Source organism: Salegentibacter sp. BLCTC, assembly GCF_015143665.1.
In the GTDB taxonomy this organism is placed as follows: Bacteria; Bacteroidota; Bacteroidia; order Flavobacteriales; family Flavobacteriaceae; genus Salegentibacter; species Salegentibacter maritimus.
Genome location: NZ_WYEW01000009.1, coordinates 115,344 through 214,534, shown reverse-complemented (window position 1 = coordinate 214,534; position 99,191 = coordinate 115,344). Strand labels below are relative to the sequence as shown.

Sequence of the window (99,191 nt, the reverse complement as noted above, 5' to 3'; positions counted from 1 at the left end):
AAGACTTAAGGTGGTTATGGCAACGGGGCTCACCTCTTTCCATTCCGAACAGAGAAGTTAAGCCCGTTAGCGCAGATGGTACTGCTATTTGTGGGAGAGTATGTCACCGCCTTTTTTTTTAAAGACCTTTACAGCAATGTAAAGGTCTTTTTTTTTTGAGCTAATTTTTCGGGAAGGGGGCTGCTATAAGTCTTTAAGTGGTTTTACAGGTGGGACTACATTTGCTACCGGTGGCAGGCTTTTAAAATAGAAGTACATGGCCTTTAAATCTTCATCCTTTATATCTTTAAAGTTTTGCCAGGGCATGGGCGGCAATAACATGCGGGCATTTTCCTGGCCTTTGTATTTTCCTTCCACCATAGCCCTTTTAAACTGTTGAAACGTCCAGTTGCCCATACCCGTGTCGTGTGGTGTTAAGTTTGCCGCATATGAAACTCCCCAGGGACCCACAAAAGCAGTTAAATCCTGGTTCATTAGTATCTCACTTTATCGCCTGATTTTACAATCAATCTTTCATATTCTCTATTCGGTTATAAGCTACCTTAGTTTAAGATAAGTAGCTTTTAACTTTTTGATGTTTTTTAATATGGCGAGAATATTCAGTTTATGATATCAATAGGGGCAATTTTTTGTGTATATTCGAAGAAATGATGCTATTCCTATATATTTTTATTGAAAACGATTAAAAACATTATTTGCCTGCTAATTTTATTCAGTTTTGTGCTCTTAGAGGACTTAGCTGCTCAGGATATTACGAGAAAGGATATATATATTCAATTTGATAAGCTTATTGGGATCGAAAACTCTGATCTATATAATGGTATTGCATATAATGAATTACATCAAATAGATCCTGAGGAAAATAAGTTTCTTTTTCCCTATGAAATGCATCCGGGTGATATAGTATATGATGGTAAAACCTACTATAACATATTACTAAATTACAATATATATAATGACGTTGTATTGGTGAAATTAAAAAATGACCTAGCTACTCATGTCTTTCAACTAATAACCGATAAGATTGAAGCTTTTGAAGTAAACAACTCAAAATATAAGCGAATTTCAGGAAATCAATTAAAGAAGATTCCTTCAGGAATTTACAAGATCTTGTATACTGATGAGAATCGAGATATCGTATTGATGGAAAAACATAGGTTAAAGGAAAGGAAGAATCTGAATGATAAGGTTACTGTTTATATGTATAAGAAACAAAAAAGCCATTTTGTTTTAAGAAAGTATGGCGAACTTTTCTTTTTACAGGATAAAATAGATTTTCAGAAGGTATTTCCAGGTTCTAAAAAAGAGATTGTTAATTTTTATAAGGAGTATAATTCTTTGCGGAAATCCAACCAAAGTGAGTTTATGTCTAAATTGATCGAACTTTTAATTTTAAAAAAATAATCGGGTTGAAGCAACAACTATTATTTCTTTCTTTTATGATTATGCCTTTTGTTTCGTTCTCTCAGGAAGAAACATTTTCTATTAATGCGGAAGGTATTACACTAAAAGAAGTTCTTTTAGAGATTGAATCTCAAAGCAATTATACTTTTTTCTTTGTAGATAGCTGGTTGGATGCCGATCCTATTTCAGTAAATTTTCAGAATAAACCTCTAAATACAATTCTCACAGAAGTTTTTAATGATACTTATTTGAATTATTATGTTTACAAAAATCAAATTATTCTAACTCCTAACAATTTGGTTTATGATGCGTTGCCCGAAGGATTTTTCGGGAGTGTAAATGATACTATAGGTAATAGTTTAAGGTCTGGAGACAAAGCCGGGAAAATGAATATGGAAAATATTAGCCCTATTTTTTATAAAGGAATACAAAATAGGAACTTAAATAAACCCATAAAAACCCTAAGTATCGGAAAAGAAACTACCGCGAAAAGTAACAAGAAATATTCTCTAAGTGGAGTGGTTACAGATAAGGTAAGTGGGAAGCCTATTTCTAATTTAGCCATTTTGGTTAAATCTAAGAATATTGGTGCTATAACCGATAGTCTTGGGTACTATGAAATTAAATTGCCTCAAGGTGCAAATCTTCTCGAAACCCAGTCATTAGGTTCTCAAAACCTCAGAACTAGGGTGGTAATGTATAATAATGGAAAGCTTGATATTAGCTTAAATGAAACCTATGAAGAGTTAGGCGAAGTTTTTTTAGAAACAACTAATAATAACAATGTTTCTGATGCTATTGTAGGGTCTGAAACAATTAATGTGGAACAAATAAAGAATATTCCATTGGTATTAGGTGAACGTGATATTTTGAAAGTGGCCACTACTTTACCGGGAATTACAAAGGCAGGAGAGGGTGCGGCAGGTTATAATGTTAGAGGAGGGAGGGTAGATCAAAACCTTATTTTACTTGACGACGCGGTGCTTTATAATCCTTCACATTTTTTCGGGATATTTTCTGCTATCAATCCTTTCACTTCAGGAGATGTAAATATTTATAAGGGAAGTATTCCGGCTAAGTATGGAGGCCGGCTATCATCGGTTTTTGACATACATACCAAAAATGCCAATACACAGAAATTTAGTGGAGAAGCAGCAATTGGACCGGTTACTAGTAACTTATCTTTAGAAGTTCCGGTAGTAAAGAATAAATCTGGGCTTATAATTGGTGGGCGTGCAACCTATTCAAACTGGATATTGAAAAATCTTGATGAAGAATCCCTTAATAATAGTGAGGCTTCTTTCTATGATATTATTGGCAAATACCACCATAGTTTTGATGATAAAAATAAAATTCAGGCTACAGGATATTTTAGTAAAGATAAGTTTAGTCTTACTTCCGATTCTTTATTCAGTTATCAAAACAGGTTAATGTCCATAAATTATGAACACAAATTCACCGAAGCCCATAAGGCAAATATCATTTTCTCTAACAGTGATTATAAATTCGATATAAGTTACGAAAACGACATTAGGGATAATTTTCAATCAGGATATAATATTAACGAGAGTGAATTAAAAATGATACTTGATTATGAGTTAAATGAAAATCATAACTTTATTTATGGATTATCCAGTAAACTCTATGTGGTAGACCCCGGGGAAATAAAACCTATAGGAGGGGAATCAGAAATAACTAAATTAAAAATACCCCGGGAAAGGGGACTGGAATCTTCAGTGTTTATTTCAGACGAGTTTAAAATAAGTGAGAAATTGCTCTTAAATACTGGGGTGCGATATTCTATATATGCTGCATTGGGAGAAAGAAGTCAGAGAATTTATGAAACCGGGCTCCCAAAAAGCACAGCTACTGTGCTAGATACTTTAAATTATAAGAATAATGAGGTGATTGAAACCTATGGAGGGGCAGAGGCCCGCCTATCGGCTCGTTACTTTCTAAAGCCAAATTTATCAGTAAAAGCTTCCTATAATAATACTTATCAATACATTCACACATTAACAAACAATACTACCATCTCTCCTACAGATATTTATAAATTATCAGATTTAAATATAGCCCCTCAGAAAGCAAATCAATACTCTTTAGGTCTTTATAAAAATATAGATAATAATTTGTATGAATTAAGCGCGGAAGCTTACTATAAAAGGTCTAAGAATTTATTGGATTTTAAAACCGGCGCAAAATTATTTTTGAATGAAAATGTAGAAACCGAAGCACTTCAGGGAGTTGGTAAATCTTACGGTATCGAGTTTCTTGTTAAGAAAACAAGAGGTAAATTAAATGGATGGCTGGGGTATACTTACTCCAGGTCCCTAATTAAATTAGATAGTGAATTTAACGAGCAGATTGTAAATGCAGGAAGATATTTCCCTTCAAATTTCGACAAGCCACACGATGTAAGTTTGGTAGCCAATTACAAGATTACTAAAAGGTTTAGTTTTTCGGCTAATTTTGCTTATCAAACCGGTCGCCCGGTCACTTACCCTATTGGTCAATATGATTTTAATGGCGCAGAATACGTTTTTTATAGTGACCGAAATAAATATAGAATCCCAGATTATTATAGACTGGACTTAAGCTTTAATATAGAGGGAAATCATAAAATTGATAAGCTGGCACATAGCTTTTGGAATATCTCTATTTACAATGTATTAGGAAGAAATAACCCATATTCTGTATTTTTTGTAACTAAAGATGGAAAAGTCGAAGCTTTACAAAGTTCTATTTTTTCTGTGCCTATTCCCACAATCACTTATAATTTTAAATTTTAAGTAATGAGAAGTTATGCTATAAAATACATAGTGGTTTTTAGTCTTCTCATAAGCGTTTTTGGCTGTGTAGAGCCGTTTGATATAGAAACTGAAAACCTGGAAAGTGCCCTGGTAATTGAGGCAACCATTACTAATGAATATAAGAAACAGGAAATTAAACTTTCCCGAACTTATGCGCTTGGTGATGAAGGTCCAAATCCTGAATCTGGGGCTCAGGTGAAAGTTGTAAACCTATCTGGAGATTTGTATCAATTTCAGGAAGAAGAACCTGGAGTTTATAGATCATCTCAAGAATTTTCTGCTGAGAATAATAGTTCATCTTATCAATTAGAAGTTATTACCAGTGACGGAAAAACCTATGCCTCAGAACCTGTAAAGCTCGATGCCTCTAGTGAAATTATGGAAATGGATATTGTGAAATCAACACAACCTATTAACGGTGTGGAAAAAGAAGGTTTGGCACTAACCGTAAACTCTGGAGAAAACGATTCGAAATTTTATCGTTATACTTATCAGGAAACCTATGAATTTCGTTCACTTTATAGAATACCATTTAAGTTTATTCTTGAGAACGGGGTTATAGATACAGCTCCCAAAACAGAAGAAGAATATCTTTGTTATGTTACAAGAGATTCAGAAAGTATCATAATTTCCAGTTCCTCAAATATAGTTAATGAAGCTGTAAGTGATTTTCCTGTACGATTTCTAAGTAAGGAAAATCCGGCTATTTCCTACAGATATAGCTTACTTGTTAAACAATATAGTCTATCCAGGGAAGCTTATACTTTTTACGAAGTTCTAAATGAATTATCTGGTTCTGAAAGTCTTTTTTCACAAAATCAGCCGGGTTTTGTGAATGGAAATGTCTTTTCGGTAGATAATCCTAACGAAAAGGTGCTTGGTTATTTTAGTGTTTCTGCCGTAGATTCACATAGAGTTTTCTTCAATTTTACAGACTTTTATGATAGGACAGAAAGACCTCCGTACCCTTATAATTGTACGATTACCAGGCCAGAATATCCTGTTCTTTTAAATGCTGTTGAAAATGATGCAGTAAGCCTTATAAGCCAGGCTAATGGCGGTGCCGATAGTGAAGGAATGGGGCCCTATAGAGTGGTGCCGAAGCCTTGTGTGGATTGTAGGGTTTTTGGAGTTAATGTTAAACCCGATTTTTGGGAAGATTAAACTATGGGATTGAAAACAATTTATTTCTCACTTTTATTTTTATTCTTAGCCTCTTCTGCTTTTGGTCAGAAACCTGAGGCTAAGTTTAAAGAACAGCAGTTTAAACCAGAAGAGAAAGTTTTTGTGGACTACAATTCTTCTCTTGTTTTTCCTGGTGAATATCTTTATTACAAAGTTTACGTGCTTAACGATAAAACCAATAGACTAAGTTCTTTAAGTCAAATAGCTTATGTGAAAATGGTGAGCGAAAATGGAGAAACAATTTTTACTCATAAAATAAATACAGCTTCAGGCACAGGCAATGGTGATTTTTTTGTGCCCACAAATATTGCCTCTGGGACTTATAAATTAATTGCATTTACAGAATGGATGTATAACAAAAGTGACACCAACTTCTTTAGTGGGACTGTATTTGTTATTAATCCTTATACCACCAAAGGCGAAAAAAGTTTAAAACGTGTTGCTTCGGCTCAAGTAGAGGATATAAATACAATTTCAGAAAAAGAAAATTCAGCAACAGGAATTATTAAGTTATCAAATAAAGCAATATTCAATAAAAGAGAAGAAGTAAAGCTACTTTTAGATTCATTAAAACTTAAAGAGGGAAACTATTCCCTGTCTGTTTATAAAAAGAATAAATTAAAACTTCCCGATAAACTGAATATTTCTAATTTTCAGAAGATATATCCAAAGGAAGATAACAATTCAAATTCTACTTCAAGTCAACTTTATCTTCCAGAACTTCGGGGGGACTTATTTAGGGGAACGATATCAACAACTAATAAAAATCTTTCTGTTTCAAACCAAAGTTTGGCGGTCTCAGTGCCCGGAGATAATTTTCAGCTTAAAATAAGTAATACTAATGAAGAAGGGGTGTTTTATTTTAACCTGGATGCCAGCCAGAGTGTAGATAATTTAGTAGTTCAGATGATGGGAGAAAATGCGCACGACTTTGAAATTGAATTAGATTCGCTTCCAAAATTTAACTATTCTTCACTTTATTTTCCACCATTGGAGATAAGTCCTGATATGGAATCGGAAATTGTAAAGCGTAGTGTATTTAATCAAATAGAGAATAGCTATTATAGTATTAAGCCCGATACATTAAAGACTCAGGGAAAAAAGGAACCATTTTTTGGCTCTAAAAACATAGCAGTTTATCCTTTAGATGACTATACCAGGTTTCCTACTGTTAAAGAGACTTTTATAGAAGTAATTAGTGCTGCTAAGATTAGAGAAAATAAAAAGGGCGAGAGTGTATTTGGCGTATACTCCAGAAATAGTGATTTAGAATTTATTAGTAGTGCACTTCTTCTTGTAGACGGGCTTTATATAGAAAATACTGAAGCTTTAATGAATTATAGCGCAAATAAAATAGATGTAATTAAAGTGGTGAGGAATGAATATTATTATGGTTCTAAAATTTTTGGTGGAATAATCTCTATCGAAACCAAAGAGAATGATTTTGTAGGTAGCTACCAATCAGGTTCCTTGAAAAAATTTGATATAATACCAGTAAGAGCTGCCAAAAATTATTATGTGGTTAATTATAAGAAACAGGAGCTTGATAGGATTCCCGATTTTAGAAGGCAATTATTATGGAAACCTAGGCTTACTAATAATTTTCAAAATATAAGTTTCTTTACCTCAGATGTTGAGGGTGATTATATTATCACGCTTCAGGGTATTAGTAACGATGGACGTATAATTTTTGATCAAATATGCTTTGAGGTGGTAGATTAAAACTGTATTTATTGGCACCGCCAAAGGCTGTAATACCCTGAGGTAGTTTACTAGTAAGTTAAAATATTAATTAGGAGTATGTTAGAAATTGTATTTATAAATTATAAAGCTAATATTTTAGCGCTTAAGGCAATCTTTTGTTTGCTTATCTTATTACTTAATTAACTGAACAAAATATATTTCTTCTAGTCAAAAACAGCCTTTACTATTGTCATTATTCCTTTAAATAATAAAAGCATAGCCGCGATTAAGGCTATGATTCCCAGAATTAAAACCGGGATATAATAGGGGTGATCCTGGTTGTTAAAGGCCGTGAAAAGCACAGAAGGGCCTATTAATATTAATGGAAGTGCAAAAGCCAGGTATTTAATTCCTTTACCAAGTATTTTTTTATCGGTGTGTTTCATCATTGCACAATATAAGTAGTAGAATCTGCTTCTGAAAGTCTAAAATAACCAAAAGGATAATTTTCTGGATTGGATTGGTTAATAATATTTCCTTTTACCGTTGCGGGTTGAGACTGGAAAGGCCCCCCGCCGTTATCTCCACCTTGAGAGCGTAATATAAATAAATAGTTATAAAATGCTTTAGATATCCCTTCCATAGTGATAAATACTTCATCACCAGGCACCAAATCTTCGTCGGAATAGGAAGCTGAAAACTGATTACCGTCTGTAAATTTATCTTCGTAAATTTCCAGGGAAAGTTTAGAAATTGAGAAATCTTTAAAAGTAAAAAGATAAAAATTTTCTTCACCTTTTGGATCAGTAAAAAAAGGTTCAATCTCCAGGTCTTCGCGGGTAAAGCCACCTTCGTTATTCTGTTCAATAAAGTCTATTCCAGAAACAGGTACAAAATTGGAACTGGCGGTATATATTTCTTCTTTATACTTTATTTCTAAAGTATATTCTTCTTCAAGTTTGGGCTTGAAACTAGTATTGGTGTAAATGCCCTGTTCCTGATGTTTAAAAATAAATTCTTCTCCATTTTTGGATCTAATAATAATTTCGGCATCACTCACGGTTGCTATTTCGTCTTCATAGTAACCAGTAGTTTCTGTTAATATAATTTTCTGTTCATTTCCAGGGGTGTCCATATACCAAAGCAAGGATGCATCTACTACAAGCCTGGGGGAGCTTTCTTCTAAATTCAACTCTATAACTTCCTCGCAAGAAATTAAAACTGAAGTAAGGAATAAGAGGCTTAAATACTTTATTGGCAGCACCAAAGCATATAACACCCCAAGGCCTGCCTCTAAATTAAAAATTTGTTTCAAACGAATGCCTCTTAGGCTTGCCCCTAGGTAGTTTACTTTTTTCATCTTAAAATTTAAAATTATAGGTCACAGATGGTATGATTCCGAATAGGCTTAATTTTGCTGCTTCATTACGTCCGGTTTCGTCATTCTCTCTAAAACTTATAGAATTGGCGTTTTTTCTATTGTATACGTTGTAAATTCCAAAATTCCAGGACGATTGCAAGCCATCTTTTTTATTTGGTTTGGGTACGTAGGTTGCAGAAAGGTCTAACCTATGATAGGCAGGTAATCTATTGCTGTTTCTATCACCGTAAACCGGTACATTTATTCCGTTAAAGTTATATTTCCCGGTAGGATAGGTAACCGGTAAACCTGTTTGAAACGCAAAATTTAGGCTAAAATCCCATTTAGAATTGTAATCGTAGGTGCCGGTTAGGTTTATATCGTGGGTTTTATCATAACTGGTAGCATACCATTTTCCATTATTTATGCCGCTTTCAATGGGGGTTCTACCGGGAGTTTGTTGTTCAGATTTAGATAAAGTATAGGCTAACCAACCGGTTAGGCGGCCTTTGTTCTTTTTAGCTAAGACTTCTAAACCATAGGCCCTGGAGCGTCCGTTTAAAATAATAGTTTCAATATTATTGTTCGCAATAAGATTTGCGCCATTTACATAATCTATTCTATTTTGAATGTCTTTATAAAAAACTTCAGATTCTAGGGTATAAGTTCCCTGTTGAAATTTACGAAAATAGCCTAGTGCATATTGATCTAAAATTTGAGGTTGAATAAAAGGACCACTTGGAGCCCATACATCAAGAGGGGTAGGGGAACTGGTGTTGGAGATTAAATGCAGGTATTGAGCCATTCTATTATAACTGGCTTTTATCGATTGCGTATCGTTGAAATTATAGGCTAAGGCGAGTCGGGGTTCTAAATTAGAATAAGTTTTTATTACTTCAGATCGGGAATATGTTTTTTCATTTATAGGTTCTGCTTCCTCATATATATCTAAACTTTCATTATAAATAATAGGGTTGTCGTCCCGGTATTCGTTGAAGCTGTCCTGCCCCAATCTAAAGAAGTTGCTAAACCTTAAACCATATTCTGCCGAAAAACTATTAGATATTTTGTGCTCTACAGAAAAGTAAGTGGCATTTTCAAAAGCATATTTATTGGTGAGTTTAAAATAATTAATTCCTGATTTTTCATCTATAGGTTCAATCTCACCGGGGTTAAATTCGTGGTAAGTATTATGAATGCCATATTCCAGTTGAAACGTATCGTTTAAATAGTGATTAAAATCGTATTTGATATTTAGATTTTTAATGCCACTATCCCAATTGAATCCTACAAAATCAAGGGTAAGTCCATAATAGTAATCGCTATAAATTAACGACAAATTGGTAAAGATATCATCTGAAACCAGGTGATTCCATCTAAGGTTAAAAACCGAATTTCCGTAGGTATTTATAAAATTCTGATTTATATCAAACACATCACGACCAAAATAACCTGAAAATAATAATTTATTATCGTCATTTATGGAGTAAGTAAGTTTTGCATTTAAATCGTAGAAGTAAGCTATGTTTGGATTATCGGCTAATTTTAGAAATAAATGGGCATACGAACTACGGCCACCAACCAGGAAAGAACCTTTATCTTTTACAATGGGTCCTTCGGCCAGTAATCTGCTTGAAATAACGCCAATTCCCCCCTGGGCCTCAAAAGTTCTGCTATTGCCATCGCGTTGATATATGTCTAGTACAGAGGAAACCCGGCCGCCATATTTTGCGGGAATTCCTCCTTTATATAATTTAAGGTCTTTAATGGCATCAGGATTAAACACCGAAAAGAAACCAAAAAGATGAGAGGAATTAAAAATAGTGGCTTCATCAAGCAAAATAAGGTTTTGATCTACCGCCCCACCGCGAACATTAAAGCCTGAAGCTCCTTCTCCTGCATTAGAGACACCCGGTAGTAATAAAAGCGATTTTATAACATCTACTTCCCCAAAAACTACCGGTAACTTTTGAATACTGTTTATAGAAAGCTTGTTAACACTCATCTCCGGATTTTTTAGATTAAAGCCTTCGTTGGTAGAAGTTATTACTACTTCATTTAAATTTTCTGAACTCGCAGTAAGTGCGGTGTTAAATGTGGTATCGCCATCTATACTAATCGTCTCTTTAATACTTTGGAAACCCAAATATGAAATCTCTATAGTATAGGTTCCTTTAGGTAATTTTATGGAATAGAAACCATATTCGTTGGTAATTACGCCTTTTTTCTCTTCAGGGATAAGAATGTTAACCCCAATTAAAGTCTCATTGTTGGATGCATTGCTAATTGTTCCTTTTAGAGTGTACTTTTCCTGAGCATTTAAACCCAGGCTGATAAAAAAGAAAACTAATATTAAAGAGGAGAGAAGTGAGAGTTTCAATTTTTTAAGTAAATATAGTGTAGAAGCTTATTATTTAAAAGCTTAATTACATTATTAAGAATTGTTGAAGGATTGCGGTTATAAAAATAAAGCCGGAAAACACTTTCCGGCTTTAAATTCAATTTGTTCAATGTTAAAGAGGTTGAAATTTCAAGGCCTGGAGCCGAAATTCCCTTTTCCTTTTTTAATAGCTCGTGGATATACCGCGAGCATATAAAATTAGAAAAGAACTACCCTAAAATATCGTTCAAAAGCTTACTTGGTCTCATAGCTTTAGAAGTAAGTTCTTCTTCGGGTTTGTAATAACCTCCAATATTTACCGGAGATCCCTGTGCATCTATAAGCTCTTTATTAATTTGCTCTTCATTTTCTTCTAACTTCGAAGCAATAGTTTTGAAATGTTCTTTTAGGTCGGTGTCTTTATCCTGAGCGGCTAAAGCTTGTGCCCAATATAAAGCCAGGTAAAAATGACTTCCGCGGTTATCAAGTTCATTTACTTTTCTGGATGGAGATTTACTATTCTCCAAAAATTTGTTAGTTGCTTCATCTAAAGCCTCAGAAAGAACAAGGGCTTTTTTGTTTTCATACTTTTCACCTAAATGCTCTAAAGAAGCCGCCAGGGCAAGAAATTCACCCAGCGAATCCCAACGTAAGTGGCCTTCTTCCAAAAACTGTTGTACGTGTTTAGGGGCAGATCCACCGGCACCGGTTTCAAACAAACCTCCGCCATTCATTAATGGAACTATAGAAAGCATTTTGGCACTGGTTCCTACCTCTAGAATCGGGAAAAGATCGGTTAAATAATCTCTTAAAACGTTTCCAGTAACCGATATGGTATCTTTTCCGGCTTTTACACGTTCTAAAGTATATTTAGTAGCTTCAGCAACCGACATTATTTTAATCTCCAAACCTTCGGTATCGTGGTTTGGTAAGTACTGATTTACTTTTTTGATAAGTTCTGCATCGTGAGCACGGTTTTCGTCTAACCAGAAAATAGCCGGCCATCCGGTTGCTTTTGCTCTGTTAACTGCTAATTTAATCCAATCCTGTACGGGTGCATCCTTAACCTGGCACATTCTCCAAATATCACCTTCTTCAACCTCATGTTCTGTTAGTACTTTTCCACTTTCATCTACTACACGAACAGTTCCGGCAGCCGGAATCTCAAAAGTTTTGTCGTGAGAACCATACTCTTCAGCTTTTTGAGCCATTAGCCCTACGTTTGGAACAGTTCCCATAGTGGTAGGATCAAAAGCACCATGTTTTTGGCAAAATTCAATGGTTTCCTGGTAAAGAGGAGCATAACTACTATCTGGAATTACTGCTTTGGTATCCTGGGTCTCGTTATTTTTATTCCACATTTGGCCAGAGGTTCTAATCATTGCCGGCATAGAGGCATCAATAATAACATCACTTGGTACGTGAAGATTGGTAATTCCTTTGTCAGAATTAACCATCGCTATATCGGGCCCTTGTTCAAGGTTAGATTCAATTTTAGACTCTATAGCGGCTTTTTTATCGGCAGGAAGTTTTTCAATAGCGTTTAAAATATCTCCCAATCCGCTGTTTGGATCACCACCTGCATTTTTAATTTCTTCGCCATATTCATTAAAAACGTCTTCAAAAAATACTTTTACCGCATGGCCAAAAATAATGGGATCAGAAACCTTCATCATAGTAGCCTTCATATGCAATGAAAAAAGGATTCCTTTTTCTTTGGCGTCTTTTACCTGTTCCCTAAGAAACTTTAAAAGAGCGTTTTTACTCATTAGGCTGGCATCAATAACTTCACCTTTAAGTAGCTGCAGATTATCTTTAAGCACTTTTTTATCACCACTTTCTGAGGTGAATTCAATTTTTACACTAGTATCTGCGCTAAGGGTTAAAGATTTTTCGTTGGCCTTAAAGTCTCCACCATTCATAGTAGCAACATGAGATTTAGAGCTTGAGCTCCATTTACCCATAGAATGAGGGTGGTTTTTAGCGAAATTCTTTACTGCTTTAGGAGCTCTTCTATCAGAGTTCCCTTCACGAAGTACCGGGTTTACGGCACTACCCTTAACCTTGTCATAGGTAGCCTTTATTTTCTTTTCCTCATCATTAGATGCTTCGTCTGGATAATTAGGTAGTTTATATCCCTTCTCTTGAAGCTCCTTAATAGCCGCTTTAAGCTGCGGGATAGAAGCACTAATATTAGGTAGTTTAATAATGTTGGCCTCTGGCTTCTTGGCGAGCTCTCCCAGCTCGGTTAAATCATCGCTTACTTTTTGTTCTTCTGAAAGATATTCAGGAAATTGTGATAAAATTCTACCGGCCAGGGAAATATCTTTGGTTTCCATACTAACGTTGGCCGCTTTGGTATACGACTTTACGATTGGGTAGAAAGAGTAAGTGGCTAAAGCAGGGGCTTCATCTGTTTTTGTATAAATTATCTTGCCAATTTGTGTCATTATGTAATTTTTATAGCTAATTAATTATGAAATGTCTAAATTCACTGAACGCCCAATTTTTACTGGGCGTTCGAGTACTGCGCAATATAATATTTTTCAAGCTTTTATCATAGCTGAAGCAACATGAAAGCTTGTTAATTATTAGTAAAGAAACATAAAAAAGCCATTTCATCTTAATAGCTAAAATGAAATGGCTTCAACTGAAATAATACATGCTCACTGAATTTTCGAAATTCTTTAAGGAAAAAATCCCGGTGTGTACTATTTCAATGATTCAAAAATAAAAACTCAAAACAGTTATATTCCTGAATCTAAAGGTTCTTATCCTTCAAACTTCTTTTGACCTGGCAAAAATGAGCGTTATATAGAAGATAAAAACCATAGGTAAAGGTTTTTAAAATTTACCGGGAATTCGTTGATTAGAAATCCTTTTGTCATTCTTTTTTCAACCAATTCCTAGATTAAATATACAACCAAATATAAGTTTTTGCAAGAAATTTAACATTTTAATACACAGTTGTTTACGTGGTTTTTTGCTTTGATTTTAATTTGTTAAAAAGAAGCCGTCTGAAAAGGTTCTAAACCCTTAGCTTGAAACAAGCTAAGCTTGAGGAAAGTACACTTTTTTGGGCAGCCCCTTTAATTTTTAATAACTACCTACTCTGTTACTGCACGATAGGCGTTTATTCTTCCTTTTCCAAAGTATAAGCTCTTGCCATTTCCATCAATCTTGTCGGCTGTCTTTTCAATTTGTTTCTGAACTTCTTTAGGGCTCATTTTTCCGTTTTTAGCAATAATTAATGCAGCGATCCCTGAAACATGTGGTGCAGCCATGCTTGTTCCTGCACTCCAGTATGCGCTGTTGTTATTACCGGTACTTAGAATCATATCTTCAAGAGCAACGTCAAAATCACCTCCTGGAGCAGCAACATCTACTAAAGATTTTCCATGGGTGGTATAACTTGCCGGAATATCAAAGTTGGTATAATCTGCTGTTGCATCATAACCATTAGGTGCGGTTGCCGATACCGTAAGCACATTATTAAGTCCTCCTGGTATTTTTATATAAGCTGAATTGCCATCATAATTAACACCGTCATTTCCTGCAGTGGCTATTATAGTACTACCTTGTTTTGCAGCGAAATTCAGGGCTCTTTGTTGGGCATTTACAATTTCCATAACGTATTTACCCGGTATTTTGAAAGGTACACCATTGGCGTCAATCAGTTTTCCATTTTTATTTAAGGTTGCACCCAGGCTCATGTTAATTACATCTGCTTTATTGGCACCGGCATAAACAATACCTGCGTTAATAGAACTAAAAGCACCTCTACCAGTAAACTCAGAAAGCACTTTTACTGCAACAAGTTCAGCGTTTGGTGCAACCCCTATTAGTCCTAAACCATTTTGGGCGGCAGCAATGGTTCCTGCTACGTGGGTGCCGTGGTTGTTAAATGGGGTACTTTCTAAAATATTCCAGTCTTCTCCAGGTACAAATGAAGCCGAAAGTGTTGTGTTTAAATTGGGAGCCAGTTCTACATGTTCAGCATCTATCCCCGAGTCAAGCACAAATACGTTGGCCCCGCTTCCCGTAAATCCGGCATTCCAGGCTTGTGGTGCATCAATCGCCTCCAGACCCCATAGGTAATCGTAGTAATAATAGGGCTCTGTGCTTCCAATGCTTGGCGTAGCATCAGGGAGGTTAGATTCTATATTTTCAGAAGTTGGTATCCAGGCTATTTCATAATCTGGAACAACAGAAGTAACGTTTCTTTTCTTTATGGTATTCTGAATGAAATTTGCATCTTTTGAGCTTACAATAGAAATTCCAATTTCAGGAATTGAACTTACAATCTTCCCGCCGCTTTTTGTAAGATCTTCCTCCACACTTTTTGTTGAATTGCTTGAATTTGAAATAACCATGTAATTTGTAAATGGAGGCTCTTTTAGTTCTGCAAAAGCATTTTCTTCCTTATTAGGTAAGTTCTCTTCTTTTTCACAAGCGCTAAATAAAGCTCCAAGAAAGAAAACACATACCAGTGTTCTCCATACCTGAATTGTTGTTTTTTTCATAATATATTTTTTAGTTTTTTAATACGCTTTAAATTACATGATTACATGTATTTAACGAAATATTAGTAAAATATTTTTAGTTAAAATATCTTAAGGGTTGATTTTTTATTGTTTTGCGGTATAATTATTAATAAAAACAAAATATCAAGGCATTGTGTGAAAATAGGTGTGAAAAAATATAAATAAAAAAAGCCCCGAACTCTCGGGGCTTTCTATAAATTTAATAAGATGCGATTTATCTTTTAGCTTCCTTAATACGGGCTTTTTTCCCGGTAAGTTCTCTAAAGTAATAAATACGAGCTCTTCTTACTTTTCCTCGCTTGTTCACTTCAATTTTTTGAATTGCAGGAAGGTTTAGAGGGAAAATTCTTTCAACACCTACAGTACCACTCATTTTTCTAATGGTGAATGTTTGTGAAGAACCGCTTCCTCTTTTCTGAATTACAACCCCTTTAAAAAACTGGGTACGGGTTTTTTGACCCTCTTTAATTTCGTAATACACAGTAATGGTATCACCTGCAGAAAATTGAGGTAAATCTTTTCTTTCAACGAATTCGTCTTGTACGTACTTAATTAACGATTCCATAATTGTCTTTATTAATATAAAATCTAAAACAACATACACGGACCTCGCCAGAGGTTATTTTAGAACGAGTGCAAAAGTATTAATTTTAATTTATAATGCAATTGTGAAATTGCAATTATTTTTCTGTTTCATCCAAAAGATCAGGTCTTAAGCGTTTGGTTCTTTCCCAGGCTTTTTCCTCCCGCCAGGCTTCTATCTTTGGAAAATTGCCAGAGGTTAATACTTCCGGAACTTTCCAGCCTTTATATTCGGCCGGCCTTGTGTAAACCGGTGGCGCTAACAGGTTATCCTGAAAAGAATCGGTTAAAGCCGAATTCTCATTGCCTAGTACCCCGGGAATTAATCTGATAATGGCATCACAAACTACGGCAGCACCCAGTTCTCCACCAGAAAGCACATAATCACCAATAGATATTTCTTTGGTAATAAAGTGATCACGTACTCTTTGGTCTACACCTTTGTAATGCCCACACAATATAATAAGGTTTTCTTTGAGGGAAAGTGAATTAGCTGTTTTTTGGTTAAAACGTTCTCCATCAGGACTCATATAAATCACCTCCTCGTAATCCCTTTGGCTCTTAAGGTTGGAAATACATTTGTCTATAGGCTCTATCATCATTACCATTCCGGCACCACCCCCAAATTGATAGTCATCTATTTGTTTGTAATTATCGGTTACATAATCTCTTAAATTATGCAAGTGGATTTCTACATGGCCGCTATCTATGGCTCTTTTTACAATAGAAGCATCAAAAGGGCTTTTAAGTAAATCTGGAACAACGGTAATTATATCTATGCGCATATTTTAGTATAAAATGCAAAGATGCTAATTATAAATTAAGCTGAAGGAAAATTATTCTTTAGCTTTATTTTTCTCATCTTGTAGCATACGGCCTAAACGTTGTTCTTTTTCCAGGGCTTTCGCACGATAGGCGTCAAATTCTTTTTCGGTTTCGTTTAGCCTATGTCTAGCTTCTTTGGTAGTGGCATTAGAGTTTTTAAACTTATAAATAAAGAAAAGAAGTGCAAGGATTAAAAAACCTACTATTCCCCACATCATGGCCATATAGCTACCTTTGCTAAAAGGCATTCCCAGAAATTTTATCGCGTCCTTTTCTTCGTTTACGCGCTTTAGGTCTTCTTGGGTAGCAGCTAATTGATTTTTAAGGTTTTCAATTTCTTCACTTTGGCTCTCTATTGTGCTTTGCTCTTGCTGTAATTCGTTTTTTAAATCCTGTACGTGACGTTTTGTGTTGTTGCGCAGCTCGATTAAAGCGTCATAATCTACCACTTTATAGCCCTGGTAGTTATTTGATGATTCGATAAGATTATCGAATTCATCTTCAATAAAATTAGATGTAGCTAAAGAATCTTGAGCGGTTAAAGCACCAACTGAAAATATTAAAAGTAAACTTGAAAAAATAATGTTACGCATCATTTGGGTTTTTCTGGTTGAGAATTTATATGCTTGAACGCCTGCATTTTCTACTTATTGTAATGGCCTTCAATATTTTAAAATTTATTTGCTAAATTCCTTTAAATTAATAATTTGAGCGCGCAAATGTAACGTATTTCAACTTAAAAACCCACCGTCTAAGGGTGGGTTTTTTTGTAAAGTTTTGGTCAATAAAGCGAAGCTGCACCAAGTAGAAAGATTTTTGAATATTTTGGAAGCCTTAGCTTTATTGAGATTGCAAATACCTTATAAAGTTTATAAGCTCTAGTAATAGGTAAACCTCCTTACTTTTGCAATATACTTTGCCAGTCTTATTAATTGATGGCTGTAACCGTATTCATTATCATACCATATATAAAGAATAACATTTTTTCCATCTGCAGAAACTATAGTTGCTTTACTGTCATAAATTGCCGGAGCATTAGAACCAACTATATCTGAAGAAACCAATTCATTATCTAACGAATATTTAATCTGCTCTACAAGTTCACCTTCCAGCGCATATTTTCTTAAAACCTGGTTTATACTTTCAACACTTGTTTGGGCTTCTACTTCAAGGTTTAAAATAGCCAAAGAACCATTAGGTACGGGGACTCTAATTGCATTAGAAGTTAATTTACCTTCAAAAACGGGTAATGCTTTGGCTACGGCTTTACCGGCACCGGTTTCGGTAATAACCATATTTAGTGCAGCCGCGCGGCCCCGACGATATTTGCTATGCATATTGTCTACCAAGTTCTGGTCGTTGGTATAGGCGTGAATAGTTTCTAAATGCCCGTGTATAACTCCAAGTGTATCCTGAACAGCTTTTAAAACTGGAGTGATTGCGTTGGTAGTGCAGGAAGCTGCTGAGAATATCGAAATTTTATCTGGGTTATATTCTTTATGGTTTACACCGTGAACAATATTAGGAACGCCCTTTCCCGGAGCAGAAAGTAAAACTTTTGCCGCTCCTTTTGCTTTTAAATGCCTACTTAATGCCTCTTTATCCCTAAAAGCGCCGGTGTTGTCTATAATTAATGCTTTGTCTATTCCGTATTTTGTGTAATCTATATCTTCAGGTTTATCTGCCGATATTACATTTACCGTGGTGCCATTTATAATAAGGGCCTTGTGCTCTTCATCTACGTTAACCGTTCCGGAAAAAACTCCGTGAACCGAATCATTCTTTAGTAAGGAAGCACGTTTCTCCAGTACAGTTCTATTTACCGCTCCGCGCGTAACAATGGCTCGTAACCTTAGTTGGTTACCTTTACCGGTTCTGGCCATAAGTTCTCTGGCTACCAAACGACCAATGCGTCCAAAACCATAAAGTACTACATCTTTAGGTACTATCTTCCCATATTTTTTTGCGTCTTTTAATTTGTCGGAAACAAAAGCCATGGCATTAAGGTGTCCCTGGTCTTCTAAATGATATTCGTAGGTTAGTTTGCCAATATCCAGTTTTGCAGGTGGTAGATCCATGTCCTGGATTGCTTTTGCAATTTCTACCGAATCAAAAATTGAAATAGGCTTCCCTACAAATTCTCCTGCATATTCATGAAGATCAAGAATATCACTAATGTTTCTATCCAGCAATTGATTCCTGAAAAGAACAAGTTCAATAGACTTGTTGTACCAAAGATCGCTAACGATGTTAATGAATTCTACGGTCGTTTTACGCCGATTTGCCTGAAAGGAAAGTTCTTTTTCGTAAACTTTGTTAAAGTTCATGTGTGGTTTGTGTTGTTTTAATCCCTCATAGAGGGCTTAATTCATCGAGACTTATCTCGAATATTTAAAATTATTTTCTATTCATACCTCGTTTGTTTGCATCGAGGTTTTCTGATTAATGCCGCAAAAGTATATATTTCAAACGTTTTCGTAAAGAAAAATTTGTATAAAAAACTCCCTTTGGTATGAGGGAGTTTTTTTGGATTTTAAGTTTAATCTATCGCCAAACCATATGTTGTTTTTGGCCGTTTTTATCGACGATACTTATAATAATTTCTTCTGAAGGATTTTTTCGTCTAAAAATTCGTTCTACATCACCAACATTAGAAACTTTCTTATTATCTATAGCAGTTATAATGGTTCCTACTAGCTCTGAAGCTGGTAGCCTTGGAGATAAAGTTTTGTGAATTTTAACACCATGGTCAATGTTTAAAGCTTGTAGATCTTCCTTGGTGGCATTGGTAACTTCAATTTTTATAGGTTCAATTACATAAGTTTCAAACTTACTGAGTTTTACCCTTACCTGCTTTTCGTCTCCGTCTCTCAAAAAGGTAACTTCAACTTCATCATCCGGGCGTTTTGTGTAAATATAACCGGTAAGATCTGAGAATTTATTAATTTGTATGTTATCTATTTTCTTGATTACATCACCTTCCTTTAAACCGGCTTTTTCGGCACCGCTACCACTGGTAACTTCTGCTACCAGAACTCCCTGGGAAGTTTTTAAGTCTAATTCTTCAATAGCAGTTTGGGTAACACTTCCACCTCGAATGCCTAAAATTCCTTTTTGTACATCACCATACTCCATGATATCCTCTACTATTTTTCGGGTATTGTTGGAAGGTACGGCAAAGGCATAACCTACATAGCTACCTGTTTGGGAGGTGATAGCAGTATTAATTCCTACAAGTTCCCCATTTATATTAACTAAAGCACCTCCACTATTTCCCGGGTTTATAGCCGCATCAGTTTGAATAAAAGATTGTGGAGTGTTATCAAAGGTGTTTAAGTCTCTTGCTGTAGCACTAATAATACCGGCAGTAACCGTACTTTTTAAGTTAAAAGGGTTTCCAACAGCTAAAACCCATTCTCCAAGCTTTACATTGTTGGAATCTCCAAATGGAATATAGTCTAAATTTTCAGCATCAATTTTTAATAATGCGATGTCTGAAGTTTCATCGGTACCAATAATCTCTGCTTTATAGGTTTTGTTGTTGTTTAAGGTAACTTCAACTTCGTTTGCCTCTTTAATCACATGGTTGTTGGTTACAATATAACCATCGGGGGAAATAATAACCCCAGAACCTGCTCCCTGTAAGGCTTTTCCGCCACTGTGGTTGCCATAAATTAGGTCTCTCATAGTTCTCGGGCCTCTGTAAATAGCAACATTTTTAACGTGAACAACCCCATTTACCGTATTTTCAGCCGCTTTGGTGAAATCGGCATTGGTGCCGTAAAGATTTTTGGCATAATTCGCTGAAATTACTTCAGCACCTGTATTGGAAACCGGTGGTAAAGTAGGAGGCACTTCCTCTTCAAAAAATATCTTATAACTCCCTAAAGTTAGGGCGCCTCCAAGTATAGAAACGAGAAGTAGTTTTGATAAATTTTTCATTTTGTAAAACGTGTTTTTGTATAATTCAACTTTAAAATTATAATATTAATATTTTCAGTTTTTAACTTTAACGGCCATTTAACAACCTAAAAAATCGTCTATTTTATAGTATCTTTGTAGCCCTTAAAATTTACGTAATGAAAATTCCATTTTACAAATATCAAGGTACGGGAAACGATTTTGTGATGATTGATAACCGTCAAAATCTAATATCCAAAAACAATACCAAATTAATAAACAGGCTTTGTGACCGAAAATTTGGCATTGGGGGGGACGGGTTAATACTTTTAGAGAACCCTGAAGTGGCCGGAGACGATTTTAGAATGGTGTATTTTAATGCAGATGGTAATGAAAGTAGTATGTGTGGTAATGGAGGTAGGTGCCTTGTTGCTTTTGCTAAATTCCTTGGAATTATTGAAGATAAAGCAACTTTTACTGCTGTAGACGGGCCGCACAAAGCAACAATTACCGGCGATGAGGTAAGTTTGCAAATGCAGGATCTTACCGAAATAAAACAATCGGGAAATATGGCATTTCTGGATACCGGGTCACCGCATCATGTTGTTTTTACAAAAAATGTAGCTCAACTAGATGTAAAAAAAGAAGGTGCAGAAATTAGATATTCTGATGCTTATATAGGTAACGGTGGCACCAATGTAAATTTTGTAGATATGCAGGAGAATAACACCTTTCTTGTGAGAACCTACGAAAGGGGGGTAGAAGATGAGACGCTTTCCTGTGGAACCGGTGTAACTGCCGTTGCCCTTGCGGCACATGCCTCGGGAAAGGCAAATAGCAACACCGTAAAACTTATTGTTCCGGGTGGGGAACTGTCGGTTTCTTTTAAAAAGGAAGGCGATACCTATAGGGATGTTTGGCTTACCGGCCCGGCAGAACAGGTTTTTAAAGGGGAAATAATATGCTAAGTTTAAAAGGAAATAAGGTTTATTTGCGAGCACTTGAGCCTGAAGATCTCGACTTTGTTCACAGGATTGAAAATACTGAAGAGTTTTGGGAAGTAAGTGCGACACAAACTCCTTATTCCAGGTATATGATTAAGCAATATCTTGAAAATGCACATCGGGATATTTATGATGTGAAGCAATTGCGGTTGGTAATATGTGATCTTCAGAAAAAAGAGGTGGGTTTAATAGATATTTTTGATTTTGAGCCAAAAGATCGCCGTGCGGCCATAGGTATATTAATAGCCGATGCAGCAGACCGCGAAAAAGGCTATGGTGCTGAAACGCTTAAGCTTATTTGTAGTTATTGTTTTAAACATCTGGCCCTGCACCAGGTATACGCGAATATTACCCAGGGAAACGAAACCAGTATAAAGCTTTTTGAAAAGCAGGGGTTTCAAAAAGTTGGGGTGAAGAAAGATTGGACCTATTCTCAGGGGCAATTTAAAGACGAAATTCTATATCAATTGATCAATAAATAATGTACATAAAAAAAATTCTCCTTGCCATAGCTATTCTTGGGCTGGTGGCTCTTTCTATTTTTAGTTATTATATCTATAACAGTATCTTTTCTGCCAATACTTCTTTTTCAGAAGACAAATTGGTTTATGTGCCTACCGGTGCAAATTATCAAACTGTAATAGATAGCCTGCAACCTTTTGTTGAAGATATGAATTCTTTTGATATGGTAGCCAGAAAAAAAGGCTATGCTTCAAATATTAAAGCAGGTAGGTTTGCGATTAAACCCGGTATGAACAACAATGAGTTGGTAAACGCTTTACGACGTGGCAATGTGCCGGTTAAACTAACCTTCAACAATCAGGAGCGTCTTGAAGACCTGGCAGGAAGAATCGCTCAGCAAATTGAAGCCGATAGCATTGCTTTAATTAAAGCATTTAAAGATGGAGATTTTTTAACTGAAAACAATTTTACCGAGGCTGATGCCCTGGCTATGTATATTCCAAACCAGTATGAGGTGTATTGGAATACCTCTGCTGAAGAATTTAGAAGTAGAATGAAGCGCGAATATGAACGTTTTTGGACAGAAGAGAAAAGAAAGAAAGCCAGAGAAATTGGGTTGAACCCTAAAGAGGTGTCTACTTTAGCTTCAATAGTACATAAAGAGACGGTTAAAGTTGATGAGAGACCAAAAGTAGCAGGAGTTTATATGAATAGGTATAAAAATGGCTGGAAGTTGGATGCCGATCCTACCGTAATCTATGCCCTTAAGAACAAAACCCAGAAATGGGATACTGTTATAAAAAGAGTGCTGTATAAAGATTTAGAACTCGATTCGCCTTACAATACATACAAATTTAAAGACTTGCCTCCCGGCCCGATTTTTATGGCAGATATTTCTGCAATAAATGCGGTACTTAATTATGAAGATCATGATTACTTCTATTTTGTTGCCGATGTAGAAAATTTTGGCTATCATAAATTTGCTAAAAATCTGGCACAACATAACAGGAATAAGCGTGAATATGTGCGTTGGATTAATAAGCAGGGTATAAAAAGATAGATTAAATTTTTAGGTCCTGGGCTTAAGGTTTCTCTAACACTTTGAATAGCTGTTTCTTATAGCGATGTTAAGTAGGGGTGAAACTTTATAAATTGCTTAACAGGCTGGTCTTTAGATTTTTAAAATTTGTTGTACATTTGCACGGCGAAATTGAAAGGGGTGTTAGTTATATTATTTAGCTAAAACCGTTAACCTTTCAGAAACAAAATCTAATGAGAAAGAAAATTGCAAAATTTTCAATCTTGCCTGTTTTTGCAGGCTGCATGTTTTTCAGTTTTTCGACCAGAGAAGCAGCGAATTTGGAAATTGAAGGTTATTCAACTTCCAATCTTGAACTAAATTATACTGTGGCTCTTTTAGAGGAAAGCGAATTAGTAGAAGATTTGAGCCTAAAAAGGCCTTTGCCTAAGCTAGGTAAGTCTTATGACGGATTCAAAGAAGCGCTGGGATTTAAAGAGTCTCGCGGAAATTACCAAAGTGTGAACGAGTTTGGCTATATGGGAAAATACCAGTTTGGTATTGGAACATTAGAATTGTTGGGAATATACAATGCTGCCGAATTCCTTAACTCTCCTGCTTTGCAAGAAGCGGCCTTTTACACAAATTCATCAAGAAATAAGTGGATCTTAATTCGTGATATTGCTCGCTTTGAGGGTAAGGTGATCAATGGGGTAAAAGTAACTGAATCTGGTATTCTTGCGGCTGCCCATCTTGCTGGTCCCGGAAGTGTGAAAAAATATCTGAGAAGTTGGGGTGCGCAATCTTTTAGCGATGCTTTTGGAACTTCAATTAGAAATTATATGAAAAAGTTTGGCGGTTATGATACTTCGTTTATAAAACCGGAGCAAAACCCCAGGGTAAATATAAAAGCCTATAGAGCTTAAATTTCTTTCTGAAATACAAAAATAGCAGGCCTCTTGTGGAGGTCTGTTTTTGTTTTCTTCCATTCCGAAGCCGGTTTGGTTACTATATATTCTGTAGGTAGAGTAAGGTCACAGGCTACACATAGCCTTGTTGTGGGGTGTAAAAACTGAAGCAAATCTTCAAGTAATTTGTTGTTACGGTATGGGGTTTCAATAAAAATTTGAGCTTCGTTCTTTTCAAAGGAAAGCCGCTCTAAATCTTTTATTTCCTTTTTGCGTTCTTTTTTGTCTATGGGTAAATATCCATTAAAGGTAAAACGCTGCCCATTCATGCCGCTGCCCATCATTGCCAGTAAAATTGAAGAAGGTCCAACTAGTGGGATTATCTGTATACCTTCATTATGGGCGATTTTCACAATTTCTGCACCCGGGTCTGCAACACCGGGGCATCCGGCTTCACTTAATAAGCCAATATTTTTACCTTCTTTACAATCGTTTAAGAAAGAAGGAATTTCACTAGCTTCGGTAAACTTGTTTAGGCTGTAAAACTTTAAAATAGACTGCTGCTTTTCTGGAAGTAGTTGTTTGATATGCCTGCGGGCTGTCTTTTCATTTTCAACAATATAAATATCCAGCTCCTGCATAATTTCTTTCACCTGAATGGGTAAAACCTGCATTGGGTTTGCCGCTCCCATGGTAGTAGGGATAAGATAAAGTTTTCCGGAGTATTTAAAGCCTGGCATTATGCTTTCTGTTCTTCCTTTAATTGTTTCGCTATTTTATCGCAGGCCTCATCAAGCATTTGGTATACGTTTTCAAAGCCGTGGTCGCCGCCGTAATATGGGTCGGGGACGTCCACATTTTCAGCGGGGAAAATTTCATCCAGAATTAATTGCACCTTTGCGCGATCGTCGTCGTTTCTTGCCAGGGAAATTACATCTCTAAAGTTGGAATTGTCCATAACATAAATAAGATCGAACTTATCGAAATCTTCTACTTTAAATTGTCTTCCGCGTTGATAAGTGATATCCAGCTTATTCTTTTTTGCTATGGCAATAGACCGCGGATCGGGAGTATCGTTAATATGATAACCTGCGGTTCCAGCCGAATCTACAAAAACCTGAGATTCATCTACTTTAGACTTTAAAATTCCCTCAGCAAGCGGTGATCTGCATATATTGCCAAGGCACACCATTAATACCTTAGTTTTCATAGATACTTTTTATATAGTAAGTTTTTTGTTGAGGTCTTCAACAAATTTTTTGAATTGTTTGTCGGTGGTAGATAAGTTATCTACGGTTTTGCATGCATGTAAAACAGTGGCGTGGTCACGTTTGCCAATTTGAGATCCAATACTGGCTAAAGAGGCTTTGGTGAATTTTTTAGCAAAAAACATAGCTAGCTGTCTTGCCTGTACAATATGTCTTTTACGAGTCTTAGATTGTAAGGTTTGTATATCCATTTGGAAATAATCGCTTACTACCTTCTGAATATAATCTATAGAAACTTCTCGCTTGGTATTTTTTACGTAGTTGTCTACAATTTTTTTAGCGAGTTCTAAGGTGATATCCTTTTTGTTGAAAGAAGAGTGGGCTATAAGCGAAATAATCGCCCCCTCCAATTCGCGAATATTCGTTTTAATATTATTGGCTAAAAACTCAACAATCTCCTCAGGCATCTCTACACCGTCTCTGTAAAGTTTGTTTTTAATAATAGAAATCCTGGTTTCAAAATCTGGATGTTGCAGTTCGGCAGAAAGCCCCCATTTAAACCTGGAAAGCAGGCGTTGCTCAATATCCTGCATATCTACCGGTGCCTTATCACTGGTTAAGATAACTTGTTTACCGTTTTGATGTAAATGATTGAAAATATGGAAAAATACATCCTGGGTTCCCGCTTTACCTGATAACAATTGAATATCATCAACAATTAAAACATCAATAATTTGATAAAAATGAATAAAATCATTTCTATTATTTTTCTTGACTGATTCTATGTACTGCTGGGTAAACTTTTCAGCCGAAATATATAGAACGGTCTTTTCGGGATATTTATCTTTAATTTCAACCCCAATGGCATGTGCTAAATGGGTTTTTCCTAATCCTACCCCGCCAAAAATAAGCAGTGGGTTAAAAGAAGTTCCTCCCGGTTTATTGGCCACAGCCAGTCCGGCCGATCTTGCTAAACGGTTAGAATCTCCTTCCAGAAAATTTTCGAAATTGTAGCTCGGGTTTAATTGTGATTCAATTTTTACATTTCTAATTCCCGGGATTATAAATGGGTTTTTTAATTCTGGGTTTTTATTCTTTATAGGTACATCTACTTCCTGGGAAGTCATATTACTGCGCTGTGTACTCGGAATCTTTTCGGTAAACGGCATTTTGTTTCCGTAAGTATTTTCCATCTTAATCACATACACCAATTTTGCTTTTTCTCCAAGCTCTTTGGTAAGTGAAACTTTTAAAAGCTTTACGTAGTGCTCTTCCAGCCACTCATAAAAAAACTTTGAAGGCACTTGAATACTTAGGGCACAGTCTGTAAGTTTTACTGCTTGTATGGGTTCAAACCACGTTTTATATGCCTGTGGAGTAATATTATCTTTGATAAAAGCCAGACAGCTATTCCAAACTGATTGCGCAGTTTTTGACATGCTTTGTGTTGTATTATTTTAGGTTAGTAGTGGTTTATTTGTAGTTAAAAAGATATAGGGGTCTCTTAACTTAAGTGGAACAAATATGTGAACAAATTATCTAATAAAAAAACCAGTTTGGGCTTGACTTTTAAGAAAAATTTACGCATACTTATTTCCGCCAATGAAAATACAAAACCTCATTCACATTACCTGTTAAATTCAGTATGAAAAGTCATGTCTCTTATGTTAAAGTCCGTTATGCAGAAACCGATCAAATGGGGGTGGTGCACCACGGAAATTATGCTCAATACTTCGAAATAGCACGTCTTGAGTGGCTTATGGCCTTCGGGATTTCGTATAAAAATATGGAAGAAACCGGGGTGATGTTACCTGTTTATGAACTTCAAACAAAATTTTTAAAGCCAGCCGTTTTTGAAGATGAACTTAAAATTGAAGTAAAATTGAAAGAACTTCCGTCTGTGAAGATAACTTTTGAATATGTAATTTATAATCAAAATAAAGAACTACTCACAACCGGGGCTACTACACTTGTTTTTATGGATGCTATTTCTAAAAAACCTATTCGATGCCCAAAATATATTTTAGATAAGTTGAAATAATAATTAAACAAATTCTTATACTTTTAGACCTGTAGGGTTTGCGCGATTAAACGTCATTTAAAAAAGATTTTAGGAATGTATGCTGTTTAAATTTTAATGTTCCATTCTTTTTATTCCTACCTTGTAGGTTGAATTGAATTTTTCAAAAATTGCATCTGCTTCTTTTTTTCTAACAGAAATATAAATTTTGCAATCCAGGGCCAGTTTTTGCTCTATAATTGTAAGGTTATTTTCCTTTATTAAGCGCATTACAATATTCATTTCGGGATAATCAAAACTAATCTCAAATACTTCGTCTATAGTGTATGTAATTATATCGGCTTCTTCCAGGGCCATTTGTGCGGCGGTTTTATACGCATTTATAAGTCCGCCAACACCAAGTTTTACACCACCAAAATACCTTACCACAACAATTAAAATGTTGGTGACTTCAAACGACTGGATTTGGCCGTAAATGGGCATCCCGGCAGAATTTGAAGGCTCTCCATCGTCGTTGGCCCGATATTGAAAATCAGATTTTCCTAATTGCCAGGCATAACACCAATGCCGGGCTTTGTGGTGTTTCGATTTTAATTCTTCTAAATGAAGAGTAGCTTCGTCTTCAGTTTTGACCGGAAAAGCATAACCGAAGAATTTTGAGTTTCGGTCTTTAAATAAAACTTCGGGAGAAGCTTTGGTTATGGTTTTATAGGTGTCTTTCATTATTATTGAATTTTAAATCCTACTTGATTACGCTCCCTAGTTTATTGGGAGAAGTAACCTGTAATTGGATATAATCTTTTACTGACTACTTGCTACCAAAATAATACTTAGCACAGCCAGGGCAATACCAATCCAGTTTTTCTTTAGTAGCACCTCTTTAAAAAGTACAATCCCAAGGATGGTAGAAGCTAGTACAATCCCAACATGATTTAAAGTGAAAATCACCGAATTTTCAAATCCCGGAGAACGGAGGGCCATTACTAAAAAATAGATCGAAAAATAATTGGGAATTCCTAATGCGATTCCGCCGGCAATGTTCCTCCAGGTAATTTTTAATTTTCCTAAAAATGCCTGGCCAATTAAAATAAGTGTCCCAATTATTCCTGCAACACCAAAAATACTGGACGAAAAAAGTCCTACATCATTTTCTGAAACATAAAAGTTTTCCAGGTAATTTATAGTGGTATCAATAACTCCACTTCCAATAAAAACCAGTAAGGGAAATATGAGGTTTTCTCTTTTTATACTTATGCCTTTTTTTGTTTTTATTGAGCTTAAGTATACCGCCACCAAAGCAAGTATAACCCCCGTAATTTTTAAGAACCCCAGACTTTCATTATAAATAAATATTCCACAGAAAACCGGGATGGCAACCGACATTTTGGTAGCTACCGAAACCACCGATAGCCCGCTGCGCTGTGTGGTGATAGCTGCAAGATTAAATACAGTAATAAACAGGGCACCTAAAATAATAATACCCATAAACCATGATTCAGAGGGAATCCTTATCAGGTCTTCCGTACTTTCAATATACCCAAAAAAGCCTACAGTACATGCTATAAAATAATTAATAATTATAGCCTGTAGTGTGTTTACACCATATTTTTTATAAAGTCTAAAGACTACAAAAATTATGGTAGAAGAAAGAATGCTTAGCAGTAGGTAAATCAAAACAATTCCTTTCTGGCGGTAAATAAATCTATAATGTCTTCCTTCTCCGGATTAATATTCCAGGTGTGTAGCCCTAAGCTTTTGGCGGCTTCGGTGTTTTCTCTGGTGTCGTCTATAAAAAGGCATTCCCCGGCTTCTAAATTATGCTCTTGTAGTACAAACTCATAAATCTCCGCATCGGGTTTTCTAAAATTTATTTCGTGCGAAAGATAAAATGCATCAAAACAAGCTTTAAAATCTTCAAAAAAAGACACATTTTCTTTTATCCAATCTATATGAATTTCATTGGTGTTGCTTAGAAGAATTAACCGGTAATTTTTTTCTTCAGAAAGTTTCTTTAGAAATCGGTAGCGGTATTCGGGGAAGTCTATTAAAATGGCATTCCAGGAATTTTTAAACTGGTGTTCCTGAAGCTTAGGATATTCGGTTTGGTAAGATTTTATAAAAGCTTCTGATGAAATAAGCCCCTTTTCATATTGCTGATTTACTTGCAGTAAATTTTCTGAAAGTGCTGGGATTTGATGTTTACTCATTTCACGCATAGTTGCCGGTTTGTCCAGGTTTACAAATACGTCTCCAAAATCGAATATTAGGTTTTTAATCATTTTTGTAAATTTTTAAAGTATCTCGTTCCAGGTTGGTTTTTAAAATTGTCTTGCCTGAAAATCCCGGTGCTTTTACACCTTCATGAAACTCTGAAATTCCCGAAAAAACCCTGGCTTCGTCCCAAAGATTAAAATTTATAAATTCCTGAAGCGTTTTTGCTCCTCCTTCAATAATAAGCGACTGTAAGTTGTGCCTGTGTAGCACCTCGCAAATTTGTGCCGGGAGCTGTTCCTTAAAATTTAAGGTTTCAAATACTAAATTAGGGGTAGATGTTTCGGTTTTTTTGGTGAAAACAATAGTTTTTATACTACTATCAAATAAAGCTGAATTTTCTGGAATTTTTAATTCCCTGTCTATCACTACCCGCACAGGATTTTCACCTTTCCAAAGTCTTGTGTTTAATTTAGGGTTATCTGCAATGGCAGTGTTTGTACCTACTAAAATAGCTTGTTCTTCACTACGCCATTTGTGTACCAATTGCTTAGAATATTGATTGGTAATCCAAACCGGCTCCCTTGTTTCCTGAATTTTTGGAGCGATAAAACCATCGGCGGTTTGGGCCCATTTCAAAACAATATAGGGGCGCTTTTTTTGATGAAAGGTGAAAAAGCGCTTGTTGAGATCCCGGCATTCTTTCTCTAAAACACCAATTTGGACATCACAACCTGCTTCCATCAATTTCTTAATACCACGCCCGGCTACCTTAGCAAAAGGGTCTATGGTGCCAATTATCACTTTTTTAATGCCTTTTGCAATAATTAAATCACTACACGGAGGAGTTTTTCCATAATGGCTGCAAGGCTCCAGGCTAACATATATTGTGGCGTGCTTTAAAAGCGATGTGTCTTTAACAGAATTTACCGCGTTTACTTCAGCATGGGCTTCCCCTGATTTTTGATGCCAGCCTTCACCAATAATTTTATTTTTATGAACAATTACGCTACCTACCAATGGATTAGGGTAGGTGGTTCCCAGGCCATTTTTGGCCAGTTCGATACAACGTTTTATGTATTTTTCGTGTATATTCACACCGCTAAAATAGGATTATTTACCAAGAATGAGCATACTAAAAATACGCGAGATTCAAAAGGAAGACAACCAGCAAGTTGCCAAAGTGGTGAGAAAGGTTTTATTAGAAATGGGCGTTCCCAAAGTTGGTACTGCCTATGAAGATGAAGCCCTGGACAATATGTTTGCTACATATCAAAAGCCACGAATGGCCTACTTTGTGGTAGAAGAGAAAGGAAAAATTCTTGGTGGTGCGGGTATTGCCCCACTAATTGGACTGGAAGAAAACATCTGTGAATTACAAAAAATGTATTTCCTGCCCGAGGCCCGTGGCAAAGGTTTAGGTGCAAAAATGATGGATGCCAGCCTGAAATTTGGTAAATCCCAGGGTTTTAAACAATGCTATATTGAAACTTTGCCTTATATGCAAGACGCAAGAAAACTTTACGCCCGTAGCGGATTTAGATCTTTAGAAAAACCGCTGGGAGAAACAGGTCATTATAATTGTACAATGTGGATGATTAAGGATATTTAAAAGTGAAGAGTGAAGAGGAGGTGTTAAATACTTTTCCTAACCCACAAACAGAAATAACTGAAAACTTACACAGGAGAACTGATAACTCATAAATTTAAATGAAATTAAAAGCACAAAAAGAACTTTTTCTAGAAACGCTTGAAAAAGATTATCTGGTTGAAGAAGTGCTTTCATTTTTCTTTTTGCTCACTGAAGCATTTTTGGGAGTAAGGCGCTTAGACCTGGCTTTAGATCCGGATCTTGAAATAGAACCTGCTAATATAGGTAGGTTTGAAAATGCTTTGGCAAGGTTAAAAAACCATGAGCCTATTCAGTATATTATTGGGGAAACCGAGTTTTTCGGATTAACTTTTAGTGTAGATAATAATGTGCTGGTGCCAAGACCGGAAACAGAAGAACTAGTGCAATGGGTTTTAGAGGATTTTGCTCTGGAAGAAAAACCATTGAAAATTTTGGATATAGGGACCGGGAGTGGCTGTATTGCGATTTCCCTGGCAAGACATCTTCCTAAAGCTAAAGTTTCGGCCCTGGATATTTCTGAAAAAGCCCTGGAAATTGCTAAAGCCAATGCAAAAAATAATGAGGTGGAAATTAGTTTTATCCAGCAGGATATTTTAAAAACCGAAACATTATCGAGTCATTGGGACATTATAGTATCTAACCCACCTTATGTGCGCGAGCTGGAAAAAAAGGAAATGCAACGAAATGTTTTGGACCATGAGCCTGAAACAGCTTTATATGTTAAAGATCAAGATCCTTTACTTTTTTATAATAAAATCACGAAATTAGCTAAGAAGGCCCTTAATCCTAAAGCAAAACTTTACTTTGAGATTAATCAATATCTCGCCGAAGAAACCAAAACAATGATGCAGGAGCAGGGTTTTATCTGTGAAAAGCGAAAAGATCTCTTTGGGAATTTTAGGATGTTAAAGGGAGTTGCATCAACTAATTAAAGTACTATGAGAAAATTTATTGGTTTGCTCATTTGCGCCTTTATCATGAACTCGTGTAACCTGTTTGGAGGAACCGGTGTTGATTTTGAAATAAAAAATAATACTAATGCTGTGTTACATAGCGTACAGCTTAAAACAAACAAAGGTTCTAAAACTAAAATTTTTAATAGACTCGAGCCCGGTAAATCGGTTTCGGGTTTTTTGAAAATGAAAAAGGGCAAAGGTAATGGGGGTTATGTTCTGCAATATGAAAGGGAGGAGGAGAAAGCTGAGAAAATCATCAACGAAAAATTTTCTGATGGAAACGCCATGAGCCATAAATTGATTTTTGAGATCGAAGCAGATACTGTATATCTTGATATAGAGCATTATTATTAGTAATACTCTTGAGGCTTATTTCTATTAAATTGGGATGAGTTTACGCAAGGCTTTTGGTTGGGAAGGTTAGAAGTTTATCCCGGTAATTTTTAAACAAGAAAACATTTATTTTGGAAAAAAGCACTAAAAATAATCTTAAGAGTATTGCCGTTTTTTGCGCAAGTAGCGACGGAAATGATGAGAAAATATATGCCGAATCTTACCGCTTGGGCAAAACTTTAGCTCAAAAAAACATTCAATTGGTTTATGGAGGAAGTAAACTTGGTTTAATGGGGCAGGTAGCTACCGGCGCATTACAAAATAACGGAAAAGTGATTGGGGTGATTCCAGATTTTCTGAAAACCAAAGAATTGGTGCACACCGGTTTAAGCCGGTTAATTACCACGCGCGATATGCATGAGCGCAAGCTTAAAATCCATGAACTAAGCGACGGTTTTATAGCTCTTCCTGGTGGTTTTGGTACTTTTGAAGAACTTTTTGAAATTGTTACCTGGGCGCAGTTAGGACTGCATCAAAACCCTATTGGCTTATTAAATATCGACGGATTTTATGATGATTTAATAGCTATGCTTAAAACTATGGTTAGAAAAGGTTTGCTTAAAAAAGAGAATTTTGACCTTCTGATAATTGCTGAAAATACTGAAGAATTGTTGGAAAAAATGTACCACTTTAAGCCTATGCCTGTGCCTAAATGGATGCGTAAAGACCAGACTTAAAAAGGATTCTTAGAAATGAAAATCCAGAAGCTTCAAATATATTCATAATGTAGCTAGACAATTGCTGTTTTATAGGGAGCTATCAAATTTGAAACTTGCCGAATATAGATGATGGATTTAAAAGGAGATGCTTGGCATGTTTTAAGCTTTCCTGTCTATAGCTAAAAATCGATTAATTTCTGTGGTGGCGCCACTTTAGTGTAACAATCACTTTTCTTAATCGTCTTTAAAAAAACATAATTTATGAGGAAAATATTATTTTTCGTGCTTTTTATCATTTCTGTAGGCCAAATTAACGGACAGGAAAAACCTAGTATCTCGGAAATCATTAACGAGGCTAATACGCTCTATAAAGAGAAAAACTACAAGACCGCCAAAGACAAATATTTAAAAATAGTAGAACTAGCAGATTTTGAGTGGCAAAAAATGAATGCTACTTACAATGCTGCCCGTTGTTTAGCTTTGCAAAAAAAAGTAGATAGCGCTGTTGTCTTATTAGATGATGTTGTGAAGTATGGGTTTAAATATAAATCTTACCTTATGAAAGATTCCGATTTAGCTATTTTGCATAAAAATAAAAAGTGGGAAAAATTAGTAGATAAAATCCCTGAACCTAATTTGCCTAATAACAACCCAAATCGTGCTCAAATTGTTACGAGTGATATTCATAATTTTTGGCAAGCCTATAATTTAGTGCGAGAAGACTCTTTAAATGCAAAGAATATTTACAAAAAATACTATTTCGAGAAGGCTAGTGATGGTATGCAAGATTATATGGGTGCAAAAGTAAGTTCCATCGATTATTTTGTAAAACACGTTGAATCACATCCAAGATTATATAAAACGATAAAAGAGAACACTTTGATGGTCGATGAATATAGAAAAGGCATTCAAAGCAGTTTTAAGAATCTTAAAGAAATATACCCCAAAGCAATATTTCCAGACGTATATTTTATAATTGGTGCGTTTACAAGCGGTGGAACAGTTACACCTACAGGTTTGCTAATTGGTGTAAATCAAATGAGTGATGGAGAGGGAGTAGATACAGGAGAACTTGATTTTGGCGATAAATTATTGATGAATAAATCTAAATACCTCCCTAATGTGGTTGCTCATGAATTAATTCATTTTCAACAGGACGGAATGAAAAAAGATACAACCACTCTTGGATATGTAATACAAGAAGGGATGGCCGATTTTATTGGTGAATTGATTAGCGGGGAGACGCCCAATCGCAAAATTTTTGAATGGGCAAAAGGGAAGGAAAATAAAATATGGAGTGAATTTAAAAAGGATATGTATTATGATCGATACAATAATTGGATAGCTAACTATAAAACAGCTTCTGAAGATAGTTATCCAGATTTGGGTTATTGGGTTGGTTATGAGATTTGTAAATCTTACTATGAAAATTCAAAAGACAAAAGGCAGGCAATAAACGAAATGCTGAATATTCAAGATTATAAAGAATTTTTGAAGGACAGCAATTGGGAACACAAACTGAAAATAATAAATCAACGCGAAGAGCGTATATAAGAAATAGTGGTTTAAGGGCTTAAAATAAGGAGGTTTTGGTGAATTTATTGTCAGTGCCAGTGCCAGTGCAAAAAATCACGCCAGGGAATCCGCTGCTTTTTATTCACAATTAGGAATTAGGAATAAGGATAAAATATAATTGAATTTACCTCTTGCTAGGACTTCCGTAAACCTAAATCGGCCATTTTCTCGGATGAAAATATTTTTAGTATTAGTGAAGTTTGACTTGCACCTAAAAATATTCAGAGGGAATTCAATTTTCTAAATATTAATTGTAAACTTGATATATATGATGGCAGTTTTAAGCTGTTTTGTGTAGTTGGTGAAGATGAAAGCTTGTCTGTTGGTATTTTCAAAACCTTAAAAATTGGTTTCCTGCCAAAAGTCCCAATGGTAAATTTCAATTTGAAATAGAATTTACACATCATGGAAAAAAACATTGCCTTATTTTTGAAAACGATAAACTAAAAACTCAGCAATAATTTAGCAGTTCTCCTTTTTATGACTATCCAGGAAAAGATTAAACAATTACGAGAAGAATTACATAGGCACAATTACCTATATTATATTGAAGATAAACCTGAAATAAGCGATTATGACTTTGATATGAAGCTAAAAGAGCTTCAGCAACTGGAAGAGCAGCATCCCGAATTTGAGGATAGCAACTCGCCAACAAGACGTGTAGGGGGCGCGATAACTAAAAATTTCAATACTGTTGTTCACGACCATAGAATGTATTCGCTTTCCAACTCCTATTCGAAGGAAGAGTTGGAAGATTGGGAAAAACGTATTGAAAAAGCTATTGGCGGGAAAGTGCAGTATGTTTGCGAGTTAAAATATGATGGTGCTTCCATTAGTCTTACCTATGAAAATGGTATGTTAAAGCGTGCAGTTACACGGGGTGACGGTTTTCAGGGAGACGATGTTACCAATAATATAAAAACAATAAAATCTGTACCCTTAAAATTAAAGGGCGATTTCCCTAAGAAATTTGATATTAGGGGAGAGATTGTTTTGCCGTATGAAGGTTTTGCAAAGATGAATGCAGAAAGAATAGAAGCAGGAGAAGAACCTTATGCTAACCCCAGGAACACCGCCTCGGGAAGCTTGAAACTTCAGGATAGTGCCGAGGTAGCCAAAAGACCTTTGGATTGCTTGTTGTATAGCCTGGTAGCCGATAGCTTACCGGTAAAATCTCAATTTGAAGGCCTTGAAAAAGCAAGGGAGTGGGGTTTTAAAGTTCCGGCTGAAGCAGAATTAAAAAACAGTATTGCCGAGGTACTGGAGTATGTGAATTACTGGGATCAGTACCGCCACGATCTTCCTTATGAAACCGATGGCGTGGTGGTAAAAGTAAATAGTTTTGATCAACAAGACGAGCTGGGGTATACAGCTAAATCACCTCGTTGGGCCATGGCTTATAAGTTTAAGGCAGAGCAAGAAAGTACAAAACTGAATAAAATTACCTACCAGGTAGGCAGGACAGGTGCAATAACCCCCGTGGCTAATCTCAATCCGGTGCAATTGGCGGGAACTACGGTAAAGCGGGCTTCTTTGCACAATGCCGACCAGATTGAAAAATTGGACGTTAGGGAAGGGGATATCGTTTTTGTAGAAAAAGGAGGTGAAATTATTCCAAAAATTGTAGGTGTAGATTTTACACAAAGAGATCCGGCAACCCCCGAAACCAAGTATGCTGAAACCTGCCCTGAATGCGATAGCGAGTTAGTTAGAAAAGAAGGGGAAGCACAACATTACTGCCCTAATTATCATGGTTGCCCCCCGCAAATTATTGGGAGAATTCAACATTTTATTTCACGAAAAGCAATGGATATTGAAGGCCTGGGCGGGGAAACAGTTGCTTTATTAGTGAATGCTAATTTAATTGCCAATTACGCCGATTTATATACGCTAAAAAAAGAGGATGTTCTTCCCCTGGAACGAATGGCAGAGAAATCGGCCGATAACCTAATTAATGGTATTGAAAAGTCTAAAGAAATTCCCTTTGAACGTGTTTTGTTTGCTCTTGGTATTAGGTATGTAGGGGAAACAGTAGCTAAAAAACTGGCAAAATATTATAAAAGTATAGATGCATTAGCTTCAGCGAATATCGAAGACCTTACCGCAGTTGATGAAATAGGGGAACGCATTGCACAAAGTGTCACCGACTTCTTTGCTTCAGAAGAGAATAAAGTAATTATTGAGCGTCTTAAAGATTACGGGCTTCAATTAGAAATAGCTGTTGAGGAACTGGAAAACCAAAGTGATAAACTGGGAGGAAATACTTTTGTAATTTCGGGGGTTTTTGAAAAGGTTTCCAGGAATGAACTCAAGAAAATGATAGAAGATAACGGAGGGAAGGTCTCTGGATCTATTTCGGGAAAAACAAATTATTTAGTAGCCGGGGACAATATGGGGCCTAGTAAACTCACAAAAGCAGAAAAATTGGGGACTACAATTATAAGTGAAGATGAGTTTTTGGAGATGCTTGATTAATTTTTTTTGAGTTCGTTTTTCCATCAATAGAAAAAATGAGCTTTAGTATTAATAGGTACGAAGTTTTTATAAAACCCATAGAAAAGCCTTTGTTTATTGGCACCGCCAAAGGGTGTAATACCCCGAGGTAGTTTGCTGAGGTTTAAGCTTTAAAGCTTAAACCTCAATTTTTAATCCATTAGTTTCAATATTATTTTTATCGTCTAAATAAAAATCAATTCTTCCCAGGTAAAGGCCATAACAGCCTACCTGATTTACCAGGACTTTTTTACCTGCTTTATTTGTTTCAACAGTAGGTTTTTCTAAAAAAGTATGGGTGTGACCGCCAATAATAAGGTCAATGTTTTCTGTGGCTTTTGCTAGTTTAAGGTCAGAGACTTTGTCGCTATTGTATTTGTAGCCTAAGTGCGAAAGGCAAATTACCAGGTCGCATTTTTTTTCTTCTTTTAAAATTCGGCTTTGGTCTTGTGCAATTTCTATAGGATCCAGGTATTTAGTTTCTTTGTAAAGACTATCGTTTACCAGCCCTTGTAATTCAACCCCCAAACCAAAAACGCCAATTTTAACTCCGTCTTTTGTAAAAACTTTATGTTGGTGGGTATGGCCATCCAGTACAGTATTGCTGAAGTTGTAATTAGAGGAAATAAAACTGAATTCGGCATGTGGGAGTTGCGCAAGTAAACCATCTATACCATTATCGAAATCGTGGTTTCCTATGGTAGCAGCATCGTATTGCATTTTACTCATTAGTTTAAATTCCAATTCCCCCCCATAGAAATTAAAGTATGGTGTGCCCTGAAAAATATCTCCCGCGTCTAACAATAGCGTATTTGGGTTTTCATTTTTAATCTGCTCAATTAAAGTTGCCCGCCTGGCAACACCACCCATATTTGGATTCCTGGAATTATCGGGGCCAAAAGGCTCAATATGGCTGTGAACATCGTTGGTATGCAGAATGGTAATATGCTTTTTATAATTTGGCTTAAAAGAAAATGTGCTTAAACCACCAATTCCTATAAACGCAGTTGCTGCCGAGGTTTGTTGAATAAAATTTCTTCTTTTCATTATTTTCTTCTCAATAATCGAAATTTAGATAGCTGTATGTGAATTTCGAAATTAAAAACTTAATTAATAGACTTTTATAAAGCTTCTTTGTTGGCACCGCCAAAGGGTGTAATACCCCCGAGGTAGTTTACTGTCTAATAAACCTATTGTCTTTAGTTACTTTTAAGGTGTCTACTTTTTTAAAATAATCTATAATAGCATTACGTAACTTATAATTTATTTTAGTTAGGCCTACCGGATTCTTAAAAAACAGCATATTATCGCCCCCTTGCTGTAAATAGTCTGAGGTGGCTACAAAATAAGTCTTGTCTTTTTCTATTTTTTTTCCTTTTATTTCTGCGCTTTTAACTTTATAATTTTTATTCATTATAATTTGAATGCCACTTACGGGATGGGCAGTTTTTGCACGCTCAAGATAAGTAAGCATTTCTTTGATTTTTGCTCCAGAAATTTCAGCAATCACAATTTCATTCTCAAAAGGCATTAGTGCGTAGGCGCTTCTGGTAGATATTTTTCCTTTATTTAAGCCAGCTCTAATTCCGCCGTGATTAAGCAGAACCATATCTATCTCGTTTCCTGTTCTGCTTTTAAAAACAGGACCGGCTTGTTCCATAACCACATCGGCCATTAAATTACCAATGGCAGTATTTAAATCGCCGTCGCTTTTTACCATAGCCCGCGGATTATAAGCTAATGTGCTATCTAAAGTTTTATTTAAATGCTCTTTAAAAGGGGTTATAAACTCTTTTATTTCAGTATTGGATTCAATCTTGTTATCTATAGCAATACGCTGCCCTTTAACTTTAGCCGTTTCAATAGAATCGTCTTTACAGCTCAGTATAATTAGGGCAAAGAATGCGTAATTAATCAATTTGAATAATTTCATCTTTATTTTATTAAAAATGCAAAGATAAATAGATTATCTGTGTAGTTAAGGTTTTGTCTTTTAAAACTATAGCGGTAATTCAGCGAGGAAAATAGATGTTTTGTCGAAAAATGGGAGACAAGCTTAAAAATGAGCCTTGCTATCCCTCTAAAAAAGAAATTTAACAATATTATTTTTTTATTTTCGGCAGGCAAATGAATGAAAATGAGTTTTTTTCAATATTTATTACTTCTTTTCCTTCCGGTATTGAGCGTAAATATATATGCTGCAATAGGGGATTTGAATTGGTTGATGCGGCTAACTCAGCTTCTATTTATTGTAGGTGTTTTTGTTATATACGTAAGGCGCAATAAAAAAATAGGCTTTAATGCATTGTGTTTTTTTGTTTTTTTCTTCCTGGCTCAGCTTGTAGGGCTCTTTTTTCATTCAGATACCTTTTCATTTCTTTTACTTCTCTTCTATATAGGTGGTTATTTTTGCTTGTGTAGAGAGGCTTTTCAAAACACTCAAAGACAGGCTGCCACTAAAAGTATGCTTATATACTTTCTGCTTTTAATAAGTGTAAACACCTATCTTTTGTTTACCCATGTAACAGAACTCAAAGATTATATGAGTAATGATTTAGAGTTTGCGGTATATATACTTTATTATCTTAATTTATTGATTCTGGGGATAGTTGGACTTATCTATTACCTAAATTCCTACTCAAGAAAATCGGTATACTTTATTACCCTGATGCTTTCATTTATTTTTTCTGATGTTTTAAGGGATGGAGCACATTTTTATTTAAACGACTCTGCAATTTTAATCACCGGTAATTTATTATGGTTTACGGGTTTAATATTTTGCTTGCTTTTCTTCCTTACCCCAGAGCGTAAACTTAGGCTAATGAACCTGGTTTAAATGATATAAGAAACATTGTATTCTGTTCATTTTTTAACAGAAAAAATAAAGCTGTTAAATATGTGCTTCATTTAAAAACCGAAGCTAAGTTTTGCTTTTAAACATATACAAAATCAATACATTTGTCTCCCAAAAATCTTGCGGTTTTAATTTAAAAATGGCAAGCCTTTTGGATTATCATCAAAATAAAAAAATATAATGAAATCATTTATTGGTACCGGTGTAGCTTTAATAACTCCTTTTAAGGAAGACTTATCGGTAGATGTACAAGCACTGGAGAACCTGGTAGAGAGCCAGATTGAGAACGGAGTAGATTACCTGGTGGTTTTAGGAACAACCGCCGAAAGTGCCAGTCTTGATAAAGAAGAAAAGCAACTAGTAAAAAATACCGTAGTTAAGCAGAATAATAACCGACTTCCTCTGGTTTTAGGCCTTGGTGGAAATAATACCCGTTTGGTATGTGAAGAGTTGAAAGCTGAAGATTTTACAGGTTTTGACGCCATACTTTCGGTTTCTCCTTTTTATAATAAACCAACCCAGGAAGGAATCTATCAGCACTTTAAAGCGGTGTCTACTGCTTCTCCTTTGCCCATAATTCTTTATAATGTACCGGGGAGAACTGCATCTAATATGCTGCCGGAAACTATAAATCGTATAGCAAGGGATTTTGAAAATGTAATCGGGGTTAAAGAAGCTGCCGGAGATATGGTGCAGGCAATGAAATTAATAAGCTTGGTACCGGAAGATTTTCTCGTGATTTCAGGAGACGATATGCTTACCCTGCCTATGACCTTGGCCGGGGGTAAAGGAGTAATTTCTGTGATTGCACAGGGCTTACCTGTCGAGTTCTCTAAAATGGTGTCGCTGGGCTTAGATGGTAAATCGGCCGAAGCTTATAAACTTCATTATAAAATACAACACTCTATAGATTTAATTTTTGCCGAAGGGAATCCGGCCGGAATTAAAGCCTTGTTGGCCCAAAAAGGGAGCATTGAGAATTATGTGAGATTGCCTTTAGTAAAGGCTACACCTGAACTTCAGCAGCAAATTCAGGATTTCCTTAGCAATTTTAAATAATGTAGTTAGATCTCGATTCTCGAGTGTCTTTTAAAAACTAATTACAGAGACTGTCTGAAAAGTCTAGTTTCGTCAGGCTGAATCTGCCAATCCATTTAGGCGGGCTTTTTTTAGCTTCTAACATGTTTTGAATACCAACATCTTAGATTCTGAAATAACCCCGATAGCTTTCGGGGTAGAATGACGATTTAAAAGCTTTTCAGATAGTTTTATTTTTTTCAGTAATAACTTATTTTTTTCTTCATAATATAATAAAAAGGGAGTTAGAAGGTTGTTTAAGGCTATAGCACAAAGTTTTTTTTATACTGAAGAAAAATGTACTTTTGCCAGATGTTTTTACAAATGATGAAGAAAGCAATTTTATTAGCAGCAGTTTTAATGCTCACTGTATCCTGCGGGGAATATCAGGACTTACTTAAAAGTGATGATAGCGGAAAGAAATATTCTTATGCCGAACAGCTTTATAACGAAGCCCAGGAAAATGGAGACAAGCGCAAGTATCGCAAGGCCTTAAGGTTGTTTGAACAAATTGTTCAGCAATACCGTGGAAAACCACAAGGGGAGAAACTTAGTTTCTTATTTGCCAATACTTATTACGAATTAGGTGATTATTACCTTTCTTCTTATGAATTTGAGCGTTTTCAGCAATCTTACCCTAATAGTGAAAAAGTAGAAGAAGCTGCTTATAAAAAGGCTAGAAGCTTTTATGAACTTTCACCAAGATATGATTTAGATCAAACCGATACTAATAAAGCTGTTACAGAGTTACAGGCTTATTTAAATACATTTCCGGAAGGGGAGTACGTAGATAGGGCCAATGAGATGGCGACCGAGTTGCGTATAAAACTAGAGAAAAAAGAATTCGAAATAGCTAAGCAATATCATTTAACAGGCGAGGCCAGAGCCGGAAACTACAGGGCTGCTATTACTTCATTTACAAACTTTTTGGCCAATAATCCCGGTTCTCCTTTTAGGGAATCTGCCCAATATTATAGATTCGATTCTGCCTATAGATTAGCAATTAATAGCTTTAGGAGTTTAATGGAAGAACGCCTTAATGAAGCACTCGAGTTTTACGAAACCTATAAAAAATATTATCCGGAAGGCGAGTATATGGCGCCCATGGAAGCTTCGGCAGAAGATATAAAATCACGCTTACAAAATTTTTAATAGTAGAAGAAAGATGGATATTAAAAAGACAGACGCACCAATTAACACAATTACCTTCGATAAAAACAAGGTAGACGAGCCAACAGGTAATATATACGAGGCTATTTCGGTGGTTGCTAAAAGAGCTAATCAAATTAATTCTGAGATCAAAAAGGAATTATTGGAAAAGCTTGATGAGTTTGCTACGTACAACGATAGTCTTGACGAGATTTTTGAAAACAAAGAGCAAATAGAGGTTTCTAAGTTTTATGAAAAACTTCCAAAACCACATGCGCTTGCTATGCAAGAATGGTTAGATGGTAAAATCTATTACCGAAACACAAAAGATTCTGAAGCAGAAGCTTAAGCAAGATGTCTGTACTAAAAGGCAAAAAAGTACTTCTTGGTATTAGTGGCGGTATTGCTGCTTATAAATCTGCTTTTTTAGTACGTTTATTTATTAAGGCCGGTGCGCAGGTAAAAGTTATCATGACGCCGGCTGCCAAAGAATTTGTAACCCCGCTCACCTTATCTACTTTGTCGAAAAATGAGGTGTTTTCTTCTTTTACCGAAGATGATGAAGATGAGCAATGGAACAATCATGTAGAACTCGGCCTTTGGGCCGATTTTATGCTTCTAGCCCCTGCAACAGCCAATACCTTGTCTAAAATGGCTTCGGGCAATAGCGATAATTTTTTGCTGGCAACCTATCTCTCGGCCAAATGCCCGGTGTTTTTTGCACCTGCAATGGATTTAGATATGTTTAAGCATCCTTCCACAACCAATAGTTTTGAAACCTTAAAGTCTTACGGAAATATTATGATTCCGGCAGGAACAGGTGAACTTGCCAGTGGTTTAACAGGTGAGGGGAGAATGGCAGAGCCTGAAGTGATTATAGATTTTTTAGAAAATTATTTTTCTGAAAACCTACCCTTAAAGGGAAAGAAGCTGTTAATAACCGCCGGGCCAACTTACGAGGCTATAGATCCGGTACGCTTTATAGGAAATCATTCCAGTGGTAAAATGGGCTTTGAATTGGCTAAAAAAGCCGCCGATTTTGGTGCTGAGGTAATTCTAATTTCTGGTCCTACTCACCTAGAAATTAATGATTCAAGGATTAATTTAATACGTGTGGTGAGTACAGGCGAAATGTATACCGCCGTGCATAATTATTTTGAAGATGTTGATGTGGCTATTGCAGCTGCTGCGGTTTCAGATTATACCCCAAAAAATGTAGCTACACAAAAAATTAAAAAGGCCGATGAGAATTTAAGCCTGGAGCTTACCAAAACCCCGGATATTCTCTTATCTATGGGTAAAAAGAAAACCCATCAAAAACTTATTGGCTTTGCCCTGGAAACCAATAACGAACTTGTGCATGCAAGAGAAAAGCTGCTTAAGAAAAATCTAGACTTTATTGTGCTTAATTCTATGAATGATGCCGGTGCCGGCTTTAAAAAAGACACGAATAAAGTTACTTTGGTCTATAAAGATTCAGAAAAAGCCTTTGATCTTAAATCCAAGGCAGAAGTGGCTACTGATATTATAAATGAAATTGTACATTTGTTAGATGCGTAACTTTCTGTTTTTTATTTTTTTACTTGCCGGGATAACTTCTACCCGTGCCCAGGAGCTCAATTGCGAAATAGTAATAAATACCGAACAAACAGGCCAAAGCAATCTTTCTGTTTTTAGAACTTTAGAGAACTCACTACGGGAATTTGTAAATCAAACTTCCTGGACCAGTAAAGAATTTGAGCCGGGAGAACGTATTAATTGTAGTATGTTTATTACTATAACTGAGTTTGAAGGCGAATCGTTTAGTGGTACCATCCAGGTGCAATCTTCAAGGCCGGTATATGGTACTAATATGGTTAGCCCTGTTTTTAATTTTAACGATAATCAATTCAGTTTTAATTACAGGGAATATGAGCCGTTAAATTATAGTCAGAACTCTTTTTCCAATAATCTGGTTTCTGTGGTTTCTTTTTATGTGTATACTATTTTAGGTTTGGATGCCGATACTTTTGCTAAAGAGGGCGGAACCGATTATTACCAGGAAGCTAATCAAATCGTAAATACAGCGCAACAAAGCGGAAGGACAGGCTGGAACGGTGCCGATGGCCAAAACTCGCGTTTTAGGTTGAATTCCGATTTGCTTTCTAATATGTTTACCGAATATCGTACTGCTTTATACCAATATCATCGCCAGGGATTAGATGTAATGCATAAAGATTCTGAAGCCGGGAAAATAGCTATTGCCGATGCGATAGAAAGCTTAAACACTATGAATTCCCGACGGGCAAATTCTTTGCTACTAAGGAGCCTTTTTGATGCCAAAGCCGATGAAATTAGTCAGATTTTTAGTGATGGGCCAGATATTAACCGCCCTGGCTTTAAAGAAACTTTAAGTGGTCTTGCTCCGCGTTATTCCAGAAATTGGAGAAACCTGCAATAGGCTTTTTAAGTTTATAATCTTAATTTAGGTAGATTTTTATCTTTAAAACCTGTTTAATTCAAATTCTTAGAGTTGCCAAAACTTATGGAATCAATCCAAAAGTTTATTGTTGATTGGGAATAATTTCTCCCTTATATTTAGCCAAAATTTAGTTTACATTGCTTACAGCTCTATCTATAAAAAATTACGCCTTAATTGAAGATATAAATATTAGGCTTCAGGAAGGTTTTACGATAATTACAGGCGAAACAGGTGCCGGTAAATCTATTATGTTGGGTGCACTTGGCCTTCTTTTAGGAAACCGCGCCGACTATGGTAGTATTAGGGACACAGATAAAAAGTGTGTAATAGAAGGCTCTTTTAATATTGCTAATTACAGATTAAAAGATTTCTTCGAGTCGGCAGACCTGGATTATGAGGAAAATACAATTATTAGGCGCGAAATTTTGTCTTCGGGAAAATCCCGTGCCTTTGTAAACGATACGCCGGTAAAGTTAACTTCGTTGCAAAAACTTGGGCAGTATTTAATAGATATTCACAGTCAGCACGAAACTTTAAGTTTGGGTAATAACGATTATCAATTTCAGGTAATTGATACTATTGCCAATAGCGATGCTTTGCTGTTGGAGTATAAAACCGAACGTAAATCATACAAAGACCTTCAAAAAAAGCTGGAGAATTTAAAAGAGCAGCAGGCGCAGGCCACCAAAGAATATGATTATAACCTGTTTTTGTTAAACGAGCTTGAAGAAGCGCGCTTAGAGGAAGGAATACAGGAAGAACTGGAAGCCCGCTATGAAGAATTAAGCAATGTGGAAGAGCTAACCGAAAACCTAAGTTCGGCCTTAAATTTATTGGAACAGGAGGAAATTGGAAGTTTAGATAGTTTAAAACAGGCGCGAGCTTCCCTGTCTAAAATAGCCGGTTTATCTTCAAATTATGAAAATTTTCATCAGCGAATTGAAAGTGTAATTATTGAATTAGATGATCTTTCAGGCGAACTAAGCCAGGCTTTAGAAAATATAGAGGCTAATCCTGAAGAGCTTGAAGCAACCAACCAAAAACTTCAGGTGATCTATAATTTACAGAAAAAACATTCCGCAGAAAATATCGCCGAATTAATACAGATAAAAGAGGAATTGCAGGAAAAAGTAGCTGTAAGTGAAAATGCAGAAAATGCGCTTTCTGAAATAGAAAAGGCTATTGTTAAGCAGGAAAGTAAATTGGGCGCTATTGCCGATAAGCTTCATGAAAAACGAAAAGCCATCGTTCCTACTTTTATTAAAGAAGTAGAATTTTTATTAAACGACCTGGGAATGCCAAACGCACGCCTAAAAATAGAACTTAAAAAAGCAGGCGGTTTTCTAGCGAATGGCAGGGACGAATTATTCTGGTACCTGGCAGCTAATAAAGGTGGTGATTTTAAAGAAATTAAAAAAGCAGCTTCCGGAGGGGAACTTTCCAGGATTATGTTGGCGGTAAAAAGTATTTTGGCGGCCCAAAGTAAACTTCCTACTATTATTTTTGATGAAATAGATACAGGGGTTTCCGGTGACATAGCGCAAAAAATGGCCGGTATTTTACAGCGTATGGGGAATTCCATGCAGGTAATTGCTATTACTCACCTGCCGCAAATTGCCGGTAAGGGAAATAGTCATTTTAAAATTTTTAAAGAAGATTCAGTCAATGCTACAACCACTAAAATTAAGGAATTAGAAGCTGAGCAAAGAATTGAAGAACTAGCCCTTATGCTTGGTGGGGCAACAATTGGAAAGTCGGCAATGGCACATGCAAGAGCACTTCTGGATTAAAACTATGGGCTGATTGTAATTTTGCTATCTTTACCGCAAAATTGGGAGCTAAAGCACTTTGAGGCTTGCTTCGAAATTTAATATTTATCATTACAAATACCTTTTTGAGTTTTCTCTGAGGTAATTAAGCTAACAACCACGAAAAAATATATCACTATGTCATACAACCTGTTAAAAGGAAAAAAAGGAATTATTTTTGGCGCTTTAGATGAAAATTCCATTGCCTGGAAAACCGCCGAAAGAGTGAAAGAAGAGGGTGGGGAATTTGTGCTTACCAATGCTCCTATTGCGTTAAGAATGGGTACTATTGATAAACTGGCCGAAAAGACCGGTTCGCAAGTTATTCCTGCTGATGCTACTAACCTGGAAGATCTGGAAAACCTGGTTGAAAAATCTATGGAAATCCTGGGTGGGAAAATAGACTTTGTACTTCACGCTATTGGGATGTCGGTAAACGTAAGAAAAGGAAATCATTATACAGAGCAGAATTACGATTTCACCCAAAAAGGTTGGGATATTTCTGCGGTGTCTTTTCATAAAACCATGCAGGTACTTTACAAAAAAGAAGCGATGAACGAGTGGGGAAGTATCGTAGCACTTAGCTATATGGCCGCACAACGTGTATTTCCCGATTATAATGATATGGCCGATAATAAAGCCTTTTTAGAGTCTATTGCCCGCAGCTTTGGTTATTTCTTTGGGAAAGATCACAAAGTAAGAGTGAACACTATTTCACAGTCACCAACCCCAACCACTGCAGGACAGGGTGTAAAAGGATTTGACGGATTTATCGCCTATGCCGATAAAATGTCGCCACTTGGTAATGCAACCGCGTTAGAGTGTGCCGATTATACTGTGAGCCTTTTCTCTGATCTTACTAAAAAAGTTACTCTTCAAAATCTTTTCCACGATGGTGGTTTTGCCAATATGGGCGTAAGCCAGGAAGTTATGGAGTCTTTTATTAAAGGACAGGAGGAAAAATAAAATTTATTCACGCTGAACTTGTTTTATGTATGGGTTTTTAACTAAGCCTATACCCTGAAACAAGTTCAGGGTGACTTTTTTTTCATGTCATGCTGAACCTACCCGATGGGTTAGGTGGGCTTGTTTTAGGGTCTAATATGATGGGAACTCCACTCAACCTGGATTCTGAAACAAGTTCAGGATGACGAAAAAAACAACGTTATGATGGGCTCATTTCAGCATCTATTGTAATATGCGCTTTTGCTCAACTTATACCTCCGATAGAAATCGGAGCAAACACTGAAACCAGTTCAGGCTAAGTAGAAAAGTAGTTTCAGTGTAATATTGATTTAGAATAAAGAGTTCACAATTAAGGTCACGCTGAATTTATTTCAGCGTTTAGTTTGAATAAAAGTTCTCACAACTTATACCTTCGATAGAAATCGGAGCAGGTTCTGAAAAAAGTTAATGGTGACGTTAAGAAGAAATATTTAATTAAAAATCTTCAAATTCTATTTAAAGCATGGCCCCGGATTATTCTTTTGTAATTCCCGTGTACAATCGCCCCGATGAGGTGAGGGAGTTGTTGGAAAGCATGCTTAAGCTTCAATTTTCACGAGATTTTGAGATTGTTATTGTGGAAGACGGCTCTAATATTTCTTCCCAAAAAATCGTAGAAGATTTTCAGGATAAGCTGTCTATTAGTTATTATTTTAAACCGAATTCCGGTCCTGGCGATTCCCGAAATTTTGGAATGAAAAAAGCCAAAGGGAATTACTTTCTTATTTTAGATTCTGATGTTTTATTACCACAAAATTATCTGCAGGAAATAGATAGTTTCCTTAAGAAAAATTATTGTGATTGCTTTGGTGGGCCAGACGCTTCACACCCTTCATTTAGCAAAACCCAAAAAGCCATAGATTATGCCATGACCTCCTTTTTTACTACCGGGGGGATTAGGGGTAAAAAATCTTCGGTGAACAATTTTCAGCCCAGGAGTTTTAATATGGGAATTTCCCAAAAAGCCTTTAAAGCATCAGGCGGATTTGGGCAAATTCATCCGGGCGAGGATCCCGATCTTTCACTTCGGCTAAAAAAAATGGGCTTTAAACTCTGTCTTATCCCCAAAGCTGTGGTTTTTCATAAACGCCGTATAGACTGGTCTAAATTTTATACCCAGGTGAAAAAATTTGGCCTGGTAAGACCAATCCTTAACCAGTGGCATAAAGGTTCTGCCAGGATTACCTATTGGTTCCCGGCGGTTTTTGCATTTGGGCTTTTGTTTGCTATTCTGATTTTAAAATTCGGATTTTGGTGGTTATTTCTATTATATGTTTTATATTTTGTACTTATAGCCACCCACGCTGCTATTAAAAATGGAAGTTTAGAAATTGGCTTTTTGGCTGTTTATGCTACATTGGTACAATTTCTTGGTTATGGGTACGGTTTTATAACGTCGGTTTGGTATATTCAAATTTTAAAAAAAGACCCTCAATTAAAATTTCCGAATTTATTCTTTAAAAATGTTTAAAAACATAGAATTTAAACGAATTTCTGTAAAAAAATCCAGCCTAAAGACCTTTGGGTTCTTTTTGCTGTTCTCTTCTTTTATATGGTTTTCAGTGCAAATTTCTAAAGAGTATACGCAAATAATAGACATTCCGGTTTCTTATGTAAACATTCCTTTAGACAAGAGTATAACTAAAGAAAGACCCGGCTTTTTAAAATTAAGGATTCAGGATAAGGGTTTTGCTATTTGGTATTATAAACTTTTTAAGCCCAGGGTAGAACTGGATCTTGGAAAAGCCTTAGAGCAGAATGGGGCCCTGGTTTATAACTTTGAAGCTAACCGGGAGACACTGGAAGACCAGGTTAATATTAATTTCGAAAAAGCCCGGTTTTTACAGGAAAGTATCGCCATAGCTTATCAAGCTAAAAAAGTAAAAAAGATAAAGATAAAGCCCAGGATAGACTTAAGTTATGCAGTAGGTTATTCGGCTAGCAGAGAGATAAAACTAACTCCTGATTCTATAAAAGTAAGCGGCCCCGAAAACATTATTGATACTTTACAGAGCCTGCAAACGGTGAAATTACAGGTGAGCAATATTAAAACTGATGTTTCGGGTAGTGTGAGAGTAGATACTTCTAAGCTTGGAATGCTTAGCTTTTATACCACAAAAGTGAACTATAGCCAGGAGGTAGAGAAATTTACGGAAGGCAGCGTTAAAGTTCCGGTAACAGTCTTAAACTTACCTGAGAATACCAATATCTCTATATTTCCCAAACAGGTTCTGGTATATTTTCAGGTAAATTTAAAGCAATATGAAATGGTAAAACCCGAAGATTTTAGCGTGGTTTGCGATTTTAATGATATAAGTGAGGGAGATGACTTTATAATTGCCAGTATTGCGAAGTCCCCCTCTTTTGTTAGAAACCTTAGACTTAACGAACGTAAAATTCAATTTGTAATAAAAAGATGATGGTAGTGGGGCTAACAGGCGGTATTGGTAGTGGGAAAACTACAGTGGCGGGTTTCTTTAAAGAGAAAAACGTGCCGATTTATATTGCAGATGATGCCGGGAAACGCCTGCTGGAAACTTCAGCAGAAATAAGGGAGCATGTAATAAAATTAATAGGAGAAAAAGCTTACACCGATACTGCTCCCAATCGCAAGTACATTGCTTCTGTAGTATTTAAGGATTCAGAAAAATTAGAAGCTTTAAATAAAATAATCCATCCGGCGGTAGCAAAAGATTTTGAAAACTGGCAACGTAAACAAAAGGCCGCTTATGTAATTTACGAAGCCGCGATTCTGTTTGAAGCAGGTGGATATAAAAAATGCGATATAAATATTTTGGTTACCGCAACCAAAGAAGAAAAGCTTAAAAGATTGCAGGAACGTGACCAAAGTACTATTTCTGAAATTGAAGCACGAATGGAGAAACAATGGAGCGATGAGCAGAAGAGAAAACTGGCTGATTTTGAAATTGAAAACCACGATTTAACCCTTACCAGAAGCCGGGTTGACGAATTACATGAGATTATCTTAAAACGAGGTAAAAATTAGCAGAAGTTTTGTTAACATTTGGTTAAACGATTGACGCCCTAAATGTTAAAATATTACTTTTGGGCACATGAATAAGAAGCTTTTTTTACTGCTTGTAATCTTAATGAGCCTGTCCCTAATAGGTATTATTTTCGTACAGGGATACTGGATTAAGAGTACTGTAGATGATAAAGAAGCACAATTTACCTACGACGTTAAACAGGTGCTTTTGCGCGTGGCAAACCAAATTCAAAATCAGGAAATTGAAGATTACTGGATTAAATTTAAGGATGCCGATAGCACCAATAGTCGGTTAGAATCTTCTACCGTTACCGAATATTCTTACGTAAATCAGAATAAATTAAGAAACCAAACCCTTTTTCATTCAGATGCTATTTTAGAGGAAGATTATAAGGTTTCTTCTAGCTTTATAGAATCGGCAAGGGATAGTATTCCGTTCACCAAGCTTATCAATAAAAAAGTGACCAAAATTGTAAACAGTCGCAATAAAATAGATGGGAGGGAACTAAGTTCACAGCAGCAAATAGAGCGTATTATTCGAATGGACGAATATGAGAAAAATTTGTTGAAAGAATATATAGCCGATCATACCAGTAAGTTGCCTTTGCACCAAAGGGTAAGTGAACAAACTATAGAAAGGCTACTTGCCCAGGAGCTTAGCAATCGTGAGATAGCATCAGAGTTTGAGTATGGGGTTTATAGCAATAGTATTTCTACAAATTTGCATAGCGATGATTTTTCGCTTAGCCACCCGGCCACCTATGGTGTGCCACTTTTTGCAGACGACCTTGGGAATAGCAATTACCAGTTGTTGGTTAATTTCACCGAAAAGAAAAAAGTAGTGCTCTCTTCGGTAACTTTAATGGCATCACTTTCTATAATTTTTACCCTGATTATTGTAGTTGCGTATTCCAGCGCATTATCGCAATTGATAAAACAACGGCAAATTTCCCAGATAAAAACCGATTTTATCAATAATATGACCCACGAATTTAAAACACCTATCGCCACGATTAACCTGGCTTTAGATGCGATAAAAAACCCTAAGATTAGCGAAGATGAAGAAAAGAAAAGGCGCTATCTTAAAATGATTCGTGACGAAAATAAACGTATGCACGCCCAGGTAGAAAATGTTTTGCGCATTTCCAAACTTGAAAAAAACGAGCTGGACCTTAAAAAAGAAAGGCTGCAGTTACATGAAATTGTGGAAGATGCCATTACCCACATAGAACTTATAGTAGAAGATCGCGGCGGTTATGTACAAACCCATTTTGGAGCCTTACGCTCTTCAATTTTGGCCAATCAGGATCATTTTACCAATGTAATGGTTAATATGCTGGACAATGCTGTAAAATACTCAGACGATCGCCCCAAAATTGATATTTATACCGAAAATGTTAAGAACTACATCATTCTAAAAATCCGGGATCAGGGAATAGGAATGTCTAAGTTGGTTCAAAAGAAAATATTTGAAAAATTTTATCGCGAACATACCGGAGATATCCATAATGTAAAAGGCCACGGCTTAGGTTTGGCGTATGCCAAGCGAATTATAGAAGACCATCATGGACAGGTTTGGGTGGAAAGCGAAAAAGGAAAAGGAAGCACATTTATAATTAAATTACCTCTAATATCTTAAATATATGGAAACTGAAGACAAGAAAATTTTGTTAGTAGAAGACGATCCAAACTTTGGAACGGTCTTAAAAGATTATTTGGCGATGAACGATTACGAAGTAACACACGCCAAAAACGGAATGGAAGGATTTGAAAAGTTTAAAAAAGACGATTTCGACCTTTGTATCCTGGATGTAATGATGCCTTACAAAGATGGTTTTACCCTGGCTAAGGAAATAAGGGAGAAAAACGAAGATATTCCAATTATTTTCCTAACCGCTAAAGCGATGAAGGAAGATGTACTTAAGGGTTATAAGGTAGGAGCAGACGATTACCTAAACAAACCTTTTGATAGTGAAGTATTGCTTATGAAGATTAAAGCCATTATGCAGCGTAAAGCTACAGATAGTGTGGCAGACTCTAAGCAGTTTGAATTTGAAATTGGTTCGTTTCATTTAAACTCTAAATTAAGGTTCTTAACTTTTAAAGAGGAAGAACCACAAAAACTATCTCCAAAAGAGAACGAGTTGTTGCGTTTGCTTGCCCTGCACGAAAACGATTTGATGCCAAGGGAGCTGGCACTTACCAAAATATGGAGAGACGATAATTACTTTACTTCCAGAAGTATGGATGTATATATCGCCAAACTGCGTAAATACCTTAAAAAAGACGAGAATGTTGAAATTTTAAATATTCACGGCGAAGGATTTAGGTTGGTGGTAAAAAACCAGGAAAACGCCGAAGCATAAGGCAAGGCGGTTTTTTCAGTTTCCGGGAATAATGAGAGTGGCGTAAATGTATATTTTCGTCCATTTAAGATTTATCGTAATGCTGAGTTATTTCGGCGTCACATGTTTCGTTCTATCGTCATGCTAAATTTATTTCAGCATCTAAGTTGATAGGGATTCTAACATGTTAGATCGCCGAAAGAATTCGTGGCAGGCTCTGTAACTAGCACGCCTGAACGGATATGCAATTAAGCATGACGATATTTAGACGAAGAGTCTTAAGCAAAAAGGCTACTCTCATTGTTTTCCTCCCCGGGATTTTTTGTTAAGCTATACGTGCTATGCTCGGAGAGCGGTTTTCGGCTGCTTTTAAATTACGGAAAGCCGTAGAATTAACGTTATTTTTTAAGCTTTCCCATTACAAGTTTTATCTTTACTGCCGGAGGTGCTAATACCCGGCTATGAAACACGATTACTTTACATTACCCGGCTTTTCTTTTCGGTTACTACCGCTACACCTTTCTACAGTATTTTTTTTATTTCTTTTTTTATTGAATTTTACGCTTGGGTTTGGGCAGGACTGCACAATTACGAGTACAGCATCTAATCCTACAGATGAAAGTCCTATCCCTTTGGAACTAAATTTTGAAGGACCAATAAATCGCGATTTGGTTGCTGATGATTTTGATTTAACTAATGGAGGAATTGGTAAAATTGAAAGGGGAACTCCTGGGTTTGAAAATTCAAATAGTTCTGATATTAATGATTTTCCTGTTATTGCTGGTTTAACAGATTTTTTTCTATCAGGTTACGATGATCTTTTAGATGAAGAACAAAGAATGGCCTATTTAAGCGATAAAATTAGCCAATCTATAATATCAATCGACGTAGATTCCGATGGTGATATTTTCTATTTGACATTTGCAGACGGAGTTTTTCAATATTTGGAAAATGAGGCTGATAAGAATATAATTGGAGGTGATAAATTTTCTGTGCCATTGGATATGGTAATCGATAACAATGATAGAATTATAGTTGCAGATCCGGAGAATTTACGGGTTAGAATTTTTGGCCAGAACGGTGTTTTGGACTATGATATTGGTGGTGGTTTTGGGAATGGAAGTGGAGACTTTTATGGTCCAACTGGATTAGCCGTAAATGATGACAATATTTTATATGTAGCTGATCAATATGCTGGGGAATATTGTAAAAAAGATGACGATGGGAAGTGTGTAAATCCAAAACAAAACCTGGATCTGGTAAAGCTTTATAATCTAAATTCACCCGAGGAAGACTATATTAGACAGTACGGTTTTGATGTTATAGATGATCCTTATAGAATTGCGGTTGATGCCGCTAATAATGTTTATGTTTCCGATTCAGGAGATTCTGGACGGGTTTTAGTTTTTAATGATCAAGACCAGCAAGAAAACACAATTCTTGGTGGTTCAAGTGATTCGCCAGGAAGTATAATTATAGACGATTTTGGTTATGTATATGTAATAAATTATAACGGAGAATTAACTTTCTCAGACATTTATGTAGATCCTTTGGTTCTAATTACTAACTATGAAGAAATTCAAAATGCGGATTATCAGGTGGATGTTTATTCTCCTTATCCTAATTTAAATCCCGTTACCTCTTTTTCAAAAAATTTAAACTTACCTATTGATTTAGCATTAGATAATTGTAATAATATTTTGGTAAATGACCTAGAGTTAGGGGGCACTGCGGAATCTATACTGGATATTAAAGCTAATTTTGATTTTGATTTAGAAACATTTACGCGCCACGATAATTTTATAGCTGAAGTGACTCCTGATGAAGAAGGTGAAGTTGTAGTTGCTTTAAATTCTGAAAATGATTTTTTTTCTTGTGATCCGCAACCTGAATGTAGTTTTTCTATCGTTTACGGCACGCAAAATTTAAATACAGCTCCCACGGCGGTTGATGATGTTTACGCAGTAGACCAGGATGCTATTTTAAATGAATCTGCTCCCGGGGTTTTAGAAAATGATACTGATGCCGAAGCCGATAATTTAACAGCGAGTATTGTTAGCACTGTTTCCAACGGTACACTCACCTTAAATTCCGATGGCTCATTTATCTATGAGCCTAATACCGGTTATTTTGGTCCGGATAGTTTTACCTACATAGCCAATGATGGTATTGAAGATTCGGAAGTTGCTACGGTGAGTATCACTGTCAACCAGGTATCTCCAACAAACACAGCTCCCAAGGCGGTTGATGATGTTTACGTAGTAGATCAGGATGCTGTTTTAAATGAATCTGCTCCCGGGGTTTTAGAAAATGATACTGATGCCGAAGCCGATAATTTAACCGCAAATATTGTTAGCACTGTTTCCAACGGTACACTTACCTTAAATCCTGATGGTTCATTTATCTACGAGCCTAATACCGGTTATGTTGGTTCAGATAGTTTTACCTACGTAGCCAACGATGGTACAGATGATTCGGAAGTAGCTACGGTGAGTATCACTGTCAACCAGGTATCTCCAACTAACACAGCTCCCACAGCGGTTGATGATGTTTACGCAGTAGATCAGGATGCTATTTTAAATGAATCTGCTCCCGGGGTTTTAGAAAATGATACTGATGCTGAAGCCGATAATTTAACAACGAGTATTGTTAGCACTGTTTCCAACGGTACACTCACCTTAAATTCCGATGGCTCATTTATCTATGAGCCTAATACCGGTTATTTTGGTCCGGATAGTTTTACCTACATAGCCAATGATGGTATTGATGATTCGGAAGTTGCTACGGTGAGTATCACTGTCAACCAGGTATCTCCAACAAACACAGCTCCCAAGGCGGTTGATGATGTTTACGCAGTAGACCAGGATGCTATTTTAAATGAATCTGCTCCCGGGGTTTTAGAAAATGATACTGATGCCGAAGCCGATAATTTAACAGTGAGTATTGTTAGCACGGTTTCCAACGGTACACTCACCTTAAATTCTGATGGTTCATTTATCTACGAGCCTAATACCGGTTATTTTGGTCCGGACAGTTTTACCTACGTAGCCAATGATGGTATTGAAGATTCAGGAGTCGCAACGGTGAGTATAACTGTAAACGAGGTGTCTCCAACAAATACAGCTCCCACGGCGGTTGATGATGTTTACGTAGTAGATCAGGATGCTATTTTAAATGAATCTGCTCCCGGGGTTTTAGAAAATGATACTGATGCCGAAGCCGATAATTTAACAGCGAGTATTGTTAGCACGGTTTCCAACGGTACACTCACTTTTAATCCTGATGGTTCATTTATCTACGAGCCTAATACCGATTATTTTGGTTCAGACAGTTTTACCTACATAGCCAATGATGGTAATGATGATTCGGAAGTAGCTACAGTTACGATAACAGTTAATTCTACAAACCCCAACGCACCGGAAATAGATTGTGTAAACCACGAGCTTTTCCTGGATGAAAACGGACAGGCAGTTTTAAATCCCGGGGATCTTTTGGTTGGCGAGCCCGGGAACTTGTTAATAACTGCAGATAAAGTGAATTTTGACTGTACTAATTTAGGAGCAAATGATGTGATTTTAACAGCAACCGATCCTGAAACCGGTTTAAGCAGTACTTGTTCCGCCAGTATTTTTATAATAGATGATATTTTTCCGGTAGCAAGCTGTAAAATAGATTATAAAGTGTATCTGGACAACAGCGGCAATGCCACTTTAGCTCCCGAAGACCTAAATAACAATTCTACCGATAATTGTGGGATTGTTTCCATGGCCTTAAGTCAGACCGAATTTACCCGCGCCGATCTTGGAGAAGTACCTATAACTTTAACTGTACGCGACGAAGCTGGAAATTTGGATTCCTGTGAAACTACCGTAGAAGTAGTAGAGGAAGCTTCGGGCAATTTTGAATGCCGCGAGAGCATAGTGGTTTATCTAGATGAAAACGGAGAGGCCGGCCTGGGCCTGGAAGAGCTTTATACCGGAGATACAAGTGGAATAACCCTGGAAGCAAGTCAGTTAAGATTTAACTGTAACGATGTGGGGAAGGTTTCTGTTCAACTGGATTATTCAGGTGCACAAACCGGGAGTTGTAGCATTAGTGTAGAAGTGCAGGATGAAATCGCCCCAGAGATTATTACAGACGTGGTAGAACTTAATCTGGATACTGAAGGTTTTGCTTATTTAGAAGAAAACGATGTTTTAGTGCAGGATAATTGTAACCGGGAGTTTGTTTATCGTTTTGGGAAATCGGTTTTTAGTTGTGAAGATGTAGGCTCCAACACTATAAATGTTGAGGTGGAAGATATAAACGGTAATATCGCTACTAAAAATATTGAAGTGAGGGTAAATGGAGAAGCTTGCGAAACTCCAGACGATTTAAAGTTTTTATTTATCTATCCAAACCCCAATAACGGTATTTTTACCATTGTGACCCCCGATGGCATGACGGTAGAAAAGGTACGTGTTTTCGATTCCCGGGGGCGTTACATTCTACAGCAAAATTATAATGTGAGTGGCCGATTTTACCGAATGAGCATCGAAGCAGTGGCCGAATCGGTTTACACCCTGCAAATTCTCACCAACAAAGGCATTGTTGTAAAACGAGTGATTGTTAGTAGGTAGGGTTCGGTAAGCGGTGTAAGCGGTAAGCAGTTGGCAGTTACAGTTTGCAGTATTATCATGATTGCGAACACGCTGTTACTTCTAGTGTCTCGACGCGAGTCGGGATATATCGAGAAGTGTTTTTAGTTCCCACTTCACAAGATTCTCGATACGCCGTTATTTTCGTTTGCACGCAAATACCGCCACTCGAATTGACGTTCTCCACTTAGTAACAAACCTGGAACTTTAAAAGCAAAGCTTGCCACACTGGCTAACGCCGCTTCGCATTGAAGAAACAAAAAATATTCGTGTATTTGTGGCGAAAAACAACAAACCCCAGACTTGACAAACCGTCAACCCACAACTCACAACCCACAACTCAAAACTAAGAACCACCAACTTATTTTACCAAACCAACAACAAACTCTTAACGCTTTTTTGGCAGTGAAAATTAAGCTTACTGCCTAATTTCGTTAAGTGTCCCAAAGAGATATCCTACCGGGAACCTGAATTAAAACTATACGAATTGAAGCAAAAATACATAAAACCAAATTGGCTCTTTTTGGGCCTTTTTATCATCATTGTTGCGGCCTGTAATCAACATAAACAAGAAAAAATAGAAGAAACGGCACCTGTTCAATTAGATACTATTTCTTTAGAACCACCGGTTTTTAAAACAACTTACAGTTTAGACTCTATTTCCGATAGGCAACATTTAGACAGTCTTAAATCTAGCCTGTCTAAAACAGAAAGAAAATTGGTGTATGCACTAAATAGAATTGATGAACACCGAATAAAGCCGGGTTCAAAATTAATAATTCCTGATTCGCTGGTAGCTGATATAAATTTGTATTCCCCATTTCCCTCAACTTTAAGTTTGCTGGATTCTATACAAAAAACGGTATTGATTTCGCAGCGTATACAAGCGTTTGCGCTTTACGAAAATGGCGATTTATTGCGATGGGGTCCGGTTAGTACCGGCAAACAAAGCACAGGTACACCTTCAGGTCTTTATTATGGAAATTATAAAGCAAAGCGAAAAATAAGTACCATAGACGAATCCTGGGTGTTGCCTTATTATTTTAATTTTATGAATTTTGAAGGTATAGGCACCCATGAGTATACACTTCCGGGGTATCCCGCCAGTCATGGATGTGTAAGAATGTACCGGGAGGATGCGCAAGCTATCTACCAATGGGCCAATATGTGGAAATTGGAAAGTGATGTGATTGTTCAAAACGGAACTCCCTTTATGGTAATAGGTGAATATAATTTTAAGGGGGAACTGCCCTGGTTAAAACTTGTAGAAGATAATACAGATAACGATTTAAATCTTCAGGAAATAGACACGATTAAAGTCTATGCTCAGCGTTATAAAAACGATCCTTTAAACTTGAAACTGGAAGATATGGGTGAAAAGGAAATAGTGCTTTAAGTTATTTTTCATTTTGTATTTTAGAGAAAAATAAATTTATGAAACTTAGATTAAGCTTTATTGGTTTGTTAAGTGCTTTTTTATGTAGTTTCGGAAGCCTGGTGGCACAAGAAGAAACCACAATTATGGTAAGAGCTTTGGCAAAAGATGCAAAATTTATAGGAAGCTCTATTGGCGGTGCTAAAATTATTGTGAGCAATGCTGAAACGGGCGAAATCCTGGATCAGGGTTTTACCACGGGAAGTACTGGAAATACAGAACTTATTCTTAAAACTCCCCATAAGCGTTACGATAATATTACCGATGAAAAGACCGCAGGCTTTAAAGCGGTGCTTTCTATCGAGGAACCTACATTTATAAACGTAGAAGCCCATGCTCCTTATAATAAAAAGCAGTCCAGGGTAGTTTCCAGTACACAACTTTGGGCAATACCAGGTAAAAATATAACAGGCGATGGGGTAGTACTGGATGTTCCGGGTTTTGTGGTAGATATTCTTGCCCCCCAAACCCACGAGCGAATTAAATCTTCAAGCAAAATAAACCTTAAAGCAAATATTGTAATGATGTGTGGCTGTCCCGTAACCGAAGGTGGTACATGGGATGCCAATCAATATGAAGTGAAAGCTATAATAAAAGGAGAAGGTCAGAAAGCCCGGGAAATCACATTGAAACCAACAGACAAGCCCAGTACTTTTGAAGCAGCAATAAACTTAGACAAAGCTTATTATACCATTACTGTTTATGCATTTGATCCGTTAACAGGCAATAGCGGAGTAGACAAAACCAATATTATTGTGAATTAACTCACTAAGTGAGATTTGATAATGGAAGTTGCGCCTTACCGTCATTTAGTGAATAAAATGAGCGCAGCAATCTTTTGTAGTGAAAAGTGGGTATTGATGAGTTAATTGTTAAAAGTGAAGAGTTAATACCTTCCGTCACTTCAATTTCTATGACAAAACAACCCATAACCGATAACTCATAACCGAAAACCGCCAATCGCCTCCTTACAATGACGAAACAAAAAATATTCGGGTATTCGTGGCGAAAAACAACAAACCTCAAACAATAAACACCAGAGGCTACCAATACCGGATTTTCAGAAAACCATAACTCAAACTCATAACTCAAACTCACAACCCATAACCGATAACTCATAACCGAGAACCGCCAATCGCCTCCTCGCAATGACGAAACAAAAAATATTCGTGTACTCGTGGCGAAAAACAACAAACCTCAAACAACAAACTTCAAACAACAAACACCAGAGACTACCAATACCGGATTTTCAGAAAATCATAACTCAAACTCACAACCCACAACCCATAACCGATAACTCATAACCGAGAACCGCTAATCGCCTCCTCGCAATGACGTCACTAATTACTACACTCAAAACATTTCATTAATCCTGGACTTATTTTAATGTCTTCAGAGCCTTTAAGAGGTTTGTTTAGTAATTCTCTTTCGGTAATAATTCGGTGAAACTCTTTTGCATATTCCACTAAATTATCTCTACGGGATTTTATTTTTCCAGTGATCTCTTTGCTGCTTTGTTTAGCAATATTTTTTGGCCAAACTTTAAATGAATTGGCAATGGCTTCATCGGTTAATAGGTTCTGCAGATTTTTTGCTTCCGTAGTAAAGATTTTAACCGGGGTATTGGTAAGGAAATAAATATCGTTAGGGTAAACCAGCCCGGGCATATGCTCGATCTCTTTTTCAAAAGGTCTTACTTTTGGCTCAATATTTTTATTGGAAATGATCCCGGGAATTACACCGCCTAAATTAAAGAAAGCATTATCGCGATCTCCAGCCAAAGGTATAGCTTTAAAGTTTTTGTCTTCCTTTTGAACTACCCAACCCCATTGCTTGGTATGGCGGTCCCAATCGCCAATGAGCATATCGAATAAACGCGCTCTTACAAAGGCATTTTTATCTATGGAAACCTTTTTCGGATTTCCCTCTTTTAATTCTTGCAGGTTTTTGGTGTCTAAGATTTGATATACATTTTTATAGTCTGTCCAGTTCTCTTTCCCTTCGGTTTCGTATTCCAGCAGAAATAAACGATTTCCATATTTTTCATTGTATTGCTTTCCTAAAAACTCCTGTTTCGGCACAAAAACTACTTTGGGATGGCTGTGCAAGACTCCTGCTTTTTCAGAAAGAGATGCTGCCAGAATTGCGCCATAGGGATGCGAAGCCGAAATGGCGTCTATTACAATATTTTTAAGACCCAGGTTGCGAGCCCACTCTGGAACGTGGGTAGAGGGATCTTTGTTAACACTGCGTAGGGAATATAAAAATCCGTTTTTATCCTTTAAGCGAAGCGAGTGGGTTTGTGTGCCGCCACCTTCTTTTACGATCTTCATTCCCCCATACAGGCTGTCCAGAAAAAGTACCGGAACTTTTATCGGGCTGGTCCAGGCTTCACGGTAATTCGCTCCCTGCATGATATTCTTAAGTTCATTTGCTTTGTATAAGCTACTGGCAGCAACTTCTACCGAATCATATCTTCGAAAATCTATGTTTTCCAGATCATCAAGATCCTGTATAGTGACCGTTTCAAATTCTTTATCTGTGCTGGAAACCGAAAAATATACCAGTGTTATAAACCCAATAATAAGTATAAAAACTAACCAAAGTAGTTTTTTCATTTTCTGTTATTTTAAATAGGTTTAAAAATACAGATTTATGAATTATTCTAATGAGAAAAAAGGATTATACCTGTTGAGATTCTATTCGATAATCGTGATTGTATAATCCTGGACTTGCTTTAAAATTAAAAATTTGTTTCCAAAGAATGCCTCGATGGCCGGTCCCGACGTAGTTTACTACCTCAGGAAATTTCCCCTTCTAAAATTGAAATTTTCCAGTGAATAGCAAAGGCTACTTTACCGGCAAACAAGCCAACAAAGAAATTTAGATATACAGATTTGAAATTACATTTACAGAAAAATTTTCCTGTAAACAGAAAAGCGCTTTACTAAGATTTTGTAAAAAGAAACGATAAGCCTAGCCTAAAACAATAGTTTTTAAGGCAAAATCCAGGAAGATAACAAGCATAAGGGCGGTAAAAATAATTCCAACTAATTTTAAGATATTAATACGATCTTTCATATTTTAAATATTGGTTATACATAGGTTTAAATAGAACATTCTGTAACCAAAGTAGGTTCTTTACAGAAATATAAACCTCTTTAAAATTGTGTTTTAATAGAATATTCTATTAAAATTAACTATAAATATAACTAAAATTAATTATTTTATCCAAATTAGATGTGAATCTTGTGGTTTTTCACACTGGATTGATGTGGTGTTTTTAGATGTTCTTTTCTTGTTCGAGTTTTAGTTCAATTTCTTCTAAAACCTTGTTGAGCTTATAAAAAGACTCCTCTTCAATTATATCTTTGTTGATTTTTATCTTCTTGCTTTTTGTTTCCAGGATATAACTTTTCTCAAGCTTTACAATAGTCTCAATTTCATTAAGTTTTACACTTTTTGGAAAGATAGAGTTTTTGGTTAGGTTATTCTTGTCTATGCTAAGGTATTGATGCTTCCTTTCATAATACCAAACGGCTAATTGTAGTAGGCCAAAAATAATCCAGCTAAAATAAATTAGCGAAAAATTGTTTAGGGGAACTAGAATAATTCCAATTGCTAAAAAGCTTATTCCAAAATAAAGTTGATAATTAAGCCTTTTCTTTTTATAATATATAATCACGGTTTAGGATATTTTTAAAGGTGAATTATTAAAATTTCTGTGGATAATTTAAACCTTCTCAACCACTAAAGTTTTGGATAGTTTATCATAAAGATTCTGTTTTTTATCATCCCAAAGCAACCAAATAAGAGGAATTAACAGGTAGCCCAATACATATTTAAGCATTTCTCTAATGGCACCTTCCTGCCCTTTATTTATATCTTTACCGGTTTCAGCAGAAATAACTTTTAGATCAAAAATACGATGGCCTAGATTTCCTGAGAAAATGGGATAGAAAATGGCGCCTACAATTAATCCCGTGACTGCTGAAATCGGGATGTCTATAAGCTCTAAATCCTGCTCCCAGTAATAGCTAAAAGATTTCCCAAATAGTAGGTAAATGCCAATTATTACAATTGTATATAATACCCCTTCTGTAATTGTGGCTGCCAGTCTTTTGCCTCTTGAGGCCAGTTTATAGCCGTGAACTTCTTCTTGTTTCATATATTATTATATAAATTACAAAGTAATTGTTACAGTTTTAAAAAAACAGCAAGCCAGACTTTGGAATAAAAATAAATTTAGTCCCAGGACGGTAGCTGCCAACTGTATTTTTTCTCAATAATAGAGATTTATACCGATAGGTGTGGCGATTGAGAGGCTTTCACCGCAATCGAAAACAGCTATCGACTTGATATGTTGTTGGCTTGCCACCAGGTCATTTACTTTTTATAGTAAGACTTTAAAAGGAATCGAGTAGGTAAATTATAATCATTATAATTTCGATGCCCCGGTAATTTTAGAAAAATAAATACTTTTTTGCAAGCTATGCCAAAGTTTCCCCAGTTTAAAAGTAAGCTACACTCAAATATTATTTTTTAGAATAAATGCTTTAGAGCAATTTATTGTCTTCATAATTGTTTTTGTAATAAGTGACCAAAAATAATAAAATGTTATACAAATAACTAAAAAATAGAAATGGATCAATTAAAATAAATATCGATACAATTTTCCCAAACTTTGCCATTATGTTTTAAAAGGCTAAAGTTTTTAACCAAAAAGGAATCAGTGAATTTACGTGTTTTAAAATCTGCCCAGGCTTTGGGAAATTCTTTATAATGAAGATCGCGAGATGCGATGCTTATATGGGGGTGGATTTTAGAAAAAGTTTCGTGCTTTTTAAAGCTGAAATTTTTATGAAGAATTGCTTGTAAATCCTTGTGCAGGTTAATAAGTTCTTTATGGTCTTCAATATTTATAAAAATTACTTTTTGACCAAATCTTCCAAAATCTTTTAATTCCACCTGAAAATTGTTTTGGGTTTTAGCAAAACCCTGTAAAGCTTCTATGAGTTTTTCTTCTTCGGTTTCCGGAATCTTAAATGGAATTTGCAGCGTAATATGCGCCGGAAGTTTTAGTGCATGTTTTGCCTCATATTTTTCGGCAATCTCCAGCTTTAGCGATTTTATTCGCATACTTATTTCTTCCGGGAGTGTTATGGCTATAAAATACAGTGGCATTTCAGTTGAAATTGCGATTAAACCTGCTTTAATTTCCGAATAAAATTTTAGAAAACACTTTAATTACCTGCAAAAACTCACACAGCTTTAAAACCGATTTTTTTCAGCAATAAAAACGCTTGTCTTATTACAATAATAGATAATCAAACCAAAGGTAAACAGCAGTAAATTTTGTACCAGGCTGTTTACCATTATGTTTAAATCGTCTCCAGTGACTACTTTTATAAGTTTTCCAATTATGGAAAGTCCGGGGCCAATCATCATTATAATAGCCCAAAAGTGTATGGCCGTTTTTGCCAGTTTGTGCTTATTAAATAGTAGGTATAAAAGTGCCAATTCTATAACTATTGCAATTAATCCCATGAGATTGCCTGTAACAACCATATAGGTGCTCCATATTAGTAAAAGAAAGATATAAGTAATTAGGAGCCAGTAAAACCACTTATTTTTGAAAACCGCTTCCACGAGGACTTATTTTGCAGCTTTTTTTGCTGGTACCTCTAAATCTATAATTTTTTGATGCCTTAATAAATCTTCAAAGCTTTCGCGTTCTCTAATTAAATGTGCTTTGCCGTTATACCATAATACTTCGGCAGGACGGTAGCGGGAATTAAAATTACTGGCCATAGAAAAAGAATAGGCGCCGGCATTGCTAAACGCCAAAATATCGCCTTCAGTAATTTCGGCAATCCTACGATTGTTTGCAAAAGTATCGGTTTCACAAATATAACCTACCACCGAGTAAAACCTGAATTTCCCATCGGGATTGGAAATATTGTGAATGTCGTGATGTGAGCCATAAAACATGGGGCGGATTAGATGATTAAAACCTGTGTCTACTCCGGCAAAAACGGTAGAAGTGGTTTGTTTTATCACGTTTACCTTAGTTAAAAACTTTCCTGCTTCACTAACCAAAAATTTTCCTGGTTCAAAAACAAGGGTTAACTCCCGGCCATATTCTTTACAGAAATTCTTAAAACGTTCGCTTAGTTTTTCTCCCAGTTCTTCTATATCGGTCTCAATGTCATTTTCACGGTAAGGCACTTTAAATCCGCTTCCAAAATCAAGAAATTCAAGATTTTTAAAATTTTTAGCCGAATCAAAAAGAATTTCAGAAGCACGCAGAAAAACTTCAATATCAAGAATATCACTGCCGGTGTGCATATGAATCCCATTTATGGTCATTCCTGTATTTTCAACTATGCGCAACAAAAGTGGCATTTGGTGAATAGAAATTCCAAATTTAGAATCTACGTGGCCTACCGAAATTTTAGAATTACCACCCGCTAAAATATGCGGATTTATACGTATACATACGGGAACCTCGGGGTGTTTGGCTCCAAATTGCTCTAAAATAGAAAGGTTATCTATATTGATTTGTACACCTAGTCGTACCACCTGTTCAATCTCTTCCAGGGAAACCCCGTTTGGAGTGTAAATAATATCTTTTGGCGTAACCCCCGCTTCCAATGCAAGCCTAACCTCTTGTATAGAAACGGTATCCATACCGCTCCCCAGGGAGTTTAGATATTTTAAGATAGAAATATTAGAAAGAGCCTTTACTGCATAGTGAATACGTAAATCTTTAATTTCTGAAAATGCACTTTTTAGTCGGTTGTACTGAAAAGCAATCTTTTCGGCATCATACACATATACGGGGCTTCCAAATTCCCGGGCAACAGCTAGTAAATCTTGATTAGTCATAACAGCTAAAAAATTAGTTGGCAAAAAAGAGGAGAAATTTCAACTTCCACAAACACAAGCTCCAAAAATAACGAATTCTTTGAAATTGTTAAGATTATAGAAAAACATCTTTTACGGCTCTTAGCTCACTGCAGCTAGTTCAATTTTTCTTTTTCTTCTAATAAGAATAATAACTATAGCAATAAAAACTCCCATTCCTGCCATCACAGCTCCTACTAAAGAAGCAGCGGTGAAACTATATCCAAAAGCAATGGGGAGACCGGCAAAATAAGCTCCCGAAGCGTTTCCCATATTAAAAGCACTTTGGTTCATAGAAGATCCAAGGCTTTCTGAACCTTTAGCCGAGTTGATCATAACCATTTGTATAGGCGTAGAAAGGCAAAAAGCGATCGTAGCAATAAGGAATGTCATTACTAAAATTGCGATTTGATTTTCGGCTACGTAGGCATTGGTAATTAATGCTAAAGCCATTAGAACCATGCTCATCAATACTGCGTAAATAGGAGAAAATCTTTCGGCGAGTTTGGCGCCAATAAGGTTACCTATTACCATGCCCAATCCTGCTAAAATCATAACATAGCTTACAATTCCTTCTGGATGGCCGGCCACTTTGGTAAGTAATGGCGCAATATAACTATACCAGGCAAAAAAGCCCCCGGTGCCAATAGTAGTAAGTAAAATAACCATCCATAGTTCACCGCGTTTTAGTACTTTAAGGTCTTTTTTTATTCCTTCAGAAGAAGATTTTGGTAATTCGGGCATCCATAATTTTATACTGGTAATAGCCATTAAGCCTACTACACCAACCAACATAAAGGAAAGGTTCCAACTAAAGTTTTGTCCCAAATAAGTGCCCAGGGGGACCCCAATAACATTCGCCATGGTTAAGCCCGTAAACATGGTAGCAATTGCCCTGGCAGCTTTGCCCGGTCTGGCCAATTGCCCGGCAACCACAGCGCCAATTCCAAAGAATGCACCGTGGGGTAAACCAGATAAAAACCGGGAAACCAATAAAAGCTCATAAGAATTTGCAAAAGCCGAAAGCGAGTTAAATAGGGTAAACCACAGCATAAGAAGAAGTAGGGTTTTATGTGCCGGCCATTTACTTCCAAAAGCGGTTAATAAAGGGGCGCCAATTACGACACCCAAAGCATAGGCTGAAATAAAATGCCCTGCCTGCGGAATACTAATATCTAATGCCGAAGCTACTTCCGGGAGGATTCCCATTATTACAAATTCTGTCATTCCAATACCAAAACCTCCAATGGCCAGGGCAAAAAGTGCTTTATTCATTTCTAGTTTCAGATTTTAACAAGCGGCAAAAGTAATGGGAGTAGTGCTAATAAAATACAAAATCACGCAAAATCTACGATAAGCTTATAGTGCTTACATACCAGTAATAGCTTGCTTTTTTAAAATGACTTCCTTAATAAAAAGCTAAATTTTACAGGATAAATGAAATTCTGTAGCTCGGGTTACCAACTTGAAATTCAAAACTTTCTTCAATTAGATAGCTTGTGAGCTCGTTGCGAGCGAGTTTAGCCGAAAAATAGATTATAGAAGAGTATGGGATATCCTAAAAAAGATTGGTACAATAGCTATACATTTGTTACTTTTGCTAACCATAAAAAATACTGAAGAAATAGCTGATTATGAACATACACGAATATCAAGGAAAGGAAATTTTAAGCAGTTTTGGCGTACGTATTCAACGTGGCCTGGTTGCGCATAATGCAAAAGAGGCTGTAGACGCTGCTAAGGAGTTAACCGAACAAACCGGTACCGGGTGGCACGTTATTAAGGCTCAGGTACACGCAGGTGGCCGTGGAAAAGGTGGAGGTGTAAAACTAGCCAAGAACCTAAAGGAAGTTGAAGAAGTTGCAGGAGACATTATTGGGATGAACCTGGTAACGCCGCAAACTTCTGCCGAGGGTAAAAAAGTACATCAGGTTTTAATTGCCGAAGATGTGTATTATCCAGGAGATAGCGAACCCGAAGAATATTATATGTCTGTATTGCTTAACCGTGCCACAGGACGTAACATGATTATGTATTCTACCGAAGGAGGAGTGGATATTGAAACTGTAGCCGAAGAAACTCCGCATTTGATTTTTACCGAAGAGATAGATCCTGCTACCGGATTAATGCCTTTTCAGGCTAGAAGAATAGCTTTTAACCTTAAGTTAAGCGGTGCTGCTTTTAAAGAGATGACCAAATTTGTGATGTCGCTTTACAAAGCATTTGAAAAATCTGATTCTTCACTTTTTGAAATCAACCCGGTTTTAAAAACAAGTGATGATAAAATTCTTGCAGTAGATGCAAAAGTAACCCTTGATGATAACGCGCTTTTCCGTCATAAAGACTATGCTGAAATGCGTGACATTCGTGAGGAAAATCAAACTGAAGTTGAAGCCAAAGAAGTTGGACTTAACTATGTAGACCTTGATGGTAATGTGGGCTGTATGGTAAATGGCGCCGGACTTGCCATGGCTACTATGGACCTTATTAAACAAGCGGGAGGAGAGCCAGCAAACTTCCTTGACGTTGGTGGTACAGCTGATGCGAAAAGAGTAGAAGAAGCTTTTCGTTTAATCTTAAAAGATGAGAAAGTAGAAGCTATCCTGGTAAATATCTTTGGAGGTATAGTTCGTTGTGACCGTGTGGCACAGGGAATTGTAGATGCCTATAAGAATATGGGAGACGCGGTTAACGTGCCAATTATTGTACGTTTACAGGGTACCAATGCTGATATTGCCAAGAAATTAATTGACGATAGCGGATTTAAGATCCACTCGGCAGTGCAATTCCAGGAAGCAGCAGATAAAGTACAGGAAGTACTTAAATAATATATTCTTCAGGATTAGTTATCTTGATTAAATAAGGACTGTCTAAAGTTTGATTTTGACTGTCTGAGAAGTTTTACAATTCGTCATTCTGTCCCGAAAGCTTTCGGGACTATTTCAGCATCTAAGTTGATAACAATTTTAGAGGCTGAAAATAAGTTTAGCTTGACGTATAAGAAAGTTTTTCCGGATAGTTATAACATATCAAAGCTTAGACAGTTTTTTTTATGCCTAATTTTTATTTGTTAAAGTGTGTTAAAAATAATATAAGCCTGTAACATATAGAGTTTTAAGTTGGTCTTTAATATGTATAACCTTAAAATTTTATATTATGAAAACTTTAAAATTCGTATTATGTGCTTTAGCCATTAGCGCCGGAACTTTACTTCACGCTGCTCCTGAAAAATCAACTGAAACTTTTGTAGCTTTTAATAAGGAGATTCAGCAATTATTAAAAAATATTGATCTTGAAGTAAGTGAAGATGTGGAGGCTTATTTAATAGTTAGATTTAACTGTAAAAATGAAATGGAAGTGCTTTATGTAGGATCAAAAAACGCTGAGGCCCGTAAGAAAATCAAAAAATGTTTAAATAATAAAGAGATAAAAACTGTTTTAGATCCATCTATAGAAAATTATAAGCTTCCTATAAGGTTGAAAGCTTAAAAGTTGCTTCAATCAAAAAATGAAAAAGAATAAAAAAACCCGGCTCATCACCGGGTTTTCGTTTTTTAGAATTTCTATTTTTCTTTGTCTGGATACCAATCCAATATTCCTACTTCAATTTCCGGGTTTCCTTTGTTCACCAGGGTTTTAAACTTTTCTATATCAGCAAAACCATCTTTACCTCTAAAATGATAAGGAATTACCTTTTTTGGGGCAAAAGCCAGCACTCCATCGGCGGCAGCTTCTACCGTCATGGTATAAGGTAAATTCATAGGAATTAAAGCCAAATCTATATTTTCCAGGTTTCGCATTTCAGGAATATCTTCGGTATCTCCGGCTATATAAAGCCGCTTACCATTCTTTTCCAGCACATATCCATTACCGCGCCCTTTGGTATGAAAAGCCTCAGGGTCTTCCGGTAAGTTATACATGGGAATGGCTTCAATATTAAAGTCCATCACTTTTGTGTTAGCTCCATTTTTCAAAGTCTCCAAAATTGTATCTAATTCCTTAGGTAGGTTTTCTTTTACAGCCTTTGGTACAATAACAGGAATCTCTTTAAGATTTAGAGCTTGCAAAGTCTCAGCACTCATATGGTCTCCGTGAATATCGGTTATAAGAATGAAATCTGGCTTTTCCATTCCTTTAAATGCCTCAGCACCTCCTACAGGGTCTATATAAAAAGTCGCGTCGCCCCAATTTATTACGGCAGTAGCGTGAGAGATGGGGGTAATGTTTATAGATGCTGTTTCCTCTTCATCTTGCTGCTGACTTATTTTAGAGGAATTTTCTGTTTCTGCTAAGGGGTTTTCGTCTTTTTTACCTTCATTTTTACAGCCGGAAAATAAAATTCCAAAGCTAATTAGTGTTAGTAAGTATTTCATATTTAGTTGTTTTCTATTAAAAATAAGGAACGACGACCAAAATAGCTTAAGATTTGTAAAACTTTAAGAAAGGTTCAGGCGCATTTTAATGTCTCCACGAGAATAGGGGTTGTTTTCTCCCATGGGAATTTCTTTAAATCCATATTTCTCATAAATATAGATTGCGTTTTCAAGCTTTCGGTTTGAAAATATAATAAGCTGATCCCAATTTTGTTTGGCTGCAAACTCTAAGGTATGCTCCATTAATTTCTGCCCTATTTTCTTTCCCTGGTGTTCAGGGCTAATTGCCATTTTAGTAAGCTCAAAAATTCCTTCCTCAATTTTCATAAGGGCCACACAGCCAATTGTTTTTTCTTCTTCTTTTACTAAAAAAATTGTACCCCCTGGGTCTATAATGTGTTTTTGTGGATTTCCTAATACTTCTTCATCGTGAGGCTCTACCCAAAAATATTCTTCTAACCAGGCAATATTTAGAGCTTTAAAATCAGTAGCGTAAACTGGACTGTATGTGATTATTTTCATTTTTAAATTAAATTTTTTATTTGGGCAGGGGTTAATTGTTTGTTTTCTCTATAAAGTCGGTAACAAAATATGATAAGGCTTTTCCTATTTGTGCCGGATTATGGGATCCAGGAGCAGCTTCACAAATGTGTAAATACTTGCAATTTTTTTCTTTAGAACTAAGTTGAAGAAAACTTCTAAGCGTATTTAGATCGAAGCCTGAAGGCGATTGTGCACTGCTTGGGAAGTTTATAATTGCATCGCAATCTACTTCTAAACCAAAGGCATCTTTATTTATAAACTCCAGCTGAGAACTAAAGGCTCTTAATATTTCCTGGTGGGATTGCGAAATAAGATCGTCAAAAAGGCAAAATTTAATATGGGAGTTTGCTTTTAACTCGTTAAAAATATATTGAGGTGTATAGTTTTTATGTAAACCAAAAATTGCATATTTCTGCAGGAATCCATTGTGTTTGGCAAAGCTAAAACCGTTGCCACTATGTCTATGCTCTAATTTTCTAAGATCGGTATGTGCGTCTATGTTTAAAACATTAATCGGGTTTTTTAGGGCCCTGGAAGTGCCTTTTATATTTCCAAAAGCGTTGTTGTGGCCACCCCCTATAATTATGGGAGTTTTACCTGCAGCAACTATTTTTTCTACAAGCAAGCTTACTTTTTTATCTATTTCTGATACGAGGTCACCAAGTTTCACAAAATAATTAGGATCACTAGCATCTATATTGGCTGCTTTTTGCATTTCGCCTTTACACTCAATTTCACCAAGGAGTAAAATATTCTTAGCATTGGTAAAAACATTCTCCTGTATATTCAAAAAAGAACTTAAAAAAACTTCCCAGGCCTTGGAAGTACCGGGTTTTCCGTAATTAGCCCTAACCCCAATATCTTCCGGAATCCCAACAAGCACAAACTTAGCCTTGCTGTTTGTAATTTCTTCCAGATTTTCAATAAAAGCGATTTTTTCGCCTAAGCGCGTCTCGCCTTCTCTTCTGGAAATTAACTTTTCTATGGTTTTGTAAGCGTATAATTTTAAAACTTCCATTAGCCTACAATTTTCCCGTTAATAAAAACCGATTCTATAGCATTAGTGCCAAAGGCATAGGGCAGAAAGGTATAAGACGGAATTTCTTTAGTAAGTATAAAATTGGCTTTTTTGCCCCTGGTAATGCTTCCGTGGGTTTTGCTGAGGTCCATTGCGTAAGCACCGTTTATAGTAGCTGCATTTATGGCCTCTTCGGGGGTCATTTTCATTTTTATGCAGGCCAGGGAAACTACCAGGTTCATATTTCCGCTTGGGGTGCTTCCCGGATTAAAATCGCTTGCAAGTGCTAATGGCAATCCTGCATCCAGCATTTTACGCGCCGGGGTGTAGGGAATACTAAGAAATAATGAGCAGGAGGGAAGCGCAACCGGCATAGTATCAGTTCCTTTTAAACTTTCAATATCTTCAGGTCGCATTACCTCTAAATGGTCTACACTTAAAGCATCATGCTCAATACCCGCCTGAATACCACCAATAGCATGAAATTGATTGACATGTATTTTGGGTTTTAAGCTAAATTTTTTCGCTGCTGAAAGTAGTTTATGTGTATCATCAACGCTGAAATATCCTTTTTCACAAAAAATATCTATATATTCTGCCAGGTTTTCTTTGGCAACTTTTGGTAAGATCTTTTCAATTACCAGGTCCATATAAGCATCTGGGTTTTCTTTGTATTCCCTTGGGATAGCGTGTGCACCCAAAAAAGTTGCTTTAATTGGAAGGTCGTAATTTTCCTGAAGCTTTCTTATTACCCGAAGCATTTTTAGTTCACCTTCTTCGGTTAATCCGTAACCCGATTTAATTTCAACCGCACCGGTACCCAGTTTTATTACTTCTTCCAGCCTTTTAGCAGATTGCCGGTAGACTTCTTCTTCTGAAGTTTCCTGTAGGGTTTTGGCCGAGTTTAAAATCCCGCCACCGCGATTAGCTATTTCTTCGTATGAAAGTCCGTTAATACGGTCTGCGAATTCCTGCTCCCTGTTGCCGGCATAGACGATATGCGTGTGAGAATCGCACCATCCGGGCAGAATTATCTTTCCTTTGGCATCAATAGTTTTATCTACTTCAAGTTTAGGTAGTGAAGACATTTCACCATAATTGGCAATCGTATCATTTTCAATAAGCAACCAGGCATTTTTAATAGTTGGCAACTCTTTCATTTCTGCACCAGATAATTTGGTAATGTTGTCTTCCCTTATTTGAAGAAGTTCTTTTATGTTGATAAATAATTGTTTCATTGTGGTTTGTTTTTGTGTAGGTTTTATGCCGATTTTCGGCCTTAAACAAATATAAAAACTAAGCCGGGAAAACCGACTTTTAACTACAAACAAAAAAGCTTACAGAAAAGTCTTTTCTAATTATAAAAGCGTTTTTAATTTCTTAGTTAACACAAGTAGAAATACTTGTCGAAAAAAAAAATCGTCACCTTAAATTAAATCAGGGTGACGAATTATAATAGTATACTAACTCGGGTTAAGCCCAAGAGACATTGCTTGGAAACAAATTTTAATTTTGAGCTAAGCCTTGGGCTATTATATCTTTTAGCGGTGCCAATAAAGTAATTTTTGATTCACACCTAATATAGAATTTGTTTTATAGCTTGCCCCGATTTCTATCGGAGATCTAAATATCATATTAGAAGTAGAAACCTGCCGTAGGTTTAGCCGGGCAGGTTTCAGCTTGATGCTACTAAACCTTTTGTAAACTCTAATTTTTTAGGGATTTCATATCTATTACAAAGCGATATTTAACATCAGATTTTACAACCCTGTCAAAAGCTTCATTTATATTTTGCATATCAATCATTTCAATATCTGAAACAATATTATGTTTACCACAAAAATCCAGCATTTCCTGTGTTTCTTTAATTCCGCCAATTACCGAACCGGCAATACGTTTTCTCCCGGTAATTAATCCGCCTCCATGCACCGGGTCTAGCGGTTCAATGGCTCCTACCAGTACCATGGTGGCATCTCGTTTTAACAAAGCTACATAAGGATTTATATCATGACCAACCGGAACGGTATTCAACAGAAAATCGAAAGTACCGGCCTGTTTTTTCATGTCTTCATCGTTTTTAGAGATCAGTACTTCATCGGCACCCAATTTTTTGGCGTCTTCAGATTTTGAAGGAGAAGTAGTAATCATAACTACATGTGCTCCCATGGCATGGGCAAATTTTACTCCCATATGCCCAAGTCCGCCCAATCCTATTACACCAACTTTATCTCCTTTTTTTACATTCCAATGCCGTAATGGAGAATAAGTAGTAATACCTGCACAAAGTAATGGGGCAGCAGCTTTAGCGTCTATATTTTCCGGTACTTTAAGTACAAATTCTTTATCCACTACAATTTGTTCGGCGTAACCTCCAAAGGTATGTCCTCCCAAATGTTTGTCTTTGCTATTGTAAGTTAAAGTAGCCCCGTTTTCACAAAATTGCTCCAGGTCTTCCTTACAGGAATCGCATTCCTGACAGGAATCTACCATACAACCAACCCCTACAAGGTCTCCCTCTTTAAAGTTATTTACGTTTTCTCCAACCTGGGTAACACGGCCTATAATTTCGTGCCCGGGTACTACAGGGTATACAGAATTTTTCCAGTCGTTTCTAACCTGGTGTATATCACTATGGCAAACCCCACAGTAGTCTATTTCAATCTTTACATCGTTGGGGGTTATTTCCCTGCGCTCAATATCTAAGGCTTCTAAATTGGCATCGCTGGCTTGCGCACCAAATGCTTTTACTTTACTCATAATCATTCAATTTTTCTTAAAGATAAAGAATTGATGGCGCAATTATTAATAGGATAATTGCTTTAACTTTATTTAACTTTTGTTTTAAAAATAATTCTTTCAACACAGGAAACAGCTTTAAAACCCGAAGTATTTAGATTATTTATTTTTACATTAGGGCGAATTTTGAATGTATTATAAATGACAAAGAAAAATCCGGGATTAAATACCATTTGTACCCATATTGGAGAATTGGAAGACAAGCAGTTTAAGGGTGCAGTTTCGCCCTTATATATGGCTACTTCTTATGCTTTTGAAGATGTAGAGGTAAAACGTTACCCGCGTTATTTTAACACGCCAAATCAGGTAGCTTTAGCTCAAAAAATGGCAGCTTTAGAGCACGCTGAAGCCGCTTTGATCTTTGGTAGCGGTATGGCTGCAGTAAGTACCGCTCTTTTGGCTTTTGCACAAAAGGGAGACCACGTGGTGTTTCAAAATACGCTTTACGGGGGAACCAGTAATTTAGTGACAGAAGAGTTTGAGAAATTCGGGATGGAATATTCTTTTACAAAAGACGCTACACCTGAATCTTTTGAAGCTGAAATAAAAGAGAATACCAGGGTGATTTATATTGAGACACCTTCAAATCCCTTACTTACCGTAACCGATATAAAAGCAATTGCCGAAATTGCTAAAAAACATAACCTGGTAAGTATGATAGATAATACTTTTGCTTCGCCGGTAAACCAGAACCCTATAGATTTTGGGATAGATATTGTTTTGCATTCGGCTACAAAATATATGGGTGGCCATAGCGATATTCTTGCGGGAACTGCCATAGGTTCAGAAAAGCATATAGACAGGATCTTTCAATTGGCTAAGAATTTTGGCGGAAGTTTAAGTGATTTTACGGTTTGGATGTTAGAAAGAAGCTTAAAAACCATGGGCTTGCGCGTGCGTGCGCAAAATGAAAATGCGCTTGAATTAGCTAAGTTTCTTGAAGAGCATAAGGATATTTCCAGGGTTTATTATCCGGGATTAGCATCGCATCCAGATCATGACCTTGCTAAAGCCCAAATGAAAGGTTTTGGAGGGATGATGTCTTTTGAATTACGCGAAGGTTTGGATTATGATCTTTTTCAGAAAAAATTAAAACTTATAAAATCTTCTATGAGCCTTGCGGGTGTAGAATCAACTATACTTTTACCAGCAAAAACATCACACGGGTTGCTTTCTCCTGAAGAACGGGAAGCCCAGGGAATCAAAGACGGCTTAATGCGATTTTCTGTGGGAATAGAGGAGAAGGAAGATTTAATAGAAGACCTGGGACAGGCTTTAAAGGAAATACAAGCTTAGAAATACGAGATGTGAAGTTTGAAAGATTAACTTAAAATTAGATTTCCGCGGCAGCGAAAATGACAAAGTAAATATTATGAAATTAGATATATTGGCTATAGGTGCGCATCCAGATGATGTAGAGCTAAGTTGCGCCGGTACTATAGCAAAAGAAGTAGATAGAGGAAAGAAAGTAGGAATTTTAGATCTTACCCGTGGCGAGTTGGGCACCCGGGGCACAGCTGAGACCAGAGATCAGGAAGCTAAAAATGCGGCTAAAATTTTAGGCGTTTCGGTTCGGGAAAACCTTGAATTTAGTGATGCTTTTTTTATGAATAACGCTGCACATCAGCTGGAAATAATAAAAATATTAAGAAAATATCGTCCGGAAATTGTGTTGTGTAATGCGATAGATGATAGGCATATAGATCATGGAAAAGGAGCAAAACTAACCAGTGATGCGTGTTTTTTAAGCGGACTTCGTAAAATTGAAACCATATATGAGGGAGAAAGCCAGCAAGAATGGCGGCCAAAGCATGTATATCATTATATTCAATGGAAAAATCTAAAGCCCGATGTAGTAGTTGATATTTCGGGATATATCGATAAAAAGATGGCGTCGGTAAAAGCCTACAGAACCCAGTTTTACGATGAGGATTCCAAGGAGCCGGAAACGCCAATTTCCAGTAGTAACTTTTTAGAAAGTATTACTTACAGGGCAAGAGACCTGGGAAGGCTTATTAATACCGAACACGCCGAAGGCTATACGGTAGAACGCTACCCTGCTGTAGATTCTATTTTCGATTTAATTTAAAAAATACTTTTTAGCTAAATTGTTCGTTTAAAGCTTTTTATAATTGTTGCTCAAAAATAAACTTGAATTTCAATTTAATATTGATTTTTTTTCTTTGGGAAATTGCTAAAATAGCTTACATTTGCAACCGCAATTAAAATGGTGGTTGTAGCTCAGCTGGTTAGAGCGCCGGATTGTGGTTCCGGAGGTCGCCGGTTCGAAACCGGTCTTCCACCCTTTATTCAGCCCTTCGGAAACGAAGGGCTTTTTTAATTTTTAGAGTTGAGGTTTTGAATATTACGGTTGAGAAGCCTGTCCCGATTGGAGTTCCTGGAACGGAATATCGTGAAAACCGGTCTTCCTCCCTTTATTCAAGCTTTCAGGTTGCTGACCAGAAGCTTCGGGATTGTTTTAGCATTTTTTAAGCCTTGAATTCGATGAGCTTATATTCTGAAATTAATTCAGAAAGACGATTTCAAGTATTTATTTCCCGCCTAAGATTCTAAAATCCTATTAGCAATCCTTATTTTTGCCAAAATCAAAATTCTTATTTCATGAACTCCAGAGAAGCACAGCTAAAAGCATTTGATCGTTTATTAACTATTATGGACGAGCTTAGGGAGCAATGCCCCTGGGACAGGAAGCAAACCATGGAGTCGCTAAGGCACCTTACTATTGAGGAAACTTACGAGCTTGGAGATGCGATTTTGGATAAAGATCTGGAAGAAGTTAGAAAAGAATTGGGCGACCTGTTGCTTCACCTGGTTTTTTATGCGAAAATAGGTAGCGAAAGCGAGGACTTTGATATTGCCGATGTAGCTAATGGTATTTGTGACAAACTAATAGACCGTCATCCGCATATTTATGGAGATGTTAAAGTAACCGATGAAGCCGAAGTTAAAAAGAACTGGGAAAACCTAAAGTTAAAGGAAGGTAAAAAAAGTGTATTGGAAGGCGTACCACGTTCCCTGCCGGCTGTAGTAAAAGCCAGTAGAATTCAGGAGAAAGTTGCCGGGGTAGGATTTGATTGGGAAAAGCCCGAGCAGGTTTTTGAAAAACTTCAGGAAGAATTAGGGGAATTACAGCACGAGATAAATACAGCCAATAAGGATAAAATGGAAGCCGAATTTGGCGATGTGATGTTCTCTATGATAAATTATGCCAGGTTTCTTGGAATAAACCCTGAAAATGCCCTGGAACGAACCAATAAAAAGTTTATAAACCGATTTCAATATCTGGAAGAGAAAGCCAAAGAACAAAATAAAGCTTTAAAAGATATGAGCCTGGCTGAAATGGATGTCTTTTGGAACGAGGCCAAGTTGAAGTAATTCTTCTTCAGTTTTATTCTTATTTTGCTCTAAATTTTGAGAAATAACTATCAAGGGCTTTCTTGGTTTATTTACTAAAAACAATAGAATCAGCCCTAATTTCCAGGCCTGAAAAACCTAAATTCTCTTTTATCCACTTCAAACTTTTTTCAGTATAGAAAAAGACGTGCGTGGCGTCGTTTTTATAATACCAGTTATTAAAATCAATTTTATCTGAATAGAGAGCGGTTTTACAGTAGAGTTTTCCTCCCGGTTTTAAAAGAGATGCCAGTGTTTTAAATTCTCCTTTCGGTTTATAGAAATGCTCCATCACTTCACAGCATATTATAAAGTGATATTGTGACTTTAGAGCCTCTTTGTTGGGGTGAAAATACGGGTCGTATAAAGTAGTTTTATAGCCTGCTTTTTCTAATTGAATACTAATTACGGGGCCTGTTCCGCAACCATAATCAAGGCCGTTATCCTCTGGAGAAAAATCCTGAAGAATACGGGAAGTTATAGGCTTAACAAAATCCTGGTAACCGGTGTTTTCTACATCATTGTTATGGGTAAGGTAGCGTGCCTCTTCTGCTTTTTTGGAAATATAATATTCAGGTAATAGTTGAATGCTCCCACAATGGGTGCATTCAACAAATTCCCTGTTTTTATCTGACCAAGATTTTTTAGTTGCTCCCTTACAAAGAAGGCAATTCATAGCTGCCGTGCTTAGTAGAGCGATTTGATTTTACGTAGCTTTTCTTTCCAAATCTCAAGCTGTTCTTTTTGGGCTGCTATATTTTTATGAACATCCTGTACCAGCGGGTTATCTTCATCTACATTAGAGAAAAACTGTAAGTTATTCTCCAACTGTCTAATTTCAGCCTTTGTTTCTTCTATTTTCTTAGTTAGGAAATAATGTTCGTTACGAAGTTTTTTATCGTCATCGGCATCGTTTAAAGCCTGTACCTTATTTTCATATTTAAGCATTTCGGCCTTGGTATGATCTACATCAAGCTTATTGAAAAGTTGATCTAAAGCCTTATTGAATTTTCCTTCAATAAAACGCTTGTTATAAGGTACTGATCCTAAATTTTTCCAGTCTTCAATAAACTGTTTTATTTTAGGCAGGTCTTCTTTTTTATCGCCACTAAGTTCAAAAGATTTAACCTGTTCCAGGAGGTCTTTTTTCTTGTCGAAAGCTTCAAATTCTTCTTTGTTCTCTTCTTTGCGCGTTTCGTGCAGGCGTTCAAAATAGTGATTACAGGCTGCTTTAAACTGTTTCCAAACCTTATCGCTATCTTTTCTTGGAACATGGCCTATTTTCTTCCAATCTGCCTGTATTTTTTTCATTAAAGGCGTCACGGTTTTAAAATCCTCACTATCCTTGTTGTCTTCAGCAATTTGAATAAGCTCTTTTTTCTTCTCGAGATTATCGTATTGTTGCTTTTTAAGGTTTTTATAGAAAGCATTTTTATTACGGTTAAATCGGCGAACACTTTGTTTAAAATCAGTCCAGGTTTCTTCATTCTTATTACGTGGTACCTTACCTGCATTAAAGAATGCTTCCCTTAGTGCTTCAATCTCTTTAATCTTCTGTTGCCATTTGTTATGGCCTTTATATTCTTCAGCTGCAATTGCTTTTATCTTTTCGATAATAGCCTGCTTGGCTTTCCAGTTTTCTTCGTAACGCTCATCTAAGGTATTAAAATACTCCTGGCGTTTATCGTGGATTTGCTTGGTAGCATTGCTAAATCGGTTCCAAATATCTTCCCGAAATTCTTTGGCAACAGGCCCAAGTTCTTCTTTCCACATTTTATGAAGCATTTGCAGCTCCCTAAACGCACGGTTTATGTCATTTTCCTGTGCTAATTCCTCAGCGCGGTCAATAACCTTTAATTTTTGATCTAGATTGTGTTTAAAATCCAGGTCCCTAAACTCACGGTTTAAATGAAGAAAATCATAAAAATTCTCTACATGATGGTGATAAGTGTTCCAAACATCGTTGTATTTTTCTCTTGGAATTGGTCCCGCAACGCGCCAGCTATCCTGAAGATCTTTAAAATGCTTGTAGGTGGTATTTATATTTTCTTCCACATCTATAAGCCCCTTTAACTCTTCAATAATTTCCAGGCGTTTGGAAAGATTTTTATTAAGGTCTTGTTTAAGTTGCTTATAATAATTATTGCGTTTCTCCCTATAATCAAAATAAAGGGAATTGAAACGCTTTTTAAGAGGGGTAGAGTAGTGGAAGTCTATAATATTACCGCCATCGGCAAGAAATTCTTCTTTCTTCTCCTCTTCCTCTTCATTAAACTTGGCATTAAATTCGGCACGAATTTCAATAACGTGATCTTTAATGGCCTGTACCTTTTCGTTTTTAAGCAAAGTTTCAAATTCATCTACCAATTGCTCTTTGCTCATCGCATGGTAATCTTTCTTCGGAATATTGTGCCGTTCTGCCTTAGATTCATCTTCACTATCTTCGGCAACCGAGTTGTCTATATGTTCCTGATGGTGTTTAGAGTCCCTTTCTTCCTCTTCAGAAGTTTTTTCATGATCATCATTATCATCTTCAAGAGTCTTATTTTCTACTTCAGATTCAGACTGATTTTCTTCTTGAGGCCGGGTTTGTTTTCGGCTTTCCTCCAAAAGAGCATCATTATCATCGTCTTCTTCGCTATTGGCTTTATTTTCTTCTGAAGTGTTCTTTTTATCACTGGCTTCTGCAATCATGGCATCTTCCAGCTTATCGTCTTCAGTTTTGATTTCAGAAGCAGTTTCTGCAGGTTCAACCACCGTATTATCTGTGGGCTTGGTTGTTTCGTTTTCAGACTTTTCAGAAAATGATTGTTCTGCTACATTTTCATCCCGGTTTTCTACCTGTTGCTTTTCGCTATTCTGAGTTTTTTCAGAATTTTTGGCAGCTTCATTAGAAAACTCCTCTTTATTTTTATCATCTTCTTGCTGAGACATATCTTTCAATGTTAAGGTTCTTGTAAATTAATTAGGCTGAAAGATAGTAACTCCAACAAAATTGGGCAAACAATTCGCTTTTTTTGTAAGATTTAAAATAAAAAAAAGGGCTTTATTTATTCCAAATGCGCCAGGCACTTTCAGCTTGTAATTCAAGCATTTCCAATCCGTTTTTAATTTTGGCTCCCTGTTCTTTTGCCAGGACCAGGAGTTGGGTGGTTTCGGGGTTGTAAATAAGGTCGTAAACCAGGTGTTTGTTGGTTAAATGCTCAATGGGGAATTTGGGATATTTTTCTACGTTGGGGAAGGTACCTACAGGAGTAGTGTTAATTATAATGTTGTGGTCATTAACTATTTCCTGTGAAAGATCCTGATAGCTTAATTTTAGCTCTCCCGAAGTTCTTGAGACAAATTTATAGGCAATTCCCATTTTTTTAAAGGCATATGCTATCGCTTTTGAAGCTCCACCGGTTCCCAGGATAAGGGCTTTTTTATGATGAGGTTTTAGCAAGGGTTTTATAGATTCAGAAAAGCCTATGTAGTCTGTATTGTAGCCAATAAGTTTATTGCCATTTATTTTTATGGTATTTACTGCGCCAATTTCTTCAGCCTCAGGAGCCAGATCGTCCAAAAAATTAATGATTTCTTCTTTGTAAGGAATGGTGACATTCAGGCCTTGTAGGTTTGGTGTCTCTTTTATAACATCCCGAAATTGGTTTATATTTTGTAAATCGAAATTAAGATACTCGGCATCAATATTTTCTTTTTTAAATTTTTTGCTGAAATAAGTTCGGGAAAATGAGTAACTAATATTCTTACCTAATAAGCCAAAAGTTTTCATTTGATTGCGGGTTTTTGGTTTTTCTTTTCGTACCAGGCGAGTCCTAATACAATGAGTATTCCTATTAAGATAAAGAAAATTGCCAACCAGGTTTCAGCTGAAGAAAAAGTTGGAAAATAGCGGTCGTAATAATCTATTACCCCATTCCCCTGGCTATCCAGAATTATTTCCCCTTCTTTATCTAACTTAAAAATTTTTTCTTTCCATGGCCAAACCACTCCAAGTGATCCTGTAATAAAGCCAATTATGGCGGCAAAAGTATCTTTTTTATAATGTTTTAAAACAAAGCCAAGAACATGCGAAAGTGTTACCAGGCCGGCCAGAGAGCCTGCGCCAAATACCAGGAGTACTTCTAAAAGCCTTATTCTTTCCGGATCTTGTGTAAAGCTAAAATCAAGTAAAATTAGTTCAGACAGGGTGTCGTAAAGGGCATTTACCGAGTCTACCAGCAGTAATACATAATTTCCAAATAGAATAAGAATAAAAGATCCCGAAAGTCCCGGCAGCGTCATTCCCGATACGCCTACCATACCGCAAAAAAATACAAACCAAAGATTGTCGTTTTCTTTTGCAGGTTCAAGGAAACTAATGGCTACCCCGGCCAGTATTCCCAGGAAAACAAATATTAGGGAGCGTTTGCTCCATTCGTCAAAATCCTTACTTATGTAATATATAGAGCCTATAATCATGCCGAAGAACGAAGCCCAAACATATAATTCGTAATGAAGAATTAGGTAATCCAGTAATTTTGAAACACTAAAATAGCTAATAAGCATTCCTAAAATAAGTAAGCTTAGGAATCTCCCGTTAGTATAATGAAACAGACTTCTAAATCGCCCATTTATAAGCAATATAAAAGCCTTGTAATTTATTTTTTGAAGTGAATAAATAAATTCTTCGTAAAAACCGGCTACAAAAGCCACAACACCTCCAGAAACACCGGGAACTTTATTAGCAGCTCCCATGGCCAGACCTTTAAGGACTAAAAGTACTTTATCTGTAAAGGTTCTAGTTTGTTGCATGGGTGTTTTCTGAGCTTTTTGCGGCAAAAGTTTCTAAGCCTAGAATTAAGAAAAATCCTGCGAGCATCAAAATAATAGCAACTAATGTTTGTGGTTCTCCATTAAAATTCCATGGTAAAACTGATGCTTCTTTAAGAACAACTTCTTTGTCTCCATACATTTCGGTTTGCAACACATGCTTCCAGGGCCATATTTTATTGAGAGAACCGGCAATAAACCCGGTTAATACGGCAAGTGTAAGACTACTATAATGTACAAAAAGCCATTTAAGGATCTTAGAGAAACTAAGTAACCCAACTACGGCTCCTATAGCAAAAATGCCCAGGGTTTGAAAATCGAAATCGTGTACAGCATCGGTAAGCTTTTTATAGGCCCCCAGTAAAACCAGGATAAATGCACCCGAAATACCGGGAAGTATCATAGCACATATTGCGATAGCTCCAGAGAAAAAGATGTATATGTTACTATCTTTTGCGGCCATAGGGGGCAGGGATACAATATAGAATGCAATGGCTGCACCAATAACCAGGGCCAGTGCTATTTTAAAATTCCATTTGGGAATTTGCTTGCCTACATACCAAATACTGGCAAACACAAGGCCGAAGAAAAAAGACCATATCATTATGGGATGATTTTCCAGCATATATTTCGCAGCCCTCATAAGAGAGAAAAAACTGATAAGGATTCCAGTAAAAAGTGCTAAAATAAAAGGGCCGTTAAGCTGTTGCCACATGGCTTTAAAACCTTTTTCTTTCCAGGTAGTGACCAATGAAAAATTTACACCGCTTATGGTAGAAATTAATTCTTCATAAATTCCGGTAATAAAAGCAATAGTTCCTCCAGAGACCCCGGGAACAACGTCTGCCGCACCCATTGCCATACCTTTTAAAGTTACAGGTAGATAATCTTTAAACCTTTTTCGCATGTGAACAAATTAAAATTCCGGCTCAAAGTTAGCAAAATAACTAAGAGAGATTTATAAAGGAATTTATAATTTGCTTTACACTTTTTCGGTTAAAAACATTTGGAAATAATTCTTCGATAACAATATAATACTCGGCATCTAATTTTAATCCTCTATTCAAATGAAAATAAGCTTTTTCGCCTTCATTTTCACTAAAATATAATCCTGCCAAACGAAATTCAATCTCTGCGGTATTTGGATAAAATTCCACTGCCTGGTTTAGGTTTTTAATTGCGGTATCAAATTCTCCAAGATCTATTAAAATATCACAACGTCTAATCCAGGTCTCCAATTCATAGTTCCCCAGGTCTAAACTTTTTTTATAGCCTTTTTCTGCTTCTTCAAAAAACTTTAGACGATTATTGATTTTGGCGTAGCGTTTCCAATATAGCACATTGTCTTCGTCAATATTTATGGCTTTGTTGATGTAGTACAGGGCTTTCTGGAAATTTTTCTTTTTTATGTAAAAATCGGTGATGGCAATCCAACCTTTATCCAAAAGCGGATCTTCATGTACGCAATCTTTGTAATGTTTAAGCGCAAGCTCATTTAAGCCCAGTTTTTCGAAGCATTTTCCAATTCGTAAATAAGTAAAAGACGTAGGGTCGTCTAATTCTAAGGTTAATCGGTAATTTTCTATAGCTTCGTGATAGCGGCCTAGCTTCTCCAGTACTTTTCCTTTTTCCAGATAAGCGCCAATAAAATACTCATCGCTTATTATCGCAAAATCGAAAGCCGATAATGCTTTTTCATAATTTTTTAAATCAAAATACTGTTTGCCTACCTGGTGCCAGGCTACTTCACAATACGGATTTTTGTCTAAATACATGTTTAGATATGCGATGGCTTCTTTTTTTTGATCCAGAAAATCAAAACAATACATTACATTGTATAAAGCCGAATAATCTTCTTCATCGGCTTCTAAGCATTTCATAAAGCTAAACTTGGCATTTTCAAAGTCTTCAAGGAAGAGATATTCCATTCCAATTAAAGAGTAGATCTCTGCCGGGTCTAGGGTTATATCAAGTGCCATCTTTAACACCTGTATAGCTTTAGCGTGAAGGTCGCGTTTAGAGAGAATTTGTGCTTTTTGAATATAAACTTCTTCGTTAGAAGATTCTAGTTGCTGTAATTCGCTTAGCATAGACTCGGCTATATCCAGCTTATCTTCAAAAACAAGAATTTCAATCTTAAAGAGTTTTAAATTGGTAGAAGTTGGATGTTGCGCCAGGCCTAATTTAACAGCCTTTTTGGCCAGGGCAAATTTCCCGTTCTCTAAATAGTAATTGATAATATCTTCAAATTCGGCCGAATCAAAGAATAAAACATCATTTGTTTTAAGCATAGATTCAAAGCGTGAAAGTGAGAATTTGTTTTCGTCGTTATGGCTTAACTGCATACGTGGGTAATTACGGGATTTCTACTTGCTCACTAAGTGAGACTTAAAATTTTCAACACTTAAATTGAAATTGCCTGATCTTTTAAACTTAATATCTTGAGACGAGCCCAAAGACATTTCTTAAAAATAAAAATGATTATGTTTTAAAAAATCAAAAATCAATATTCTTGTTAACAAATTAATGAACAGTTTGTTGCTGTCTCATTATTTCATCCAATACGTCAATAATGATGCCACAGCCTTCTTTTATCTCCTCTTCCGAAATGGTAAGCGGCGGTGTTATTCTTACTGCCTTTTTTTCGAATAACAACCAGAAAAGTATAAGTTCTTTTTCCTTGCACTTTAAGATTAAATGATTTGTTATTTCTTCAGAATTAGTAATAATAGCAAGCATTAAGCCCATTCCCCTAACTTCTGAAATAAGCGGATGCACCAGTAATTTTCTAAAAAGTTTTTCTTTTTTTAGACTCTCTGCCATTAAGTCTGAACTGGTAATTTCCTTTAAAGTAGCTAAAGCTGAAGCAGCAATTACAGGATTTCCCCCAAAGGTTGTAATATGTCCCATTTTAGGGTTGTCTGAAAGGCTATCCATAATTTGGGCAGATGCGGCAAATGCACCAATGGGCATTCCGCCACCCATTCCTTTTCCTAAAGCAACAATATCGGGAACCATATCAAAATTTTCAAATCCAAAAAGTTTTCCGGTTCGTCCAAATCCAGGTTGAATTTCATCTAAAATCAATAAAGCACCTACTTGTTCACAGCGTTGTTTTATCTTTTTTAAATAATCGTTCTTTGGAAGAATAAATCCGGCACCTCCCTGTATACTTTCCAGAATTACGGCTGCGGTTTTCCTGGTTATTTTTTCCAGATCTTTTTCCTCATTAAACCGAATAAAAGAAATATCTCCCAAAAGCGGCCTAAAAGGCTTTTGGCGTTCTTCGTAATCCATTAAGCTAAGCGATCCCATGGTGTTGCCGTGATAGGCCTGCTGGGCAGCTATAATTTCGGATCTTCCTGTATAACGGCGTGCTAGTTTTAAAGCGCCTTCTATAGCTTCTGTTCCAGAATTTGTGAGATAGGTTTTTTCAAGTGGTTTAGGGTAGTATTTGGCCAGTAAGCTTGCTAATTCTACGGCAGGTTGCTGGGCGTATTCCCCGTAAACCATTACATGTAGGTATTTTTCAGCCTGTGTTTTAATGGCATGAACCACTTTGGGATGGCAGTGGCCTAAACTACAAGCCGAAACACCGGCTACAAAATCCAGGTGTTTTTTTCCGTCAGTAGTAAAAATATAGGAGCCTTTTGCCGATGCTATCTCCAAACCTAGGGGATGTGGAGTAGTTTGCGCCTGGTACTTTAAAAAGTCTTTATTAATTGCCTTCGTCATCTTCAGCTTCGTTCTTGTTGTCTTTTTGTGAGTTTTCTGGCTTTATTAAAGGTGTTGGTACTTTCTTTGAAATGCTATCTTTAACTGTCTTTTTTGCTTCTTCTGCCTTTTCCTTAATTATTTGCGGGCTTTCTTTTAACTGCGGAATACTGTCTTTTACCTTGTTTTGTAAATCTTCCGGCTTTAGCCTGGACTTGTCATTTAGTAGCATCTCATCTCCTTCTTCGCGTTCATCGAAGAATTCGCCTTCTTCTTCAGGTAAAGCTATTCCTTCAATTTTAACCAATTCGGGTTCTGGCTTTCCTTTAAATAAATCTTCCTTAGAAAGTAACCTTTCATCACCACGCCAATTAAAACCAATTAGTTCACGAACATTAAGGGGGAAGTCTTCTTCCGGAGTTAAATTTCCGTCTACGTTCTGGTAATAATAGATATCCTGGATTTCCCGATTTTCAAATAGAATTTTAATAGAACTGGACAGGGTTTTATTTATTCCTATAAGTTCCTGGTCGTTATTACGGCTGTAGTATAGGGTTTCGGTATTTTTGTTGATATCTACCTGGTACAATTCATTATCCTCAAATAAACCAACCAAATCCATTCCTTTTACCTGGTTATAGCCTTCTATAGTGTCTTTCTGAATCAAAAATGCATTATTAAATACCCGCATCGAATCCAGTTGTTCTGTTTTGGTATTGCTTTGTAAATGAATAGTGTCCCCCGTCATTTGGCTAAGTCCGCTCCACAGCACCGGACTTCTTTTTTTATCTACAGAAGAAACCGGGCCGCTGTTTAAGTTAATCATTTTGGTAAGGCCGGTTTCCTGGTTAATATGAACCGAATCGCTTTTGCCACTCATATCGCTTTTAAATAAGCGCACGTCATAAAAACCACGAATAATACGTTTCTCGGGTTTCCCGGTAATCATTATGGTATCGCCATGAATAAAAAGCGAATCATTATCCTGAACGCTGGCTGCTACCGCCCTTTTTGTAATAAAAACAGAATCTTTATCTCGAAATACTTCGGCGTAGTGTCCGGTTACAACACTTTTGTTAATGGTATCAATAACCCGAATGTTATTGGTGGCCGAAGCAAAATTTGTATTCCTATTAAAATATAGGCTATCGCCTTTTACCGTTCTGTTATTGTAATCTATCCTGGAGTTTTTTACGAAATAGCCTGTATCGCCACGGGTATCATAAAAACCGCGTTCACAATACACCGTACTGGTTTCACTCTCAATGGTAGATGAACCATACAGGTATGCGTGCCCGGTTTTTCCATAAAAATCAAGTTGTTCTGAATTTATAACATACTCGGGATTGGTAAGCACTACATCTGAAACAAAAGAATATTTATCCTGCTCCATATAATACCTTCCAATATTACTGTTAATAACCCCACCGGTATCTATTACTTTACCACCACTTCGGTAGTAAGCCTGTTGTTTTAGTCTATCAAAAAAAAGACTGTCAGATTCCAGGGTGGTTTGGGGGCGTTTCATCACTACATCGCCACTGGCAAATGCAAATTGGGAGTTTCCATTATACTCAGCATAGCTACTGTTTAGTTTTACAGTATCGCCTTGCTGCATTCTTACATTTCCGAAGGCTCTAAAAAAATTCTCTTCTTTATAATGAATGGCAAGATCGCACCACACTTCTATACCTTCGTGTTTAAAATACACCTGGTTTTCTACTTTGCTTAAAACAAAAGCTCCTGGATATTTTTCATCCTGGATATTTCTATCGGCACTATAATCAATCTCTTTGGCTTCCTGGGCCTTAACTAAAGAAGGAATGCACAAAGTTACCAATACTAAGAAAAGAATGATTTTTTTCAAGTCTATAATTTTTTCAAAAGTAATTAAAATTTGGGGGAATAATCTTTTTAAGATAAGGAGGTGTACAATAAGATGAACCTTGATTTTTTAATGAGTAACATTTTTTTTAGAAAACTTTAACTCTCTTATAAAAACCGTCATTGCTAAGCATACGTAAATATGGTAAATGATCTCTTGAACAATTCAATGAGGCATTGGATAGAATTTTTTTGGTTTCGAGATAAATCCCGGAGCACAATAGATTATCGAGTAAACAACTAAAAACTTAAATTATGGAAAAACCACGTATTAAGGTAGAAGCAGTAACTGCAAAACCTTCAAAAAACAGGAGTTCAAGACGAAAGTTTCTTAAAATGGGCGGACTCGCCATGGCAGGTTCAGGCTTACTGCTCTATGGATGTAGTGATGATGATATGACCCCAGATCCAACTCCCCCGGGAGAAGTTTTTGATCTTGGGAGTGGCGATGTAGGGATACTAAATTATGCATATGCGTTAGAGCAACTGGAAGCTGCATTTTATACAAAAGTCTTAGATGGCTCTTATTGGGCAGGAGCTACTGCTGAAGAAAAATTGATTTTAGAAGATTTATATGATCATGAGGTTATACATAGAGAGTTTTTTAAAGCTGCAATTAGTGCTAACGCTGAAGCCAGCCAGGTGCTGCCAGAGTTAGAATTTGATTTTAGCGGTGTAAATTTTGCAGATAGAGATTCTGTATTATCAACAGCCAGGGTATTGGAAGATACCGGTGTTGCCGCGTATAATGGAGCAGGTAAATTATTGCAAACTCCAGACTTTTTAGTGATTGCAGGTAAAATTGTTTCGGTAGAGGCGAGGCATGCTGCTGCCATTCGTTCTATTTATTTAGAAGATAATACGGCTTTTGCCGGAGACGATGTTATTGATGCTAATGGGCTGGATCTGGCTAAAGATCCGGAAACAATTCTTGGGGAAGTTGGCGCAACCGGCTTCGTGGTTACACCATTTACAGCCAATAATTTACCTAAATAATCATTTTTAACTTTAAAAAACAATATTATGGATATTATAAAATTTTTAGACGAATTTACTTCAGAAAGTCTTACTAAGAAAGCTTCTTCCAGGCGGGAAATGCTGGGTAACCTTGGGAATTTAGGTAAGAAGGCGGCTATGGTAGCTGTTCCTTTTGGACTTGCTTCTACCTCTGGAAAAGCTTTTGCACAAAGTAACGGGAACGATGCCATAGGTGCGTTACAGCTTGCCCTTACCCTGGAATATCTTGAAGCCGAATTTTATATAAAGGCCCTGGATTCTGGAGTATTACCAAGCGGTGGCAGGGCTGAAGCAGTTTATAACCAAATTTCTAAGCACGAAAGTGCCCACGTAGAATTTCTAAAAGCAGGCTTGGGAGATAACGCCGTAGATTCGCCTGAATTCGATTTTACCGCAGGAGGGGCTTTTGATCCTTTTAATAAGAATAATGATATGGCTTACGCCCAGTTATTGGCGTTGGCCCAGGCCTTTGAAGACACCGGTGTAAGAGCTTATAAGGGTCAGGCAGGGAATCTTATGGGAACCGATTTTCTTACTCCGGCATTGCAAATACATTCAGTTGAAGCAAGGCACGCCTCAGAGATTAGAAGGTTGAGAGCCAATGTTTTAAATGAAAACACCAATGAAAATGCACTAGGCTGGATAAACTTAAACAATAGGGGGCCGGGAATGCCGGAAGCTACCCAGGCTGTTTATGACGGGGAAGAAAATATTATGCAGGGAGGCGTAAACCTGGTAGATGCTACCGGCTTTAGTGCCGAAGCAGTATCACAATCTTACGATGAGCCTATGAGTGGACAGGTAGCTCAACAAATAGCCAGCTTATTCATCGTTTCCTAAGGATGAATAAATAACTTAATTCTAAGTTTTTGTTATAGAGGATTTTGTTATGAAAAAAAGCCGTTTCAATTTGAAACGGCTTTTTGTTTTTTATCTAATAAGATTTTTGATTAACGTGTGATAGTTTGGGTTCTGTCTGGCCCAACTGAAACCACTTTAATCGGAATTTCCAGTTCTTTCTCTAAAAATGCAACATAGTCATTAAACTCTTTAGGAAGTTCCTCTACTTTTGTCATCCCGGTAAGATCGGCTTCCCAACCTTTAATTTCGGTATAAATGGGAGTGATATTTTCTGCTTCAATATTATAAGGCAAGTGGTCAATTTCCTCACCTTTGTAATTATAAGCGGTACATACTTTTAAGGTTTTAAAACCACTAAGTACATCGCCTTTCATCATGATTAACTGGGTGATTCCATTTACCTGTACGGCATATTTTAGAGCTACAAGGTCTAACCAACCACACCTACGCGCACGACCGGTTGTAGCACCAAATTCGTTTCCAACACGTCCCATAGTTTCACCGTCCTCATCAAAAAGTTCGGTAGGGAAGGGGCCACTTCCAACTCTTGTGGTATATGCCTTGAAAATCCCATAGGCCTCACCAATTTTATTTGGTGCAACTCCAAGACCTGTACAAGCTCCAGCCGCAGTAGTGGTAGAAGAAGTTACAAACGGATAGGTTCCAAAATCTATGTCTAATAAAGATCCCTGAGCACCTTCGGCTAAAATAGTTTTACCTTCTTTTTGTGCCTGGTGCAAATAAGCTTCACTATCTATAAAAGTTAGTGATTTAAGAGTTTCTACCGCATTAAAAAATTCCTTCTCCAATTCAGCAAGATCGTATTGCACGTCTACATCGTAGAATTTGATCATTTTCTCATGCTTGTCGGCCAGGGTTCTGTATTTTTCTTTCCAGTTTTCCAGTTCCAGGTCACCTACACGAATTCCGTTTCTCCCGGTTTTGTCCATATAAGTTGGTCCAATTCCTTTAAGGGTAGAGCCAATTTTAGCCTTTCCTTTTGAAGCTTCAGAAGCTGCATCCAGAAGTCTGTGAGTAGGTAGGATTAAATGTGCTTTTCTGGAAATAAATAATTTAGACTTATAATCTATATTATTTTTACTAAGATTATCCAGTTCTTTTTTAAAAATTACGGGATCTATCACCACACCATTACCTACAAGGTTAATGGTTTGATCATGAAAAATTCCTGAAGGAATTGTATGTAAAACGTGTTTTTGCCCATCGAATTCGAGGGTGTGTCCTGCGTTTGGTCCTCCCTGAAATCTTGCAATGATATCGTATTTAGAGGTGAGTACATCAACAATTTTTCCTTTGCCTTCGTCACCCCACTGGAGACCGAGTAGTAAATCTACCGCCATTGAAATCTTAAGTTAATTGGTTGTTTTTTTGTTGCCGTAAAAATATAAAGAATGTTTGGTAATTTCTATATCAAACACCTCTTCAATTGTTTTTTTTATGGACTGAATGCGTGGATCGCAAAATTCTATAACCTCACCGGTATCGGTTAAAATAACGTGATCGTGCTGCCGGTCAAAATATGACTTTTCATATTGCGCCTGATTTTGCCCAAACTGGTGTTTTCTAACCAAGCCGCATTCCAGCAATAATTCTATAGTATTATAGAGGGTTGCACGACTTACCCGGTATTTTTTGTTTTTCATTTTAATGTAGAGTGATTCTATATCAAAATGATCGTCGTTATTATATATTTCCTGAAGTATGGCAAAACGTTCGGGGGTTTTTCTATGCCCTTTTTCCTCCAAATACTTGGTGAACACGTTTTTAACTACTGCCTGATCGTTCTTATTTACAACTTTTTTGCTCATAATTCTTTGTAGCTTACAAAGGTATAGGATTATTCACGGCTAACCTTATCGATGCCGTTAATTTTTTTAAGGCGGTTAATAATAGTGTTGAGTATGGCATTGTTCTTTACTTTAAGCGTTATTTCACCGCTAAAGACGCCATCTACACTTTCAAAACCTACCTTTTGCATATTTACATTGAGGTTGCTCGAAATTTCTTTCGTTACCTCGCTCACCAAACCTAAGTTATCAATTCCGGTTAATTTTATAACAGCTTTAAAGTCTTGCTGAGAAGAATCTATCCATTTTGCCGGAATAATCCTGTAGGCATAATTACTTTGAAGCTGAAGTGCATTGGGACAATTTTTCTTATGTACTTTTATACCATCATTTACGGTTACAAAACCAAAGACCTGGTCTCCGGGTATTGGATTGCAACAATTGGCCAGTTTGTATTCTAAAGTTTCATCTTCGTCCCTTCCAAAAACAAGCTGGTCGAATTTAGAGGTAATTTCATCTTTATTGAGATCTTCAGCAATAACCGGTTTGGTGATTTTACGTTTAATATAGCTCACCAATGCGTTGCTCCTGGATGAAGCAAACTCCTTAAGTTTTTGATTGTCTATCTTACCAATTCCAACCCTATAGAATAAATCCAAACTGGTTTTTAAATTAAAATGAACAACCAATTCATTAATTACCTTTTCATTAAAAGGAATTTTTTGCGCGCGCAGTTTTCTGGTGAGAATAGCTTTGCCTTCTTCGGCTATTTCACGTTTTTCATCTTTTAAAGAAGATTTTATTTTAGCCCGTGCTCTTGCCGTAGTGGCATAGTCTAACCAGTTTACGTTTGGTTTTGCGTTTTCGGATGTTATTATTTCAACCTGGTCGCCGCTTTTTAATTGATGGCTTAAGGGGACCAATTTATTATTAACTCTTGCACCACGGGTTTTTAAACCAATTTCGGTATGAATGCTAAATGCAAAATCTAAGGGGGTAGCCCCTTTAGGCAGAGATTTTAGATCTCCTTGTGGTGTAAAGATAAATATCTCTTTAGAGTAGAGATTCAGCTTAAATTGCTCTACAAAATCTACTGCATTAACATCTGGGTTTTCAAGGGCCTCCTGTAGCCTGTTTAACCATTCTTCAATTCCGCGGTCTTCTTTCGTGTCTCCTTGCTTATATTTATAATGTGCAGCATAACCTTTTTCGGCAATTTCATTCATTCTATGACTCCTAATTTGCACTTCTACCCAACGGCCTTTTGGTCCCATTACTGTAATATGCAGGGCTTCGTAACCGGTAGATTTTGGAGAAGAGATCCAGTCTCGAAGACGGGTAGGATTAGGCCTAAAATGGTCGGTAACTATAGAGTAAATTTTCCAGGCAAGAAATTTTTCGTTGGCCTGGTCGCTTTTATAAATAATTCGGATGGCAAATTTATCGTAGACCTCATCATAACTCACATTTTGAGCCTTCATTTTACGATGTATAGAATAAATAGATTTAGGCCTTCCTTTTATATCGTAATCCAGCTCTTCCTGATTAAGGGAGTCTTCAATAATTTGTGAGAACTCTTTTATATAGGCATCCTGTTCCTCTTTGCTTTCTTTTATTTTTTTTAGGATGTCCTGGTAAACTTCGGGTTCGGTATATTTTAAGGAGAGGTCTTCCAGTTCGGTTTTAATATTGTAAAGACCAATTCTATGTGCCAACGGAGCATAAATATAGAGTGTTTCTGAAGCGATCTTTTCCTGTTTGTCACGTCTCATTGCATCCATGGTTTGCATATTATGCAACCTGTCGGCAATTTTGATAATGATTACCCGAATATCGTCGTTGAGCGTGAGTAGCATTTTCCGAAAATTCTCGGCTTGTAACGAAACATCTTTATCTTTCTTTAAGCTAGATATTTTTGTGAGTCCGTTAACGATGGTCGCCACCGTTTTTCCAAACATTTCTTCTATATCCTCAAGCGTATAAATTGTATCCTCAACAACATCGTGCAGGAGCGCCGCAACAATAGAAGTGGCGTCCAGGCCAATTTCGGAGGCTACAATTTTAGCCACAGTTATGGGATGGAAGATATAGGCTTCGCCAGATTTTCTTCGTTGATCTTTGTGTGCCTCAACAGCGGTATCAAAAGCTTTTCTAATTTGCTTTTTATCCTCGTCGTTTAGACTGCGATAGCTTATACGCAGTAGCTCTTTATACTGTCGGGCAATTTCTTTGTTTTCTTTTTCTATAGCAGCTTCTGTCATAATTTAAAAGTACGATTAAGATTATAAAGAAACAACTACAAACTGCGCTTTAGATTTTTAAATCTTTGCAACAGGGTAGGGTGTGAATAGTGCATAAAAACATAGGCCTTATGTGGCGTAAGATTACTTAAGCTGTTTCGGCTAAGTTTTTTTAAACTTGAAATTAAGGGCTGGGCTGCATAGGTTTCTTTTGCAAAATTATCGGCCTGGTATTCAAATTTTCGTGATAAATAATTCATCAATAAACCGGTAATTTCTGAAATTGGACTATACAGTATTCCAAAGGCAATTAAACCAATATGAAAACTTGGTTCTTCTACGCCCAGGGCCTGGGATAGTACAGGGCTTCCTACAAATAAAGAAAGAAGCCATAAGGTAAAACCTGTGGTTACAATAGAAGCAACTAAATTTACCAGGATATGGTTTTTTTTATAATGTCCAACTTCGTGAGCCAGTACTGCTACAATTTCTTCTTCTTCCAGGTCTTCTACTAAAGTATCAAAAAGTGTAATACGCTTTTCGCTGCCAAATCCTGAAAAATACGCATTTGCTTTAGTGCTTCTTTTAGAACCGTCTATTATAAAAATATTATCCAATTTAAAACCTACACTTGCTGCATAGGTTTCGATTTTGGTTCGTAAAGATCCTTCCTCCAGGGGGCTTTGCTTATTAAATAAAGGCACAATGAGTTTTGCATAAAACATATTAAGAAATACAGAAAAAACAGCCACAAGTATCCAGGCATACCACCAGAAATCATTTCCGGCAAATTGATAAAACCAAACTATAAGTGCCAGAATTCCACCGCCAAGTACCGCCATCATTAGCCAGCCTTTTATCTTATCTAAAAAAAAGGTTTTTTTAGTTGTTTTATTAAAACCATATTTTTCTTCAATTACAAAAGTGCTGTACCAGGAAAAAGGCGTGGTAAGAATATCACTGCCTATCATTATAATTCCGAAGAAAATCAGGGCTACCAGGATATCATTATCGGTGAAATTTCGGGCAATCCCATCTACCCAGGCAAATCCGTCAAAAACAATAAACCCCAAAGTGAGTAATACCGAAAAACTACCTGTTAAAATACCAAATCGGTACCGTTCTTTCTTATAAGCTTGCGATTTTTCGTACTCTTCCGGGTCGTAAACATCATCAAGTTCCTTTGGGATGGGATCATCAAAATGTTTTGCGTTAAGTGCATCCAAAATTTTATCGATGATAAAATCGATAATAATAATGCCAATAATAATATAAAATAGGGTTTGCGGATTCAAATGATTTTAGTTTTAATGCTGAATTATACAATACAACCCCGGTTTCTCTTTAAAAACCGCGTTGTCTTTTGGCTTCAAAAATAAGTATTCCTGCAGCAACAGAAACATTCATAGAATCAATTTCACCACTCATTGGAATAATTATGTTTTGCGTTGAATTTTCACGCCATTCTTCGCTTAAGCCCGTAGCTTCAGTACCAACTACAATGGCTGAAGCCCTGGTAAAGTCTATCGTATGATATGGCTTTGAGGCTTGCAATGCCGCGGCATATATAGAAATGTTATGTTGCTTTAAAAAAGCAATGATCTCTGAAGTGCTTCCGGTAGCAATTTTATTGGTGAATACACAGCCAACACTAGAGCGAATTATATTGGGATTGTATAAATCGGTTTTTGGGTTTGCAATAAAAACAGCATCTACTTTTGCAGCATCTGCAGTTCTTAAAATCGCGCCAATGTTTCCGGGCTTTTCTGGTGCTTCTGCGATAAGGATTAAAGGGTTTTTTGTTTTGAATGTAATATCCTGAAGCCTGTTTTCCTTTGTTTTGAAAATAGCTAAAATACCTTCAGTACTACCCCTATATGCTATTTTTTCATAAACTTCAGCAGAAATTTCAGTAATAGGAACCTGGGGTGAGTTTAGTTTTTCAACTTCCTTCAATTCAATTAAGCCGGGGCAAAAGTAAATAGCTTTTAAAGATAAGTTTCCTTTTATAGCCAGTGCTATCTCCCGTTGACCTTCTACTAAAAAAACACCTTCTTTTCGGCGTAGCCTGGATTTTTCCTGCAATTGGAGTAGGTGCTTAACTTCCTTGTTCTGTGTGCTGCTTATTTGCTTAATCATAGGCGTAAAAATAGGGAGTTTAAACCTATTGCAAAGAAAAGAGGTTAACAAAAATACCTTTACTGGTAAAACTGTTAACCTCTTAATAAATTTAGGGAAATGCAGATTACTTACTTGCGCTCTCGTACTTCTTTTTATAACGCTCGTAAAGTTCGGTTTGGTGCGTATCCAAACTTACCTGGCGGCCCTGTATAAAAGCGTGGGTAAGAATATTTCCGCGCATATCTAAAGCGTCTCCTTCACTAATAAATAGGGTTGCTGTTTTTCCTTTTTCTAAAGTCCCAACCATATTATCTATTCCAAGAATTTTGGCGGTATTTGAAGTGATTAATTTAAGGGCTTCTTCTTTTCCCAAACCATAAGCACCGGTGGTTCCGGCATAAAAAGGAAGGTTTCGAGTGTTCATTCGTTCCATGCTACCGCTACTTTCGAGGGCAACCAAAACCCCCTGGTTATGCAAAATACCCGCTAATTTATAAGGGAAATCATAATCATGGTCGTCACTGTTTGGAGTATCATGAGGCCGTTGTACCAAAACAGGAATATTATTTTCTTTTAGATCTTCAATAGCCTTATGGGCTTCATAACCCCCAACAATAACTAAATGCTCCAGTTTCTGGTCTTTTTTAAAGTCTATAACATCCAGAATTTCCTTTTTTGCGTTTACGTGAACATATACTCTTTTATCTCCGGTAAAAACATTTTTCATCGCTTCATACGCCAGATTGGTTTTTTGGTTGTTCCCGGCTAAATATGCTTTAGCTGAAGCAAAAAACTCTTCCAGTTTTAAGATTTTTTCCTGGTAGTCTTCGCTTACTTTTACTCCGGGATCTTCACCCGCCCACCAGCGGCCTCTGGTAAAGCTATCTGGCCAGTTAATATGCAAACCATCATCTTCTTTAATAACGGCGTCTTCCCAATTCCAGGCATCAAACTGTACAATAGAAGAAGTTCCCGAGATGCTCCCACCACGCGGAACAATTTGCCCCATTAGCACTCCATTTGGTCGCATGCTTTCCACAATTTTACTTTCGGCATTATAGGCAATTATACTTCTAATATGCGGAAGCATAGAGCCTATTTCGTCCTCATCGTCTGTAGCGCGTACTGCATCAATTTCTACCAAACCTAAAGTAGCGTTGGGTGCAATAAAACCGGGGTAAACGTGCTTGCCTTCGGCTTCAATAATTCTCCCACGGTATTGCATTTTTGTTTCAGTGGCATCCATTACCTGGGTGATTTTCCCATCTTCAAAAATTATTAAACTATTTTCAATTATTTCTCCATTTCCAAGGTGGGCGGTAGCCCCCACAATAGTTACTGCTTCTGTTTGTTTTGAAGCAGGGGTTTGCTGGGCAAAAGAATTTCCTATGCAGGCAAATAATGCTAGTAATATTAAATATTTCATCTTCATTCGTTCTTTTATTAATGTACTTCTTCTAATAAGTTACAGTGGATGTGTTGTTCTTCTTTTTTAGTCACCGGTTGCGTTTCTAAACCTTTGTTTTTGGCCTGCAGCATTTGGGTGATAATTTTGCTTCGTTGTTCCTGAATTTCTTCTCGTAATTCTTTGTCTTTCTCTATATCAAAGAAAACCTTTCCCTGAATAAGGGTTTTTTCAGCTTTAGCATATATAGATAATGGGTTGTCTGACCATAACACAAGATCGGCGTCTTTTCCTGTTTTTACACTTCCAACCCTATCGTCTATATGTAATAATTTTGCCGGGTTTAGGGTAACAAACTTCCAGGCATCTTCTTCAGAAACTCCGCCGTATTTTACAGATTTTGCGGCTTCCTGGTTGAGCCTTCTACTCATTTCGGCATCATCACTATTAATTGCTGTAACAATTCCCTGGCTGTGCATAATTGGTGCATTATACGGTATTGCATCATTCACTTCATATTTATAGGCCCACCAATCTGAAAAAGTAGAACCTCCCGCACCGTGTGCCTTCATTTTATCGGCTACTTTATAACCTTCCAGAATATGGGTGAAAGTATTGATTCTAAAATCAAAATTTTCGGCAACTTTCATCAACATATTAATCTCGCTTTGCACATAAGAGTGGGCTGAAACAAAACGTTCACTATTTAGAATTTCAACCAGCGTTTCCATTTCTAGATCTTTTCTAAAATCTTCGTCGTTATTTCTGGCTTCTTCATATTCTCTTGCCCTGGTAAAATAATCGGTAAAAACCTGTTCTACCCCCATACGGGTTTGCGGAAACCTGGATCGGCTTCCCCAATTAGATTGCTTTACATTTTCCCCTAATGCGAATTTTATAAATTTAGGAGAATCTTCAAAAATTAAGTCTTCAGCGTTTTCCCCCCATTTTAACCTTAAAATAGCAGAACGCCCCCCAATAGGGTTTGCCGAACCGTGTAAAAGTTGAACGGTAGTTACCCCACCGGCAAGATTTCGGTAAATATTGATATCTGTAGGGTCTACAACGTCTTCCATACTAACTTCGGCAGTAGAATTATGCCCGGCTTCGTTAATGGCAGATGCTGCAATATGGGAATGCTCGTCTATAATTCCGGAGGTTAGGTGTTTTCCAGTGGCATCAATTACACGGGCGTTACCCGCGCGAAGGTTTTGACCTATTTTCGAAATTTTTCCGTTTTTTACCAATACATCGGTATTTTCTATAATCCCTTCTTTTTCAT

Annotated in this window: 85 protein-coding genes, 1 tRNA gene and 1 rRNA gene (1 of these 87 only partly in view); 40 read left to right on the top strand and 47 right to left on the bottom strand. The window is 36.6% G+C overall.

The genetic code is table 11. The annotated features are described in order from the left end of the window. The first annotated feature begins 6 nt into the window (after positions 1-6). A 5S ribosomal RNA gene (gene rrf / locus GUB10_RS12965) occupies positions 7-115 on the top strand. 68 nt (positions 116-183) lie between these two features. On the opposite strand, the gene GUB10_RS12960 is transcribed toward rrf, so the two are convergent. Continuing rightward, positions 184-474, bottom strand: coding sequence for a hypothetical protein (locus GUB10_RS12960; protein WP_193711875.1), 291 nt, complete (start codon positions 472-474; stop codon positions 184-186). A gap of 246 nt (positions 475-720) precedes the next feature. On the opposite strand from GUB10_RS12960, the gene GUB10_RS12955 reads away from it, so the two are divergent. Genes GUB10_RS12955 through GUB10_RS12940 form a run of 4 tightly spaced genes read left to right on the top strand, consistent with a single transcriptional unit; the run spans position 721 to position 7,124 of the window. After that, positions 721-1,404 carry a hypothetical protein gene (locus GUB10_RS12955; RefSeq protein WP_193711874.1) on the top strand — a complete coding sequence of 228 codons (684 nt, stop codon included), beginning with the start codon at positions 721-723 and terminating at the stop codon, positions 1,402-1,404. A gap of 5 nt (positions 1,405-1,409) precedes the next feature. Next, positions 1,410-4,196, top strand: coding sequence for a carboxypeptidase-like regulatory domain-containing protein (locus GUB10_RS12950; protein ID WP_193711873.1), 2,787 nt, complete (start codon positions 1,410-1,412; stop codon positions 4,194-4,196). Positions 4,197-4,199: 3 nt separating this feature from the next. After that, entirely contained in the window at positions 4,200-5,381 is a 1,182-nt protein-coding gene (locus tag GUB10_RS12945; protein WP_193711872.1) for a DUF4249 domain-containing protein, read from the top strand. A 3-nt stretch (positions 5,382-5,384) separates the two neighbouring features. Further along, a complete protein-coding gene (locus tag GUB10_RS12940; RefSeq protein WP_193711871.1) occupies positions 5,385-7,124 on the top strand; it encodes a hypothetical protein in 1,740 nt (579 codons plus the stop codon). Between the two features lie 185 nt (positions 7,125-7,309). On the opposite strand, the gene GUB10_RS12935 is transcribed toward GUB10_RS12940, so the two are convergent. The 10 genes from GUB10_RS12935 to GUB10_RS12890 form a co-directional block, all read right to left on the bottom strand. After that, positions 7,310-7,531, bottom strand: coding sequence for a DUF6095 family protein (locus GUB10_RS12935; protein ID WP_193711888.1), 222 nt, complete (start codon positions 7,529-7,531; stop codon positions 7,310-7,312). Further along, complete coding sequence (locus GUB10_RS12930; RefSeq protein WP_227740401.1) at positions 7,531-8,400, bottom strand: DUF4249 family protein; 870 nt, start codon at positions 8,398-8,400, stop codon at positions 7,531-7,533. The genes GUB10_RS12935 and GUB10_RS12930 overlap by 1 nt, the downstream gene beginning before the upstream one ends. A gap of 46 nt (positions 8,401-8,446) precedes the next feature. Beyond that, entirely contained in the window at positions 8,447-10,825 is a 2,379-nt protein-coding gene (locus tag GUB10_RS12925) for a TonB-dependent receptor (protein ID WP_193711870.1), read from the bottom strand. A 230-nt stretch (positions 10,826-11,055) separates the two neighbouring features. Continuing rightward, positions 11,056-13,275 carry an NADP-dependent isocitrate dehydrogenase gene (locus tag GUB10_RS12920; RefSeq protein ID WP_193711869.1) on the bottom strand — a complete coding sequence of 740 codons (2,220 nt, stop codon included), beginning with the start codon at positions 13,273-13,275 and terminating at the stop codon, positions 11,056-11,058. A 657-nt stretch (positions 13,276-13,932) separates the two neighbouring features. Continuing rightward, positions 13,933-15,348, bottom strand: coding sequence for a S8 family serine peptidase (locus GUB10_RS12915; RefSeq protein ID WP_193711868.1), 1,416 nt, complete (start codon positions 15,346-15,348; stop codon positions 13,933-13,935). Between the two features lie 235 nt (positions 15,349-15,583). Beyond that, on the bottom strand, positions 15,584-15,934 hold the full coding sequence (gene rplS, locus GUB10_RS12910) for a 50S ribosomal protein L19 (RefSeq protein WP_193711867.1): 351 nt from the start codon (positions 15,932-15,934) through the stop codon (positions 15,584-15,586). A gap of 115 nt (positions 15,935-16,049) precedes the next feature. Then, entirely contained in the window at positions 16,050-16,736 is a 687-nt protein-coding gene (gene trmD / locus GUB10_RS12905) for a tRNA (guanosine(37)-N1)-methyltransferase TrmD (protein WP_193711866.1), read from the bottom strand. 51 nt (positions 16,737-16,787) lie between these two features. Continuing rightward, positions 16,788-17,372, bottom strand: a complete 585-nt coding sequence (locus GUB10_RS12900; protein ID WP_227740399.1) for a hypothetical protein — start codon at positions 17,370-17,372, stop codon at positions 16,788-16,790. Between the two features lie 282 nt (positions 17,373-17,654). Next, on the bottom strand, positions 17,655-19,103 hold the full coding sequence (locus tag GUB10_RS12895; protein ID WP_193711865.1) for a glyceraldehyde-3-phosphate dehydrogenase: 1,449 nt from the start codon (positions 19,101-19,103) through the stop codon (positions 17,655-17,657). Positions 19,104-19,320: 217 nt separating this feature from the next. Continuing rightward, entirely contained in the window at positions 19,321-20,718 is a 1,398-nt protein-coding gene (locus tag GUB10_RS12890) for a S1C family serine protease (protein WP_193711864.1), read from the bottom strand. Between the two features lie 137 nt (positions 20,719-20,855). Here GUB10_RS12890 and dapF point away from each other — a divergent pair, with 137 nt between their 5' ends. The 4 genes from dapF to GUB10_RS12870 all read left to right on the top strand — a co-directional run bounded on the left by dapF (position 20,856) and on the right by GUB10_RS12870 (position 24,086). Then, positions 20,856-21,644 carry a diaminopimelate epimerase gene (gene dapF, locus GUB10_RS12885; RefSeq protein WP_193711863.1) on the top strand — a complete coding sequence of 263 codons (789 nt, stop codon included), beginning with the start codon at positions 20,856-20,858 and terminating at the stop codon, positions 21,642-21,644. Then, entirely contained in the window at positions 21,638-22,162 is a 525-nt protein-coding gene (locus GUB10_RS12880; RefSeq protein ID WP_193711862.1) for a GNAT family N-acetyltransferase, read from the top strand. Before dapF ends, GUB10_RS12880 begins: the two co-directional genes overlap by 7 nt. Beyond that, complete coding sequence (gene mltG, locus GUB10_RS12875; RefSeq protein WP_193711861.1) at positions 22,162-23,202, top strand: endolytic transglycosylase MltG; 1,041 nt, start codon at positions 22,162-22,164, stop codon at positions 23,200-23,202. The genes GUB10_RS12880 and mltG overlap by 1 nt, the downstream gene beginning before the upstream one ends. Positions 23,203-23,414: 212 nt before the next feature. Next, a complete protein-coding gene (locus tag GUB10_RS12870) occupies positions 23,415-24,086 on the top strand; it encodes a peptidoglycan-binding protein LysM (RefSeq protein ID WP_193711860.1) in 672 nt (223 codons plus the stop codon). On the opposite strand, the gene GUB10_RS12865 is transcribed toward GUB10_RS12870, so the two are convergent. From GUB10_RS12865 to dnaA, 3 genes are read right to left on the bottom strand one after another with little or no spacing between them, the layout of a single operon-like run. After that, positions 24,083-24,808, bottom strand: a complete 726-nt coding sequence (locus tag GUB10_RS12865) for an SAM-dependent methyltransferase (protein WP_193711859.1) — start codon at positions 24,806-24,808, stop codon at positions 24,083-24,085. The genes GUB10_RS12870 and GUB10_RS12865 overlap by 4 nt on opposite strands. Beyond that, the gene (locus GUB10_RS12860; RefSeq protein WP_193711858.1) at positions 24,808-25,278 is read right to left on the bottom strand and encodes a low molecular weight protein-tyrosine-phosphatase; all 471 of its coding nucleotides are present in this window, start codon (positions 25,276-25,278) and stop codon (positions 24,808-24,810) included. The genes GUB10_RS12865 and GUB10_RS12860 overlap by 1 nt, the downstream gene beginning before the upstream one ends. Positions 25,279-25,287: 9 nt before the next feature. Then, on the bottom strand, positions 25,288-26,715 hold the full coding sequence (gene dnaA, locus GUB10_RS12855) for a chromosomal replication initiator protein DnaA (protein WP_193711857.1): 1,428 nt from the start codon (positions 26,713-26,715) through the stop codon (positions 25,288-25,290). Positions 26,716-26,921: 206 nt separating this feature from the next. On the opposite strand from dnaA, the gene GUB10_RS12850 reads away from it, so the two are divergent. Continuing rightward, on the top strand, positions 26,922-27,317 hold the full coding sequence (locus tag GUB10_RS12850; RefSeq protein WP_193711856.1) for a thioesterase family protein: 396 nt from the start codon (positions 26,922-26,924) through the stop codon (positions 27,315-27,317). A gap of 93 nt (positions 27,318-27,410) precedes the next feature. On the opposite strand, the gene GUB10_RS12845 is transcribed toward GUB10_RS12850, so the two are convergent. From GUB10_RS12845 to ribD, 4 genes are all read right to left on the bottom strand, one after another. Beyond that, complete coding sequence (locus GUB10_RS12845) at positions 27,411-28,019, bottom strand: YigZ family protein (RefSeq protein ID WP_193711855.1); 609 nt, start codon at positions 28,017-28,019, stop codon at positions 27,411-27,413. Between the two features lie 78 nt (positions 28,020-28,097). After that, the gene (locus GUB10_RS12840) at positions 28,098-28,970 is read right to left on the bottom strand and encodes an EamA/RhaT family transporter (protein ID WP_193711854.1); all 873 of its coding nucleotides are present in this window, start codon (positions 28,968-28,970) and stop codon (positions 28,098-28,100) included. Continuing rightward, entirely contained in the window at positions 28,967-29,575 is a 609-nt protein-coding gene (locus GUB10_RS12835) for an HAD family phosphatase (RefSeq protein WP_193711853.1), read from the bottom strand. Before GUB10_RS12835 ends, GUB10_RS12840 begins: the two co-directional genes overlap by 4 nt. Then, the gene (gene ribD, locus GUB10_RS12830; protein WP_193711852.1) at positions 29,568-30,605 is read right to left on the bottom strand and encodes a bifunctional diaminohydroxyphosphoribosylaminopyrimidine deaminase/5-amino-6-(5-phosphoribosylamino)uracil reductase RibD; all 1,038 of its coding nucleotides are present in this window, start codon (positions 30,603-30,605) and stop codon (positions 29,568-29,570) included. The genes GUB10_RS12835 and ribD overlap by 8 nt, the downstream gene beginning before the upstream one ends. A gap of 28 nt (positions 30,606-30,633) precedes the next feature. Between ribD and GUB10_RS12825 the strand changes: the two genes are divergently transcribed. From GUB10_RS12825 to ligA, 6 genes are all read left to right on the top strand, one after another. Then, the gene (locus GUB10_RS12825) at positions 30,634-31,119 is read left to right on the top strand and encodes a GNAT family N-acetyltransferase (RefSeq protein ID WP_193711851.1); all 486 of its coding nucleotides are present in this window, start codon (positions 30,634-30,636) and stop codon (positions 31,117-31,119) included. A gap of 98 nt (positions 31,120-31,217) precedes the next feature. Beyond that, a complete protein-coding gene (gene prmC, locus GUB10_RS12820; protein WP_193711850.1) occupies positions 31,218-32,072 on the top strand; it encodes a peptide chain release factor N(5)-glutamine methyltransferase in 855 nt (284 codons plus the stop codon). A gap of 6 nt (positions 32,073-32,078) precedes the next feature. After that, a complete protein-coding gene (locus GUB10_RS12815; protein WP_193711849.1) occupies positions 32,079-32,450 on the top strand; it encodes a hypothetical protein in 372 nt (123 codons plus the stop codon). A 107-nt stretch (positions 32,451-32,557) separates the two neighbouring features. After that, entirely contained in the window at positions 32,558-33,166 is a 609-nt protein-coding gene (locus tag GUB10_RS12810) for a TIGR00730 family Rossman fold protein (protein ID WP_193711885.1), read from the top strand. A gap of 243 nt (positions 33,167-33,409) precedes the next feature. Next, positions 33,410-34,702, top strand: a complete 1,293-nt coding sequence (locus GUB10_RS12805) for a DUF2268 domain-containing putative Zn-dependent protease (RefSeq protein WP_193711848.1) — start codon at positions 33,410-33,412, stop codon at positions 34,700-34,702. A 501-nt stretch (positions 34,703-35,203) separates the two neighbouring features. After that, entirely contained in the window at positions 35,204-37,198 is a 1,995-nt protein-coding gene (gene ligA / locus GUB10_RS12800) for an NAD-dependent DNA ligase LigA (protein WP_193711847.1), read from the top strand. Between the two features lie 156 nt (positions 37,199-37,354). Here ligA and GUB10_RS12795 read toward each other — a convergent pair whose 3' ends face one another. Then, complete coding sequence (locus tag GUB10_RS12795; protein WP_193711846.1) at positions 37,355-38,263, bottom strand: bifunctional UDP-sugar hydrolase/5'-nucleotidase; 909 nt, start codon at positions 38,261-38,263, stop codon at positions 37,355-37,357. Positions 38,264-38,390: 127 nt separating this feature from the next. Then, positions 38,391-39,149, bottom strand: coding sequence for a 5'-nucleotidase C-terminal domain-containing protein (locus GUB10_RS12790; RefSeq protein WP_193711845.1), 759 nt, complete (start codon positions 39,147-39,149; stop codon positions 38,391-38,393). Between the two features lie 204 nt (positions 39,150-39,353). On the opposite strand from GUB10_RS12790, the gene GUB10_RS12785 reads away from it, so the two are divergent. The 16 genes from GUB10_RS12785 to GUB10_RS12710 all read left to right on the top strand — a co-directional run bounded on the left by GUB10_RS12785 (position 39,354) and on the right by GUB10_RS12710 (position 59,758). Further along, a complete protein-coding gene (locus GUB10_RS12785) occupies positions 39,354-40,052 on the top strand; it encodes a hypothetical protein (protein ID WP_193711844.1) in 699 nt (232 codons plus the stop codon). A 198-nt stretch (positions 40,053-40,250) separates the two neighbouring features. Next, positions 40,251-41,129: a 4-hydroxy-tetrahydrodipicolinate synthase gene (dapA, locus tag GUB10_RS12780; RefSeq protein WP_193711843.1), complete on the top strand. Its 879-nt coding sequence runs from the start codon at positions 40,251-40,253 to the stop codon at positions 41,127-41,129. Positions 41,130-41,471: 342 nt separating this feature from the next. Continuing rightward, on the top strand, positions 41,472-42,299 hold the full coding sequence (locus tag GUB10_RS12775; RefSeq protein ID WP_227740396.1) for an outer membrane protein assembly factor BamD: 828 nt from the start codon (positions 41,472-41,474) through the stop codon (positions 42,297-42,299). 13 nt (positions 42,300-42,312) lie between these two features. After that, positions 42,313-42,645, top strand: coding sequence for a DNA-directed RNA polymerase subunit omega (locus GUB10_RS12770; protein ID WP_193711841.1), 333 nt, complete (start codon positions 42,313-42,315; stop codon positions 42,643-42,645). A gap of 5 nt (positions 42,646-42,650) precedes the next feature. Further along, on the top strand, positions 42,651-43,856 hold the full coding sequence (gene coaBC / locus GUB10_RS12765; RefSeq protein WP_193711840.1) for a bifunctional phosphopantothenoylcysteine decarboxylase/phosphopantothenate--cysteine ligase CoaBC: 1,206 nt from the start codon (positions 42,651-42,653) through the stop codon (positions 43,854-43,856). Next, positions 43,849-44,736: a DUF4835 family protein gene (locus GUB10_RS12760; RefSeq protein WP_193711839.1), complete on the top strand. Its 888-nt coding sequence runs from the start codon at positions 43,849-43,851 to the stop codon at positions 44,734-44,736. Before coaBC ends, GUB10_RS12760 begins: the two co-directional genes overlap by 8 nt. 158 nt (positions 44,737-44,894) lie before the next feature. Continuing rightward, positions 44,895-46,547, top strand: a complete 1,653-nt coding sequence (gene recN, locus GUB10_RS12755; protein WP_193711838.1) for a DNA repair protein RecN — start codon at positions 44,895-44,897, stop codon at positions 46,545-46,547. A gap of 156 nt (positions 46,548-46,703) precedes the next feature. Then, positions 46,704-47,531 (top strand): enoyl-ACP reductase, encoded by an 828-nt coding sequence (locus GUB10_RS12750; RefSeq protein ID WP_193711837.1) that lies wholly within the window; start codon positions 46,704-46,706, stop codon positions 47,529-47,531. Positions 47,532-48,033: 502 nt separating this feature from the next. Continuing rightward, positions 48,034-49,041: a glycosyltransferase family 2 protein gene (locus GUB10_RS12745; protein WP_193711836.1), complete on the top strand. Its 1,008-nt coding sequence runs from the start codon at positions 48,034-48,036 to the stop codon at positions 49,039-49,041. Then, positions 49,034-49,990, top strand: a complete 957-nt coding sequence (locus GUB10_RS12740; RefSeq protein ID WP_193711835.1) for a YbbR-like domain-containing protein — start codon at positions 49,034-49,036, stop codon at positions 49,988-49,990. The genes GUB10_RS12745 and GUB10_RS12740 overlap by 8 nt, the downstream gene beginning before the upstream one ends. Further along, positions 49,987-50,577 carry a dephospho-CoA kinase gene (gene coaE / locus GUB10_RS12735; RefSeq protein ID WP_193711834.1) on the top strand — a complete coding sequence of 197 codons (591 nt, stop codon included), beginning with the start codon at positions 49,987-49,989 and terminating at the stop codon, positions 50,575-50,577. The genes GUB10_RS12740 and coaE overlap by 4 nt, the downstream gene beginning before the upstream one ends. Before the next feature lie 67 nt (positions 50,578-50,644). Beyond that, a complete protein-coding gene (locus tag GUB10_RS12730) occupies positions 50,645-52,216 on the top strand; it encodes a sensor histidine kinase KdpD (RefSeq protein ID WP_193711833.1) in 1,572 nt (523 codons plus the stop codon). Between the two features lie 4 nt (positions 52,217-52,220). Further along, positions 52,221-52,943 carry a response regulator transcription factor gene (locus GUB10_RS12725; protein ID WP_193711832.1) on the top strand — a complete coding sequence of 241 codons (723 nt, stop codon included), beginning with the start codon at positions 52,221-52,223 and terminating at the stop codon, positions 52,941-52,943. Positions 52,944-53,383: 440 nt separating this feature from the next. Then, a complete protein-coding gene (locus tag GUB10_RS12720; protein WP_193711831.1) occupies positions 53,384-57,541 on the top strand; it encodes an Ig-like domain-containing protein in 4,158 nt (1,385 codons plus the stop codon). A 505-nt stretch (positions 57,542-58,046) separates the two neighbouring features. Further along, positions 58,047-58,955 carry a L,D-transpeptidase gene (locus GUB10_RS12715; protein WP_193711830.1) on the top strand — a complete coding sequence of 303 codons (909 nt, stop codon included), beginning with the start codon at positions 58,047-58,049 and terminating at the stop codon, positions 58,953-58,955. A gap of 38 nt (positions 58,956-58,993) precedes the next feature. Continuing rightward, positions 58,994-59,758, top strand: coding sequence for a hypothetical protein (locus tag GUB10_RS12710; RefSeq protein ID WP_193711829.1), 765 nt, complete (start codon positions 58,994-58,996; stop codon positions 59,756-59,758). A 576-nt stretch (positions 59,759-60,334) separates the two neighbouring features. On the opposite strand, the gene GUB10_RS12705 is transcribed toward GUB10_RS12710, so the two are convergent. The 7 genes from GUB10_RS12705 to GUB10_RS12675 all read right to left on the bottom strand — a co-directional run bounded on the left by GUB10_RS12705 (position 60,335) and on the right by GUB10_RS12675 (position 67,175). Further along, on the bottom strand, positions 60,335-61,612 hold the full coding sequence (locus GUB10_RS12705) for a hypothetical protein (protein ID WP_193711828.1): 1,278 nt from the start codon (positions 61,610-61,612) through the stop codon (positions 60,335-60,337). 665 nt (positions 61,613-62,277) lie between these two features. Further along, on the bottom strand, positions 62,278-62,679 hold the full coding sequence (locus GUB10_RS12700; RefSeq protein WP_193711827.1) for a hypothetical protein: 402 nt from the start codon (positions 62,677-62,679) through the stop codon (positions 62,278-62,280). 48 nt (positions 62,680-62,727) lie between these two features. Beyond that, on the bottom strand, positions 62,728-63,162 hold the full coding sequence (locus GUB10_RS12695; RefSeq protein WP_193711826.1) for an RDD family protein: 435 nt from the start codon (positions 63,160-63,162) through the stop codon (positions 62,728-62,730). 479 nt (positions 63,163-63,641) lie between these two features. Beyond that, positions 63,642-64,178, bottom strand: coding sequence for a 2'-5' RNA ligase family protein (locus GUB10_RS12690; protein ID WP_193711825.1), 537 nt, complete (start codon positions 64,176-64,178; stop codon positions 63,642-63,644). 87 nt (positions 64,179-64,265) lie between these two features. Continuing rightward, the gene (locus tag GUB10_RS12685; protein ID WP_193711824.1) at positions 64,266-64,541 is read right to left on the bottom strand and encodes a hypothetical protein; all 276 of its coding nucleotides are present in this window, start codon (positions 64,539-64,541) and stop codon (positions 64,266-64,268) included. A gap of 108 nt (positions 64,542-64,649) precedes the next feature. Then, complete coding sequence (gene lysA, locus GUB10_RS12680) at positions 64,650-65,882, bottom strand: diaminopimelate decarboxylase (RefSeq protein ID WP_193711823.1); 1,233 nt, start codon at positions 65,880-65,882, stop codon at positions 64,650-64,652. 120 nt (positions 65,883-66,002) lie between these two features. Then, the gene (locus GUB10_RS12675; RefSeq protein WP_193711822.1) at positions 66,003-67,175 is read right to left on the bottom strand and encodes an MFS transporter; all 1,173 of its coding nucleotides are present in this window, start codon (positions 67,173-67,175) and stop codon (positions 66,003-66,005) included. A gap of 359 nt (positions 67,176-67,534) precedes the next feature. Here GUB10_RS12675 and sucC point away from each other — a divergent pair, with 359 nt between their 5' ends. Beyond that, entirely contained in the window at positions 67,535-68,728 is a 1,194-nt protein-coding gene (gene sucC / locus GUB10_RS12670; protein ID WP_193711821.1) for an ADP-forming succinate--CoA ligase subunit beta, read from the top strand. Positions 68,729-69,056: 328 nt separating this feature from the next. Then, positions 69,057-69,389, top strand: coding sequence for a hypothetical protein (locus GUB10_RS12665; protein WP_193711820.1), 333 nt, complete (start codon positions 69,057-69,059; stop codon positions 69,387-69,389). A gap of 74 nt (positions 69,390-69,463) precedes the next feature. Here the strand turns inward: GUB10_RS12665 and GUB10_RS12660 are convergent, their stop codons facing one another. The 5 genes from GUB10_RS12660 to GUB10_RS12640 all read right to left on the bottom strand — a co-directional run bounded on the left by GUB10_RS12660 (position 69,464) and on the right by GUB10_RS12640 (position 74,591). Then, a complete protein-coding gene (locus GUB10_RS12660; RefSeq protein WP_193711819.1) occupies positions 69,464-70,273 on the bottom strand; it encodes an MBL fold metallo-hydrolase in 810 nt (269 codons plus the stop codon). Between the two features lie 63 nt (positions 70,274-70,336). Beyond that, the gene (locus tag GUB10_RS12655) at positions 70,337-70,795 is read right to left on the bottom strand and encodes a GNAT family N-acetyltransferase (protein ID WP_193711818.1); all 459 of its coding nucleotides are present in this window, start codon (positions 70,793-70,795) and stop codon (positions 70,337-70,339) included. A gap of 31 nt (positions 70,796-70,826) precedes the next feature. Next, positions 70,827-71,834, bottom strand: coding sequence for a formimidoylglutamase (locus GUB10_RS12650; RefSeq protein WP_193711817.1), 1,008 nt, complete (start codon positions 71,832-71,834; stop codon positions 70,827-70,829). Further along, a complete protein-coding gene (gene hutI / locus GUB10_RS12645; RefSeq protein ID WP_193711816.1) occupies positions 71,834-73,072 on the bottom strand; it encodes an imidazolonepropionase in 1,239 nt (412 codons plus the stop codon). The genes GUB10_RS12650 and hutI overlap by 1 nt, the downstream gene beginning before the upstream one ends. 469 nt (positions 73,073-73,541) lie before the next feature. Then, complete coding sequence (locus GUB10_RS12640) at positions 73,542-74,591, bottom strand: NAD(P)-dependent alcohol dehydrogenase (protein WP_193711815.1); 1,050 nt, start codon at positions 74,589-74,591, stop codon at positions 73,542-73,544. 180 nt (positions 74,592-74,771) lie between these two features. Here GUB10_RS12640 and GUB10_RS12635 point away from each other — a divergent pair, with 180 nt between their 5' ends. The 4 genes from GUB10_RS12635 (at position 74,772) to mazG (ending at position 78,026) form a co-directional block, all read left to right on the top strand. Beyond that, complete coding sequence (locus tag GUB10_RS12635) at positions 74,772-75,926, top strand: PLP-dependent aspartate aminotransferase family protein (protein WP_193711814.1); 1,155 nt, start codon at positions 74,772-74,774, stop codon at positions 75,924-75,926. A 76-nt stretch (positions 75,927-76,002) separates the two neighbouring features. Then, on the top strand, positions 76,003-76,719 hold the full coding sequence (gene bshB1 / locus GUB10_RS12630; protein ID WP_193711813.1) for a bacillithiol biosynthesis deacetylase BshB1: 717 nt from the start codon (positions 76,003-76,005) through the stop codon (positions 76,717-76,719). A 140-nt stretch (positions 76,720-76,859) separates the two neighbouring features. Then, positions 76,860-76,935, top strand: a tRNA-His gene (locus tag GUB10_RS12625). A 317-nt stretch (positions 76,936-77,252) separates the two neighbouring features. Continuing rightward, positions 77,253-78,026, top strand: a complete 774-nt coding sequence (gene mazG, locus GUB10_RS12620; RefSeq protein ID WP_193711812.1) for a nucleoside triphosphate pyrophosphohydrolase — start codon at positions 77,253-77,255, stop codon at positions 78,024-78,026. Between the two features lie 67 nt (positions 78,027-78,093). Here mazG and GUB10_RS12615 read toward each other — a convergent pair whose 3' ends face one another. From GUB10_RS12615 to GUB10_RS12580, 8 genes are all read right to left on the bottom strand, one after another. Beyond that, complete coding sequence (locus GUB10_RS12615; protein WP_193711811.1) at positions 78,094-78,720, bottom strand: class I SAM-dependent methyltransferase; 627 nt, start codon at positions 78,718-78,720, stop codon at positions 78,094-78,096. An 11-nt stretch (positions 78,721-78,731) separates the two neighbouring features. Beyond that, positions 78,732-80,978: a DUF349 domain-containing protein gene (locus GUB10_RS12610; protein WP_193711810.1), complete on the bottom strand. Its 2,247-nt coding sequence runs from the start codon at positions 80,976-80,978 to the stop codon at positions 78,732-78,734. A 112-nt stretch (positions 80,979-81,090) separates the two neighbouring features. Next, entirely contained in the window at positions 81,091-81,819 is a 729-nt protein-coding gene (locus tag GUB10_RS12605; protein WP_193711809.1) for a shikimate dehydrogenase, read from the bottom strand. After that, positions 81,816-82,841, bottom strand: coding sequence for a DUF368 domain-containing protein (locus GUB10_RS12600; protein WP_193711808.1), 1,026 nt, complete (start codon positions 82,839-82,841; stop codon positions 81,816-81,818). Before GUB10_RS12600 ends, GUB10_RS12605 begins: the two co-directional genes overlap by 4 nt. Then, on the bottom strand, positions 82,828-83,766 hold the full coding sequence (locus GUB10_RS12595; RefSeq protein WP_193711807.1) for a DUF368 domain-containing protein: 939 nt from the start codon (positions 83,764-83,766) through the stop codon (positions 82,828-82,830). The genes GUB10_RS12600 and GUB10_RS12595 overlap by 14 nt, the downstream gene beginning before the upstream one ends. Before the next feature lie 40 nt (positions 83,767-83,806). Then, the gene (locus tag GUB10_RS12590; RefSeq protein ID WP_193711806.1) at positions 83,807-85,204 is read right to left on the bottom strand and encodes a tetratricopeptide repeat protein; all 1,398 of its coding nucleotides are present in this window, start codon (positions 85,202-85,204) and stop codon (positions 83,807-83,809) included. A gap of 178 nt (positions 85,205-85,382) precedes the next feature. Further along, positions 85,383-86,582, bottom strand: coding sequence for an aspartate aminotransferase family protein (locus tag GUB10_RS12585; RefSeq protein ID WP_193711884.1), 1,200 nt, complete (start codon positions 86,580-86,582; stop codon positions 85,383-85,385). Beyond that, a complete protein-coding gene (locus GUB10_RS12580; protein WP_227740394.1) occupies positions 86,578-88,440 on the bottom strand; it encodes an OstA-like protein in 1,863 nt (620 codons plus the stop codon). The genes GUB10_RS12585 and GUB10_RS12580 overlap by 5 nt, the downstream gene beginning before the upstream one ends. A 272-nt stretch (positions 88,441-88,712) precedes the next feature. On the opposite strand from GUB10_RS12580, the gene GUB10_RS12575 reads away from it, so the two are divergent. Beyond that, on the top strand, positions 88,713-89,453 hold the full coding sequence (locus tag GUB10_RS12575) for a ferritin-like domain-containing protein (RefSeq protein WP_193711805.1): 741 nt from the start codon (positions 88,713-88,715) through the stop codon (positions 89,451-89,453). Positions 89,454-89,480: 27 nt separating this feature from the next. After that, positions 89,481-90,314 (top strand): ferritin-like domain-containing protein, encoded by an 834-nt coding sequence (locus GUB10_RS12570; RefSeq protein ID WP_193711804.1) that lies wholly within the window; start codon positions 89,481-89,483, stop codon positions 90,312-90,314. 110 nt (positions 90,315-90,424) lie between these two features. Here the strand turns inward: GUB10_RS12570 and GUB10_RS12565 are convergent, their stop codons facing one another. From GUB10_RS12565 to GUB10_RS12535, 7 genes are all read right to left on the bottom strand, one after another. Continuing rightward, positions 90,425-91,696, bottom strand: coding sequence for an adenylosuccinate synthase (locus tag GUB10_RS12565; protein WP_193711803.1), 1,272 nt, complete (start codon positions 91,694-91,696; stop codon positions 90,425-90,427). A 12-nt stretch (positions 91,697-91,708) separates the two neighbouring features. Further along, on the bottom strand, positions 91,709-92,164 hold the full coding sequence (locus GUB10_RS12560) for a Fur family transcriptional regulator (RefSeq protein ID WP_057481434.1): 456 nt from the start codon (positions 92,162-92,164) through the stop codon (positions 91,709-91,711). A gap of 29 nt (positions 92,165-92,193) precedes the next feature. After that, positions 92,194-94,404, bottom strand: a complete 2,211-nt coding sequence (locus GUB10_RS12555; RefSeq protein ID WP_193711802.1) for a bifunctional (p)ppGpp synthetase/guanosine-3',5'-bis(diphosphate) 3'-pyrophosphohydrolase — start codon at positions 94,402-94,404, stop codon at positions 92,194-92,196. A 35-nt stretch (positions 94,405-94,439) separates the two neighbouring features. After that, positions 94,440-95,678 carry a M48 family metallopeptidase gene (locus GUB10_RS12550; protein ID WP_193711801.1) on the bottom strand — a complete coding sequence of 413 codons (1,239 nt, stop codon included), beginning with the start codon at positions 95,676-95,678 and terminating at the stop codon, positions 94,440-94,442. Positions 95,679-95,727: 49 nt separating this feature from the next. Next, a complete protein-coding gene (locus GUB10_RS12545; RefSeq protein ID WP_193711800.1) occupies positions 95,728-96,522 on the bottom strand; it encodes an RNA methyltransferase in 795 nt (264 codons plus the stop codon). A gap of 106 nt (positions 96,523-96,628) precedes the next feature. Continuing rightward, complete coding sequence (locus GUB10_RS12540; RefSeq protein WP_193711799.1) at positions 96,629-97,936, bottom strand: amidohydrolase family protein; 1,308 nt, start codon at positions 97,934-97,936, stop codon at positions 96,629-96,631. Positions 97,937-97,947: 11 nt separating this feature from the next. Next, positions 97,948-99,191: the 3' portion of an amidohydrolase family protein gene (locus GUB10_RS12535; protein ID WP_193711798.1), read on the bottom strand. 1,753 nt of this gene lie beyond the right edge of the window; 1,244 of the gene's 2,997 nt are visible here — the last part of the coding sequence; its start codon lies off the right edge, out of view — the gene reads right to left on this strand; it ends in the stop codon at positions 97,948-97,950.

What these genes read in the sequence shown, in the direction of transcription:
- GUB10_RS12545 (WP_193711800.1), bottom strand. Translation starts at nt 96,522, where the DNA reads ATGATTAAGCAAATAAGCAGCACACAGAACAAGGAAGTTAAGCACCTA.
- GUB10_RS12795 (WP_193711846.1), bottom strand. Translation starts at nt 38,263, where the DNA reads ATGAAAAGAAGAAATTTTATTCAACAAACCTCGGCAGCAACTGCGTTT.
- GUB10_RS12705 (WP_193711828.1), bottom strand. Translation starts at nt 61,612, where the DNA reads ATGAAAAAACTACTTTGGTTAGTTTTTATACTTATTATTGGGTTTATA.
- GUB10_RS12740 (WP_193711835.1), top strand. Translation starts at nt 49,034, where the DNA reads ATGTTTAAAAACATAGAATTTAAACGAATTTCTGTAAAAAAATCCAGC.
- GUB10_RS12685 (WP_193711824.1), bottom strand. Translation starts at nt 64,541, where the DNA reads ATGGGATTAATTGCAATAGTTATAGAATTGGCACTTTTATACCTACTA.
- GUB10_RS12710 (WP_193711829.1), top strand. Translation starts at nt 58,994, where the DNA reads ATGAAACTTAGATTAAGCTTTATTGGTTTGTTAAGTGCTTTTTTATGT.
- GUB10_RS12935 (WP_193711888.1), bottom strand. Translation starts at nt 7,531, where the DNA reads ATGAAACACACCGATAAAAAAATACTTGGTAAAGGAATTAAATACCTG.
- GUB10_RS12940 (WP_193711871.1), top strand. Translation starts at nt 5,385, where the DNA reads ATGGGATTGAAAACAATTTATTTCTCACTTTTATTTTTATTCTTAGCC.
- GUB10_RS12635 (WP_193711814.1), top strand. Translation starts at nt 74,772, where the DNA reads ATGACAAAGAAAAATCCGGGATTAAATACCATTTGTACCCATATTGGA.
- GUB10_RS12915 (WP_193711868.1), bottom strand. Translation starts at nt 15,348, where the DNA reads ATGAAAAAAACAACAATTCAGGTATGGAGAACACTGGTATGTGTTTTC.
- GUB10_RS12770 (WP_193711841.1), top strand. Translation starts at nt 42,313, where the DNA reads ATGGATATTAAAAAGACAGACGCACCAATTAACACAATTACCTTCGAT.
- GUB10_RS12675 (WP_193711822.1), bottom strand. Translation starts at nt 67,175, where the DNA reads ATGAATAAAGCACTTTTTGCCCTGGCCATTGGAGGTTTTGGTATTGGA.
- GUB10_RS12590 (WP_193711806.1), bottom strand. Translation starts at nt 85,204, where the DNA reads ATGCAGTTAAGCCATAACGACGAAAACAAATTCTCACTTTCACGCTTT.
- GUB10_RS12790 (WP_193711845.1), bottom strand. Translation starts at nt 39,149, where the DNA reads ATGAAATTATTCAAATTGATTAATTACGCATTCTTTGCCCTAATTATA.
- trmD (WP_193711866.1), bottom strand. Translation starts at nt 16,736, where the DNA reads ATGCGCATAGATATAATTACCGTTGTTCCAGATTTACTTAAAAGCCCT.
- rplS (WP_193711867.1), bottom strand. Translation starts at nt 15,934, where the DNA reads ATGGAATCGTTAATTAAGTACGTACAAGACGAATTCGTTGAAAGAAAA.
- dapF (WP_193711863.1), top strand. Translation starts at nt 20,856, where the DNA reads ATGAAAATTCCATTTTACAAATATCAAGGTACGGGAAACGATTTTGTG.
- GUB10_RS12960 (WP_193711875.1), bottom strand. Translation starts at nt 474, where the DNA reads ATGAACCAGGATTTAACTGCTTTTGTGGGTCCCTGGGGAGTTTCATAT.
- coaE (WP_193711834.1), top strand. Translation starts at nt 49,987, where the DNA reads ATGATGGTAGTGGGGCTAACAGGCGGTATTGGTAGTGGGAAAACTACA.
- GUB10_RS12560 (WP_057481434.1), bottom strand. Translation starts at nt 92,164, where the DNA reads ATGAGCAAAAAAGTTGTAAATAAGAACGATCAGGCAGTAGTTAAAAAC.
- GUB10_RS12845 (WP_193711855.1), bottom strand. Translation starts at nt 28,019, where the DNA reads ATGAAAGACACCTATAAAACCATAACCAAAGCTTCTCCCGAAGTTTTA.
- GUB10_RS12945 (WP_193711872.1), top strand. Translation starts at nt 4,200, where the DNA reads ATGAGAAGTTATGCTATAAAATACATAGTGGTTTTTAGTCTTCTCATA.
- GUB10_RS12750 (WP_193711837.1), top strand. Translation starts at nt 46,704, where the DNA reads ATGTCATACAACCTGTTAAAAGGAAAAAAAGGAATTATTTTTGGCGCT.
- lysA (WP_193711823.1), bottom strand. Translation starts at nt 65,882, where the DNA reads ATGACTAATCAAGATTTACTAGCTGTTGCCCGGGAATTTGGAAGCCCC.
- bshB1 (WP_193711813.1), top strand. Translation starts at nt 76,003, where the DNA reads ATGAAATTAGATATATTGGCTATAGGTGCGCATCCAGATGATGTAGAG.
- GUB10_RS12555 (WP_193711802.1), bottom strand. Translation starts at nt 94,404, where the DNA reads ATGACAGAAGCTGCTATAGAAAAAGAAAACAAAGAAATTGCCCGACAG.
- GUB10_RS12655 (WP_193711818.1), bottom strand. Translation starts at nt 70,795, where the DNA reads ATGAAAATAATCACATACAGTCCAGTTTACGCTACTGATTTTAAAGCT.
- ligA (WP_193711847.1), top strand. Translation starts at nt 35,204, where the DNA reads ATGACTATCCAGGAAAAGATTAAACAATTACGAGAAGAATTACATAGG.
- GUB10_RS12575 (WP_193711805.1), top strand. Translation starts at nt 88,713, where the DNA reads ATGGAAAAACCACGTATTAAGGTAGAAGCAGTAACTGCAAAACCTTCA.
- GUB10_RS12785 (WP_193711844.1), top strand. Translation starts at nt 39,354, where the DNA reads ATGAGTTTTTTTCAATATTTATTACTTCTTTTCCTTCCGGTATTGAGC.
- GUB10_RS12890 (WP_193711864.1), bottom strand. Translation starts at nt 20,718, where the DNA reads ATGAAAAATTTATCAAAACTACTTCTCGTTTCTATACTTGGAGGCGCC.
- GUB10_RS12650 (WP_193711817.1), bottom strand. Translation starts at nt 71,834, where the DNA reads ATGGAAGTTTTAAAATTATACGCTTACAAAACCATAGAAAAGTTAATT.
- GUB10_RS12595 (WP_193711807.1), bottom strand. Translation starts at nt 83,766, where the DNA reads ATGCGAAAAAGGTTTAAAGATTATCTACCTGTAACTTTAAAAGGTATG.
- GUB10_RS12570 (WP_193711804.1), top strand. Translation starts at nt 89,481, where the DNA reads ATGGATATTATAAAATTTTTAGACGAATTTACTTCAGAAAGTCTTACT.
- GUB10_RS12745 (WP_193711836.1), top strand. Translation starts at nt 48,034, where the DNA reads ATGGCCCCGGATTATTCTTTTGTAATTCCCGTGTACAATCGCCCCGAT.
- GUB10_RS12850 (WP_193711856.1), top strand. Translation starts at nt 26,922, where the DNA reads ATGAAAAGTCATGTCTCTTATGTTAAAGTCCGTTATGCAGAAACCGAT.
- GUB10_RS12865 (WP_193711859.1), bottom strand. Translation starts at nt 24,808, where the DNA reads ATGCCAGGCTTTAAATACTCCGGAAAACTTTATCTTATCCCTACTACC.
- dapA (WP_193711843.1), top strand. Translation starts at nt 40,251, where the DNA reads ATGAAATCATTTATTGGTACCGGTGTAGCTTTAATAACTCCTTTTAAG.
- GUB10_RS12835 (WP_193711853.1), bottom strand. Translation starts at nt 29,575, where the DNA reads ATGATTAAAAACCTAATATTCGATTTTGGAGACGTATTTGTAAACCTG.
- GUB10_RS12565 (WP_193711803.1), bottom strand. Translation starts at nt 91,696, where the DNA reads ATGGCGGTAGATTTACTACTCGGTCTCCAGTGGGGTGACGAAGGCAAA.
- GUB10_RS12880 (WP_193711862.1), top strand. Translation starts at nt 21,638, where the DNA reads ATGCTAAGTTTAAAAGGAAATAAGGTTTATTTGCGAGCACTTGAGCCT.
- GUB10_RS12775 (WP_227740396.1), top strand. Translation starts at nt 41,472, where the DNA reads ATGATGAAGAAAGCAATTTTATTAGCAGCAGTTTTAATGCTCACTGTA.
- mazG (WP_193711812.1), top strand. Translation starts at nt 77,253, where the DNA reads ATGAACTCCAGAGAAGCACAGCTAAAAGCATTTGATCGTTTATTAACT.
- GUB10_RS12725 (WP_193711832.1), top strand. Translation starts at nt 52,221, where the DNA reads ATGGAAACTGAAGACAAGAAAATTTTGTTAGTAGAAGACGATCCAAAC.
- GUB10_RS12825 (WP_193711851.1), top strand. Translation starts at nt 30,634, where the DNA reads ATGAGCATACTAAAAATACGCGAGATTCAAAAGGAAGACAACCAGCAA.
- GUB10_RS12815 (WP_193711849.1), top strand. Translation starts at nt 32,079, where the DNA reads ATGAGAAAATTTATTGGTTTGCTCATTTGCGCCTTTATCATGAACTCG.
- GUB10_RS12920 (WP_193711869.1), bottom strand. Translation starts at nt 13,275, where the DNA reads ATGACACAAATTGGCAAGATAATTTATACAAAAACAGATGAAGCCCCT.
- GUB10_RS12895 (WP_193711865.1), bottom strand. Translation starts at nt 19,103, where the DNA reads ATGAACTTTAACAAAGTTTACGAAAAAGAACTTTCCTTTCAGGCAAAT.
- GUB10_RS12610 (WP_193711810.1), bottom strand. Translation starts at nt 80,978, where the DNA reads ATGTCTCAGCAAGAAGATGATAAAAATAAAGAGGAGTTTTCTAATGAA.
- sucC (WP_193711821.1), top strand. Translation starts at nt 67,535, where the DNA reads ATGAACATACACGAATATCAAGGAAAGGAAATTTTAAGCAGTTTTGGC.
- GUB10_RS12870 (WP_193711860.1), top strand. Translation starts at nt 23,415, where the DNA reads ATGAGAAAGAAAATTGCAAAATTTTCAATCTTGCCTGTTTTTGCAGGC.
- GUB10_RS12860 (WP_193711858.1), bottom strand. Translation starts at nt 25,278, where the DNA reads ATGAAAACTAAGGTATTAATGGTGTGCCTTGGCAATATATGCAGATCA.
- GUB10_RS12640 (WP_193711815.1), bottom strand. Translation starts at nt 74,591, where the DNA reads ATGAGTAAAGTAAAAGCATTTGGTGCGCAAGCCAGCGATGCCAATTTA.
- dnaA (WP_193711857.1), bottom strand. Translation starts at nt 26,715, where the DNA reads ATGTCAAAAACTGCGCAATCAGTTTGGAATAGCTGTCTGGCTTTTATC.
- GUB10_RS12690 (WP_193711825.1), bottom strand. Translation starts at nt 64,178, where the DNA reads ATGCCACTGTATTTTATAGCCATAACACTCCCGGAAGAAATAAGTATG.
- GUB10_RS12695 (WP_193711826.1), bottom strand. Translation starts at nt 63,162, where the DNA reads ATGAAACAAGAAGAAGTTCACGGCTATAAACTGGCCTCAAGAGGCAAA.
- GUB10_RS12805 (WP_193711848.1), top strand. Translation starts at nt 33,410, where the DNA reads ATGAGGAAAATATTATTTTTCGTGCTTTTTATCATTTCTGTAGGCCAA.
- GUB10_RS12760 (WP_193711839.1), top strand. Translation starts at nt 43,849, where the DNA reads ATGCGTAACTTTCTGTTTTTTATTTTTTTACTTGCCGGGATAACTTCT.
- GUB10_RS12605 (WP_193711809.1), bottom strand. Translation starts at nt 81,819, where the DNA reads ATGAAAACTTTTGGCTTATTAGGTAAGAATATTAGTTACTCATTTTCC.
- GUB10_RS12665 (WP_193711820.1), top strand. Translation starts at nt 69,057, where the DNA reads ATGAAAACTTTAAAATTCGTATTATGTGCTTTAGCCATTAGCGCCGGA.
- GUB10_RS12540 (WP_193711799.1), bottom strand. Translation starts at nt 97,936, where the DNA reads ATGAAGATGAAATATTTAATATTACTAGCATTATTTGCCTGCATAGGA.
- GUB10_RS12600 (WP_193711808.1), bottom strand. Translation starts at nt 82,841, where the DNA reads ATGCAACAAACTAGAACCTTTACAGATAAAGTACTTTTAGTCCTTAAA.
- coaBC (WP_193711840.1), top strand. Translation starts at nt 42,651, where the DNA reads ATGTCTGTACTAAAAGGCAAAAAAGTACTTCTTGGTATTAGTGGCGGT.
- mltG (WP_193711861.1), top strand. Translation starts at nt 22,162, where the DNA reads ATGTACATAAAAAAAATTCTCCTTGCCATAGCTATTCTTGGGCTGGTG.
- GUB10_RS12730 (WP_193711833.1), top strand. Translation starts at nt 50,645, where the DNA reads ATGAATAAGAAGCTTTTTTTACTGCTTGTAATCTTAATGAGCCTGTCC.
- GUB10_RS12900 (WP_227740399.1), bottom strand. Translation starts at nt 17,372, where the DNA reads ATGATGCGTAACATTATTTTTTCAAGTTTACTTTTAATATTTTCAGTT.
- GUB10_RS12660 (WP_193711819.1), bottom strand. Translation starts at nt 70,273, where the DNA reads ATGAAATACTTACTAACACTAATTAGCTTTGGAATTTTATTTTCCGGC.
- GUB10_RS12615 (WP_193711811.1), bottom strand. Translation starts at nt 78,720, where the DNA reads ATGAATTGCCTTCTTTGTAAGGGAGCAACTAAAAAATCTTGGTCAGAT.
- GUB10_RS12720 (WP_193711831.1), top strand. Translation starts at nt 53,384, where the DNA reads ATGAAACACGATTACTTTACATTACCCGGCTTTTCTTTTCGGTTACTA.
- hutI (WP_193711816.1), bottom strand. Translation starts at nt 73,072, where the DNA reads ATGAAACAATTATTTATCAACATAAAAGAACTTCTTCAAATAAGGGAA.
- prmC (WP_193711850.1), top strand. Translation starts at nt 31,218, where the DNA reads ATGAAATTAAAAGCACAAAAAGAACTTTTTCTAGAAACGCTTGAAAAA.